The 115343-nt window shown below is 55.2% G+C and carries 102 protein-coding genes, 2 pseudogenes and 1 other annotated feature (2 of these 105 running past the window's edge); of the genes and pseudogenes, 48 read left to right on the plus strand and 56 right to left on the minus strand.

From position 1 onward, the window contains the following. The 4 genes in view from bcsB to FND52_RS10900 are tightly spaced (at most 13 nt apart) and all read left to right on the plus strand, a layout consistent with a single transcriptional unit that may run on beyond the window. Positions 1-221, plus strand: the final stretch of a protein-coding gene (gene bcsB / locus FND52_RS10885; protein ID WP_280114069.1) for a cellulose biosynthesis cyclic di-GMP-binding regulatory protein BcsB. 2206 nt of this gene lie to the left of the window's left edge; 221 of the gene's 2427 nt are visible here — the last part of the coding sequence; the start codon falls outside the window, past its left edge; the stop codon is at positions 219-221. A 13-nt stretch (positions 222-234) separates the two neighbouring features. Then, complete coding sequence (locus FND52_RS10890) at positions 235-4086, plus strand: cellulose biosynthesis protein BcsC (RefSeq protein WP_144130776.1); 3852 nt, start codon at positions 235-237, stop codon at positions 4084-4086. Position 4087: 1 nt separating this feature from the next. Further along, complete coding sequence (gene bcsD, locus FND52_RS10895) at positions 4088-4555, plus strand: cellulose biosynthesis protein BcsD (protein WP_125293146.1); 468 nt, start codon at positions 4088-4090, stop codon at positions 4553-4555. 9 nt (positions 4556-4564) lie between these two features. Next, the gene (locus tag FND52_RS10900) at positions 4565-5560 is read left to right on the plus strand and encodes a family 8 glycosyl hydrolase (RefSeq protein WP_144130777.1); all 996 of its coding nucleotides are present in this window, start codon (positions 4565-4567) and stop codon (positions 5558-5560) included. 36 nt (positions 5561-5596) lie between these two features. Here the strand turns inward: FND52_RS10900 and FND52_RS10905 are convergent, their stop codons facing one another. Further along, positions 5597-6367 carry a DeoR/GlpR family DNA-binding transcription regulator gene (locus FND52_RS10905; RefSeq protein ID WP_144130778.1) on the minus strand — a complete coding sequence of 257 codons (771 nt, stop codon included), beginning with the start codon at positions 6365-6367 and terminating at the stop codon, positions 5597-5599. Positions 6368-6478: 111 nt separating this feature from the next. Between FND52_RS10905 and FND52_RS10910 the strand changes: the two genes are divergently transcribed. Together FND52_RS10910 and FND52_RS10915 are read left to right on the plus strand one after the other, a co-directional pair. Then, complete coding sequence (locus FND52_RS10910) at positions 6479-7642, plus strand: MFS transporter (protein WP_125293143.1); 1164 nt, start codon at positions 6479-6481, stop codon at positions 7640-7642. Continuing rightward, positions 7639-8022, plus strand: a complete 384-nt coding sequence (locus FND52_RS10915) for a VOC family protein (protein ID WP_144130779.1) — start codon at positions 7639-7641, stop codon at positions 8020-8022. Before FND52_RS10910 ends, FND52_RS10915 begins: the two co-directional genes overlap by 4 nt. Positions 8023-8028: 6 nt before the next feature. Here FND52_RS10915 and FND52_RS10920 read toward each other — a convergent pair whose 3' ends face one another. After that, entirely contained in the window at positions 8029-9054 is a 1026-nt protein-coding gene (locus FND52_RS10920) for a LacI family DNA-binding transcriptional regulator (protein ID WP_144130780.1), read from the minus strand. Positions 9055-9241: 187 nt separating this feature from the next. Between FND52_RS10920 and FND52_RS10925 the strand changes: the two genes are divergently transcribed. The 5 genes from FND52_RS10925 to FND52_RS10945 are packed head-to-tail and all read left to right on the plus strand — an operon-like array spanning position 9242 to position 13552. Next, positions 9242-10990 carry a class I mannose-6-phosphate isomerase gene (locus FND52_RS10925; protein WP_125293140.1) on the plus strand — a complete coding sequence of 583 codons (1749 nt, stop codon included), beginning with the start codon at positions 9242-9244 and terminating at the stop codon, positions 10988-10990. Positions 10991-10992: 2 nt separating this feature from the next. After that, complete coding sequence (locus tag FND52_RS10930) at positions 10993-11421, plus strand: PTS sugar transporter subunit IIA (protein WP_144130781.1); 429 nt, start codon at positions 10993-10995, stop codon at positions 11419-11421. Positions 11422-11431: 10 nt separating this feature from the next. After that, complete coding sequence (locus FND52_RS10935; RefSeq protein WP_125293138.1) at positions 11432-11926, plus strand: PTS sugar transporter subunit IIB; 495 nt, start codon at positions 11432-11434, stop codon at positions 11924-11926. A gap of 10 nt (positions 11927-11936) precedes the next feature. After that, complete coding sequence (locus tag FND52_RS10940; protein ID WP_125293137.1) at positions 11937-12734, plus strand: PTS mannose/fructose/sorbose/N-acetylgalactosamine transporter subunit IIC; 798 nt, start codon at positions 11937-11939, stop codon at positions 12732-12734. Further along, the gene (locus FND52_RS10945) at positions 12734-13552 is read left to right on the plus strand and encodes a PTS system mannose/fructose/sorbose family transporter subunit IID (RefSeq protein ID WP_144130782.1); all 819 of its coding nucleotides are present in this window, start codon (positions 12734-12736) and stop codon (positions 13550-13552) included. The genes FND52_RS10940 and FND52_RS10945 overlap by 1 nt, the downstream gene beginning before the upstream one ends. A gap of 37 nt (positions 13553-13589) precedes the next feature. On the opposite strand, the gene FND52_RS10950 is transcribed toward FND52_RS10945, so the two are convergent. From FND52_RS10950 to rihC, 3 genes are all read right to left on the minus strand, one after another. Further along, positions 13590-14372, minus strand: a complete 783-nt coding sequence (locus FND52_RS10950; protein WP_144130783.1) for a glucose-6-phosphate isomerase family protein — start codon at positions 14370-14372, stop codon at positions 13590-13592. Continuing rightward, positions 14365-14925, minus strand: coding sequence for a glucose-6-phosphate isomerase family protein (locus FND52_RS10955; RefSeq protein ID WP_144130785.1), 561 nt, complete (start codon positions 14923-14925; stop codon positions 14365-14367). Before FND52_RS10955 ends, FND52_RS10950 begins: the two co-directional genes overlap by 8 nt. 98 nt (positions 14926-15023) lie before the next feature. Continuing rightward, a complete protein-coding gene (gene rihC, locus FND52_RS10960; protein ID WP_144130787.1) occupies positions 15024-15938 on the minus strand; it encodes a ribonucleoside hydrolase RihC in 915 nt (304 codons plus the stop codon). Between the two features lie 232 nt (positions 15939-16170). Here rihC and FND52_RS10965 point away from each other — a divergent pair, with 232 nt between their 5' ends. From FND52_RS10965 to FND52_RS10975, 3 genes are read left to right on the plus strand one after another with little or no spacing between them, the layout of a single operon-like run. Continuing rightward, positions 16171-17040: an SMP-30/gluconolactonase/LRE family protein gene (locus tag FND52_RS10965; protein WP_144130789.1), complete on the plus strand. Its 870-nt coding sequence runs from the start codon at positions 16171-16173 to the stop codon at positions 17038-17040. Positions 17041-17054: 14 nt separating this feature from the next. Beyond that, positions 17055-18482, plus strand: a complete 1428-nt coding sequence (locus tag FND52_RS10970; RefSeq protein WP_125293131.1) for a sugar porter family MFS transporter — start codon at positions 17055-17057, stop codon at positions 18480-18482. Between the two features lie 16 nt (positions 18483-18498). Then, the gene (locus FND52_RS10975) at positions 18499-19281 is read left to right on the plus strand and encodes an SDR family oxidoreductase (protein WP_144130791.1); all 783 of its coding nucleotides are present in this window, start codon (positions 18499-18501) and stop codon (positions 19279-19281) included. A 62-nt stretch (positions 19282-19343) separates the two neighbouring features. On the opposite strand, the gene ispH is transcribed toward FND52_RS10975, so the two are convergent. The 6 genes and pseudogenes from ispH to FND52_RS22105 form a co-directional block, all read right to left on the minus strand. Then, the gene (gene ispH, locus FND52_RS10980) at positions 19344-20294 is read right to left on the minus strand and encodes a 4-hydroxy-3-methylbut-2-enyl diphosphate reductase (protein WP_125293129.1); all 951 of its coding nucleotides are present in this window, start codon (positions 20292-20294) and stop codon (positions 19344-19346) included. Beyond that, positions 20275-20745, minus strand: a complete 471-nt coding sequence (gene fkpB / locus FND52_RS10985; protein ID WP_144130793.1) for an FKBP-type peptidyl-prolyl cis-trans isomerase — start codon at positions 20743-20745, stop codon at positions 20275-20277. Before fkpB ends, ispH begins: the two co-directional genes overlap by 20 nt. After that, the gene (gene lspA, locus FND52_RS10990; protein WP_125293127.1) at positions 20742-21251 is read right to left on the minus strand and encodes a signal peptidase II; all 510 of its coding nucleotides are present in this window, start codon (positions 21249-21251) and stop codon (positions 20742-20744) included. The genes fkpB and lspA overlap by 4 nt, the downstream gene beginning before the upstream one ends. Further along, complete coding sequence (gene ileS, locus FND52_RS10995; RefSeq protein ID WP_144130795.1) at positions 21251-24067, minus strand: isoleucine--tRNA ligase; 2817 nt, start codon at positions 24065-24067, stop codon at positions 21251-21253. The genes lspA and ileS overlap by 1 nt, the downstream gene beginning before the upstream one ends. A gap of 54 nt (positions 24068-24121) precedes the next feature. Beyond that, on the minus strand, positions 24122-25081 hold the full coding sequence (gene ribF / locus FND52_RS11000) for a bifunctional riboflavin kinase/FAD synthetase (RefSeq protein WP_144130797.1): 960 nt from the start codon (positions 25079-25081) through the stop codon (positions 24122-24124). 7 nt (positions 25082-25088) lie between these two features. After that, positions 25089-25305: pseudogene (locus tag FND52_RS22105) on the minus strand (DUF2575 domain-containing protein). Positions 25306-25407: 102 nt separating this feature from the next. Here FND52_RS22105 and rpsT point away from each other — a divergent pair. The 8 genes from rpsT to FND52_RS11045 all read left to right on the plus strand — a co-directional run bounded on the left by rpsT (position 25408) and on the right by FND52_RS11045 (position 31451). Then, positions 25408-25671: a 30S ribosomal protein S20 gene (rpsT, locus tag FND52_RS11010; RefSeq protein WP_125293123.1), complete on the plus strand. Its 264-nt coding sequence runs from the start codon at positions 25408-25410 to the stop codon at positions 25669-25671. A gap of 249 nt (positions 25672-25920) precedes the next feature. Continuing rightward, on the plus strand, positions 25921-27042 hold the full coding sequence (locus tag FND52_RS11015) for a M42 family metallopeptidase (protein ID WP_144130799.1): 1122 nt from the start codon (positions 25921-25923) through the stop codon (positions 27040-27042). Next, on the plus strand, positions 27039-27317 hold the full coding sequence (sgcB, locus tag FND52_RS11020) for a PTS sugar transporter subunit IIB SgcB (protein ID WP_125293121.1): 279 nt from the start codon (positions 27039-27041) through the stop codon (positions 27315-27317). Before FND52_RS11015 ends, sgcB begins: the two co-directional genes overlap by 4 nt. Before the next feature lie 18 nt (positions 27318-27335). Continuing rightward, positions 27336-28649, plus strand: a complete 1314-nt coding sequence (gene sgcC / locus FND52_RS11025; protein WP_125293120.1) for a PTS sugar transporter subunit IIC SgcC — start codon at positions 27336-27338, stop codon at positions 28647-28649. A gap of 11 nt (positions 28650-28660) precedes the next feature. Continuing rightward, positions 28661-29467 (plus strand): BtpA family protein SgcQ, encoded by an 807-nt coding sequence (gene sgcQ, locus FND52_RS11030; protein WP_125293119.1) that lies wholly within the window; start codon positions 28661-28663, stop codon positions 29465-29467. Positions 29468-29576: 109 nt separating this feature from the next. Beyond that, complete coding sequence (locus FND52_RS11035; protein ID WP_144130801.1) at positions 29577-30026, plus strand: PTS sugar transporter subunit IIA; 450 nt, start codon at positions 29577-29579, stop codon at positions 30024-30026. Beyond that, positions 30026-30667, plus strand: coding sequence for a beta/alpha barrel domain-containing protein (locus tag FND52_RS11040; protein ID WP_125293117.1), 642 nt, complete (start codon positions 30026-30028; stop codon positions 30665-30667). Before FND52_RS11035 ends, FND52_RS11040 begins: the two co-directional genes overlap by 1 nt. After that, on the plus strand, positions 30660-31451 hold the full coding sequence (locus tag FND52_RS11045) for a DeoR/GlpR family DNA-binding transcription regulator (protein WP_144130803.1): 792 nt from the start codon (positions 30660-30662) through the stop codon (positions 31449-31451). The genes FND52_RS11040 and FND52_RS11045 overlap by 8 nt, the downstream gene beginning before the upstream one ends. A gap of 21 nt (positions 31452-31472) precedes the next feature. Here FND52_RS11045 and nhaR read toward each other — a convergent pair whose 3' ends face one another. From nhaR to dnaK, 4 genes are all read right to left on the minus strand, one after another. Further along, on the minus strand, positions 31473-32366 hold the full coding sequence (gene nhaR / locus FND52_RS11050; RefSeq protein ID WP_125293115.1) for a transcriptional activator NhaR: 894 nt from the start codon (positions 32364-32366) through the stop codon (positions 31473-31475). A 61-nt stretch (positions 32367-32427) separates the two neighbouring features. Beyond that, a complete protein-coding gene (nhaA, locus tag FND52_RS11055) occupies positions 32428-33606 on the minus strand; it encodes a Na+/H+ antiporter NhaA (RefSeq protein WP_144130805.1) in 1179 nt (392 codons plus the stop codon). A gap of 239 nt (positions 33607-33845) precedes the next feature. Beyond that, the gene (gene dnaJ / locus FND52_RS11060) at positions 33846-34979 is read right to left on the minus strand and encodes a molecular chaperone DnaJ (protein WP_125293113.1); all 1134 of its coding nucleotides are present in this window, start codon (positions 34977-34979) and stop codon (positions 33846-33848) included. 149 nt (positions 34980-35128) lie between these two features. Continuing rightward, complete coding sequence (gene dnaK, locus FND52_RS11065) at positions 35129-37045, minus strand: molecular chaperone DnaK (RefSeq protein ID WP_125293112.1); 1917 nt, start codon at positions 37043-37045, stop codon at positions 35129-35131. Between the two features lie 289 nt (positions 37046-37334). Here dnaK and satP point away from each other — a divergent pair, with 289 nt between their 5' ends. After that, positions 37335-37901, plus strand: coding sequence for an acetate uptake transporter (gene satP, locus FND52_RS11070; RefSeq protein WP_125293111.1), 567 nt, complete (start codon positions 37335-37337; stop codon positions 37899-37901). Positions 37902-37948: 47 nt separating this feature from the next. Here satP and FND52_RS11075 read toward each other — a convergent pair whose 3' ends face one another. The 7 genes from FND52_RS11075 to tal all read right to left on the minus strand — a co-directional run bounded on the left by FND52_RS11075 (position 37949) and on the right by tal (position 46006). Beyond that, the gene (locus FND52_RS11075; RefSeq protein ID WP_144130807.1) at positions 37949-39193 is read right to left on the minus strand and encodes an IS1 family transposase; all 1245 of its coding nucleotides are present in this window, start codon (positions 39191-39193) and stop codon (positions 37949-37951) included. Positions 39194-39207: 14 nt separating this feature from the next. Further along, positions 39208-40350, minus strand: a complete 1143-nt coding sequence (locus FND52_RS11080) for an anaerobic sulfatase maturase (RefSeq protein ID WP_144130809.1) — start codon at positions 40348-40350, stop codon at positions 39208-39210. A 56-nt stretch (positions 40351-40406) separates the two neighbouring features. Further along, positions 40407-41900, minus strand: a complete 1494-nt coding sequence (locus tag FND52_RS11085; RefSeq protein ID WP_144130810.1) for a sulfatase family protein — start codon at positions 41898-41900, stop codon at positions 40407-40409. Positions 41901-41917: 17 nt separating this feature from the next. Then, positions 41918-42673, minus strand: coding sequence for an outer membrane protein OmpK (locus FND52_RS11090; protein WP_144130812.1), 756 nt, complete (start codon positions 42671-42673; stop codon positions 41918-41920). A 238-nt stretch (positions 42674-42911) separates the two neighbouring features. Then, positions 42912-44216, minus strand: a complete 1305-nt coding sequence (locus FND52_RS11095) for an MFS transporter (RefSeq protein ID WP_144130814.1) — start codon at positions 44214-44216, stop codon at positions 42912-42914. 126 nt (positions 44217-44342) lie between these two features. Beyond that, positions 44343-44930, minus strand: coding sequence for a molybdopterin adenylyltransferase (gene mog, locus FND52_RS11100; protein ID WP_144130816.1), 588 nt, complete (start codon positions 44928-44930; stop codon positions 44343-44345). Positions 44931-45052: 122 nt separating this feature from the next. Next, complete coding sequence (tal, locus tag FND52_RS11105) at positions 45053-46006, minus strand: transaldolase (protein ID WP_125293108.1); 954 nt, start codon at positions 46004-46006, stop codon at positions 45053-45055. A 203-nt stretch (positions 46007-46209) separates the two neighbouring features. Between tal and FND52_RS11110 the strand changes: the two genes are divergently transcribed. Together FND52_RS11110 and yaaA are read left to right on the plus strand one after the other, a co-directional pair. Continuing rightward, the gene (locus FND52_RS11110) at positions 46210-47643 is read left to right on the plus strand and encodes an alanine/glycine:cation symporter family protein (protein ID WP_144130818.1); all 1434 of its coding nucleotides are present in this window, start codon (positions 46210-46212) and stop codon (positions 47641-47643) included. A 78-nt stretch (positions 47644-47721) separates the two neighbouring features. Further along, entirely contained in the window at positions 47722-48495 is a 774-nt protein-coding gene (gene yaaA, locus FND52_RS11115; RefSeq protein ID WP_144130820.1) for a peroxide stress protein YaaA, read from the plus strand. Positions 48496-48548: 53 nt separating this feature from the next. Here the strand turns inward: yaaA and thrC are convergent, their stop codons facing one another. From thrC to yjjY, 6 genes are all read right to left on the minus strand, one after another. Next, positions 48549-49835 carry a threonine synthase gene (gene thrC / locus FND52_RS11120; protein WP_125293105.1) on the minus strand — a complete coding sequence of 429 codons (1287 nt, stop codon included), beginning with the start codon at positions 49833-49835 and terminating at the stop codon, positions 48549-48551. A 3-nt stretch (positions 49836-49838) separates the two neighbouring features. Next, entirely contained in the window at positions 49839-50768 is a 930-nt protein-coding gene (gene thrB, locus FND52_RS11125; protein WP_125293104.1) for a homoserine kinase, read from the minus strand. Between the two features lies 1 nt (position 50769). After that, the gene (thrA, locus tag FND52_RS11130; protein WP_144130822.1) at positions 50770-53232 is read right to left on the minus strand and encodes a bifunctional aspartate kinase/homoserine dehydrogenase I; all 2463 of its coding nucleotides are present in this window, start codon (positions 53230-53232) and stop codon (positions 50770-50772) included. Positions 53233-53256: 24 nt separating this feature from the next. Next, positions 53257-53374, minus strand: a sequence feature (Thr leader region). Further along, the gene (gene thrL / locus FND52_RS11135; protein ID WP_125293266.1) at positions 53313-53381 is read right to left on the minus strand and encodes a thr operon leader peptide; all 69 of its coding nucleotides are present in this window, start codon (positions 53379-53381) and stop codon (positions 53313-53315) included. (Overlaps the previous feature by 62 nt.) Before the next feature lie 206 nt (positions 53382-53587). Continuing rightward, entirely contained in the window at positions 53588-54274 is a 687-nt protein-coding gene (locus FND52_RS11140) for a tRNA/rRNA methyltransferase (RefSeq protein ID WP_125293102.1), read from the minus strand. Positions 54275-54671: 397 nt separating this feature from the next. Beyond that, positions 54672-54812, minus strand: coding sequence for a YjjY family protein (yjjY, locus tag FND52_RS11145; RefSeq protein ID WP_144130824.1), 141 nt, complete (start codon positions 54810-54812; stop codon positions 54672-54674). 96 nt (positions 54813-54908) lie between these two features. Here yjjY and arcA point away from each other — a divergent pair, with 96 nt between their 5' ends. Further along, positions 54909-55625: a two-component system response regulator ArcA gene (gene arcA / locus FND52_RS11150; RefSeq protein WP_002434287.1), complete on the plus strand. Its 717-nt coding sequence runs from the start codon at positions 54909-54911 to the stop codon at positions 55623-55625. 51 nt (positions 55626-55676) lie between these two features. On the opposite strand, the gene creD is transcribed toward arcA, so the two are convergent. The 4 genes from creD to creA all read right to left on the minus strand — a co-directional run bounded on the left by creD (position 55677) and on the right by creA (position 59730). Continuing rightward, positions 55677-57041 (minus strand): cell envelope integrity protein CreD, encoded by a 1365-nt coding sequence (gene creD / locus FND52_RS11155; protein WP_144130826.1) that lies wholly within the window; start codon positions 57039-57041, stop codon positions 55677-55679. Between the two features lie 77 nt (positions 57042-57118). Next, positions 57119-58546, minus strand: a complete 1428-nt coding sequence (gene creC, locus FND52_RS11160) for a two-component system sensor histidine kinase CreC (RefSeq protein ID WP_144130828.1) — start codon at positions 58544-58546, stop codon at positions 57119-57121. After that, positions 58546-59235 carry a two-component system response regulator CreB gene (creB, locus tag FND52_RS11165; RefSeq protein ID WP_144130830.1) on the minus strand — a complete coding sequence of 230 codons (690 nt, stop codon included), beginning with the start codon at positions 59233-59235 and terminating at the stop codon, positions 58546-58548. Before creB ends, creC begins: the two co-directional genes overlap by 1 nt. 12 nt (positions 59236-59247) lie before the next feature. Continuing rightward, entirely contained in the window at positions 59248-59730 is a 483-nt protein-coding gene (creA, locus tag FND52_RS11170; RefSeq protein WP_125293097.1) for a protein CreA, read from the minus strand. 190 nt (positions 59731-59920) lie between these two features. Between creA and robA the strand changes: the two genes are divergently transcribed. Continuing rightward, entirely contained in the window at positions 59921-60793 is an 873-nt protein-coding gene (gene robA, locus FND52_RS11175; RefSeq protein ID WP_125293096.1) for an MDR efflux pump AcrAB transcriptional activator RobA, read from the plus strand. Here the strand turns inward: robA and gpmB are convergent. After that, the gene (gene gpmB, locus FND52_RS11180) at positions 60790-61437 is read right to left on the minus strand and encodes a 2,3-diphosphoglycerate-dependent phosphoglycerate mutase GpmB (RefSeq protein ID WP_125293095.1); all 648 of its coding nucleotides are present in this window, start codon (positions 61435-61437) and stop codon (positions 60790-60792) included. The genes robA and gpmB overlap by 4 nt on opposite strands. A 54-nt stretch (positions 61438-61491) precedes the next feature. Here gpmB and yjjX point away from each other — a divergent pair, with 54 nt between their 5' ends. Further along, entirely contained in the window at positions 61492-62007 is a 516-nt protein-coding gene (yjjX, locus tag FND52_RS11185) for an inosine/xanthosine triphosphatase (RefSeq protein WP_125293094.1), read from the plus strand. Here yjjX and trpR read toward each other — a convergent pair. Further along, positions 61998-62327 carry a trp operon repressor gene (trpR, locus tag FND52_RS11190; protein WP_125293093.1) on the minus strand — a complete coding sequence of 110 codons (330 nt, stop codon included), beginning with the start codon at positions 62325-62327 and terminating at the stop codon, positions 61998-62000. The two genes, yjjX and trpR, sit on opposite strands and share 10 nt — an antisense overlap. A 61-nt stretch (positions 62328-62388) precedes the next feature. Next, complete coding sequence (gene sltY, locus FND52_RS11195) at positions 62389-64323, minus strand: murein transglycosylase (RefSeq protein WP_144130832.1); 1935 nt, start codon at positions 64321-64323, stop codon at positions 62389-62391. A gap of 231 nt (positions 64324-64554) precedes the next feature. Here sltY and ettA point away from each other — a divergent pair, with 231 nt between their 5' ends. Further along, complete coding sequence (gene ettA, locus FND52_RS11200) at positions 64555-66222, plus strand: energy-dependent translational throttle protein EttA (protein ID WP_125293091.1); 1668 nt, start codon at positions 64555-64557, stop codon at positions 66220-66222. A gap of 30 nt (positions 66223-66252) precedes the next feature. Here ettA and FND52_RS11205 read toward each other — a convergent pair whose 3' ends face one another. Further along, a complete protein-coding gene (locus FND52_RS11205) occupies positions 66253-67167 on the minus strand; it encodes a LysR family transcriptional regulator (RefSeq protein WP_144130834.1) in 915 nt (304 codons plus the stop codon). 115 nt (positions 67168-67282) lie between these two features. Between FND52_RS11205 and FND52_RS11210 the strand changes: the two genes are divergently transcribed. After that, positions 67283-68284, plus strand: coding sequence for a zinc-binding alcohol dehydrogenase family protein (locus FND52_RS11210; protein ID WP_144130836.1), 1002 nt, complete (start codon positions 67283-67285; stop codon positions 68282-68284). A 44-nt stretch (positions 68285-68328) separates the two neighbouring features. On the opposite strand, the gene lsrK is transcribed toward FND52_RS11210, so the two are convergent. Both lsrK and lsrR read right to left on the minus strand, forming a co-directional pair. Further along, complete coding sequence (gene lsrK / locus FND52_RS11215) at positions 68329-69915, minus strand: autoinducer-2 kinase (protein ID WP_125293088.1); 1587 nt, start codon at positions 69913-69915, stop codon at positions 68329-68331. A gap of 43 nt (positions 69916-69958) precedes the next feature. Further along, positions 69959-70927, minus strand: a complete 969-nt coding sequence (gene lsrR / locus FND52_RS11220) for a transcriptional regulator LsrR (protein WP_125293087.1) — start codon at positions 70925-70927, stop codon at positions 69959-69961. Between the two features lie 218 nt (positions 70928-71145). On the opposite strand from lsrR, the gene lsrA reads away from it, so the two are divergent. From lsrA to fic, 7 genes are all read left to right on the plus strand, one after another. Beyond that, a complete protein-coding gene (gene lsrA, locus FND52_RS11225; RefSeq protein ID WP_144130838.1) occupies positions 71146-72645 on the plus strand; it encodes an autoinducer 2 ABC transporter ATP-binding protein LsrA in 1500 nt (499 codons plus the stop codon). Next, positions 72642-73679 (plus strand): autoinducer 2 ABC transporter permease LsrC, encoded by a 1038-nt coding sequence (lsrC, locus tag FND52_RS11230; RefSeq protein WP_144130840.1) that lies wholly within the window; start codon positions 72642-72644, stop codon positions 73677-73679. Before lsrA ends, lsrC begins: the two co-directional genes overlap by 4 nt. Further along, positions 73680-74684: an autoinducer 2 ABC transporter permease LsrD gene (gene lsrD / locus FND52_RS11235; protein WP_144130842.1), complete on the plus strand. Its 1005-nt coding sequence runs from the start codon at positions 73680-73682 to the stop codon at positions 74682-74684. A 1-nt stretch (position 74685) separates the two neighbouring features. Beyond that, complete coding sequence (lsrB, locus tag FND52_RS11240) at positions 74686-75702, plus strand: autoinducer 2 ABC transporter substrate-binding protein LsrB (RefSeq protein ID WP_144130843.1); 1017 nt, start codon at positions 74686-74688, stop codon at positions 75700-75702. A gap of 11 nt (positions 75703-75713) precedes the next feature. Beyond that, on the plus strand, positions 75714-76604 hold the full coding sequence (gene lsrF, locus FND52_RS11245) for a 3-hydroxy-5-phosphonooxypentane-2,4-dione thiolase (protein ID WP_144130845.1): 891 nt from the start codon (positions 75714-75716) through the stop codon (positions 76602-76604). Further along, complete coding sequence (lsrG, locus tag FND52_RS11250) at positions 76601-76900, plus strand: (4S)-4-hydroxy-5-phosphonooxypentane-2,3-dione isomerase (RefSeq protein ID WP_125293081.1); 300 nt, start codon at positions 76601-76603, stop codon at positions 76898-76900. Before lsrF ends, lsrG begins: the two co-directional genes overlap by 4 nt. A gap of 149 nt (positions 76901-77049) precedes the next feature. Then, on the plus strand, positions 77050-78126 hold the full coding sequence (gene fic / locus FND52_RS11255) for a protein adenylyltransferase Fic (RefSeq protein WP_144130847.1): 1077 nt from the start codon (positions 77050-77052) through the stop codon (positions 78124-78126). 44 nt (positions 78127-78170) lie between these two features. Here fic and tsr read toward each other — a convergent pair whose 3' ends face one another. Beyond that, positions 78171-79838 carry a methyl-accepting chemotaxis protein gene (gene tsr / locus FND52_RS11260; RefSeq protein ID WP_144130849.1) on the minus strand — a complete coding sequence of 556 codons (1668 nt, stop codon included), beginning with the start codon at positions 79836-79838 and terminating at the stop codon, positions 78171-78173. 197 nt (positions 79839-80035) lie between these two features. On the opposite strand from tsr, the gene FND52_RS11265 reads away from it, so the two are divergent. Further along, positions 80036-80488 (plus strand): DUF1198 family protein, encoded by a 453-nt coding sequence (locus FND52_RS11265; protein ID WP_125293078.1) that lies wholly within the window; start codon positions 80036-80038, stop codon positions 80486-80488. Positions 80489-80530: 42 nt separating this feature from the next. Here FND52_RS11265 and FND52_RS11270 read toward each other — a convergent pair whose 3' ends face one another. From FND52_RS11270 to FND52_RS11285, 4 genes are all read right to left on the minus strand, one after another. Continuing rightward, a complete protein-coding gene (locus FND52_RS11270) occupies positions 80531-81850 on the minus strand; it encodes an anaerobic C4-dicarboxylate transporter family protein (protein ID WP_144130851.1) in 1320 nt (439 codons plus the stop codon). Positions 81851-81911: 61 nt separating this feature from the next. Beyond that, complete coding sequence (locus tag FND52_RS11275) at positions 81912-82757, minus strand: fructoselysine 6-kinase (protein ID WP_125317943.1); 846 nt, start codon at positions 82755-82757, stop codon at positions 81912-81914. Between the two features lie 63 nt (positions 82758-82820). Further along, on the minus strand, positions 82821-83798 hold the full coding sequence (fraB, locus tag FND52_RS11280) for a 6-phosphofructose-aspartate deglycase (protein WP_125293073.1): 978 nt from the start codon (positions 83796-83798) through the stop codon (positions 82821-82823). A gap of 196 nt (positions 83799-83994) precedes the next feature. Continuing rightward, entirely contained in the window at positions 83995-84711 is a 717-nt protein-coding gene (locus FND52_RS11285) for a GntR family transcriptional regulator (protein ID WP_125293072.1), read from the minus strand. 113 nt (positions 84712-84824) lie between these two features. Between FND52_RS11285 and mdtM the strand changes: the two genes are divergently transcribed. From mdtM to FND52_RS11300, 3 genes are all read left to right on the plus strand, one after another. Further along, positions 84825-86057 (plus strand): multidrug efflux MFS transporter MdtM, encoded by a 1233-nt coding sequence (mdtM, locus tag FND52_RS11290; protein WP_144130853.1) that lies wholly within the window; start codon positions 84825-84827, stop codon positions 86055-86057. Between the two features lie 69 nt (positions 86058-86126). Beyond that, a complete protein-coding gene (locus FND52_RS11295; RefSeq protein WP_125293070.1) occupies positions 86127-86321 on the plus strand; it encodes a hypothetical protein in 195 nt (64 codons plus the stop codon). Position 86322: 1 nt separating this feature from the next. After that, positions 86323-87078, plus strand: coding sequence for a hypothetical protein (locus tag FND52_RS11300; RefSeq protein WP_144130856.1), 756 nt, complete (start codon positions 86323-86325; stop codon positions 87076-87078). Positions 87079-87105: 27 nt separating this feature from the next. On the opposite strand, the gene uspF is transcribed toward FND52_RS11300, so the two are convergent. Continuing rightward, positions 87106-87540, minus strand: coding sequence for a universal stress protein UspF (gene uspF / locus FND52_RS11305; RefSeq protein WP_125293068.1), 435 nt, complete (start codon positions 87538-87540; stop codon positions 87106-87108). A gap of 183 nt (positions 87541-87723) precedes the next feature. Then, the gene (locus FND52_RS11310) at positions 87724-88539 is read right to left on the minus strand and encodes a hypothetical protein (RefSeq protein ID WP_144130858.1); all 816 of its coding nucleotides are present in this window, start codon (positions 88537-88539) and stop codon (positions 87724-87726) included. Between the two features lie 582 nt (positions 88540-89121). Between FND52_RS11310 and FND52_RS11315 the strand changes: the two genes are divergently transcribed. Then, positions 89122-90405: a DUF445 domain-containing protein gene (locus FND52_RS11315; protein ID WP_144130860.1), complete on the plus strand. Its 1284-nt coding sequence runs from the start codon at positions 89122-89124 to the stop codon at positions 90403-90405. A 213-nt stretch (positions 90406-90618) separates the two neighbouring features. Here the strand turns inward: FND52_RS11315 and FND52_RS11320 are convergent, their stop codons facing one another. The 9 genes and pseudogenes from FND52_RS11320 to mads1 all read right to left on the minus strand — a co-directional run bounded on the left by FND52_RS11320 (position 90619) and on the right by mads1 (position 109382). Next, positions 90619-91494 (minus strand): phosphorothioated DNA-binding restriction endonuclease, encoded by an 876-nt coding sequence (locus FND52_RS11320; RefSeq protein ID WP_144130862.1) that lies wholly within the window; start codon positions 91492-91494, stop codon positions 90619-90621. A 454-nt stretch (positions 91495-91948) separates the two neighbouring features. Continuing rightward, positions 91949-92101, minus strand: a pseudogene (locus FND52_RS21885) (FosA family fosfomycin resistance glutathione transferase); the annotation flags it as partial. Positions 92102-92455: 354 nt separating this feature from the next. Next, on the minus strand, positions 92456-97909 hold the full coding sequence (gene mads8, locus FND52_RS11330; RefSeq protein WP_144130864.1) for a methylation-associated defense system ATP-binding protein MAD8: 5454 nt from the start codon (positions 97907-97909) through the stop codon (positions 92456-92458). Then, positions 97906-99588 carry a methylation-associated defense system protein MAD7 gene (gene mads7, locus FND52_RS11335; protein ID WP_144130866.1) on the minus strand — a complete coding sequence of 561 codons (1683 nt, stop codon included), beginning with the start codon at positions 99586-99588 and terminating at the stop codon, positions 97906-97908. Before mads7 ends, mads8 begins: the two co-directional genes overlap by 4 nt. Beyond that, positions 99578-103735, minus strand: a complete 4158-nt coding sequence (gene mads6 / locus FND52_RS11340; protein WP_144130868.1) for a methylation-associated defense system protein kinase MAD6 — start codon at positions 103733-103735, stop codon at positions 99578-99580. Before mads6 ends, mads7 begins: the two co-directional genes overlap by 11 nt. Beyond that, positions 103735-105132, minus strand: a complete 1398-nt coding sequence (gene mads5, locus FND52_RS11345) for a methylation-associated defense system restriction endonuclease subunit S MAD5 (protein WP_144130870.1) — start codon at positions 105130-105132, stop codon at positions 103735-103737. Before mads5 ends, mads6 begins: the two co-directional genes overlap by 1 nt. Next, positions 105129-107147, minus strand: coding sequence for a methylation-associated defense system DNA methyltransferase MAD2 (gene mads2, locus FND52_RS11350; RefSeq protein WP_144130872.1), 2019 nt, complete (start codon positions 107145-107147; stop codon positions 105129-105131). Before mads2 (FND52_RS11350) ends, mads5 begins: the two co-directional genes overlap by 4 nt. After that, positions 107144-109147: a methylation-associated defense system DNA methyltransferase MAD2 gene (gene mads2 / locus FND52_RS11355; protein WP_144130874.1), complete on the minus strand. Its 2004-nt coding sequence runs from the start codon at positions 109145-109147 to the stop codon at positions 107144-107146. Before mads2 (FND52_RS11355) ends, mads2 (FND52_RS11350) begins: the two co-directional genes overlap by 4 nt. Before the next feature lie 28 nt (positions 109148-109175). Then, on the minus strand, positions 109176-109382 hold the full coding sequence (gene mads1 / locus FND52_RS11360; RefSeq protein ID WP_144130876.1) for a methylation-associated defense system helix-turn-helix domain-containing protein MAD1: 207 nt from the start codon (positions 109380-109382) through the stop codon (positions 109176-109178). A 164-nt stretch (positions 109383-109546) separates the two neighbouring features. On the opposite strand from mads1, the gene FND52_RS11365 reads away from it, so the two are divergent. Continuing rightward, the gene (locus FND52_RS11365; protein WP_144130878.1) at positions 109547-109897 is read left to right on the plus strand and encodes a helix-turn-helix domain-containing protein; all 351 of its coding nucleotides are present in this window, start codon (positions 109547-109549) and stop codon (positions 109895-109897) included. Positions 109898-110080: 183 nt separating this feature from the next. Here the strand turns inward: FND52_RS11365 and FND52_RS22155 are convergent, their stop codons facing one another. Together FND52_RS22155 and FND52_RS11370 are read right to left on the minus strand one after the other, a co-directional pair. Further along, a complete protein-coding gene (locus FND52_RS22155) occupies positions 110081-110371 on the minus strand; it encodes a DUF8093 domain-containing protein (RefSeq protein WP_481753065.1) in 291 nt (96 codons plus the stop codon). 191 nt (positions 110372-110562) lie between these two features. Further along, positions 110563-111342, minus strand: a complete 780-nt coding sequence (locus tag FND52_RS11370) for an HNH endonuclease (protein ID WP_144130880.1) — start codon at positions 111340-111342, stop codon at positions 110563-110565. Between the two features lie 160 nt (positions 111343-111502). On the opposite strand from FND52_RS11370, the gene FND52_RS11375 reads away from it, so the two are divergent. From FND52_RS11375 to FND52_RS11395, 5 genes are all read left to right on the plus strand, one after another. Next, on the plus strand, positions 111503-112354 hold the full coding sequence (locus FND52_RS11375; RefSeq protein WP_144130882.1) for a hypothetical protein: 852 nt from the start codon (positions 111503-111505) through the stop codon (positions 112352-112354). 177 nt (positions 112355-112531) lie between these two features. Continuing rightward, the gene (locus FND52_RS11380; protein WP_144130884.1) at positions 112532-112726 is read left to right on the plus strand and encodes a helix-turn-helix transcriptional regulator; all 195 of its coding nucleotides are present in this window, start codon (positions 112532-112534) and stop codon (positions 112724-112726) included. Between the two features lie 16 nt (positions 112727-112742). Further along, positions 112743-114026 (plus strand): ParB family protein, encoded by a 1284-nt coding sequence (locus FND52_RS11385; RefSeq protein ID WP_144130886.1) that lies wholly within the window; start codon positions 112743-112745, stop codon positions 114024-114026. Next, complete coding sequence (locus tag FND52_RS11390) at positions 114010-114567, plus strand: DUF2857 domain-containing protein (protein ID WP_116361487.1); 558 nt, start codon at positions 114010-114012, stop codon at positions 114565-114567. The genes FND52_RS11385 and FND52_RS11390 overlap by 17 nt, the downstream gene beginning before the upstream one ends. After that, on the plus strand, positions 114557-115343 hold the 5' portion of the coding sequence (locus tag FND52_RS11395) for an STY4528 family pathogenicity island replication protein (protein WP_144130888.1). It continues 86 nt past the right edge of the window; only the first 787 of its 873 coding nucleotides appear in the window; the start codon lies at positions 114557-114559; its stop codon lies beyond the right edge, outside the window. The genes FND52_RS11390 and FND52_RS11395 overlap by 11 nt, the downstream gene beginning before the upstream one ends.

Genomic DNA, 115343 nt, shown 5'->3' on the forward strand with positions numbered 1-115343 from the left:
TTACCGATGAAAACGGCGTGCGCAGTTTCCGCGTCGGCCAGCAGTTCCCCAGCGGGCAGATGCCCTGGTACATGATGGTGGTGTGGTACGCCAACCAGCATTCGGCGCTGCTGGCCATCGTCGGGCTGCTGTTCGCTACCGTGATTGGTTTAAGTCTGTACGCATTACTGAAAAGACGCGCGCATAAGCGCCTGAATCCGCAGGATTATGATAGTGAGTAAAGGTGGTAACAACATGAATCACAACAAAAATACCGCCAGACCATGGACGACGCTCTGCCTGTTCGGCGGATTGACCGTCGGTGCGATGTCCGCCCAGGCGGCGGACAACAATCCCGCCCTGAAGGCGCTGTTCGACCAGGCCAATTACTGGCATGAAAAATCCCACGACGACCTGGCGAAAGAGTCGCTGCGCAAGGTGCTGATGGTGGACGCCAATAACACCCAGGCCATGTACCTGATGGCGCTGTGGGCGCAGCAGGCAGGCGATCTGAAAACCGCCGCCCAGTGGCGCGAACGGCTGGCGGCGGTCTCGCCGCAAGACCCAAACCTCCAGGCGCTGGATAACGCCAAACAGCTTCAGCAGGTGCCGCGTGGGCAGCTGGATCTGGCGCGCCAGCAGGCCAGAAGCGGCAATATTCCGGCGGCGCTCAATACCTGGAACACTATGTTTAAGGGCGGGGAGCCGCCGCAAAGCCTCGCGCCGGAATACTATCTGACCATGGCCGGGGATAAATCGCTGTATCCGCAAGCGGTCAGCGGCCTGCGCCAGATCGTGACCCAATATCCGCAGGATAACGCGGCGCGCATCGCGTTAGGCAAAGTGTTGACCTATCAGGAATCTACGCGCCGGGAAGGGATCGACCTTCTGCAAAATATGGCCAGCGGCAGTAAAGACGCCGATACCGCCCTGCGCCAGGCGCTACTGTGGTTGGGGCCGCGCGCGGGCGACGAGCCGTACTATCAGACCTTTTTGCAGCGCCATCCGCAGGACACCGACGTTCAGAACCATTACCGCACCAATATCGGCGGCGCGGCCAAGGGACAGGGCTTCGAAGCGCTGAATACCGGCAATACCGACGTCGCACGCGGTCAGTTCGAGCAGGTGTTGCAGGCAAACCCGGAAGACGCCGACGCGCTGGCGGGGATGGGTTATATTGCCCAGCGCCGTGGCGATTACGCCGCCGCCGCCCAGTACCTGAACCGGGCGGCAAGCCTCGGCGGAGAACAATCTGCCGAACGTAAACAACAGGCGGAGGACGCGGCGTTTTACGGCCAGCTCGCCGCCGCCCAGAACGCGCTGAAACAGGGCGACGTCAATCAGGCATTAACCCTGAGCGCCCCGCTCGCCCAGCAGAGCGGCGAACACGGTATCGCGGCGAAGCTGTTCCGCGCCGATGTGCTGCGCCGCAATAAAAACTATCCCGAGGCCGAGCAAGCCCTGCGCGGCGTGCTCGCGGAGCAGGCGGATAACGCCTCCGCGCGTGAAAACCTCTATTACGTGTTGCGCGAACAGAATAAAACCGCCGAGGCGCAAGCAGTGTTGCAAACCCTGCCCGCCAGTTTACAGGCCCGTTTGCAGCCGCGCGCGTCAGGCGGCAACCCCACCGATCCGATCCGCCGCCAGGCGCAACAGGCGGTGGCAAGCGGCGATACCCAACGGGCCATCGCGCTGCTGGAGCAAGGCGTGGCGCGCTACCCTTCCGACCCGTGGCTGCGTCTCGATCTGGCTCGCCAGCTGCAAAAACAGGGGCGCAGCGCCGAAGCCACTAATCTTATGGCACCGGCGTTCCGGCCCGGTGCCAGCAATACCCAGCTTTATTCCGCCGCGCTGTTTGCCAGTGAAAACAACGGCTGGCAGCAGGCGCAAACCCTGCTGTCGCGTATTCCCGCCTCCAGCCAGAATAGCGATATGCGCGAACTGGCCCAGCGGGTGAACTACAACCTGCAAATGACCACTGCCGAGCGCTACCTGGCGCAGGGCGATACCGTCGCCGCCGCCAATACCCTAAAAGCTCTGGCCTCCCGTCCGCCGCAAAGCCCCGCCGACGCAGGCAAGCTGGCACGGATGCTGGCTGAGACCGGCGATCTGGGCGGTGCGGTAAGCGTAGTGCGCGACAACATGCGCCGCGGCGTTCAGGGCAACGCCGGGGACTATGCCGATCAAATTACGGTGCTGAACCAGGCCGGACTCAGCGGCGAAGCGCAGTCCTGGCTGGCCAACCCGGAACTGCGGGCGCGCAGCACCCCGACTCAGTTAGCAAACATTCAGCAGGGCTACGTGATCAACGAAGCCGACCGGCTGCGGGTGCAGGGCAACTATGCGGCGGCGTATGACAAGCTGATCCGCGCCATGCAAAACGATCCGCAAAATACCGATCTGATGTTCGCCATGGCGCGTCTGTATCAGTCCGGCAAGATGAACAAAGAAGCGGGCGTAGTGTACGACTACCTGATGACCCGCGACACGCCGCAGCAGGATGCCCGGGTTGGGGCCATTGACGTGGCGCTGGCGGAAGGCAATACCGACCGCGCGCGCCAGCTGGCGGTCGGACTGCGCAGCAACGACACGCCGGACCGGTTGCTGCTCCAGGCGCGCGTCGCCGAAGCGCAAGGCAACCACCAGCAGGCGATGAGCTACCTGCGTTCCGCGCGCGGCAAGCTGTTAGGCCTGCAGGGCGCAGGCGGCGACACCTCGCCGATGCTCGGCGGCCTGGCGCTGGCGGATAACCCGTTTATCACCACCGCCAGCCGCAGCGAAGCAACCACGCCGTCGGTCTATGGCCAGGCGATGCCGTGGCAGGTGGCGCAGCTGGCGCGTAATCCACAAACCGCACCGCCCGCCGCCGTGCGCACCGATCTGCCGATGGAGAGCGCTCAGGCCGGTACGCTGCGTCAGGTGGATAACATGATCGAACAGCTCACCGAGAAAACTGCCACCTGGACGCGCGGTTCCGTCGCGGTACGCGGGCGCGATGGCGAAAGCGGGCTGAGCAAACTCACTGAAATTAAATCGCCGCTCCAGTGGTCGACGGTGCCGTTTGGCGACTCACGCTTTGACATTAACGTCACGCCGATTAGCCTGAACGCCGGTAGCGCTTCCGAACAGGCGAGCACCCGCTTTGGTACCGGCGCATTGATTCAGGGCGAAGTGGCGCAAGGCATTTATAACGCCTCCACCACCACGCCGCCGACCCGGCCTAATCTTGATACCATCAACGTGCCGTCCCAGGGATCGCAAAAATCGTCCGGCGTAGAGGTGGGCATGGCGCTCACTGGCGATCAATACAAAATCGACGTGGGCTCGACGCCGCTCGGCCAGGATCTCAATACCGTGGTGGGCGGGATCCAGTGGTCGCCGCAGTTAACCGACTATCTGAAGCTGATCCTCACCGGCGAACGCCGCGCGGTAGTGGACAGCCTGCTCTCTTATGTCGGCGTGGAAGATAAATACAGCGGCAAGAAGTGGGGCCAGGTCACTAAAAACGGCGGCAGCGCCCAGTTGAGCTATGACAACGGCGACGCCGGTTTTTACGCCGGATTCGGCCTGTATAATTATCTGGGCGAAAACGTGCCGAGCAACAGCAATGTGACGGGTTCCGCCGGGGTTTATCTGCGGCCTTTACGCGCCGATGACCGCGAGCTGAAAACCGGCATCAGCATGACTTACATGGATTTCTCCAAAAATCTGAGCTACTTCAGCTACGGCCAGGGGGGCTATTTCAGCCCGCAGGATTACGTCAGCGTCTCTTTCCCCGTCGACTATTCTCAAACCTTCGACAACTGGAAAATGTCGGTGGGCGCGTCGCTGGGTTACCAGTCCTACACTCAGGACAAGAGCGCTTACTTCCCTGGCGACCAGCGCCTGCAATCACAGCTGGAAGACTACGTCGCCAACGGGTTCGCCAAAGAGGCGTACTACAGCGGCAATAGCGAAAACGGCCTGGGCTATAACCTGCGTGCCGCTGCCGATTACAAAATTAATAAGGACATGACCATCGGCGGCCAGGTGGGTTACGACACCTTTGGCGATTACAACGAAAGCACCGCGCAGCTCTACTTCCGTTACCTGCTGGGGAATAACTAAGATGAATGACGCACAACTTTTGCAGTATTTCCAGAATCAACAAACCCAGTCAGGATGGTTTGCACTGCTGCATACCATGGTGGAAAACATGGTGGCGAACGTGGGCGAATCCCAGAGCCACGCCTTTCTGACGCAGATGGGCGACGATCTTGGCAAGCGATTTCCGCTGGCGCTATCAAATACGGTAGGTGAGCTGGAACTTGCGATAAATAAGCAACTTGCGGAATTTAACTGGGGGTATATTGATATCGAAGCCAGCGAAACCGCCCTGCTTATTCGTCACAGGGCGTTGCCCACTCCCCCCGATGAAGCCAGACAAGCGGCCTGGAGCAGCGCAATGAGCGCCGTTCTGGAGGGATTATACGCGCGCTGGATACAGTCTCAGGGGGGGAAACCCACCGTGTCGTTATGGCGCGAAGCCGCGCCATCGGCCACTGAGGTCCATTTCAGATATCAAAACAGCCGATGAGGTGAATGCATGTTGCAGCGATGCAAAACGCTGTTTGTGGCTATGATGGTGTTGCTGACCAGCCAGTGTGCGCTGGCTGGCAGCGGGTGGGACAGCTATAAAGCGCGGTTTTTAATGCCCGACGGACGCATTATTGATACCGGCAATAACAGCGTCAGCCACACCGAAGGCCAGGGTTTTGCCATGATGATGGCGGTGATGAACGATGACCGCGCCAGCTTCGACAAAATTTGGGGATGGACCAACAAAACCTTAAAGAACCCGGATAACGGCCTGTTCTACTGGCGCTATAACCCGGTAGAAGCCCAGCCGATCTCCGATAAAAACAATGCCACCGATGGCGATACCTTTATCGCCTGGGCACTGTTGAAAGCGGGCGAGAAGTGGCGCAGCAACGACTATCTCAGCGCCTCGGACGCCATCGCCAAAGCGATTGTCGCCCATAACGTGATCAGCTATGCGGGCTACAAAGTGATGCTGCCCGGCGCGAACGGGTTCAATCTCAACAGCAATATCAACCTCAACCCGTCGTATTTTGTCTTCCCGGCGTGGCGCGATTTAGGCAACCGCAGCCATTTGATGGTCTGGAAGGATTTAATCAATGATGGCCAGAAACTGCTGGGAAAAATGCGTTTTGGCAACGGACAGCTCCCGGCGGACTGGGTATCACTGTATGCCGACGGGCGTATGACCCCCGCCAGACAGTGGCCTGCCCGCTTTAGCTACGACGCCATCCGCGTGCCGCTGTATGTGAAATGGTATGCACCGCAAAGCCCGCTGCTGGAGCCGTACAAGGCGTTCTGGGGCCAGTATTCCCGCAGCCAGACGCCCGCCTGGATTAACGTGACCACCAACGATCCCGCTCCGTATATGATGGACGGCGGCATTCTGGCGGTGCGCGATTTCGTGCTGGGGCAGTTGCCGAAAGGCGAACCGCAAATCACCGCTCAGGAAGATTACTACTCCGCCAGCCTGAAAATGCTGGTCAGCCTGGCGGCGCGCTAACGGCCACGCTGCGCTTAGCCAGTAAGCGCAGCGCGTTTATACCATGAGGAGAGTGATCTCCTCGGCCTCAAACGCATTGATCGCTTCACGGCTCAGCGTCTCTTCCACCACCAGCACGTCGATTTCATCACAGCGGGCCACGGTAAACCGCGCGATGCCGGGAATTTTATTCGCCGTCAGCGCCACGATGGTTTGATTGCTTTGGCGGATCGCCGCTTTTTTGAATTCACAATCGGCATAGTCAAAGCCGGTCAGCCCGGTTTCCGCGCTCATGGCGCATCCGCCAATAAACGCCTGGTCAAAAATAATGGTTCTCAGTTGATCCAGCGCGCTGCTGCCCACGCAGCCGCCAATATTTTTCTGGATCTGCCCGCCCAGCATAATCACCTCGATCAGCGGGTGTTTTAATAGCACCGCAGCGATATCCGGGGCGTTGGTGACGACGGTGAGCTGGAGATCGTCCGGGAAAGCGGACGCCATCGCCAGGTTGGTCGTCCCGGTATCAATAAAAATACAGGTACCGTTTTTTACCAGCTCCACGCAGCGCTGCGCCAGCAGGCCTTTTTCTGCGTGATTGTGCGCTTTTCGGTGCGTGAAGTTTTCACCATCCTGCAATTGCAGCACCGCGCCGCCGTAGACCTTTTTACAGATCCCCTCTTTGCTGAGTTCGTGCAGATCGCGGCGAATCGTGTGCTCCGAAACCTGTAACTGTGCGGCAAGATCGCTACAGATCGCGCGGCCATTTTGTTGCAGGATCTGGCGGATCAGCGCTTGTCGCTGCTCCGGAAAAGCTGCATAATCGAGCATAAAAATCCTTAAATCATCACAAACGAGCTATAGTGAGCATAGTCCTGCAACCCGGACCCTGTTGTCAACGGCATCCGGCCTGATTGAGTACGAAATTTGAAGAGGATCCCTATGTCCCAACATCGTTCCGGCGTTTCACCGGCATTTGCCACTCGCCTTGTTTTCTTTATTGCCGGATTCGTCACGGCGGCCTGGGCGGTGATCGTGCCGTTCGCCCGCAGTAATACCGGCGTTAACGAGGCTACGCTGGGCACGCTGTTGCTGTGCCTTGGCGTAGGCGCGCTGATTGCAATGCCGGTAACCGGCCTGCTGACCAGTAAATTCGGCTGCCGCCGCGTGATCCTCAGCGCCGTCGGGTTTATTGTGTTGACTACCCCACTGCTGTCGGTGATTAACGATCCCCTGCTGCTGGCGGGCGTGCTGCTGCTGTTTGGCGTCGGCGTAGGCGTGACCGACTGCGCCATGAACATTCAGGCCATCCTGGTAGAAAAAGCATCGCCGGTGCCGGTGATGTCCGGGTTCCACGGCATGTACAGCGTTGGCGGGATTGCCGGGGCGGGTTTCCTGACGCTGCTGCTAACGCTGGGGATGACGATTTTTACCGGCACTCTGCTGGTCACCCTGGCGGTGATTGTGATGACCTTTATCAGCCGCTCCGGATTGCTCGACTATGCGAATCCCACAGAAGGCCCGGCGTTTGCCGTTCCCCGTGGTGCGGTACTGCTGCTGGGGATTGTCTGCTTTGCCGTGTTCCTGACCGAAGGCACGGTGCTGGACTGGAGCGCCGTCTACCTGACCGACGTGCGCAATATTCCGGAAACCCTCGGCGGGCTGGGCTATACCTGCTTCGCCATCGCCATGACCCTGTTCAGATTAACCGGCGACCGCATCATCGCCCGGCTGGGACGTCTGCCCGTGGTGTTGGGCGGGTCAATTGTCGCGGCAGTCGGCCTGGCGCTGGTGACTTATATCCCTTCATGGGAATTATCGTTAATAGGCTATGTGCTGGTGGGCGCAGGCTGCGCCAATATCGTGCCGGTGATGTTCTCAGCGGTAGGTCGCCAGACTGTGATGCCACAGGCGGCGGCGGTCCCGGCCATCACCACCCTGGGCTATCTGGGCGTGCTTAGCGGACCCGCGTTTATCGGCTACGTGGCGCATTTCAGCTCACTCTCTTTCGCATTCTCGCTGATCATGGTGTTGATGCTGATGGTCGGCGCGCTCTCCCTCACCCTTAACCTTGGACATCAAGCCGTCACGGCGGAGAACTCATGAAAATTGCACACGTAGCGCTCTGGACGCGCGACCTGGCGGCGCAGCAGGCATTCTGGCGCGAGATGTTTGGCGGCGTCAGTAACGAGCTGTACATCAGTAAGAACCGACCGGGATTTCAGTCGTATTTCATCAGCCTGCCAGACGGCCCGACCATTGAATTAATGACCCTGCCCGAGCTGGGCGACGGATCTAACGGCCAGGAACTGACGGGATGGGCGCATATCGCCGTTAACGTCGGCGCGAAACAGGACGTCGACGCCATGGCCGATCGCGCCGCGCAGTCCGGCATTCTGGTTAGCCCGCCGCGCACCACCGGGGACGGATTTTACGAGGCGGTGATCCGCGACCCCGATGGCAACCTGATTGAACTGGTGGCGTGACCGCGTTTATTCCGCCCCGCTGGCCTGATGGAATCCGCAGGATCCCCGGATCACCAGCGCGGGCGGTAAAATGATCCGCTTCGGCGGTTCATCGTTACCCTGAATACGGCTGTACAGCAACTCCCCCGCTTTACGGCCAATCTCTTTTGCCGCCACTGAAACCGTGGTTAGCGCTGGCTGCACCAGAGCCGCCTCGGTAATATCGTCAAATCCCACCAGTGCGAAATCCTGGCCGGGCGTGCGGCCCATTTTACGCAGCGCCTGCATCACGCCCAGCGCCACGATGTCCTGGTAGCAGACGGCGGCGGTAATTTCTGGATACGCGGTCAACAACGCTTCCGCGACCCGCGCGCCATCGCTCTGGCTGGCCTGCGAGGCGACAATCCATTCCGGCTTCGGCGACAGGCCATGCTCAATCAGCTTGCTGGTAAAACCGCCGATACGCTGGGCGCGGGTGCCGGAATTATGGCTACCGCCGATAAACGCGATATGCCGGTGGCCCAGTTTTAGCAAATGCGCGGTGGCCAGTTGGGTGCCGAAAAAGTTATCAGTGCCGACGTAATCGAAATCCGCATCGCCAAAGGTACGCACCGTCAGGATCACCGGGATATTGCGCCGCTTCAGCCCGTCAAAAAAAGCCTGCGGCGTGTCGCGGGCGGCGCAAAGCACCATGCCGCAGGCGTTGTTGCGCATCAGCGAGTCGACAAACCGCTGCTGGCGTTCGCCGGATTCCTCGCTGTTGGCGAGAAACAGCAGCAGATCGTGGCGCTCCATTTCGTGACTCAGCCCGGCGGTCATCTCACTGTAGAACGGGTTAGTGATGTCGTGCAGCAGTAGCCCGACCTGATTGCTGCTGCGGTTGCGTAAGTTCGCCGCAGTCTGGTTGTAGACATAGCCGGACTCATCCAGCGCGCGTAGCACCCGTTCCCGGGTAGCCTGTGAAATCCGTCCCCGATTGCGCAGCACCATAGAAACGGTCGCGGTGGAAACGCCCGCACGTTCGGCGACCTGCGCCAGCGTTACTGTCGTCATGCATCCTCCTCTGTCTGCCAACAGATTAATCGAATAACCTGTTTTTTGCACTTTATCCTGTGAGACGTTTCACAACACCGCCCATAAACGATGCTTTGTTGCCATAAATGGCGGGTTAATCGCGTTAACCACTCTTCCCAGAATCGGTTAATCGATTAATCTTTTAGCAAGGACTATGGGAGAGCATATGAAACAGACAGCCTATGATAAATACCCGGAAATCACGGTTCTGGGTTTTGAAAATCAGGCCTGGCAAGGATGGGACGACATCGTTGCCGCGCTAAACGCGAAACGTCCCAACCAGGGGAAAACGGTACTGGTGATTGACTGTTATCCCGGCGTCAGACTGGCGGAACTGGAAAGGCAACTGCTGCCCCGGCTCGCGCCGCAGTTAACTGTTAATGCGGAAACCGCCCGGCTGGATGAACAGCATTTACACGACCTGCTGGCCCGCAATCTCACAGACGATCGGGTATTTGGCGTGCTCTCATGCCATCAGTTGCCTGAGTTTTTTTCTGCGCAGCGGCTGGCGCAATTGCGTCAGGATGTTGAGCGCGTTGAGCAAGGTTTAGTGGTGATTTACGGCCCCGGCGCGGCGCTGGTGCATCCGGGTGATGTGCTGGTCTATGCCGATCTGGCGCGCTGGGAGATCCAGCAGCGGATGCGCAGCGGAGAATTCGGCAACTGGGGCGTTGAAAACCAGCACGAAGATATGCTGCGCCGCTACAAACGCGCGTTCTTTATTGAATGGCGGGTATTCGACCGCCATAAAACGCCGCTGCTGAAGCGCGCAGACTTTGTGCTGGATACCACTCAGCAAGATCAACCAAACCTGGTCAGCGGCGATGCGCTGCGTGCCGGTCTTGAGCAAGCAACCCGCCAGCCGTTTCGCGTGGTGCCTTTCTTCGACCCTGGCGTGTGGGGCGGCCAGTGGATGAAACAGCAATTCGATCTCGATCCCTCTGCGGCGAATTACGCATGGTGTTTTGACTGTGTGCCCGAGGAAAACAGCCTGTTCTTGCGCTTCGGCGCGGTGCGGATCGAGATCCCCTCTCAGGATTTAGTGCTGCTCCAGCCGCGTCCCTTACTGGGTGAAAAAGTCCACGCCCGGTTCGGGGCCGAATTCCCGATCCGCTTTGACTTTCTCGACACCATGGATGGCCAGAATCTGAGTTTCCAGGTCCATCCGCTAACGGAATACATTCAGCAGCAGTTCGGTATGCATTACACCCAGGATGAAAGTTATTACATCCTCGACGCGGAGCCGGGCGCGGTGGTGTATCTGGGGACGCAGACCGGCACACAGCCGCAGACGATGCTGGACGATCTGCACGCCGCCCAGCGCGGTGAGAAGCCGTTTGACGACCAGCGCTTCGTGAATCAGATCCCGGCGCGCAAGCACGATCACTTCCTGATCCCCGCCGGGACCGTGCACTGTTCCGGCAAAGGCACCATGGTGCTGGAGATCAGCGCCACGCCGTACATTTTTACCTTCAAACTGTGGGACTGGGGCCGCCTGGGGCTTGACGGCCTGCCGCGCCCGGTCCACCTGGAGCATGGCGCACAGGTGATCGACTGGCAGCGTGACACCCGCTGGGTGGAAAAACATCTGGTGAACCGGATCGAGCCCATCGCCCAGGGCGACGGCTGGCGCGAAGAGCGCACCGGCCTGCACGAGCGGGAATTTATTGAAACCCGCCGCCACTGGTTTAGCGCGCCGGTTACCCATCATACCCACGGCGGCGTTAATGTGCTCAATCTGGTGGAGGGCGCACAAGCGCGGGTGGATAGCCCAACCGGTGCATTTGAACCCTATATAGTCCATTACGCCGAAACCTTTATCGTCCCCGCCGCCGTTGGCGAATACCGCATTTCGCCCTGGGGTGAAAGCGTCGGGCAAACGCTGGCGACGGTGAAAGCCTGGGTAAGGGGGTAATCATGATTCATTTTATTGTCGCCAGCCACGGACCGCTTGCTCAGGCATTGCTGGAAAGCAGCCGCATGGTATATGGCGAACTGCCGCACGTGCAGGCGGTCACGCTGGATGAACAGCGCGGTATTGAAGGGTTTAAACAGGATTTCGCAGCGGTAATGACCCTGGCGCGCGAGGGCGCGGACGGCGTGCTGGTGCTGTGCGATATGCAAAGCGGTACGCCGTGGAACGTCGCCTGCTATTACGCGTTTTCCCCGGACTGCGTGCCGCCGGTCGCCGTGGTTGCCGGAGTAAATTTCCCGATGCTGCTGCTTAGCGACGAGGTCGCCCCGTTAATCGATGTTCACGCCGCCGCCGCGCTGTTGCTGGAAATGACGCAGCCGACGCTGATTAAGGCCGAGCCCGTTTCTTCATTAACCTCTGACGATTTTTAAGGAGCCCGCTATGAGTCTCTCATTTGTACGTATTGACGACCGCGTCATTCATGGGCAGCTCGTGACACGCTGGGCCAAAGAGCTGCCCTGTGACGGCATCATTGCCATTGATGACGCCGTCGCGGCCGATCCCCTACTCTCCTCAGTGATGAAGGGCGCGGTGCAGGACACCAAAGTGTGGTTATTCGATACCGCTACCGCCATCGAAAAACTGCCAAAAGTGATTGCCAGCGAAAAACGCTATTTTGTGATTGGCAAATCGCCCGTGACGCTCCAGCGCATCGAGATGGCCGGGATAAGCCTGAAAAACGCCAACGGTAAGATCAATGTCGGCCCGATGAGCGCCCGCGCCAGTACCACCACTATCGGCCCTAATCAGTCGGTGAATGCCGAGGAAACCGCCGCATTCGACTGGCTCGCCGCCCATGGCCACGCCATTGAGTTTCGGCTGGTTCCCGATGCCAGTTGCTATAGCTGGCAGGACGCCCGGCAAAAAATAAAATGAGGAGCGCATCATGATTGTTGAAGCCACATTGATTGGCATTCTTTGCTATCTGGGGGCGTTAAGCAGCCCCTGGCTGTTTGGCCTGACAGGCGGCTGGTATTTGATCACCCGCCCGCTGGTCTCCGGGATGTTGGTCGGCCTGATCCTCGGCGATGTGACCACCGGCATTATTATCGGCGTGGCGGTACAGGCGGTGTATATCGCGATGGTGACGCCGGGCGGCTCCATGCCCGCCGACCTGAATTTCGTCGCATTTCCGGCCATCGCGCTGGGCATTCTCTCCGGCAAAGGGCCGGAAGTGGCCGTGGCGCTGGCCGCCACAATTGGTATCGCCGGGACCATTCTGTTTAACGCCATGATGGTACTGAACTCGTTCTGGAACCACCGCGCCGATGTGGCGCTGGAGCGTGGCGACGAGCGCGGTATCTATCTCAACAGCGCTATTTTTCCCCAGGCCACCAACTTCCTGTTGCGCTTTGTCCCGACTTTTATCGCGGTCTACTTTGGCGCGCAGTACATCAGCGAGTTTATGGACAGCCTGCCGCGCATGGTGCTGTCGATCATGAACGTGCTGGGCGGCATTTTACCGGCGGTGGGCATCGCGATCCTGCTCAAGCAAATCATCAAAAACTACAGCATGTTGATCTATTTTCTGGTCGGTTTCGTCTGCATCGTGTTCCTGAAACTGAACATGGTCGCGCTGGTGATCGTGGGAGCGCTGCTGGCGCTGATCCATTACAACTACAAACCGGAAACCCAGCCAGCGGTGAAAGCCGCCTCGCCTGCCGATGATGAGGATGAATTCTGATGGAAGCGCGTAATCTCACCCGCAAAGATCTGCGCCGCTGCTGGCGCGCCTGGATGATGCATAATCTTTCCTCCATGAGCTTTGAAAGGCTGGAATCCTTTGGGTTCTGCCTCAGCATGTTGCCGGTCGCCCGCAAACTCTACCCGGACGCAGCGGCGCGCACCGAAATGCTGCGCCGTCACGCCTCGTTCTATAACACCGAGCCGCAGATTGGCGCGATTGTTAACGGCATGGCGCTGGGCCTGGAAGAGAAAAAGGCCAATGGCGAACCCATCGACGGGGAAACCATTAATACCCTGAAAGTGGGCCTGATGGGGCCGCTGGCCGGGATTGGTGATTCCATGATCCCCGGTATGCTGATCCCGATTTTGCTCAGTATCGGCATGGCGCTGGCGGCGGGCGGCAGTATGCTCGGCCCGCTGTTTTACACCGTGGCGTGGCTGGCGATTATTATTCCCGGCTCGTGGTTTCTGTTTCTCAAAGGCTACCAGATGGGCTCCGGCTCGGTGGAAATGCTGGTCAGCAGCCGCTCGACACGCCTGCGTGAAGCCCTGTCGCTGCTCGGCGTATTTGTGATGGGCGGCGTAGCCGCGAGCTATGTGAAGTTGGGCACCGGCCTGGAGTTTGTGACGAACGACGGGGTCAATATCCACGTTCAGCAAATGCTCGATGGGATCTTCCCGCAATTACTGCCGCTGATTGTGGTGCTGGGCACCTGGTATTTGATGGCGAAGCGCGGAGTATCGCCGGTTAAGGCAATGCTACTGCTGTTGATCCTCGCCGCAGCAGGCGTGGCGACCGGGCTGTTTGCCGGGTAATCGCATCAAACTTGCCGGGGCATAAGCCCCGGTTTTTTTATGGGTGGAAATTGCGCCACAGGCCAGCGGTCCGATCGGGTTTAGAGATAAACTGAAAACGGGCAGGATCGTCGATAAACTGCTGGTAAATGGGCTCATCGGTAATGCCGAATTCGCTGTAGCGACGCGGCGTGATCGCCTGTAATCGCCCCGGCATATAGTGGGCGTTATGCTGCCAGACGATATGACCGTCCTGTACCAGCGGATACCACGCCAGCCCCTTATGCGCCCGTACGGCGTCATATTCAAAGCCATACTCCCGATCGCACCAGGCACCGAAGGTCAGCGGCTCGTCAACAGAAGCGGAAATCGTCGCGTGCCCCCATCCCGGCGGCACCAGCACCTTTTCGCCCGGTCCGGCAATGACCGCAAAGCAGCGACCCGGATCGTCTTCGACAAATTCCTGCATATAGACGATTGCTTTGCCCTGCCAGATTTCGTACAGCTCCGGCGGGGACCAGCCGCTGTGCTGGCTGATGCGGTGAATATGGCCCTGACTGCGCACCGGCTCATCGCCCAGTTGGCCCGCAGCATAGGTCACGACACCAAACAGCAGCATGCGCTTTTGCAGTTCTTCGCGATCCTGGAGGCGCGCAACGTCCATCGCGATGGCATAGACCACATCCGGCCCGCTACACTCCGGATTGCGCAGCGAGGCGCGGATCTGATCAAGCGTGCGCACTTCCGGCATCGGCCCGATAACATCCTCACCGTAGCTGAATCCCAGCGGCTGATGATGAATGGTCATGTTCAGCCCGTACTTCGCTTTCATATCAGCCATGCTTCACCGCCATAATCCGCACTTTCCCTGCCTCTTCAATGACCCGTAGCGCAAAGCCGTGCGGTAGCGAGGTGTAGTCGTGCCCGGCGGTACTCGGCCAGACGGCCAGCGCGCTCAGAGTTTGTGAACCGGTATTAATCAAGCGATGGGCGGTATAGCCCGGAATGATATGCACGGAACCGGCGAAGACGGGTTCGGTCCAGGCTTGACCCTGCTGATTTTGCATCAGCAGCAGGCCTTCGCCTTGCAGGCCAAAATAGACCTCGCCCTGCTCACGACGCTGATGAAAATGACCGCGCGTCATAAAATATTCGTTGCCGACTTTACCGGGATAAAGGTGTGTGACGCCGACGTAGAGTTCACCTTCGCCGCCAGGGGTATCAAACATGTCGACATCATATGCAGGCCGATCGGGGAACAGTTGGGTTGCGTCGCCATCAGTGAAAATAGCGCTGAGATCCCCAAGAAGAGTGGTTTTGCGGATTAACGGGCCGTGACTTAACGCACCCGTCGCCCAGGCAAGCTGGAAGGGTTGGATTAATAAATCGTTCATGCTTTTCTCCGGCCCGAGGAGAACAACAGAGTCATCCTGACAGATTAATCGATTAACCTATAGTGTGCGGCGTTCAACCTGCCAGCCAGATCACAGATTTACGGCATTTGCGCCATGATTTCCGCTACCCACTGACGGAACCCTTCGACGTCCAGATCGATTGCCACACTGGCATTGGCTGGCTTACCCAGACGATCGTCAAGATCCACCACTGTAGCGCCAGCGGTGTATTCGCCGTGGGTTTCCACCGCCACGAAGCAGCGTTTCAGCGTAAACAGATCTGGTTTAACCAGGTACGCGATGGCGCAGAGATCGTGCATACGTAGCCCGGTGCTCATGCTGCCGCTGCGGTAGTGGCTGAACAGGGCGTGAAGCATTTTTCCAGTGGCGTTGCGCTCCGGCAGCGTCGCCAGAAATTCCGGCGTGAGCACCGCCTGATTGGTAACATCCAGCCCGCACATCACAATCTCCATCCCGCTGGCGAACACACGTGCTGCCGCTTCGGGGTCGATCGCCATATTAAATTCCGCGTTGGGCGTGAAATTCCCGCGTCCCGCAGAACCGCCCATCAATACCAGGCGTTGAATGCGTGGCAGGCATTCCGTGTACTGGGTCAGCAACAGGGCGATATTAGTCAGCGGTCCAATCGCCACCAGCGTGATAGGTTCCGGGCTCGCCATCAGCTGATGATAGATGGCGTCAGCGGCGGTCTGATCCAGCATTTTGCGGTCATGTTCGATAAACGCATACCCTTCCATCCCCGATTCGCCGTGCACATAGGCTGCATCACGCAGCGGACGCACCAGCGGGGTCGCTGCGCCGCGCGCCACCGGTACCCCGACATTCCAGAAATTGACCAACTGTAAGGCGTTGCGAGTGGTTTTATCCACGCTCACGTTCCCCGCTACCGTGGTGATCAACTGTAACGAAAGAGTTGGTGCGAACAGCGCGGCGGCAATGGCGACGGCATCATCAATGCCCGGATCGGTATCTAAAATAATGGGTAGCTTCATATCACTTAAAACCTTATTTTTATTAAAATACAATATCTTATATATAGATTACTTTTGTTATACATGTGGCTTTCTGTAGTGAAGTCATAAATTAACCGTTTTTCTGACATCACCCGTTTTATTTTCGATCCCATTCACAAAACAGTCTGACTTTTTGCCCTACCCTCTTGTCATACAAGAAAATAATATTTGTATTACCTGAATTTGCTTTGCGTGTTAAGGAGCTACTCCAATGCGCCCACCCTTTATTAGCAAACCTGACATTGTAGGTCAGTACCGCGCCCTGCTCGGCGAGACGCCCGTATGGTGCATGCGTAGCATGTCGCTGCTTTGGGTCGACATTTTGCAACAGCGGCTGCTGCGCTATTGGCCAGCAGAAGATCAACGGCTGGAACAACGCCCGATGCCGCCATTCACCAGCGCGGTATTACTGACGCAGCAGCCCGAAACGTTTTTAGCCGTCAGTCAGGATGGCATCCGTCTGTACGATTATGCGACGGGTAATATCGAACGCATTTGCGCTTATCCCGAAGATGCCCGGGGCACCCGGCCAAACGAAGCCGCCATCGCCCCGGACGGCGCGCTCTGGTTCAGCACCATGGATCCCGCAGCGGAAGCCGCGCTGGGGAGCTGGTATCGGCTCGCCCATGGTGATAAAGCGCCGCAGCGCCTGCTCAGCCAGCAGTGGGTGCCCAATACGCTGCACTGGTATGAAGGCAACATCTGGTTTGCGGATTCATTTCGCCACTGCTTTTACTGCGCTGGTAATCACATAAGCCGTTTGACGCCGTTAGTGGCTCACCCGGTTGCCGGTATCCCGGACGGCTCCGCGTTAACCACTGACGGGCAGTTGATCAACGCCCGCTGGGGCCAGTCCCGTCTGGTCCGCTATCAGCTTGACGGGCGGCAGCTTACCGAGCTGGATAGCCTGCGATTACCTGTTTTACAGCCGAGTAGCTGTACCTTCGGCGGCCCCACCCTTTCCGATCTGTATGTCACTTCCGCTCGCCAGGGACTGTCACAGCCCTCAGAGACGGACGGCGCACTGCTACGTGTAACTACAACCTTAACGGGCGGCCCCGCTCGTTATTTTCGACTCTAACAGCAGGTACGATCATGACTACTTCCTCCCCTTCTTCCCAAATTAACCGGCAGACCATCCTGGTCTGCTTTCTGGCCGCGCTTGCCGGACTGCTCTTCGGTCTGGATATGGGCGTGATTGCCGGCGCGTTGCCATTTATCGCCGACGAATTTACGTTAACCAGCCACCATCAGGAAATCGTTGTCAGCATCATGATGTTTGGCGCCGCGCTGGGTGCGCTGTGCAGCGGGCCGATGTCCTCGTCCCTTGGGCGAAGAAAAAGCCTGCTGCTGGGAGCGCTGCTGTTCGTGGTGGGCTCCATCGGCTGCGCCATCGCCACCAGCATGGAGATCCTTTCTGTTTTTCGCTTTATCCTCGGCCTTGCCGTGGGCGTGGCGTCTTTTACCGCCCCGCTTTATCTGTCGGAAATCGCGCCGGAGCGGATCCGTGGCAGTATGATTTCGCTTTACCAACTGATGATAACCATCGGCATTCTGGCGGCGTTCCTGTCTGATACTGCCCTGAGCGCAGGTGGGCACTGGCGCTGGATGCTGGGTATTATTACCTTCCCGGCGCTGGTGTTATTTGTGGGCGTACTTACGCTGCCGGAAAGCCCGCGCTGGCTGGCGATGCGCAATAAGAACGAGCTCGCCGCCCGGGTGCTTAAACTGCTACGTAACTCGGACCGTGAAGCCGCTGAAGAGCTCAATCAGATCCGGGAAAGCGTAAAAATGAAGCAGCGCGGCTGGCAGCTCTTTCGCCATAACGCGCACTTTCGCCGCTCGACCTACCTTGGCGTGCTGTTGCAGTTTATGCAGCAATTCACCGGCATGACGGTGATCATGTATTACGCGCCAAAAATCTTTGAGATTGCCGGTTTTTCCACCACCCGGGAGCAGATGTGGGGCACGGTCATTGCCGGGCTCACCAACGTTCTGGCGACGTTTATTGCCATCGGGCTGGTGGATCGCTGGGGACGCAAACCTATCCTGAAACTGGGCTTTAGCGTGATGGCGATCTGTATGGGCATACTGGGATACATGTTTTACAGCGGTATCACGACGCCTGTTGAGCAGTACGTTGCCGTCGCCGTTCTGCTGATCTTCATCACCGGCTTCGCCATGAGCGCGGGCCCGCTGATTTGGGTACTGTGCTCCGAGATCCAACCGCTGGCAGGCCGCGATTTTGGCGTAACCTGCTCAACGATGGCGAACTGGATAGCCAATATGATCATTGGCGCTACCTTCCTGACCCTGATCGACACCATCGGCAGCCCTAACACCTTCTGGCTCTACGGCATACTGAACGTCATCTGCATCGTACTGACTTTTCTCTTCGTGCCGGAAACCAAAAATATTTCGCTTGAGCATATTGAGCGCAATCTGATGCGTGGCGAAGCGTTACGCCATATCGGCCAACCCCCGCATCGCTCCCTGTCATCCCGCGCCGCCGCGGTGAAATAACCCATTTGAGGTTGCTATGACTGATTCATTATCACCCCGTGTTGTTCTCGTTACCGGCGCAAGCCAGGGTATCGGCCACGCCATTGCCCAAACCTTTCTTGAGCATGGCGATATCGTTATTGGCTGCGCACATTCGCCGATCGATAACGCGCCATTTGCCGGGGCGCTGCTCGCCCGCTACCCGGAGCGCTTTTTTTATTATTCAGTGGATGTGACGCAAACGGCGCAGATTGCGCAGTTTGTGAGTGAAGCGGAATCGCTGTTCGGGCGTATCGACGTCGTGGTATCCAACGCCGGGAAAAACGTCTTTCGGGGTATCGACTGCGCCGAAAGCGACTGGTCGCATAATTTCGATCTTAACCTGCGCTCCCACTGGTTTCTGGCGAAGTGCGCGCGCGGTGCGTTACAAAAAAGCCAGGGCGTGATTCTGGTCATCACTTCGAATCACGCGTTTTCCACTATGCCTGGCTGCGCGCCGTATAACATCAGCAAACGGGCGCTGCTGTCGCTGGTACAAAGCCTGACGATTGAATGGGGACCGGCGATCCGCACCGTGGGGATCGCGCCGGGCTTTATTGATACCGATGGCAATCAGGCCTGGTTTGATTCCCACGCCAATCCGCAGGCGATTCGTGAAAAAACCATCAAAAAGCACCCCGTCGGGCGCATTGGCGAGCCTGGCGAAGTCGGAGAGCTATGCCTGTTCCTGGCCAGCGATAAAGCGGGATTTATTGCCGGTACCACTATCGTGATGGATGGCGGACGTAGCGCAATTATGCAGGACGACGATGACGCGTGATCGCTGACCAAAAAAAATGCCAGACAGTGTTGTCTGGCATTTCTGTTAAGACGAACGAGCGATTATTCGACTTCCCGCACGTCCATGCGCAGTTCTTTCGGCACTTCGAAAACAATGTTTTCTTCCCGGCCCGTCAGTTCACGCGTTTCACCGCCGCCTAACGCCTGCAACCGTTTCAGAACGTTTTGCACCAGGATATCGGGTGCCGACGCCCCCGCCGTGACGCCAACGCAGGCCGCGCCTTGCAGCCACGACTCGTCAATATCGCTGGCATCGTCAATCAGATAGGCTTTTTTACCCATCCGCTGAGCCAGTTCCGCCAGGCGGTTAGAGTTGGAAGAGTTTTTCGACCCGACCACCAGCACCACATCTGCTTCCGCCGCCAGCGCGCGTACCGCTTCCTGACGGTTGGTGGTGGCGTAGCAAATATCGTCTTTGCGCGGGCCGATGATTTTCGGGAAACGACTGCGCAGCGCGTCAATCACGTCCGACGTATCATCCACCGACAGCGTGGTCTGGGTCATAAAGGAGAGATTGCTGTCGTCTTTCACGTCGATTTTCAGCACATCTTCCGGCGACTCCACCAGGTACATGCCCCCTTTCGGGTTGCTGTACTGGCCCATGGTGCCTTCCACTTCCGGATGCCCGGCGTGGCCGATCAGGATCGCTTCTTCGCCGCGACGGCTGGCGCGCGCCACTTCCATATGCACTTTGGTCACCAGCGGGCAGGTAGCGTCAAACACCGTTAAATCACGGCTTTTCGCCTCGTTGCGTACCGCCTGAGACACGCCGTGCGCCGAGAAAATCAGGATCGCGCCGTCCGGCACTTCGCTGATTTGCTCGATAAAAATCGCGCCGCGCTCGCGCAGGCTGTCCACTACGTAGCGGTTATGCACCACTTCATGACGCACGTAAATCGGCGCGCCATAAATGGTCAGCGCGTTTTCGACAATGCTGATTGCACGGTCAACGCCAGCGCAAAAACCGCGCGGGTTAGCCAACAGGATCTGCATTCAACGTCTCCAGTACCGGATCAACCTCCAGTACGTCGATATCAAAATGAAGGTTCTGCCCGGCAAGTGGATGGTTGAAATCCACCGTGATGGAGTCGCCGTTAATTTCGCGAATCACACCAGGCATTTCCGAACCATCCATGGCGGTGAATAACATGATCGCCCCGATTTCCGGCTCCCCGGCGTCGATAAATTCCCGACGCGAGAAGTACTGGATCATGTCCGGGCTGGGAATGCCAAACCCGGATTCCGGCGGCAGCGTGAAGGATTTTTTCTCCCCCGCGCGCATCTCCAGCAGCTGCGCTTCAAGCCCGGGGGACAGCGAGCCATCCCCCAGCCGGAACAGAGCAGGTTTGCCGTTATTGCGGGTCGATTCCGCCGTCGAGCCATCTTCCAGCTTCAGCGTGAAGTGGACCAGCACGGCGCTGTCGCGCTGTACGCTTTTACTCATGATTTCTTTTCCTGGGCCGTTTTGTCGGATGAGACAAAGAAACCTTCCAGCACGATCAACGCCGCCCCGACGCAAATCGCCGTGTCCGCCAGGTTAAAAGTGGCGAAATGCCAGTCGCCGACGTAGAAGTCGATCATATCGACCACAAAGCCGTGCCACAGGCGGTCGAACAGGTTGCCCAATGCCCCGCCGATGATTAAAGCATAGGCGATATTGTTGAGCTTCTGGCTGGCTTTGGCGCGATACATCATCACCGCCAGCACCACGCAGATACCGATGGCAATACCGGCAAAGAACCAGCGCTGCCAGCCGCCCTTATCGGCGAGGAAGCTAAATGCCGCGCCATAGTTGCGCGCATAATGCAGATTGAGCGACGGGAACAGGGACACCGTATCCCCCAGAGCGAAGTTCTGGAGGATCAGGTATTTACTGCCCAAATCGACAATCAGCACGACCACCACCAGCCACAGCCAGCGCAGCCCTGTTGAAAGGATCGGTTTACTCATCAGGCGAACTTACGTTTTTCGCCGTCACCGGCGACGTTGCTGACACAGCGGCCACACAGCTCGGCGTGTTCCGCTACCTGACCGACATCGGTGGTGTAATGCCAGCAGCGCTGACACTTCTCACCATCGGCTTTGCGTAACGCCACTTTCAGGCCTTTGAGCTGTTCGCTCTGCTGGGCCTCGGCGGACGCCTGTGCATACTCTTCAACTTGCGCCTCTGAGGTCAACAGGACAAATCGCAATTCATCGCCCAGCGCCGTGAGTTTCGCCGCCAGTTCCGGCTGTGCATACAGCGTAACCGCCGCTTCCAGCGAGCCGCCGATGCGTTTGTCGGCACGCGCCTGCTCGATGACTTTGTTGACTTCGCCGCGCACTTTCAGCAGCTCGTCCCAGTAGGCATCGTTCATGGCTTCGTTATCGGCCAGGCTGAACAGGCCGTCATACCACTCGCCGGTAAACACGTATTTTTCACGATCGCCTGGCAGGTAGCCCCAGATTTCATCGGCAGTGAAGGACATGATCGGTGCCATCCAGCGCACCAGCGCTTCCGCGATATGGTACAGCGCGGTCTGGCAGCTGCGGCGCGCCACGCTGTCCGCTTTCGCGGTGTACTGACGGTCTTTGATGATATCGAGATAGAACGAGCCCATTTCGACGGAGCAGAAGCGCATCAGGCGCTGTACCACTTCGTGGAAGTCGTAGGCTTCGTAAGATTTTACGATATCTTCCTGTGCCGCTTTGGCGCAGCCGACCGCCCAGCGATCCAGTACCACCATCTCTTCCGGCTTAACGCTGTCTTTCACCGGATCGAAGCCGTTCAGGTTCGCCAGCAGGAAGCGCGCGGTGTTACGAATGCGGCGGTAAGCGTCGGCGGCGCGTTTGAGGATCTCGTCAGAGACCGCCATTTCGCCGGTGTAATCGGTCGATGCCACCCACAGACGCAGAATGTCTGCGCCGAGTTTGTTCATCACGTCCTGCGGCGATACGGTGTTGCCGATGGACTTGGACATTTTGCGGCCCTGACCATCCACGGTAAAGCCGTGGGTCAGTACCTGGCGGTACGGCGCTTTGCCTTTCATGGCGGTAGAGATCATCAGAGAAGACATAAACCAACCGCGATGCTGGTCGGAACCTTCCAGATACATATCCGCCGCGTGGCCGGCAAACTCCGGACGCACATCTACAACAGACGCATGGGTTGAACCGGAGTCGAACCACACGTCCAGGGTATCCGGCACTTTGTCGTAGCTGTCGGCGTCGTCGCCCATGATGTCGCGCGGGTCGAGATCCCACCATGCCTGAATGCCGTCCTGCTCAACGCGTTGGGCAACGGCTTCCATCAGCTCCTGAGTACGCGGGTGCAGTTCCTGGGTCTCTTTATGCACGAACAGCGACATCGGTACGCCCCAGGTGCGCTGACGGGAGATACACCAGTCCGGACGGTTGGCGACCATCGACTCGATGCGCGCCTGACCCCAGTCCGGGATCCACTGCACGCCTTTGATCTCCTGCAAGGACTGCGCGCGCAGGCCTTTCTGATCCATGCTGATAAACCACTGCGGGGTAGCGCGGAAAATGATCGGCGTTTTGTGACGCCAGCAGTGCGGATAGCTGTGCAGCAGTTTTTCAACGTGCAGCAGCGCGCCTTTTTCACGCAGCAGGTTAACGATCAGATCGTTAGCCTTGAACACCTGAACGCCGTCCAGCGTCGGGTAAGTGCCCGGCAGATACGCGCCGTCCGGGCCAACCGGGTTTGCGGTTTCCAGACCGTATTTCTGGCCGATAACATAGTCGTCCGGGCCGTGGCCTGGGGCGGTATGCACCGCGCCGGTACCCGCGTCCAGCGTCACGTGCTCGCCGAGGATCGCCGGCACGTCGAAATCCAGGAACGGGTGTTTGAAGCGCAGCAGCTCCAGCGCATCGCCTTTCACAGTGCCCAGCACGGTGAAATCAGTGATACCGGCGCGTTTCATTACGCTGTCCACCAGCTCTTTCGCCAGGATCAGCGCCTGACCGTCAATCTGCACCAGCGCGTATTCGATATCCGCATGCAGGGAGATGGCACGGTTAGCGGGTAGAGTCCACGGGGTAGTGGTCCAGATCACCAGCGAAATCGGGCCGTTGACGCTGGCCGCGCCAAATTTGGCTTTTACCGCGTCGGCATCAACGGCGTTGAACGTCACGTCGATGGACGGCGAGGTTTTGTCGTAATACTCAACTTCCGCTTCCGCCAGCGCGGAACGGCAGTCTACGCACCAGTGCACCGGCTTGGCGCCTTTATGCAGGTGACCGTTGCCGATGATTTTACCCAGCGCGCGGATGATGTTGGCTTCGGTTTTGAAGTCCATGGTCAGGTACGGGTGCGACCAGTCGCCCAGCACGCCCAGACGGATAAAGTCGGCGCGCTGGCCTTCAACCTGCTCAGCCGCGTATTTACGGCAGGCGGCGCGGAATTCCGCCGCAGACACTTTCTCGCCCGGTTTGCCGATCAGCTGTTCAACTTTCAGTTCAATCGGCAGACCGTGGCAATCCCATCCCGGCACATACGGGGAGTCATAACCCGCCAGCCCTTTGGATTTGATAATAATGTCTTTCAGAATCTTGTTAACCGAGTGACCAATATGAATGCTGCCATTCGCATAAGGAGGGCCATCATGCAGAATGAAGGTTTTTTTGCCTTTTTTCGCCGCACGGATGATGCCGTACAGGTCATCATCGGTCCAACGCGCCAGCATTCCCGGTTCGCGTTTGGCGAGGTCGCCACGCATCGGGAACCCTGTTTCCGGCAAATTCAGGGTAGATTTATAGTCACTCATTAGATTCTCGGTTCCGTATTTCGGTTTGATTAACACCAACAGGCCTAAAGCCGGCTAACTGGTCTTGTTTCCCATCGTCTGGCGGGTAACCAGCCCAAAAAATTCGCGGGCCGTTACGACATCCCTGGCGATTTGCGCTTTCAGTTCATCAAGCGAGGCAAATCGCTGCTCATTACGTATTTTTTTACGCAACACCACATCTATATGGCGTCCGTAAAGGTCCATTGCAATGTCTAACAGATGAACCTCAAGCTGCTGGCGCATTCCCTGCACCGTCGGACGCGTGCCGATATTGGCAACGCCGGGCAGCGGCGTATCGCCCAGCCCTCTGACTTCAACCGCATACACCCCTTTAACCGGGGAAACCTGACGGCGCAGCGGTAAGTTCGCCGTCGGGAAGCCGATGGTGCGGCCCAGCTCATCGCCGTGCACCACACGACCGGAAATCATAAACGGATGGCCGAGCAGTTGCTCCGCCTGGGCCAGATCGTCGTCCGCCAGCGCCTGGCGCACCGCCGTGCTGCTGACGCGCACGCCGCCGTGACAGAACGTCTGGGTGCTGGTCACGTCGAAGCCATATTCCAGGCCAGCCTTTTGTAATAACAAGAAATCACCCTGACGACCAGCGCCAAAGCGGAAATCATCCCCCACCGCCAGGAACTGTACGCCGAGGCGCTTCACCAGCAGATCGCTGACGAAGGTTTGCGCGGTCAGCGCGGCGAAGCGCCGGTCAAACCGGACGCACAGCACGTAATCCACATCCGATTCGGCCAGATATTTTAGCTTTTCGCGCAGCCGGGTCAGGCGCGCCGGGGCTTTGTCTGCGGCGAACAATTCCAGCGGCTGAGGCTCGAATATCATCACCATCACCGGCAGATTGCGGCGACGCCCTTCCTCGCGCAAACCGGCGAGCAGCGCCTGATGGCCGCGATGTACGCCATCGAAATTACCAATTGTGAGGACACAACCACGGTGTTCGGAGGTCAGATTGTGAATGCCGCGTATCAGCTTCATGACAGGCTCAACAGGGTGAAAATCGTCGGATTATAGCGTGTACCGCTCTCAAGGTTAACCAACGATTGCAGATACCGCCTGGAAACCGGTTGTTTTAGCGCACTTAGCGTGAAACATAAGGAATTGCGCCAAACCTTTACTATTTTTGTCCCCGAAAGGCTGTATTCGCGCGACGCAAGCTGGTAGAATCCTGCGCCATCACTACGTAACAAGTGTCGCTTCATTAACGGCGCTTATTTGCACAAATCCATTGACAAAACGGGGCTAAGAGGGCATATTCCTCGGCCTTTGAATTGTCCATATAGATCATATTTGGGAGTTGGACCTTGGCTAATATCAAGTCAGCTAAGAAGCGCGCCGTTCAGTCTGAAAAGGCTCGCAAACACAACGCTAGCCGTCGTTCCATGATGCGTACTTTCATCAAGAAAGTATACGCAGCTATCGAAACTGGCGACAAAGCAGCAGCACAGAATGCATTCAACGAAATGCAGCCGATCGTGGATCGCCAGGCCGCTAAAGGTCTGATCCACAAAAACAAAGCAGCGCGCCATAAGGCTAACCTGACCGCGCAGATCAACAAACTGGCTTAATCGCCCGCTGTTGACGCTTTGTAAAAAAGACCCGCTTACGCGGGTTTTTTTATGCCTGTTTCCCGCCTGAATCACGCCCTTCTGTAGGGTATTCGCTCAACGTCGCTGCGCGAAATAGCTTCATATCGATCACATATCTCTTTGATTTAGTCAGTTTATCGCTCACCGGGTGATATTTATCACACTTATTGCGTCATTCGCCGCTTATAAATCGCTCAACAAATGAGTGAATTTGACTGGAGCTGCGTAATGACCTTCGACATTAAAAACACGCTGTTTACCTTACTGACGCTGGACGGGATCTCCGGCCACGAAACCGCACTTGCCGACTATATGCAGCAGCAATTCTCCGCCACGGCGCATGAAGTCTGGCGCGACCGGTTAGGAAACGTCGTCGCCCGCTACGGCAGTGAAAGCCCGGATGCGCTCAGGGTGATGGTGTTTGCGCATATGGATGAAGTGGGTTTTATGGTGCGTAAAATCGAGCCTACCGGCTTCGTGCGTTTTGAACGGGTTGGCGGGCCGGCGCAAATCACCATGCCCGGCTCGCGCGTCACCCTGAATACCGAACAGGGCCCGGTTCCCGGCTGCATTGGGATTAAAGCCTATCATTTTGCCAAAGCGGATGAGCGAACCCAGTCCCCGTCGCTGGACAAGCTGTGGATTGATATCGGTGCCCATTCTAAAGCCGATGCCGAGCGAATGGGGGTCCGCGTGGGGACACCCATCACGCTGTACAATCCTCCTCAGTTACTGGCTAACGATCTGGTATGTAGTAAAGCGCTTGACGATCGGCTGGGCTGTACCGCGCTGCTGGGCGTGGCGCAGGGCATCAGGCAACAGCCTTTGGCCATCGCTCTGTATCTGGTCGCCTCCGTCCAGGAAGAGTTCAATATTCGCGGTATCGTCCCGGTGTTATCGCGCATTAAACCGGACCTGGCGATTGGGATTGATATTACGCCGTCCTGCGATACCCCCGATCTTCATGATTATTCTGACGTGGTGGTTAATCAGGGCGTGGGCATTACCTGCCTGAACTATCATGGCCGCGGGACTTTGGCTGGCCTGATTACGCCACCACGCTTGATCACCATGCTGGAGCAGACGGCTCGCGAGGCCGCCATTCCGGTCCAGCGTGAAGTGGCACCCGGTGTGATCACCGAAACCGGATATATTCAGGTGGAGCAAAACGGCATCCCCTGCGCCAGCCTCTCTATTCCCTGCCGCTATACGCATTCCCCTGCTGAAGTCGCCAGCCTGCGCGATCTCGGTCATTGCATTGATTTACTGACGGCTCTGGCGCAGCAGCGTCCCGAGTCATTTCCCATTGAGCCCATCCCGGGCACCCTTCAGGAGCACCCTCTGTTATGAAAAAGATCCTTGTGGCATGCGGCACTGGCATGTCGACCTCAACCATGATTGCCCAGAAGCTCCAGGATTACCTGGCGCAACAGGGTATCCCCGCTACGACCTCGCAGTGCTGCCTGAGCGAAATTCCGCTCAATTGCCGGGGCGTTGATTTGATTGTGACATCCATGAAAACCGCCACCGATTATGGCGTGCCCACGCTGAATGGCGCGGCGCTGTTGACCGGTATCAACGATGACGCGCTGAAGCAGCAAATTAAAGCGCTGCTCAGCCACTAGCGATGATAAGGAGGCGTTATGTTTGACTACATTTTGTCTCTTGGCGGGACGGTGTTTGTTCCCATCATTATGATTTTAATTGGCCTTATCTTCCGCATCCCGGTGCTTCAGGCAGTGAAAGCGGGCGTCACGGTGGGTGTTGGTTTTGTCGGAATGGGTCTGGTTATCGTCATGGCGATAGATAGCCTGAATCCACCGATAAAAATTATGATCGAACGCTTTGGTTTGAACCTGCACGTGCTCGACGTAGGGGCCGGCCCGGCTTCTGGCGTCGGGTATGCCACGGCCATTGGTGCCATCATTATTCCGGTGATTTTTTTGCTCAACATCGGCATGTTGCTGACCCGCCTGACCAAAACCATGAACGTGGATATTTATAACTACTGGCACTTCGCCATTACCGGCACCGTAACGCAGCTGATGACCGGCAGCATGATTTACGGCGTGCTGGCGGCAATCTGCCACGCCGCGCTGTCGTTGAAAATGGCTGACTGGAGCGCGCGCCGGGTCCAGAGCATTGTCGGGCTGGAAGGGATTTCTATCCCGCAGGGCTATGGTTCCAGTTCCGTTCCGCTGTTCGTGTTGCTGGATACCCTGTACGACAAAATTCCGTTCATGAAGGGACGTAACATTGATGCCAGCGAGCTCCAGAAACGCTACGGCATGGTAGGCGATCCCGTCATTATCGGCGTGGTGCTGGGTTTACTTTTCGGGCTGGCAGCGGGTGAAGGCTTTAAAGGCACCGCCACGTTAATGATTACGGTCGCCGCGATTATGGTGCTGTTTCCGCGCATGATCCGCCTGATCGTTGAAGGGTTGCTGCCCATTTCGGATGGCGCTCGCCAGTTTTTTCAAAAGCACTTTCATGGCCGGGAAGTCTACATCGGGCTGGACTCCGCGGTAACCCTGGGCCACCCGACCACCATCGCCGTCGGCCTGCTGTTAATCCCCATCATGTTGGTTTTTGCCAGCATCCTGCCGGGCAATAAAGTCCTGCCGCTCGCCGATTTGCCCGTCGCGCCGTTTTTTATCTGCATGGCGACGGTGATCCACCGGGGTGATTTATTGCGCACCCTGATCAGCGGCGTGATCGTCATGGTCACCGTACTGCTGATCGCGACGCAGTTTGCGCCTTACTTTACCGAGATGGCGCTGAAGGGCGGTTTCAGCTTCGCGCAGGACGGCGCACAAATCAGCGCGCTCTCTGTCGGCAATATGTTTGGCTGGTCAATCGCAGAAATCATGTCCCTGGGTGCGATCGGCGTGGTGGTTGCCGTCGGTTTGTCGGCAACGGTAGTCCTGATTTTACGAAAACGTGAATTGTCGGAATAAGGAGTAAATGAATGAGTTGGCTTAAAAGCGTTATAGGCACAGAGAAAGCGGTTATTGCGATGTGTCACCTGCGGGCTTTGCCGGGCGATCCGGGATTCGATCACCAAAAGGGCATTAACTGGGTTCTTGACCGCGCGCATGACGATCTCATGGCGTTGCAGAACGGCGGCGTTGACGCGGTGATGTTTTCCAATGAGTTCAGCCTGCCCTATCTCACGAAAGTGCGGCCTGAAACCACGGCGGCAATGGCGCGTATCGTTGGGCAACTGATGACGGAAATCCGTGTGCCCTATGGCGTCAATGTGCTTTGGGACCCCGTCGCGTCTTTTGATTTAGCCATGGCGACCGGCGCGTCATTCATTCGGGAGATTTTCACCGGCGTTTATGCCAGCGATTTCGGCATCTGGGATACCAATGTCGGCGAAACCATTCGCCACCAGCATCGGATTGGCGCAGGTCACGTGAAGACCCTGTTCAATATCGTGCCCGAAGCCGCCGTTTATCTGGGAAATCGCGATATCTGTTCCATTGCCAAATCCACCGTGTTTAACAACCATCCCGACGCGTTATGCGTTTCCGGATTAACGGCCGGGGCGAAAACAGACAGCGCTGTGTTAAAACGCGTCAAAGAAACCGTTCCGGATACCGTGGTGCTGGCCAACACCGGCGTTTGCCTCGATAACGTGGAAGAGCAATTGACCATCGCCGATGGCTGCGTCACCGCAACCTGGTTCAAAAAGGACGGCGTCTTCGCCAACTTTGTCGATCAGGAACGGGTGAGCCGCTTCATGGAGAAAGTGCACCAGATAAGGCAATAAGAAAGGGATAAGCAAACGCTTATCCCCCGGGGCGCTCCCGCTGTCTTCGCCAAAAGTACCGGCGGGAGCGTTTTCACCATACCCACTCTGGGAAGGGAGTCAATGTGCCATGTTGAATGATGTGAAATGGGTACAAGCCTGCCGGAACGCCACCGACTGGAGAGAGGCCTTAGCCATCGCGATTGAGCCTCTGATCCGCCACGGTGCCGCGCAAGCCGCCTACCTTGACGGTGTAATTGAGAACACGCTGGCCTGGGGGCCGTACTATGTGGTAGCGCCGGGGATCGCCTTACCCCATGCCCGGCCTGAGCAGGGTGCAATGCACAACCAGATTGCCGTGACGACGCTTCAGCAGCCGGTGACTTTTGGTCATGAAGAGTGCGATCCGGTCTGGCTGCTGATTGCGTTAACCGCGACGGATGCTAACCGCCATATCGCGACCATTCAGCGCATCAGCCAGTGGCTGGGAGATGATGCCTTTATCACGGCGTTACGCCACGCCGATGACGATAGCGCGCTGTACCAGTTGCTGAAGCAGTCTCTCGTCAGGAGTAAATGATGATTCTGCATCCTTCTCTTGCCTCTGCCGATCCGCTGCGCCTGCATCAGGCGTTAAGCCAGTTTGACCATGCCCCGATTGGCTCATGGCACCTGGATATTGAAGACACCAGCTTCATCTCGAATATTACGTTTGGTCTGAAAACCGTCCGCAGCGTCTTTGAAGCCACGCAGCATCCGCTCTCTTTCCATTTAATGGTCGCCAATCCCTGGCCGTGGTTTCGGGCGCTGTCGCCGTTTACCCCCGGGTGGATTTTTGTTCATGCAGAAGCGCTGGCAAACCCCGCAGAAGCGCTGACGGCGATCCGTGAAACCGGTGCCCGCGCAGGCCTGGCGTTTAACCCCGCCACGCCGCTTGAGCCCTATTGCTATCTCCGGGACGCCCTCGACGCCTGTCTGGTCATGACCAGCGAGCCGGATGGGCACGGCCAATGCTTTAACCCCACGTTAATCGACAAGGTGGCCGCCTGCGCGCGCTATTTTCCCGATGCCGAATGTTGGGCTGACGGCGGGATTGCTGAAACCGCCGGGCAGCAGCTCAAACTGGCCGGCGCAGAACATCTGGTTCTCGGGCGGGCGCTCTTTGCCTCAGACAATCCCGCGACGACGCTGGAATCCTTCAGGAGTGCGTTAAATGGATGATCGCTCTCAAAGCCGCCCCGATCGTATTCAACAGATGCTGCATTATCTCTGGCAACATCGCCGCCTTTCCTCCAGCCAGGCCGTCGAGCTGTTTGGCTATGCCCACGCCACGGTGCGGCGCGATTTTCATTTTATCGCCAGTCATTATCCCGGCATGGTGCGTCGTCATGGATGGCTGGAATTCGACAGCGACACCTCGGATAAAGAATACGTTTTTGATTTGAAAAACAGCCTGCAAAGCCAGGCGAAACACGAAATCGCCGTCGCGGCGCGCGCAATGATCCGCGATGGCGACTGCTTTATGCTGGATTCCGGATCGACCTGTCTTGAACTGGCTAAGCGCCTGGGCGATGTGCAGGCTAAAGCAATTTCAGTGGATATAAAAATTGCCAATCAACTGGGCTGCTTTAACAATATTGAAAGCTACATCATTGGGGGAATGGTGCGACCGGGCTACTTTTCAATAGGAGAGAGCCTGGCGCTGGAAATGTTGAACGCCTTTTCGGTAGAGCGCGCCTTTTTGTCCTGCGACGCGCTGTCGCTGGAAGCAGGCATCACCAATGCCACCATGTTTGAAGTGGGAGTAAAAAGCCGCATCATCCAGCGAGCCAGAGAGGTTATTCTGCTGGCGGATCACGGAAAATTCGATAAGGTGGAACCGCACAGGGTGGCCACACTGTCCTGTATTAAAACGATTATTACCGACAGCGGGTTATCCAGTGACGTGATGCAGCGTTATCAGCAGGCGGGCATTCATATTATTCGCGCCAAAGGAGAGCGGTGACCGCACCGCTCTCCGGGCCCGTTAAGGCGTAACAAACAGTGAGGAATAGTCGCGGTTACAGATACGCTGTACCGCTGGGTGCTGGATCATGCGCTCGGCAAAAATCGCGTGATACTCTTCCATCACGTTATCTATCCGCCCGATCTCCACCACCGTTTTGTCGTCGAAAAAATCCTGGGTATACAGCGTCGGCGCGACAAAAATCGCATTATGGGCGCAGCCGAAGGCTTTCATCAGCGCAGCGTCGTCGAATTCTCCCAGGATCTCAATATTCAACGCCTGAGCATTAAGCCAGTTCAACACCTTGCGGCCCAGCATCGATCGGCGGCCCGGAATCAGCAGCCTGCGCTCTTCCAGACAGGCGGGAAACGGCTTTTCCGGCCCCGGCGTCTGGCACCAGAAGCTGACGCCGCACTCGCCGATTTTCACCGAAAACAGCCCTTCCTGTTGGGTGGAATCGATCGGGCAATCAGAAATAATCATGTCCAGCTTATGCTGGCTAAGCTGCTCCAGCAGCATCTCGTGGGTGGATTCAAAACAGCGTAAATGGATCTGTTCATCCTCCACCACGGCGGCATCCAGCACACCGCTCACCAGGCGTTTGGAGAGCGCATCCGCAACCCCCACGTCAAACAGCAGGTGCGACTCTTTGCGATAGTTGACGATATCAAGCATCTCCTGGCTGAGCGTAAACATGCGATCGGCGTAGCGGAACACCAGTTCTCCCAGCTCGCTGGGCTCAATGCCCCGCCCCTTACGCTTGAACAGCTTGCCCTGTAGCCGCTCTTCTAATGCTTTAATCTGCCCGGTGATGGTTTGCGGCGTCAGATACAACGCTTCCGCCGCCCCCACAACCGACCCTTCCTTATACACGTGCCAAAAATAGTAAAGGTGGTTGTAATTGATGTGTGACATATCGCTTTCGCTCCCTGATTGATAATGATGTTCGGCAAGAACGCTTCCATGTGTTTGCGATTCAGGCGCGAACCTTTGCGTCTGAATACCGTATCCGTAACAGGCCGTAGCCTACGATTGCCGCCAGTAGCGAGCCGATAAGAATGCCCAGTTTTGCCCATGTAATAAACGTGGGATCGGCATTGCTAAATGCCAGAGTCGCGATGAAGATGGACATCGTGAATCCGATGCCGCACAACACCCCAACCGCCATAATTTCCTTAAACGTAGTGCCTTCGGGTAGCGAGGCCAGTTTAAGTTTTAACGCCAGCAGGCAAAACAGACTGATGCCTAAAGGCTTTCCAATAAACAGTCCGGCAATAATGCCCAGCGGCAGCAGTGATGTCAGCCCTTCCAGGGTCACACCCTGAAGCGATACGCCCGCATTGGCGAAAGCAAACAGCGGCAGGATCAAAAACGCGACCCACGGATGCAGTATATGCTCCAGTTCCCTCGCCGGAGAGTGCCCTCTCTGCGCCTTCAGCGGGATAAAGAAGCCGATAATCACCCCCGCCAGGGTGGCATGAATGCCGGATTTTAGCACCGCCGTCCAGAGTATGACGCCCACCAGAATATAAATGCCGGTGCGGCGAACATTAAGCACATTCAGCATCGCTAATGCCGTAATCGCCCCCGCCGCCACCAGCAACGACAGCATCGAAAGCTGATGGGTGTAAAACAGCGCAATGATGATAATTGCCCCTAAATCATCGATAATCGCCAACGCCATCAAAAACACTTTCAGGGCAGGCGGCACTCGCTTACCCAATAACGCCAGGACGCCTAATGCAAATGCGATATCCGTCGCTGCCGGGATCGCCCATCCTTCGCGGGTCGCGGGATCCTGGAAATTGAACAGCAGGTATACCGCTGCCGGGATCGCCATACCGCCTACAGCAGCGATAGCCGGGAATGCGGCCTGACGGCGGCTGGCCAGCGAGCCCTGCAAGAGTTCCCGCTTCACTTCCAGGCCGATCAACAAAAAGAAGATCGCCATCAGGGCGTCATTGATCCACAGGAGCAAATTCTTTTTGATTTCCAGTGCGCCAAACGTGATCTCTACGGGCGTACTGAGAAATTGCTGGTATCCTGTATGGGTGCTTTCTATGTTCGCGAACAGCATGGCCATGGCCGCAGCGATGATTAAAATCACCCCACCCGATGCTTCGTTAGCCAGAAAACGTTGAATCAATTTTGACATGCCTAACTACCTCAATAATTCCATATCCGTTATTAAAATACGATATATTTTCTATCTTACAGCGCCTTAAAGTTCGTTAAAAACAGATTATTTCGCCGTATAAGATCGCTATTTCCGATATAAAAAATAGGCTAGTCAGGTTTTCAGGAAACTTCTGAGCATTTTCCCGTTGGAAAATAATCAAAAAAAAACCTGTATCTACTCAGTGTAGATACAGGTTTTTGCGTATCGCATGAAACTTAACGCGTTAAATCGTCAAAGAACTTCTTCACGCCATCAAAGAAGCTTTTGGAACGCGGGCTGTTTTTCTCGCCCGTCGGGCCGCCGAAACTTTCCTGTAAATCTTTCAGCAGCTGCTTCTGCTTCTCGTTGAGGCCAACCGGCGTTTCTACCACCACGCGGCATAACAGGTCGCCCTGCGCACCGCCGCGTACGGATTTCACGCCCTTGCCGCGCATGCGGAACAGCTTGCCGGTTTGGGTTTCGTGCGGCACTTTCAGCTTCACGCGGCCATCCAGCGTCGGCACTTCGATTTCTCCGCCCAGCGCGGCCATTGCAAAGTTAATCGGCACTTCGCAATACAGGTTATTGCCTTCGCGCTCGAAGATCGGATGCTGTTTGACCTGCACCTGAACGTACAAATCACCTGCCGGTGCGCCGTGCTCGCCCGCTTCGCCCTCGCCTGCCAGGCGGATGCGGTCGCCGGTATCCACGCCCGCCGGGATTTTAACCGACAGGGTTTTCGATTTCTCAACGCGACCATGGCCGTGGCATTTGGTGCATGGATCTTTGATCAACGTACCGCGGCCCTGACAGTGCGGACAGGTCTGCTGCACCGCAAAGAAGCCCTGGCGCATCTGCACCTGGCCTGCGCCGTGGCAGGTCGGACAGGTCTGCGGCTGGGTGCCCGGTTTCGCGCCGTTGCCGTGGCAGACGTCGCACTCTTCCAGGGTCGGAATGCGGATCTCTTTGGTGACGCCGCGTACCGCTTCTTCCAGCGTCAGCTCCATGTTGTAACGGAGATCTGCGCCGCGTGCCGCGCGCTGACGGCCACGTCCACCGCCAAAAATATCGCCGAAAACATCGCCGAAGATGTCGCTGAAATCGGCACCGCCACCGCCAAATCCGCCGCCGCCCATGCCGCCCTGCTCAAATGCCGCATGGCCGTACTGATCGTAAGCCGCGCGTTTTTGCGCGTCGGTCAGCACTTCATAGGCTTCTTTAATCTCTTTGAATTTGTCTTCAGCGTCTTTATCACCCTGATTACGGTCCGGGTGATATTTCATTGCCAGGCGTTTGTAAGCCTTTTTGATTTCACGCTCTTCCGCGGTTTTCGGAACGCCTAAAATCTCGTAATAGTCTTTTTTCGCCATTTCTTTTATCTGCCCTTATTCCCTGTTTCATTCACGCCGCGCCCGCGTTGACCGTTACGCAACGCAAATTCATCCGGGAATACAAGAATAAACGGGCGGAGAGGAGATCCTCTTCGCCCGTATCAGTGTTTTACCCGTTCAAAGGGCGATTATTTTTTGTCTTTAACTTCTTCGAACTCGGCGTCGACAACATCATCATCTTTCGCGTTGTTCGCAGAAGCGTCAGCACCGCCAGCCTGCTGCTGCGCATGTTGCTGCTGAGCGATTTCCATCAGCTTCTGGGAAACCTGCGCCAGCGCCTGCATTTTGGCTTCGATATCGGCTTTATCTTCGCCTTTCAGCGCAGTTTCCAGCGCGGTCAGCGCAGACTCGATAGCCGTTTTGTCGTCAGCTGGCAGTTGATCGCCTGCTTCTTCAACCTGCTTACGGGTGCTGTGCACCAGGTGGTCTGCCTGGTTGCGGGTCTGTACCAGCTCTTCGAACTTACGGTCAGACTCTGCGTTTGCTTCCGCTTCGCGCACCATTTTCTGGATTTCATCTTCGTTCAGACCAGAAGATGCCTTGATGGTGATTTTCTGCTCGCGACCGCTGTTTTTGTCTTTCGCAGACACGTGCAGGATACCGTCCGCATCAATGTCGAAGGTGACTTCGATCTGCGGCATACCGCGCGGTGCCGGGTTAATCCCGTCCAGGTTGAACTGGCCCAGAGATTTGTTATCGCTGGCGCGTTTACGTTCACCCTGCAGCACATGGATGGTTACCGCAGACTGGTTGTCTTCCGCAGTAGAGAACACCTGGCTGTGCTTGGTCGGGATAGTGGTGTTTTTGCTGATCAGCGCCGTCATCACGCCGCCCATGGTTTCGATACCCAGAGACAGCGGGGTAACGTCCAGCAGCAGTACGTCTTTCACGTCGCCGGTCAATACGCCGCCCTGAACCGCTGCGCCGATGGCCACAGCTTCATCCGGGTTAACGTCTTTACGCGGCTCTTTACCAAAGAACTCGGCAACTTTTTTCTGCACCATCGGCATACGAGTCTGACCGCCGACCAGGATCACGTCCTGCACGTCGGATACGGACAGGCCAGCATCCTGCAGCGCCACTTTCAGCGGCTCGATGGAACGGTTCACCAGGTCTTCGACCAGGCTTTCCAGTTTCGCGCGAGTCACTTTGATGTTCATGTGTTTCGGACCGGTGGCGTCTGCAGTGATGTACGGCAGGTTCACGTCGGTCTGCTGAGCGGAAGACAGCTCGATTTTGGCTTTTTCTGCCGCTTCTTTCAGACGCTGCATCGCCAGCGGATCGTTGCGCAGATCGATACCCTGGTCTTTCTTAAACTCTTCCACCAGGTAGTTGATCATACGGCTGTCGAAGTCTTCGCCACCCAGGTGGGTGTCACCGTTGGTCGCCAGTACTTCAAAGGTTTTTTCACCGTCAACGTCGTCGATTTCGATAATAGAGATATCGAAAGTACCGCCGCCGAGGTCGTAAACCGCAATAGTACGGTTGCCGACTTCTTTATCCAGACCGTAAGCCAGCGCGGCTGCAGTCGGTTCGTTGATGATACGTTTTACTTCCAGACCCGCGATACGGCCAGCATCTTTGGTTGCCTGACGCTGAGCATCGTTGAAGTACGCAGGTACGGTGATAACCGCTTCAGTTACCGGTTCGCCCAGGTAATCTTCAGCCGTTTTCTTCATTTTCTTCAGCACTTCTGCAGAAATCTGCGGCGGTGCCATTTTCTGGCCTTTCACGTCAAGCCATGCGTCACCGTTGTCGGCGGCGATGATTTTGTACGGCATGATGGCTTCATCACGCTGAACTTCTTCATCCTGGAAGCGGCGACCGATCAGGCGTTTAATCGCGAACAGCGTGTTCTGCGGGTTAGTCACTGCCTGACGTTTAGCCGGCTGACCTACCAGAGTTTCGCCATCCTGTGTATAAGCAATGATAGAAGGCGTGGTGCGGTCACCCTCGGCGTTCTCCAGAACACGCGCGGTAGTACCATCCATAATCGCGACACAAGAGTTAGTCGTCCCCAGGTCGATACCAATAATTTTACCCATCTAAACGTCTCCACTAAAAATTCGTCATTATGTGGTTGTGAACCTGTAATAAGGGCGAAACCGTGAGTTTCAACTGCCCCATCATTATTTTTCACGTCCACTCACTGCGGTTGACTACAAGATGGGGTCGTATCGCTGCGCATCAAGGGGCAACAAATAAAATTTTTTTCTTTTACCTGTGCAGATCATAGACGGCGGGGTATTGGCTGATTATTATGCCGCGCCCGACACGGATCACACTTTCTGGCGGCGGGTATTTACATCTATATAACCAACGATTTGAGGATTTATGGGCAACACAAAGTTGGCTAACCCCGCACCGCTGGGATTAATGGGTTTCGGCATGACCACTATTCTGCTTAACCTGCACAATATCGGTCTCTTCCCGCTGGACGGCATTATTCTGGCGATGGGCATTTTCTACGGCGGCATCGCGCAGATTTTCGCGGGCCTGCTGGAGTTTAAGAAAGGGAATACTTTCGGTTTAACCGCGTTTACGTCTTATGGCTCCTTCTGGCTGACCCTGGTCGCGATCCTGCTGATGCCTAAAATGGGCCTGGCGGAAGCGGCTAACGGTCATTTCCTGGGTGTTTACCTGGGCATCTGGGGCATCTTCACCCTGTTCATGTTCTTCGGCACGTTGAAGGGCGCACGGGTACTGCAATTCGTATTCCTGAGCCTGACCGTTCTGTTCGCGCTGCTGGCGATTGGCCATCTGGCGGACAACGAGAGCATTGTTCACGTCGCGGGTTGGATTGGTCTGGTTTGCGGCGCAAGCGCCATCTATCTGGCGATGGGCGAAGTGCTGAACGAACAATATGGCCGCACCGTGTTGCCGATTGGCGAACAGCACTAAGCGTCACCGCTTCTTACTCAACGGCTGCCTTTTGGCAGCCGTTTTTTTTACCGTTCCCGGTTATATTCCGCCGCCAGATACTCCAGCAAGGCCACCACATTGCGCGGTGCCAGCCGGTTTAGCTGCGGCCAGACGGGATGCATGGCTAACCAGGACTGAAATGCCTTCGCGGGTTGCAGAGTGGCGTGGAGGAAAGCAGCATTGCCGGGATTGCCGGTGAGATGGCACACCGCCATCTCATAATGGCGCTGGGAATAACAGCGCCAGCTATCGCGCCAGATGATGCTGGAAACCACGGTATCGCTGCGTAATCGCTGGGTATCATCACGCGTTCCACGCTCATAAACGAAGCCGATGCGGCTGCGCTGGCTCACTACGTCATGGCGATTGGCCATTAGACACGCGCCATAAAGAAAGCATTCATGCGCCAGCCAGTGCTGAACAGACAGCACCCTTTTATGGGTTAACGCATGCACCAGCGCAAAGTGGCGATAGGCGGCGATAACCGGCTTGACCACGACGCCTGCATCGTCTCGTTTAAGTTCAGCCACACCATAAGCCACATCAAACAGCAGTGGGCGTTGCTTGATAATGCGGTCTTTGTCAAAAACCTGGCGTATCACGCTCTGCGTACTCTGTTTTTCACCGGGCAGCGAAGGATACCGCCACTCCTGGCCAATCCCCTGATTTAGCGCCATATAGTTGGTTGATAAAGCGATCACGCGGCCCGTTTTGTTATCCGCCGTTACGATGAGATAAAGCCGGTTCTCGCCGCCGTTAAACCCAACGGTAAATGCGGTAGTAGAGAATTCCACATTCAGGGACGCGAGCGAGGAATGCACCTGTTCAAGCCCTGCCAGAAATGCCAGCCGGGATAGCGCACGGCTAATAAGCTGGCTGTCCTGATAGACCAGTCTGAAAGATGTGCCTGTGGCAATGGCTTCGCGTAGCGGGGTAAGTTTTTCGTCCCAGGCCACTGGCCCGGCATAATGGGTAAAGGTGCGCGCGCAGGCCTGGCAGCGCCAGCGCTGTTTCCCTGCCGCGTTTTGCCCATGGCGTACCAGCGCATCCGTCTGTCCACAGCCGGGGCAACACAACATGACGCCGGCATAATGGTGATTGCTTTGATGGCTGAAAGCACTTAGCGAGCCGGGCGAGATGAACGGGAAATAGTAACCGCATTCCGGGCAGCGGCAGTTACGTCCGATATGCAAATAGCGTGCGCTATTCGCGACGCCAAATAACCGGCATCCGATAGTCTTGCAGCAGTTAACATGCGTCCAGGCGTTCATAAGAGAGCCGTCCGTCAGGTAACATAGTGACGAATATCGGAGGGTAAGTAGCCCTGCTCCAGCAGTGATTTCATCATCAGCATATAAGGTTGAACAAACCTGAAAAACGCCTGATAGCTCGGACAGAAATAATTCAGATTTTTAGATCCGGTACTGGAGAACGTGATGCGATCTTTCGGGCAACCGCCATGACAGGCGGATCTCACCCCGCAGGCCGCGCATTCCGACGCAAGCGGCGACTTGTAATGGCCAAACATCCGATTCGCGTCGCTTTCCAGCATCTCGCGCAGCGTGCTCTGATGAAGATTGCCAAGCAGGTATTCCGGGCTGACGAAGTGATCGCACTGATAAATATCGCCGTTCAGCTCAAGGGCAAACGCGCTACCGCAGGAGGGCGCGAATACGCAGGTTAACGCCGGGAGGCCGCAGCATACGGCAAACGCATGCTCAAAAATCGGCACTTCGATGACGCCAATATCATGACGTACCCACTGATAAAAAATCGTTTTCAGGAAAGTACCAAAGTCCGCGGGTTTCAGGCTGCGCTGGCTTACCCCTTGTTCTGATGCTTCCAGCAGTGGAATAAACTGCATATGGCGGCTGCCAAGTTTTTTCAGAGCGTCGTACACCTGCAGCGGATGCTGGCTGTTCAGCGCATTCACCACCGTTAAGGTGTTAAACGCCACGCCGTGTTTTTGCAGCAATTTCACAGCGGCTTCAACGTGATGATACGTCGGTTTTCCGGCGTTGGTTTTACGGTAAGCGTTATGCAGAACGGCGTCACCGTCCACCGAGATGCCAATCAAAAAGTGATGTTGCCTGAAAAACCGGCACCAGGCATCGTCAAGCAGAATGCCATTAGTCTGGAAGGTATTGAGGATGGTTTTCCCCTGGGCAAACTGCTGTTGCAGCGCCACCGCGCGTTGAAAAAATGCCAGTCCGGCAAGCGTTGGCTCCCCGCCCTGCCAGGCGAAGATAACCTCGTCGGTGTCCTGTGCGGCAATCTGCTGTTGAACAAACAGGCTAAGCGTCTCGTCATCCATACAGCGCGCATGGCGTTCCGGGTACAGTTGGGCTTTATCCAGATAAAAGCAGTAATCACAGCCGAGATTGCAGAGCGCGCCGGTTGGTTTGGCCATCACATGGCAGCTTTTCATGTTTCTTTCCCTTTAATAACCGGCCCCACGTTTACCGCAGGGCCGCTCTGCTACAGCTAGTTCCAGTCAACCGGGGTGGGTTTCTCGCCGCGCGCTTCCATCAACGCGTCATGCTCAATACTGGCCTGGTAATTTTTAAACGCCGCCACCAGCTGTTTTTCCACGACCGGCTGTTTGCCGAGCTGATTCATGGTTTCGCCGCGATCCTGTTTCAGGTTGTAGAGATACTTCGGTTTACTGTCGCGGTCGAAAATCATCTTCCAGTCGCCGTCGCGCAGCGCCCACATATCGGTAGGATCGTCCTGGAACGGCATGTCGATAGCCGTCAGGATCGGTTTTTGGCGGGTGAGGGTTTTCCCTTCCAGGACCGGCACGATGGATTCGCCATCAATAACGCGATCCTTCGGTAAATCGAAGTGGGTCAATTCAGCCAGGGTTGGCAGCACGTCCAGGCCGCTCACCGGCACGTCAGATACCGTGCCCGCCTGTAGATGTTTGCCGTATTTCACGATGGCGGGCACGCGCGTACCGCCTTCCCACAGGTTGTCTTTACGGCCACGCAATCCGTCGGTTTCGCCTGCCAGGTTGAGTTCATACCATTTACGCGCTTCGCGGGTAACCGGGCCGTTGTCGCTGGTGAAAATCACAATGGTGTTGTCTTCCTGGCCCATCGATTTAATTTTCGCCAGCACCTTACCGACCTGCTCATCCATATAGCTGATATTGGCGTAATACTCGCCTGGCCCGCGATACGGTTTATCCGCCCAGTCGGCGTAGAACAGATCCGGGTGCTGTTTCTGATACTCGCTCATGTACGCGTTATACATATCGAGATATTTTTTCGGCGAAGCCAGCGGGCTATGAACTTCGGTAAACGCCACATACATGAAGAACGGATTATTATCTTTTTTATTATTTAACCAGTTAATGGCCTCCTGGCTGACAAACTCGCCGCTGATTTGCTTCACGGTGCCCAGCGCTTTGCCATTACGGTAAAAACCGTTGGGATAAACCACGCCGTACCGTGGGCGCTCTTTGGCTTTATCCAGATCGCTGGTGACAAATCCAGCGGCATTGACCAGGGTGTACTGGAAACCGGCGTCTTCAGCCTGCGGCTGGTCGTGGCGATCCGCACCGGCATTCAGATGCCATTTACCCATCATCGCGGTGTCATAGCCCTGGTCTTTGAGGTAATTGGCAATGGTTTTTTCGTTACGCCCCAGCGCCACGTTTTTGGTGGCAGGGATCCAGGAGCGAATGCCGGTACGGAACGGCGTGCGTCCGGTTAATAGCCCGGCGCGGGACGGTGAACACAGCGGTGCGGGCGCATAATATTGGGTAAAACGCACCCCTTCCTGCGCCAGCTTGTCGATATTCGGCGTTTTGACAATCGGATGTCCATAAACACCTAAATCCCCATAACCTAAATCATCCGCCAGAATAATCACTACATTAGGTTTTTGATGATTTTCTGCTGCCAGCGCGGGATGGATTGCAACCGACGCGCAAAACGCGGCGCTGACCAGCGTGGCCAAAATATGTTTTTTCATCGCCTGTTCCTTATTAATTAAAATTCGTAGCCGAGCATATAAATCAATTGGTCGCCGTAGTTTTCATAGCCGAGTTTGTTATCGAAATAGCGGTACGTCATACTGGCTTTGAAATGAGGGTAGAATTTCCAGGTGAGGGTTAGCCCGCCGTTAATACCGTTTTTGCTGTGCTGTTGTTCCGCATACGCATCATTACGGTCGAGTTCAAATTCATTCCAGTTGGAGAGCACCATCTTTTCGCCCCACAGGTCGAAAAACCAGGCGGCGGTCCAGCCCACGACGTAGCCGTTCAGACCGTTGGCCTGCCCGTATTTTCTGGAGGTGTAGTCAGAAGAGAGGTTGTGCAGCGCGACGTAAGGCTTAAAGAAACCCTGTGGACCAGCCCAGCCTAAATAGCCGAAGCCGTACATCATATTCAGCTCATCGCCCCATTTATTTTCAAACTGACCATACAACTTGCCCATAAAGCTAAAATCAGAATCAAATAAGCGAATGTGAGTTTGTGCAGACAATACGTGGTTACGCCCTTCAACCGGATGATTTAATACGTTGCTTTCAAAAAAAGAATAAAACTCCGCTTTATCGAAAATAGCGCCGAAATCCGCGGTCGCTTTCCAGACTTCGCCACGATGGGTATTTTCAAATCCGTTATTCCAGTTGGCATACCCGGCGTTCACCGAGCCATAAGACGTTTTTAATTCCAGCGCCTGTGCCTGCCCGGCCAGTAAAACAGTCAGCGTCAGTAGCCAACCCCTGAGGTCGTTTATATTCATTGTGATAACTCCCTGATGGTATTTTCCAAAAAACAGATGATTCATCGGAGAGCATGGTAGGGAGAGCCCAGGTAAATATTCGTGATAATTTTCACACAATATTTGTGAGAATTATTACAAGGAAGAGAGGTGACAGAAATTGGGGATCGGAGCGGATTAACCTATTGATTTAACGTGGCTGCTGCCCATAAAAAAACGCCGTCAGCCACTGGCTGACGGCGTCACATAACAATCAGAATTACTGTACGGCGGCGCGTTCAGGCGCAGCATCCGCCTGATAACTCTCCTGACGTAGCCAGATGCCCAGGCCAAGCCCCATCAGCGAGAGTGCCAGGACGTACCAGGCCGGAGCCATGGGCGAAACGCCCATTAACATGGTAACGGCGATGGGCGTTAAGCCACCGAAAATGGCATACGACACGTTATAGGAAAACGAGATCCCGGTGAAACGCACTTCTGCCGGAAAAGAACGCACCATCACGTAAGGCACGGCTCCCACCACGCCCACGCACAAACCTACCGTGCCATACAGCAGGAACAGCTGTTCAGGATGCGCGCCGGATAAGTGGTAAAAGAACCAGCTGGAACAGGCCAGCAGCAGGCTGCCGACGATAAAGGTTTTGCTGGCACCAAAACGATCCACCGCCAGCCCGGCAATCAGGCAGCCGAAGCACAGCATAATGGTGGCGATGCTGTTCGCCTGCAATGTCAGCGCGGGCGCAAAGTCATACTGTTTTTGCAACCAGACCGGCGACATCAGGATCACTACCACGATCCCCGCAGACAGTAGCCAGGTCAGCAGCATCGATACCACCACCGCTTTTTTATGGCGCACCACCACGGCTTTTACCGGCAACTCCTGCGCCAGGGCTTTTCGCTGCTGCATCTCAAGGAAAATTGGCGTCTCCTGCAACCAGCGACGTAAGTACATGGCGACCAGGCCAAACGCGCCGCCGAGCAGGAACGGCACGCGCCAACCCCAGTCGTGTACCGCCTGCTGGGTCATGCTGGTATTAACCAGCGTGGCGACCACCGAACCCAGCAAAATCCCCACCGTCAGGCCCGCCGTGAGCGTTCCGCAGGCGATACCGATGCGTCGTGCGGGCACATGCTCCGCAACAAACACCCACGCGCCGGGCACCTCACCGCCAATTGCCGCGCCCTGTAGCAGACGCATCAGCAACAGCAGCAGCGGCGCGGCAATGCCTACGGTGGCATAGGTGGGTAATAAGCCCATCGCCAGCGTAGGTACCGCCATCAGCAGGATGCTCAGCGTAAACATTTTCTTACGGCCAACCAGATCGCCAAAATGCGCCATGATAATGCCGCCCAGCGGACGTGCCAGATAGCCCGCCGCAAAGATGCCGAAGGTTTGTACCTGACGCAGCCATTCAGGGATATCGGTTGGGAAAAAGAGTTCCCCGACCACCGCCGCAAAGAACACGAAGATGATGAAGTCGTAAAACTCCAGCGCGCCGCCGAGGGCAGCAAGGGTCAACGTTTTATAATCCTGACGATTGAGCGGGCGATTGTGTTGTGACATAAGAGACCGTTTGTGAACAGAGAGGGTGTAATACCGTCATACGATAACTGTAAAGTAACAATTACTATACCGTATCAAATGCATTACACCAGTTGCTTTCGCTGTTATGTCACACCATCAGGAATTTTAGGGTTTTATGTCGCGAATGGCGCTCTTAGGGCGAAATGCGGCTACGACATAAACACAAGTCTCTATATAAGGGCCATCAAGCAGCTGGATACAGTAAGGCACGCTGGCGAAAATACCCGCAACGGCGACCTTGCCGCTCTCGTCACGCAATCCTTCCAGGGTTTCTTTGATGGACTTAGGCTGGCCGGGGAGATTGAGGATTAACGCCTGTTTGCGGATCACCCCTACCTGACGGGACAAAATTGCCGTCGGCACAAAATTGAGGCTGATCTGGCGCATCTGCTCGCCGAAGCCGGGCATTTCACGATCGGCGACGGCCAGCGTCGCATCAGGGGTCACATCGCGACGCGCGGGGCCGGTGCCGCCGGTAGTCAGCACTAAATGGCAGCCCATTTCATCCACCAGCTCGCAGAGTGTCTGCTCGATCACCGGCTGTTCGTCGGGGATCAGGCGCGTTTCAACGGTGAACGGGGTAGTGAGTGCCGACGCGAGCCATGCTTCAAGCGCGGGAATGCCTTTGTCCTGATAAACGCCCGTGGAAGCGCGATCAGAAACAGAAACCAGGCCAATACGTAATGTGTCCATATCCATTCCGATAATGATTCAAAAGTGACGGAATGATACACCGAGCGGGGAGATGCAGACAGAGGAAGCGGGGATTACGTGACGCAAAGCGTGTGGCCGGGAGAGCCCGGCCACGAGAAAAATTACAGCAGGTCGCCGATCATTTTTTCCAGTTTTTCCTGGTCAACCGCGAACTTACGGATGCCGTCGGCCAGTTTATCAACCGCCATCGGATCCTGGTTGTGCTGCCACAGGAACTCAGACTCGGTGATACGTTCCGGACGCGCTTTCACTTCGCCGCTGAACGCCAGTTTACGCTCAACCGCGCCTTCGCTTTCTGCCAGCTCTTTCAGCAGCGCTGGCGCGATGGTCAGACGGTCGCAGCCCGCCAGCTCCAGAATTTCGCCCACGTTACGGAAGCTTGCGCCCATCACCACGGTTTCATAACCGTGCTGTTTGTAGTATTCGTAAATTTCAGTCACCGACACCACGCCCGGATCTTCGGCAGCCGCGTATTCTTTCTTATCGGTGTTGGCTTTGTACCAGTCGAGGATACGGCCCACGAACGGAGAAATCAGGAACACGCCCGCTTCCGCACAAGCACGCGCCTGAGCGAAGGAGAACAGCAGCGTCAGGTTACAGTTGATGCCTTCTTTTTCCAGCTGCTCCGCCGCACGGATACCCTGCCAGGTTGAAGCCAGTTTGATCAGAATGCGATCGTTGCTGATGCCTGCATCGTTATACAGTTTGATCAGGCGTTTAGCTTTAACGATGCTCGCTTCGGTGTCGTAGGAAAGACGCGCATCAACTTCTGTAGAGATACGGCCCGGGATCAGCTTCAGGATTTCCAGACCGATATTCACGGCCAGCTTGTCCGACGCATCAACAATCTGCTGCTCGCGGGAATCGCTTTGCGCACGCGCCCAGGTCACCGCATCGTCAATCAGTTTGCGGTACTCAGGAATTTGTGCGGCGTTCAGAATCAAAGAAGGGTTGGTGGTTGCATCCTGCGGCTGGTACAGCTTCATTGCCGCGATGTCTCCGGTATCAGCCACTACGGTTGTGAACTGACGAAGGGAGGTCAATTTGTCCGTCATAATAGAAGTCTCTTCAAAACTGCGTGTTAGGGAGATGTAATCGGTCTGCGGTGATGATAACACGACGCCCGAGCAGCGCAACCGCAGCAATTCAGGCGGGTACAGTGTGATAAACTGCCTTATTCGATAGCCTGCAAAGTATCACGAAGGAAGGCGGCCAGCGCGGTTGCGCAAACCGGATGAGTTTATCAAGAGGGATGTGAATGCCGGATTTTCTTACGTTTATCAATGAAATACTCTGGGGATCGGTCCTCATCTACCTGCTGCTGTGCGCGGGGATCTGGTTCACGTTGCGCAGCGGCTTTGTGCAGTTCCGCTATATCCGCTATTTCCCCCGGGCGCTGAGAAAGAGTTTTACACCGCAACCCGACGGCTTAACGGCGTTTCAGGCGCTGTGCACCAGCCTGGCGGCACGCGTCGGCAGCGGCAATATTGCAGGCGTAGCGCTGGCTATTTCGATGGGCGGCCCCGGCGCGGTGTTCTGGATGTGGGTAACGGCGCTGATCGGCATGGCGACCTCGTTTGCCGAATGCTCGCTTGCGCAACTTTATAAGGGCCGCGATCGTAACGGTCAGTTTCGCGGCGGCCCGGCCTGGTATATGGAGCGCGGGCTCGGCATGCGTTGGATGGGCGTGCTGTTTTCCCTGTTTCTGTTGCTGTCGTTTGGCCTGGTGTTTAATGCCGTCCAGGCCAGCTCGGTGGCCTTCGCGTTAGATCATGCCTGGCAAATTCCCAAATGGCTAACGGTCAGCGTACTGGCGGCGCTTACGCTGCTGGTCTGCACCCGGGGAATGCGCGGTATTGCCCGTATGGCGCAATGGCTGGTGCCGGTAATGGCGAGCCTGTGGGTGCTGACGGGGCTGACGATTATTGCGTTGAATATCGACAAAATGCCCGAGGTCATCGAAACGATCTTTACCGGCGCATTCGGCTGGCAGGAAGCGGCGTCCGGCGTGATGGGCTACACCTTTAGCCAGGCGCTGACCAGTGGTTTTCAGCGCGGCATGTTTTCTAACGAAGCGGGGATGGGCTCAACGCCTAACGCAGCCGCGGCGGCGTCATCATGGCCGCCCCACCCTGCCGCCCAGGGCATCGTGCAGATGATCGGCGTGTTTGTTGATACGGTAATTATTTGCAGCGCCACGGCGGTAATTATCCTGATTGCCGGGCTGCCGGAAAAACCGCTGACGCCGGATGAGGGTATCTTATTAACCCAGCATGCGCTGGTGAGCCTGACGGGCCACTGGGCGAGTGGCTATCTGGGCCTGATCGTGCTGCTGTTCGCTTTCACGTCGATTGTCGCCAATTACGCCTATGCGGAAAACAATCTGGTGTTTTTGCGCATGGATACCCCCCGTAATATCTGGTTGCTCAGGCTGGGCGTGCTGGCGATGATCATGATGGGCGCAGTGATCAACCTGACGCTGGTATGGCATCTGGCGGACATCTCAATGGCCCTGATGGCAATCACCAACCTGACGGCTATTCTGTTGCTATCGCCGGTAGTGAAAACCCTCGCGGCGGACTATTTACGCCAGCGCAAGCTGGGCGTGAAGCCGCATTTCGATCCGGCGCGTTTTCCAGAGCTCCAACAGCATCTTGCGCCGGATGTCTGGCAAAACTTACCGCGTGAGTGAACGTAAACTGATTGCAACCATTGGTCACCTTTGCACCAAAATTTGTTACAGTCACCAAAAAGCCTGTAAGGAAAAGCAATGCTGTTACTGATTTCACCTGCCAAGACCCTGGATTATCAAAGCCCGCTGGCCACTAAACGCTATACCCAACCCGAGCTACTGGAGTACTCCCAGCAGCTGATTGGCGAAGCGCGCAATTTGTCTGAAGCGCAGATCAAAGCGCTGATGGGCGTGAGCGATAAAATCGCCTCCCTGAACGCAACGCGCTTTCACGACTGGCATCCGGACTTTACTCCGGACAACGCGCGCCAGGCGATTCTGGCGTTTAAAGGCGACGTCTATACCGGGCTCCAGGCGGAGACCTTCAGCGAGGCGGATTTCGAGTTTGCCCAGCGCCATTTGCGGATGTTATCGGGGTTATACGGCGTCTTGCGTCCACTGGATCTGATGCAGCCCTACCGGCTGGAAATGGGCATTAAACTGGAGAACGCCAAAGGCAGCGATTTATATACCTTCTGGGGCGACATTATCACCCATACGCTGAACGATGCGCTGGCCGCCCAGGGCGACAACGTGTTGATTAACCTGGCGTCCGATGAGTATTTCAAAGCGGTGCGTCCGACGAAGCTGAACGCGAAAATCGTGAAGCCGGTATTCCTTGATGAGAAAAACGGCAAATTTAAGATAATCAGTTTCTACGCCAAGAAAGCGCGCGGATTAATGAGCCGCTACGTAATCGAAAACCGTCTGACCCTGCCCCAGCAGTTGACCCAGTTTGACGTAGACGGCTATGCCTGGGATCGCGACATGTCGAGCGAAACCGAGCTGGTCTTCAAGCGCCCTGAACGTTAAGCAATAAAAAGGCCCGGCGCTTTCGCAGACCGGGCCTCGACGATAAAGCCTTATCAGGCTTTGGTCATCATCAACTGACGTAACGCCGCGAAATCCGCCGGCAGCTGATGCGACAGCAGCGGCAGATCGGCACGTTCCGCCAGCTCTTTCGGCAGATCCAGCGTCTCGCCGAGGATCGACTCCACGCTCTCTTTAAATTTCGCCGGATGCGCCGTGCCGAGGAACAACCCGTATTCTCCCGGACGCAGCTGGTCGCGCAGGGCGCGGTAAGCAATCGCCGCATGCGGTTCAGACACGTACCCGCCTGCTTTCAGTTCACGCATCGTTTCCTGAGTCACGCTGTCGTCCACCGCCGCATGCCCCAGCTCATTCAGACGCCACACTTTACGGCGGAACAGCTCTTCCACGCGCGGCCAGTTGTTTGGCTGAGAAACGTCCATCGCGTTAGACAGCGTCGCCACGGTGGCCTTCGGCTGCCATTCGCCGTTTTGCAGGAAACGCGGCACGGTGTCGTTGGCGTTAGTCGCGGCGATAAAGCGCTTCACCGGCAGGCCGAGGGATTTCGCCAGCAGCCCGGCGGTGAGATCGCCGAAGTTGCCGCTGGGCACGGACACCACCAGCTGATTACGCGCTTCCTGCGGCAGTTGCGCCACGGCTTCGAAGTAATAGCAAATCTGCGCCAGCAAGCGGCTGATGTTGATGGAGTTCGCCGAGTTCAGGCCCAGCGCCACTTTCAGCTCTTCATCATCAAACGCCTGCTTCACCAGCGCCTGGCAGGCGTCAAAGTCACCGTCGATCGCCACAGTTTCGATGTTGCCGCCCAGGGTGCAGAACAGCTTTTCCTGGAGCGGGGAAATTTTGCCCTGCGGATAGAGGATCACTACGCGCACGTTCTTCAGCCCGTAAAACGCATGGGCCACCGCCGCGCCGGTATCACCTGAAGTGGCGGTTAAAATGGTCACTGGCTTATCGCCGCTGATGTGCGTCAGCATCTGGGCCATAAAGCGGCCGCCGAAATCTTTAAACGCCAGCGTCGGGCCGTGGAACAGTTCCAGACAGCCGATGTCCGGCTGCACGCTTTTCACCGGTGCCGGGAAGGCAAAAGCGTTGCGTACGCGGCTTTCGAGGATCTCCTGCGGAATTTCATCGCCAATAAACGCGGCCAGGATTTTCGCGCTGCGCGAGACGAAATCCAGCTTCAGCATCTCGTCGATTTCGGTGAGGCTGAATTCCGGTAAATCGTGCGGAAAAAACAGCCCCTGATTTTTGCCCAGTCCTTGCGTAACGGCCTGCGCAAAGCTGACCTGTTCGTTATGATCTTTCAGATTATAGAGTTTCATGCGTTATCCCAGTACTCGTGCGCCAGCCGTGTCCAGACGGCAAATATGTACAAAGCCTTCCTGATTTTGCAGGTAGTGTTGTTGCAGCCAGTCCGCCATGCGCTGCGCCGTTTCCGGGTTATCGCACACCGCAAACAGGGTCGGCCCGGAGCCGGAAATCCCGCAGGCCAGCGCGCCGATATCCGCCGCAGCCTGCCGCGCCTGGCTGAAGCCCGGCAGCAGTTTGGTGCGATACGGTTCGGCAATCACATCGCGCATCAGCTTCGCCGCCAGCAGCGGCTGGCGGGTGTGGCAGGCGTGAATGAAGCCCGCCAGGTAACGCCCGTGGGCGATGCAATCCTGACGGCGATACTGCGCCGGTAATATCGCCCGCGCTTCGGCGGTGGAAACCTTAATGCCCGGATACGCCATCACCCACAGCCACTCATCAAAGCCTGGCACCTGCTGGCTGATAATGCCGTTCTCTTCCAGCATCAGCTGCAAACCGCCTAAAAAGCAGGGCGCGACGTTATCGTAATGAATGCTGCCGGAGATGCGCCCTTCCAGCTCGCCCATCAACGCCAGCAAGCGCGTGTCGTTAAGCGGCTTGCCGCAAAATTCGTTCATCGCCATCAGGCCCGCCACCACGGAACAGGCGCTGGAGCCCAGACCAGAGCCGATAGGCATATTTTTTTCCAGAGTCATCGCCACCGGCACGGTTTTGCCGATCTCCTGACAAAAGCGCTCCCAGCACTGATAGACGATATTTTCACGCGGCTCGCTGGGTAATTTACTGACGAACTGCCCGCGATTGGTCAGCGAAAACTGCTGTGCCGCTTCCACCGTCACGCAATCGCCTAACAGCTCGCCGCTGGCGGGCGTCACCGCCGCGCCTAATACATCAAACCCCACGCTGACATTCCCAATGGAGGCCGGGGCATATACTTTGACCATCTTAAACTCCTAACTTCCATGACAGGGTGCGCAGCAAATCGGCAAACACGCCAGCAGCGGTCACATCGTTACCCGCGCCGTAACCCCGAAGTACCAGCGGCAGCGGCTGATAGTAGTGGCTGTAAAACGCCAGGGCGTTTTCGCCGTTTTTCACTTTATACAGCGGATCGTTACCGTCTACGGCGGCAATCTTCACGCGACAGGTGCCGTCTTCTTCAATGAGGCCGACATAGCGCAGCACTTTGCCCTCATCGCGCGCCTGCGCCACCCGGGAGGAAAAGTCATCGTCCAGCTGGTTCAGACGGCCCATAAAGCTGACGACGTCGCCTTCGGCGTCAAAGCTCGCCGGAAGCACCGGCTCAATCACAATATCTGAAAGTTCCAGGCTACGCCCGGTTTCACGCGCCAGAATCAACAATTTGCGCGCCACGTCCATGCCGCTGAGATCGTCACGCGGGTCCGGCTCGGTATAGCCCAACTCACGCGCGGTGGCGGTGGCTTCAGAGAGCGTCATCCCCTCATCCAGCTTGCCGAAAATAAACGACAGCGAACCGGATAAAATGCCGGAGAAGCGTTGCAGCTCATCGCCCGCGTTGAGCAGGTTCTGGAGGTTTTCGATAACCGGCAGGCCCGCGCCGACGTTGGTGTCGTAGAGGAATTTACGGCGTGATTTCGCCGCCGCCTGACGCAGCTGATGGTAGTAATCCATCGAGGAGGTATTGGCTTTTTTGTTCGGGGTCACCACGTGGAAACCTTCGCTCAGAAAGTCCGCGTACTGATCGGCCACAGCCTGGTTAGAGGTACAGTCGACGATCACCGGGTTAAGCAGGTGATACTCTTTTACCAGACGGATCAGACGGCCAAGATTGAACGGCTCCGACGCCTGGCCCAGCGCATCACGCCAGTTCTCCAGATCCAAACCGTGCACGTTGGTCAACAGCGCTTTTGAGTTGGCGACGCCACACACCCGTAAATCAATATGCTTTTGCTTCAGCCACGCCTGCTGGCGCTTAAGCTGTTCCAGCAGCGCTCCGCCGACGCCACCGACGCCGATCACAAACACTTCAATCACCTGATCGGTGTTGAACAACATCTGATGGGTGACGCGCACGCCGGTGGTGACATCGTCGTTGCTGACCACCACAGAGATTGAGCGCTCGGACGAGCCCTGGGCGATCGCCACAATATTGATATTGGCGCGCGCCAGCGCTGCGAAGAACTTGGCGGAAATGCCGCGCAGGGTGCGCATGCCGTCGCCGACCACAGAGATGATCGCCAGGCGTTCCATCACCGCCAGCGGTTCCAGCAGCCCTTCTTTCAGTTCCAGATAGAACTCATCCTGCATCGCCCGCTGCGCCCGCACGCTGTCGGCCTGCGGCACGCAGAAGCTGATGCTGTATTCTGAAGACGATTGGGTGATCAGCACCACCGAGATGCCCGCACGGGACATCGCCGCGAACACGCGCGCCGCCATCCCCACCATACCTTTCATGCCCGGACCAGAGACGCTGAACATCGCCATATTATTCAGGTTACTGATGCCCTTCACCGGCAGGCCGTCTTCATCGCTGCTGGCACCGATCAGGGTGCCTGGCGCTTGCGGGTTACCGGTGTTTTTAATCAGACAGGGGATTTGGAACTGGGCGATGGGGGCGATGGTGCGGGGGTGAAGAACTTTAGCGCCGAAGTAGGAGAGCTCCATGGCTTCCTGATACGACATCGACTTCAGCAGCCTGGCGTCCGGCACCTGGCGCGGGTCGCAGGTATAGACGCCGTCGACGTCAGTCCAGATCTCACAACAGTCGGCGCGCAAACAGGCGGCCAGCACGGCGGCGGAGTAGTCGGAACCGTTACGGCCTAATACAACCAGTTCACCTTTCTCATTCCCGGCGGTAAAACCGGCCATCAGGATCATATGATCGGCAGGAATACGGCTGGCGGCGATACGACGGGTGGATTCAGCGATATCCACGGTAGATTCGAGGTAATGGCCCACCGCCAGCAGTTTTTCAACCGGATCGATAACGCTGACCTTATGGCCGCGTGCTTCCAGCAGGCCCGCCATAATGGCAATCGACAACTTTTCGCCACGGCAAATCAGCGCCGCGTTGATGCTGTCCGGGCACTGGCCGAGCAGGCTGATGCCGTGCAGGATATGATTAATCTGGGCAAATTCATGGTCGACCAGAGCCTTGAGTTGTGCCAGAGGGAAACCGGGTTGCTCAGCAGCCAGGCCGTTAAGCAGATCGGCAAAGATTTTTTCCGCATCGCTGATATTCGGCAGCGCATCCTGATCCCCGATGGTTTTTTCAATCATCGCCACCAGGTGGTTAGTAATTTTCGCCGGGGCAGAGAGAACCGTCGCCACCTGCCCCTGTCTGGCATTACTTTCCAGAATGTCGGCTACGCGCAGAAAACGTTGCGCATTCGCCACTGATGTACCGCCAAATTTCAACACTCGCATGGTATTACCCCTTGATTTCTGGTCGAAAAAAAAGCCCGCACTGTTCAGGTGCGGGCTTTTTTCAGTTTTTCCTGTACGCGTCAGCCCGCCCCGTTACCTGTGGTAATGGTGGTGGTTGTAATAATGGTGTTCAGGCTGATGCGAGTCATGGATGTTGTGTGCTCTGTATCTAATTTCTGTTGCTGTACCCTATTGGTTAAAGTATCTGTTGCGCCAAGTCAATGAATTTCTCATTTAGTCACTCTTCGCAACCACCCTCATCCGTGCTGCCGCTGGGTCACAAAATATCGGCTACAACGAGTTCCAGGCAATAACCACCAACTGAATCACCACAAGGAAGGATATTTGCGGAACTTTACTCTGTGAGTTTTTTTTCGATATCGTGCAGTAACCGGTGCAGCATTGCGGTATCACGCTGTTCAAGACGCCCTAAACGCTGGGTCAGCCAGTCCGACATTTTGTTGTCATCTTCAACATTGAGTTTTTTAAGTAACGCATTTACGCGATGACGCAGCGCATTGAGTTGCTGCCCCTGGTCCTGTTCATTTTTATCCCGCTGCGTTTGCATTAATGATGCTAATTGATAGCAATACACCATGACCGCCTGGCCTAAATTGAGCGAAGGATAATCTGCAACCATAGGTACGCCAGTTAAAATATCTGCCAGTGATAATTCATCATTCGTTAAACCCGAATCTTCCCGGCCAAACACCAGCGCAATCGCGTTCATCCATTGTTGTTTTTCGCGCAATAGCGGCACAAGTTGTTCTGGCGTGGCGTAATAGTGAAATTTTGCCCGGCTGCGTGCTGTGGTAGCGACCACAAACTCAACGTCGGCCACCGCATCGGCAAGCGTTGGATAAAGTGTAATATTATCAATGATATCACCCGCACCATGGGCGACCCACCGCGCGGCAGGTTGTAAGTGGGCATCGCTGGCGACAATACGTAGCTCGTTAAAACCCATGGTTTTCATCGCCCGCGCAGCGGCACCGACATTTTCTGCTCTGGCGGGCGATACTAAAATTATTGGAAATTGCATCCGGCTCTCTCATGCCAATAAATGACAAAAAAACGTGATAAAGCTCAACATATTACGCGGCGAGAATTTACATTGCGATAACAAAAAGCGCAGTATTTGAACAAGATCTTGTATCAGGCATATTTAAGTTTTCCTAAATAAAACCTTTAAGGAATATGTTAATAAAAGTATGATATCATCCTGTTTCACATGAATAAATTTTATTAAGATATTGCCTAAATATTGGATTCAGTCTATTAATTAGTTGAGGCAAGAAACTACCGGATAGTTTGCAAATTTGTGATTATCCCGAGTATTCAGCGACGACGATTTCAAGAAATTGTTATCGTGCTACAATTGAATTTGATATATGTCAACGAAGCGTAGTTTTATTAGGTGTCGCCGTTCTGTTAGCCTGTTATGCTGCTGTTAAACTGGTTAGGATGGCAGCCGTTTTTGACACCGTCGGGTCCAGAGGGAAAGTACCCACGACCAAGCTAATGATGTTGTTGACGTTGATGGAAAGTGCATCAAGAACGCAATTACGTACTTTAGTCATGTTACGCCGGGCATGTTAATTTTCGGCATGCACCAGGCTGGTCAGGGACTTTTGTACTTCCTGTTTCGATTTAGTTGGCAATTTTAGGTAGCAAACATGCAGACCCCGCACATTCTTATTGTTGAAGACGAGTTGGTAACACGCAACACGTTAAAAAGCATTTTCGAAGCAGAAGGCTACGATGTGTCTGAAGCCACCGATGGCGCTGAGATGCATCAGATCCTCTCTGATAATGACATCAATCTGGTGATCATGGATATCAACCTGCCAGGCAAGAATGGCCTGCTGCTGGCGCGTGAGCTACGTGAACAAGCCAACGTGGCGCTGATGTTCCTGACCGGCCGCGATAACGAAGTCGATAAGATCCTCGGCCTCGAAATCGGCGCGGATGACTATATCACCAAGCCGTTCAACCCGCGTGAACTCACCATCCGCGCGCGCAACCTGCTGTCGCGGACCATGAATCTTGGCACCATCAGCGAAGAGCGTCGCAACGTTGAAAGCTATAAATTCAACGGTTGGGAGCTGGATATCAACAGCCGTTCGCTGGTAAGCCCTAACGGTGAGCAGTATAAGCTGCCGCGTAGCGAATTCCGCGCCATGCTGCACTTCTGTGAAAACCCGGGCAAAATTCAGTCTCGCGCTGAACTGCTGAAGAAAATGACCGGTCGCGAGCTTAAGCCGCACGATCGTACTGTCGACGTGACTATCCGCCGCATTCGTAAACATTTCGAATCTACCCCGGATACGCCGGAAATCATCGCCACCATCCACGGCGAAGGTTACCGTTTCTGTGGCGATCTGCAGGAATAATCCGCTTAGCGCCGACAAAAAAGGGCGGAAATTCCGCCCTTTTGCTTTGGTTTACTTCCACAATCTTTCCCGCTCGTCCCCTTCTGCAATCTGCGGTTTTAATCGCGGCGCGCGTTTTGATAACCCATACCAGTCAATATGACGCGTCAGGAACATGACCGTCGTCAGCACCACCAGCAATACCGCCGTCCCCAGCAGCAGCGCGCTCTCCTGCGAACGCAGCAACTGCCATAGCACCGCATCCAGCGTTAACAACCCTACACTGAAGATCAGAGCTCGCTTCCATCCTTTCATCACCGCCTGCAGATAGACGCCGTTGATCAGGGCACAAACGAGGCTGGCGCTCAGCCATGCCAGATTAAATCCAATATGTTCCGCCAGCGCCAACAGCACCAGATAGAACATCACCAGCGACATCCCCACCAGCAGATATTGCATCGGGTGCATCAGGGTCGCCGTTAAGGTTTCGAAGATAAAGAACGCCATAAACGTCATGGCAATCAACAGCACCGCGTATTTAACCGCCCGGTCGATAAGCTGATACTGATCGGCTGGAGTTTCTACCGTCACGCTGAAAGCAGGTAATGAGTTAATCTCACGATAGAGATCAACACCTTCTTCAAACGTGGTGTTGATATTGTTGGCGAACCACGAGCTCTGCCACTGCGCCTTAAACCCACTGTCGCTCACTTCACGTTGCTGGGGTAAAAAATCCCCGAGGAATCCGGGATGTGGCCAGTTGCTGGTGAGCGAGAGCTGGCTCATTCGCCCCAGCGGCACGACGGAAAACGTGCCTGTCCCCGTTAAATTTAATGAAAACGTCAGAGACAGCCGAGCGTCCTGATAAAGACTCTCGGGTAAATCCACGTGCACGCCCTGCTTCAGAGAGGCCAGCCCGGTCCCCGGTTCAATGGCTGGTAACGCATTATCATTTACGGCCACGTTTTCGACTTTCACGATACCGCGCGAATCCCCTACAGCAAGGGCGATGAACGGCTGGCCAATTTCAAATCTGGGTTTGCGCCATTCATTAAATTTATCGGTATTAAATACCGCGCGGATCTTCATTGCCGTGGTCCAAAGTTGTCCATCATAGATACCGATGTGCCGCGTCTCGACCTTCTGATCCCCATCAATCATCAATTCATCCGGCAAATAGTAATGGATAAAGCTCGACGGTTTCGTGACCTCTTTCCCCCCCTCCTGCACCGAAATCATTTCTGTAATCGGCAGCGCGATCAGTGGGCCAAGCAGCTTTTGCGGGCCGCTGGTGCTTTGTTCAATAGAGTTTTCCACATCATCACGATATTGCGAACGTTCATTAATTAAGCCTTTCAACATCGACAGCGGCAGTAGCAGCAAAATGACGCTGCCGACCAGAACCAGGATTTTGATAAATAGCGGTGATTTCAACATAAGCCCTCCTTTGGAATGAGGGCACTGTAGGCAATGAAAATGGGGGCTAAATGAAGTTATGTGAAGTTCAGGTGAAGTCAGGCGACCGGTAAACAAATGCAGGCTTCTACGCCGCCCTCGGGCCGATTGCGTAGCGTGACTTCGCCTAAATGCAGACGGGCCACTTCCTGCACAAACGTCAGCCCAAGCCCGCTGCTTTTCATACCGTGGCTGCGCGGCAAGGAGTAGAAACGTTCAAACACCCGTGCCAGGGCAAAATCTGGAATTCCGCTCCCGGTATCGGTAACGATTAAGGCTATCGCCTTGTCCTGCTGCCGGGCATGCAGCTCAATCGTCCCGCCTGGCGGAGTGAAATCCATGGCGTTATCGATGAGACCGCTTAACGCCTGGGCAAGTAGCGCTCTGTCGCCCGCAATAAGGATGCCGGAGGCGCTGCGCTCATCCATCTGCAATCGAATACCGCGCGTAGCTGCCTGCGGCGCATGATTTTCCATCACGGTTTGAAACAGCGTGGCAACCTCAATCGACGTGCGCTGGATCTCCAGCTTGTTTTCCAGTTTTGCCTGCTGGAGCAGCTTTTCTATCAGCTGCTGCATGCGGGCATTTTGCTGGAGGATATTGTCGCTGAACCTGGCGATAACGTCAGGCGGCGGCGCTTCACGCAGGATTTCCGCCGCGCCGCGAATGGCAGCGAGCGGGCTTTTCAGCTCATGGGTTAACGCGTGGACGTACTGCTCGATATAATTTTTCCCTTCCAGCCGGACGCGCATGTTTTCCAGGGCGTGGGCCAGCTTGCGCAGCTCGCTGCTGCCCGGATTGGGCAACGGTACGGGCCGATCCTGGGTAACGGCATCGGCGTAGTGCACCAGCTTACTGATAGAGCGGTTGATCCACAGCGCCACGCCCAGGCCAATCAGCAGCGCAATACCCAGCAGCGCCGCGCCGGCAATCAGGATCCGCCGTTGGCTGCGGCGGATCACTGGCTCAAGAGCGCTGTTCGGTTTGCCTACCGACAGAACGCCGATGATCTGGCCGTTATTTCTGACCGGTGCCGCCACATACATCACCGAACTAGCTGGATCGTTGGGATCGCGCGGGGAACTGCGCGCGCCATACTTACCGCGCAGCGTCAGCCAGACGTCGTTCCAGCGCGAGTAATCCTGCCCCAGCGCCTGGCCTGACGAGTCGTAAACCACCTTCCCCGTGGCGTCAGTAAGATATACGCGATACTCATTTTTATTTTTGATGATGCCGGAGATATTCGCGCTGACCGGATGGCGATTCAGCCGGGCGAAGGCGCGCGCCAGCTCGCCCTGCTCAGGCTGGCCGGACAGCAAATCATCGCGGGCGATTTCGGCCAGCAGGGTGGCGGAGTCGTTAAGCATGCCTTCGGTGGCGCGGCGTACGCCGGGTTTGATCTCTTCCCCAAAGATAGAAATGACAAACCACGCCGCCACCGCAACAATCAAAAAATAGCCCAGCAGCAGACGCATGCCGATGCGCATCAGCACACCACCAGGCTGTAACCTAAACCGCGATGGGTATTAATCGGTGATAAGGCGGGATTGACCTCGCGTAATTTCGCGCGCAGGGTTTTGATATGCGTATCGACGGTGCGATCGAAACTTTCCTGGGCGTCCTGCCAGACGTGATCCATCAGCTGCTGGCGCGAGAACACGCGCCCAGGCGCTTCAAGCAGCATTTTCATCAGCAGATATTCGTAGCGGGTGAGCTTCAGCGGCACGCCGCACCAGACCACGGACGCCGCCAGGGTGTTCAGTTCGAACGAACCGACTTTAATGACGCTTTCAGGGTCTTTTACGCGGTTTACCCGGCGCAGAATAGTTCGCACGCGCGCGCACACTTCGCGTGGCGAGAAGGGTTTCGCCACATAGTCGTCAGCGCCCATTTCCAGCCCCAGCAGTTTATCGACCTCATCGCTGCGGGCGGTTAAAAACAGTACTGGCAAAGCCGGGTTTTTCGCGAGTAGCTGACGACACAGTTCAAATCCGCTGATATCCGGCAATCCCACATCCAGAATGGCTAAATCCGGCGGCTCGGCATGCAGTGCGGCCAGCGCGGGCAAGGCCCGCTCAAAGGTCCGCACCCGAAACCCTTCCTGTTGCAGCACATAACCCAGCGTTTCGCTGATGCTGATTTCATCTTCCACCAGCCAGATCAGGGAGGGGCTCATCCGGTTATTCCTTTACTGTTGCGGGCTATTCCACGGCATGATCGGCACGGCGCTGAGGGCGTTTTTCGGCGATCCTTCCACCACTTTATCGGAATAGGTGAGATAAATAAGGGCGTTACGCTTCATATCATAGAAACGCACCACCTGAAGTTTTTTGAACACCAGCGACGTGCGCTTTCGGAATACCACCTCGCCCTGTGCTTTACCGCTTTTAATTTTGTCGGAAAGCGTAATTGGCCCTACCTGCTGGCAAGAAATCGCCGCGTCGGAGGTGTCTTCCGCCAGCCCCAGGCCGCCTTTAATACCGCCGGTTTTGGCGCGGCTAATATAGCAAGTGACGTTTTGCACATCCGGATCGTCAAAGGCCTCAACCACGATTTTATGGTCCGGGCCAAGCCACTTGAATACCGTATCCACTGAGCCAATTTCTTCGGCGTGCAAACCAATACTTACGCCCATAAGGAGCGCGGCTAAGGTCAATGCTTTATATTTCATATTGTTACCAATTGAGAATGTTATAGTTACAAATATCTTTAAATTTCACGTTATTATTAATTTAGGAATATATTAATGCCAAATCTGGCACATTTTGTTAAAAAAAACACCCAACGCTAAAAGTCTAAAGAATGCTACTATCCGCTACCGAAAACACCCCAGGTGTATTATGTATGGATGAGGAATAGATATGGATCAGGCCGGGATTATTCGCGATTTGCTGAGTTGGCTGGAAAGTCATCTCGATCAACCCCTGTCTCTCGATAATGTGGCTACGAAAGCTGGCTATTCCAAGTGGCATTTGCAAAGAATGTTCAAAGACGTTACGGGCCATGCTATCGGTGCCTACATACGGGCGCGCCGCTTGTCCAAATCCGCTGTCGCCCTGCGTTTAACCTCGCGGCCTATTCTGGATATCGCACTCCAGTATCGCTTCGATTCACAGCAGACCTTTACCCGGGCATTCAAGAAGCAGTTCTCGGTGACGCCAGCGCTTTACCGCCGTTCTTCTGACTGGAGCGCGCAGGGTATGCGTTCACCGCTCAGCCTGGATAATACGCCGCTTCCGGTTCATGAATTCGTCACCCTTCCCATCCTGCACCTGACAGGGCTGACCCAGAGCTACGTCTGTTCACTGGAAGAGATGGCGGAACTGCGCCATGAAATGCGCGTGCAGTTCTGGCAAGCGTTTCTGGGTAATTCGCCGGATATCCCGCCGGTGCTGTATGGCCTCAATGAATCACGCCCAAGCATGGAAAGGGACGACGATCAGGAAGTGCTGTATACCACCGCCCTGTCGCCGGATCTCATTAACGGCCATATTCAGGACTGCCACCCGGTCACGGTGGAAGGCGGCGATTATGTGCAATTTACCTATGAAGGACTGGGAACCGGGCTACAGGAATTTATCTTTTTACTGTACGGCACCGTCATGCCGAAGCTCGGGCTGACGCGCCGCCGCGGCGTGGATATTGAGCGCTACTTCCCCGCTGAAGATGCCAAACGGGGTGAGCGCCCAATCCAGTTGCGTTGCGACTATCTAATCCCGGTTCGCCGCGCTTAGCGCTGTAACTCATCCAGCGCGGGGGCGTCCAGATGTGAGACGTCGCCCGCCGTTTCTACCACCCATCCCGACGCCAGCCAGGCGCTTTCCTGGTAATCCACGCGCGAAATCGAGCAGTTACGCAGACGCAGACGACGCTCAGCCCAGGCCGGCAGGCCAAGAATGGTACTCACCAGGCAACCCAGCGCCATGCCGTGGCTAACCAGCAGCGGGCGGCTGCCTTTCGGTAACAACAGACAATCATTCAGCGCCGCATGCATCCGCTCGCTCAACTCAAACATCGACTCACCATCGGGGATACGGCCCTCTTCGGTGCCGTTAACCAACTGACGTCGCCAGCCCTCTTCTTCTTCGGTTAACGCGTCAATGTGGCGCTGTTCCAGCACCCCCATGTCCAGCTCGCGCAGGCGCGGATCGTAGGTGATCTCGCAGCCGCAGGCATCAGCAATAATTTCCGCCGTGCGGCGCGTCCGCCCCAGATCGCTGGCAATCACGTGGGTAATGCCCAGCGTTTTGACACGCTCCCCCACCTGGTAAGCCTGGCGCTCACCTTTCTCGGTGAGTTTGCTGTCAGACTGGCCCTGAATGCGACGTTCGGCATTCCACTGCGTTTCACCGTGACGAACAAGGTATACCTGTAACATGCTTTTTATCCGTTATACTGCGACGATATTGATTAAGACGAGACGTTAAACATTATGTACCACGTTATCTGCGCTACCACTAATCCCGCCAAAATTCAGGCGATTCTGCAGGCATTTAACGAGATATTTACACCAGGATCCTGCCACATCACCTCGGTGGACGTCGAGAGCGGCGTGCCGGAACAGCCCCTTGGAAGTCATGAAACGCGGCAAGGCGCACGCAATCGCGTGGTCAATGCCCGCGCGCTGTGCCCGGATGCCGATTTCTGGGTGGCGATTGAAGCCGGTATTGATGATGACAGCACCTTCAGCTGGGTGGTCATTGAAAATGCGCAACAGCGCGGCGAAGCGCGATCCGCCACGTTGCCCCTTCCCGCCGCGATCCTCGAAAAAGTCCGCGCGGGCCAGGCGCTCGGCCCGGTGATGTCGGCGTATACCGGAATCAATGAAATAGGCCGTAAAGAGGGGGCGATTGGCGTGTTTACCGCCGGTGCGCTGACCCGCAGCAGCGTTTACCATCAGGCGGTGGTGCTGGCGCTCTCACCGTTTCACAACGCCGTTTACCGCTGAGTTTTCAGCAGGATCTCTTCAAGCCAGGCGCGTAATTCCACCGGGGCAGACTTCAGGCTGTTAGAGCCGCGCGTGATCGTGGCGATCCCCGCCCCCAGCTCGCTTTTCAGTTCACGCTGGCTCATCTCGCCGCGCAGCAGTTCTTCAATAATACGCACGCGTGTCCCCAGCGCCGTCCGTTCGTCCGGCGTCAGGAGCAGGGTTAATAAAGGAAGATGAAGCTGGTTGTCAAAGGACTGCTTCAGGAGATCCACAAAGCGTAGCCATTCCTGTTGGCTCTGTTCATCCTGCGCCGCGGACCAGGGTGATTGTTGAGTCATGTTATGCCGCCCTACCTTCATACTATTTAACTAGTACAGCAGCATAACATATTGCTCATCATCAGTAACGACGTTGCCACTCATTCTGCGTCATCAGAACCGGTTTATCGCCCATGAAATAACGGTAGTAGGCGTCATAGGCCAGCACGTTTTTCACATAGCCGCGGGTTTCTGAGAACGGAATGCTCTCGACAAACGCCACCGCGTCGATCCTGCCCGCGCTGTTGCCCAGCCACGTGCGTACCCGTCCCGGCCCGGCGTTATACGCTGCCGAGGCGAAAATACGGTTATCACCAAACTGCTGATACACCGACTCCAGATACTGCGTACCGATATTGATATTGGTTTCCGGATCGAGCAGCTGATTCACGCCGCTGTAGCCCGGAATACCAAACTTCTGCACGGTATGAGCAGCGGTGGCGGGCATGATTTGCATCAGCCCCGACGCGCCGACCGGCGAGCGCACTTTCGGGTTCCAGGCGCTCTCCTGGCGGGCAATCGCCATGGCATAGCTTTGCGATATGTCTTTGCCGCTGATGTAGCGCTTAAACAGGTTTTCATAGGCCAGCGGGAAACGCTCTTCGAGATGATCCCACAGCTTACCGGCGATAGTGGCCTGCACGCTGAGATCCCACCAGTCGCGGTCAAACGCATAGCGAGCCAGCGCCGCCTGTTCCTGGCTGGGGCGGCTGGCGATCAGGTTCGCCCATTCGCTGCGCGCAGTGTTATCCAGCCCCCAGTACATCAGCTCGCGCACTCTCGCCATCTCTGCGCCCTGAAACAGCGCGGCATCGCCTTTCGGGGCTTTATCTACTCGCAGCGGATAATCTTCATTTAAACGCTGGGCTGCCACCATCGGGTAAAAGCCGCGTTGCTGCATCAGCGAGCGCAGGATTTCATTCGCCTCTTCAGTACGGCCACGTTCAAGCAATAAATCCGCCTGCCAGTAGCGCCATTCGTCTTTCTCTTTGGCTTCCATCGGCAGCCGCGCCAGCCAGGTGTTCAGCCCGACGCGATCGCCGGTACCCAGCGCGATGCGGATCCGCCGTTCAATCAGCGATGTGGATCCCGAACGCATGATCGCATCGTCGCGCCAGCGGGCCTGATCGCTGGTAATGTCGTTGCCCATCAGACGCCACGCCACCAGATCTCTTAACTCCTGGGCCTGGGCATCGTTAAGCTGCTGCGCCTGCACCAGCGAAGGGATCATCAACCGGGCATTTTCCGCATCCTGGCGCGCCACGCTGGCAAAAGCCACCGCCGCCATCTGGCGAGTGAAATCGGTCGAACCGACGCTGCGGGCAAAGGTCAGCACGCTATTAGGATCGTTCACCAGGCTCACCAGGGCGCTGGAAATCGTCTGGTAATCCGCTGGCATTTGCGATGCCAGATTGGTCACGAGGCGCGTATTGCCCTCTTTCATCGCCAGCCGGATACGTTCAAGGTACGCGAGCGGATCCTGCTGACCGGAACTACGCCAGGCGGAAAACAGCCGGTCGCAGGCCGACGGCAAATTCTTACCGGTCAGCCAGATCTCTTTTGCCCCGCTGTACACGGTAACGGTGTCGCCAGTATTCCACTTTGCGTAGTAATAGTTACATTTCGCTTCCGTGGCGGAAGGCACCTGGGGGCTGAACGCCAGCAGTCCGCGCCAGTCCTCCCGGCGCGCCAGTTCGTTGACAAAACGGTTAGTCAGGGTTCTGGCGGGCGGTAGCGTCGGGTTGGCGCGCACAAACTGCGTGACGGCCAACGCCGGTTGATTCATGAGATCGTCAGTTAACTGGCGGTATTGCAAATAAGGGTAGAGCGGATACTCGGTCAGGGTGGGCATCAGTTGCGCCACGGTATCCATCTGGCGGTTATCCCACGCCTGCTTAACCTGCGCATAGCGGCTGCGCTGCTCTTCCAGCGAATCAGCCCATACCGCCTGGCTGATGGTCATCAGACACACGCCCGCAGTCAGCACTCGCCAGGCGGTCTGTTTAGCTTTCATCACTCGACATCCCTCATGATGGATTAACGGCTACGGCATCATGCCGCTGTAATACGATACTTTATGCTAACCAGGGGTTTGCGGTTGCGCCACGTCGCGGACACTTTTTTACGTTAAAGCAGGCTGCGGGCGAGCTAACACTCCGCGCCCACGATGCTGGGATTACCCAGGGAAAAAGGCTACACTTCGCCACTAATCACATCACCAATGAATATAAAGAGGCGAAGTCGCAACGTGGCTCAATTCGTTTATACCATGCATCGTGTCGGCAAAGTGGTTCCGCCGAAACGCCATATTCTTAAAAACATCTCTCTGAGCTTTTTCCCCGGGGCGAAAATCGGGGTGCTGGGCCTGAACGGTGCCGGTAAATCCACCCTGCTGCGCATCATGGCGGGCATTGATACCGATATCGAAGGCGAAGCGCGTCCGCAGCCTGGCATCAAGATCGGCTATCTGCCCCAGGAGCCGCAGCTCAACACCGAACACACCGTGCGTGAATCCGTGGAAGAAGCGGTTTCCGAAGTGGTTAACGCGCTGAAAGGCCTCGACGAAGTGTATGCCAAATACGCGGAGCCGGACGCCGACTTCGATAAACTGGCCGCACTGCAGGGCAAGTTTGAAGAGATCATCCAGGCCCATGACGGCCACAACCTGAACATCCAGCTGGAGCGCGCCGCCGATGCGCTGCGTCTGCCGGACTGGGATGCCAAAATTGGCAACCTGTCCGGTGGTGAACGCCGCCGCGTCGCGCTGTGCCGCCTGCTGCTGGAAAAACCAGACATGCTGCTGCTCGACGAACCGACTAACCACCTGGATGCTGAATCCGTGGCCTGGCTTGAGCGCTTCCTGCACGACTTCGAGGGTACCGTGGTGGCAATCACCCACGACCGTTACTTCCTCGATAACGTTGCCGGTTGGATCCTGGAGCTGGACCGTGGCGAAGGCATTCCGTGGGAAGGCAACTACTCCTCCTGGCTGGAGCAGAAAGATCAGCGCCTGGCGCAGGAAGCCTCTCAGGAAGCGGCACGCCGTAAGTCCATTGAGAAAGAGCTGGAGTGGGTGCGTCAGGGCGCGAAAGGCCGTCAGTCCAAGGGCAAAGCCCGTCTGGCGCGTTTTGAAGAGCTTAACAACGCCGAATACCAGAAACGTAACGAAACCAACGAACTGTTTATTCCACCGGGAGCGCGTCTGGGGGATAAAGTGGTTGAAGTCACTAATCTGCGTAAATCCTATGGCGATCGCGTGCTGATCGACGATCTGACCTTCTCGGTGCCGAAAGGCGCGATTGTCGGCATCATCGGCCCGAACGGCGCGGGTAAATCCACCCTGTTCCGCATGATGTCAGGCCAGGAACAGCCGGACAGCGGCACCATCACCCTGGGTGAAACCGTGAAGCTGGCGTCCGTGGATCAGTTCCGCGACAGCATGGATAACAGCAAAACCGTGTGGGAAGAAGTCTCCGGCGGGCTGGATATCATGCGTATCGGCAACACCGAAATGCCAAGCCGCGCCTACGTGGGCCGCTTTAACTTTAAAGGCGTCGACCAGGGCAAACGCGTGGGCGAACTGTCCGGCGGCGAGCGCGGTCGTCTGCACCTGGCGAAGCTGCTACAGGTAGGCGGCAACGTGCTGCTGCTCGATGAACCGACCAACGACCTGGATATCGAAACCCTGCGCGCGCTGGAAAACGCCCTGCTGGAATTCCCGGGCTGCGCCATGGTTATCTCGCACGACCGTTGGTTCCTTGACCGTATCGCGACCCATATTCTGGATTACCAGGATGAAGGCAAAGTGGAATTCTTCGAAGGTAACTTCACCGAATACGAAGAGTACAAAAAACGCACCCTTGGCGCCGACGCGCTGGAGCCGAAGCGTATTAAGTACAAACGTATCACTAAGTAATGCCAGCGGCCCTCTCTGAGGGCCGTTTTTTTATTGCCGCCGCTGATGGCTATCCGTATACGAATCCTTTATTTCTGAATACTGCGTCGCGAACGCGATATAACAAGCCAGCGCTGGCGAGTTCAGCTTGCGGCTTGGGTAAACCAGATAGAGGTCATTACCTTCAGGCTTCCAGTCCGTCAGAACGCGGGATAACTCGCCGCTTGCCAACGCCGCTTCCACCAGAAAGGAGGGTAATAAGGTTATGCCTGCCCCCTGCTGGGCGCATTCGCGCGCATAGAGCAAATTGTCCGTGGTATGCAATCGCGGCAGGTCGCAACGATGATACGCCTCGCCCTTTTGCAGTACCCATTCGCTCCAGGCGCGATGCACAATGCACTGATGCTCCGGCAACTGGCTGGGGTGTTCAATCGCTTGATGACTATGCAGATAGTCCCGTGAAGCAACCAGCACGCGCGGGCTGTGGCCTATCATCCGTCCAATCAATGAAGAATCCTGCGGTTTACCGGTACGCAGCGCCACGTCATACCCCGCGTCGACCAAATCCACCACCTCATCAGAGATAGACACTTCCAGCACCACGTCCGGAAAACTGCGCTGAAACTGGGTATTCATTCGCGCCAGTAGCGTCGCGCCAATGCCTGCCGGACAGGTGATGCGCAACCGGCCGCTGGGGTTATCGCGCAGCCGTTGCAGCGCATATTCGGCGCGTTCCGAGGCATCGAGCATTTCCCGGCAGTGAACCAGATAGCGCTCGCCGGCAAACGTCAGGTTGATTTTACGGGTAGTGCGATTAAGCAACCGCAATCCCACCTGCTGTTCCAGCTGGCTGATGCGCTGGCTGACGCTGGATTTGGGTAGCCCTGCTTGCAGAGCCGCGGCGGTAAAACTCCCCCGCTCCGCCACCAGCGCAAACAGCGCCATATCCTGAAGTTGTTTAAACATGATTGTTCATCTCAAACGAACACAGCGTTAGTGATTGTCCATCTTATCATTCTTATTTCCGTAGCCTAGACTGTTCCACATCATCACCTTTCAAACCCGATACGCGGAGCGCACCATGTCAGTGAAAGCCATTGCCGTTAACCCACAGGATCCTGCCAGCTTTATTGAAATCCATTCTGAAATGCCGCAGCCTGGCGAGTATGACTTGCTGGTTGAGGTCAAAGCCGTGTCGATTAACCCGGTCGATACCAAAGTTCACCAGGGGATCCAGAAGAAAGGCTTACAGGAGCCGCGCGTTTTAGGCTGGGATGCCAGCGGGATTGTGAAATCCGTCGGCAGTAAAGTGACCGGCTTTAAGGCAGGTGACGAAGTTTATTACGCAGGGGATATCACCCGTCCGGGCAGCAACACCACGCATCAACTGATCGATGCGCGCATCGTCGGCCATAAGCCGAAAAGCCTCGACTGGGCAGCGGCGGCGGCTATCCCGTTAACGGCGTTGACGGCCTGGGAAGGATTGTTCGAGCGTCTGAACATTCAGGATGCGGGCGAAGAGAAAACGCTGCTGATTATTGGCGGCGCAGGCGGCGTTGGTTCGCTGGCCATTCCATTCGCGAAGCACAACAGCAAAGTAAAAGTGATCGCCACCGCCTCGCGGGAAGATTCCGCACAGTGGTGCCGGGACCGCGGCGCGGATCTGGTTGTGAGCTATAAAGATCTGCCGGGCGAACTGGCGAAGCACGAGATCAAATTCGTTGATTACATCTTTATTCTGAACGATACCGACGGCCACTGGCCTGCCGTCACCCAGCTGATTGCGCCGCAGGGCCACATCTGCACCATCGTAGAAAACACCCAGCCGCTGAGCCATGACGTGCTGAAATCCAAATCTGCCGCCCTGCACTGGGAGTTTATGTACACCCGCAGCATGTATCAAACTGCCGATATGGCGCGTCAGGGCGAGATCCTCGATCATGTTGCCACACTGGTAGATGACGGCGTGGTGGAAAGCGCGCTTAGCGAGACGCTGCATGGCCTGAGCGTGGAAAGCGTCCGCGAAGCCCACCAGAAAGTGCTGGCCGGGCATATGCGCGGGAAAGTGGTGATTGCGTTTTAATTTTATGAGGTCCGCCCGTCATACGGGCGGGCCATTCCATGGTATCACGACGCCGACGCCTGCCTTTTTTCCAGCCCTGGCGCGCGCCACAGCGATGTCGTCAGTCCGCTGTCCACCAGCCCTAGCTGGTCCGCATACACCGCCTGCCATTTCTGCATCATCTCGTCATAAAGCTCGCGATGCGCGGGATTCGGGGTGAATTCCCGTTGCCAGCTCACCAGTTTTTCCCCGGCGCTGGCCATATCTGAATACAGCCCTACCCCTGCGCCCGCTGCGATGGCACAGCCCAGCGCGGTGGCTTCTTTGACTTCCGGAACGCGCACCGGCAGCCCGGTGACGTCGCTTAAAATCTGGCTCCATAGCGCGCCTTTCGAGCCGCCGCCCGCAAACACCAGCCCGTCGAATTTTACTCCGGAGAAACTGGAAATCTGCGCCAGGTTGCAGGCCGAGACAATCGCGGCATTCTCTTCCAGTGCCCTGAATAGCGTGGCCTTATTACATTTATCGGCATCGATAGAGAGGTTAATAAACGACGGGGCCGCGTGATACCACTTATTAAAGTGCATGGCATCAGAGAAAATCGGCATGACGCCGTGAGAACCCGCCGGCACCTGGCTTGCCATCTGTTCCAGCAGCGCATAGGTGTCTGTGCCGAGCCGCTCGGCGATCAGTTTCTCTTCGGCGCAGAACGCGTCGCGGAACCAGCGCATCGTCAAACCGGTGAAAAAGCTGATCGACTCCGCCTGCACCATGCCGGGGATAACGTGCGGGTTTACGCGGATGTTCATTTGCGGATCGGTGCGTACCGCCGGGAGATTCACGACCTGCTGCCAGAAAGTGCCGCCCAGCACCGCCGTTTGCCCGGCGCGTACCACGCCAAGCCCGAGACAGCCCAGTTGCACATCGCCGCCGCCCATCACCACCGGCGTCCCTTCGCGTAATCCGCACTGCGCCGCCGCATCTGCCGTCACCGCGCCGAGCACCGTACCGGTCTCTTTCACCGGCGAGAGGATATCCGCGCGCAACCCGGCCATATCTAACAGCGCAGGCCGCCAGTCGCGGGTATGCAAATCCAGCATCCCGGTAGTGCCCGCGTTGGACGGGTCCACCGCCAGCTCGCCGGACAGCTTCGCCGCCAGCCAGTCGCTGATCATGGTGATGGTCGCCGCCTGGCGATAAATATCCGGACGATGGTGAGCCAACCACAGCAGGCGCGGCATGGCGCTCAGCGCCAGAGTCTGTCCGGAAACGTGGTACACCTCGGATTCAAACTGGTAGTCGTGGATCTCTTTGAGTTCGGAGACTTCATGGCTGGCGCGGGCATCAACGTTAGCGCAGGCCCAGATCGGATCGCCGTTGCGATCGTACAGCACGATCCCTTCGCGCATTGAGCAGCAGGCGACGCTGGCGATATCGCTGGCGGTTAAGCCCGCTTTCACCAGCGCTTCCTTAATGCAGCGGCAGGTTAACTGCCAGTTGGTGGTGAGATCGAACTCCATCGAGCCGGGGACATCCGCCACGCTCTGGTGGGTCCATTCCGCCTGACCTGCGGCAATCTGGCGTCCTGCTAAATCAAAGATAACGGCACGGACACTGCCTGTTCCGGCGTCTAACGCTAAAAGGTAACTCATCGGCTTGCCTCGCTCTGTTAGGGTTCGCGAAGCAAGCTCCGGATTATCCCGCCAGAGCCAGCACCGCGCGCGCTGTCGCTTCTTCTGTTACCAGGCCGTTGATACGGCGGCCGCACAGGGCGGCATAAATGGCGTCGGCTTTCTCTTCTCCGCCCGCCACGCCCACGATGGTGGGCAACTGGGCCAGCTCATTCAGGGAGATGCCCAGCAGCTCGCGGTGGATCGGCAGATCGTCAACCTGTTCGCCGTCGGCCTGCAGGAAATAACCGAGAATGTCGCCTACCGCGCCTTTACGGGCGTACATCAACTGCTCGCCTTCGCTGATATAACCGGAGCGCAGGATCGTCGCATCGCGTTTCTGGCTCACCGACCCGATGCCCACCACCGCCACGTCGGCGGCGCTGGCGGCCAGCAGCACATCGCGCACGCTGGATTCGCGCTTTAAAATCTCCGCCACTTCCGGCGACGACACCCGCAGCGGCGCGGGAATAATGCTGACGCTACAGGCTGCATCAAGCTGGCCGATGCCGGTCATATATGGCCCTACCCCGCCCGACAGCGTCACCAGTCGGATCTGCTGGGAACTGATAAACCCGCTTAAGTGTTGCAAGCAGCTCATGGTGGCTTCGCCAAATCCCACCGCCAGCAGTTGCCCCGGCTCCAGCACGCCCATCAGCGACTGCGCCGCGCCAATCCCCAGCCGTGTGTTCATCGGCGGCGTGTTCAGCGCCGGCAGCACTCGCGCCAGCCGTAACCCGAAACGCTGTGCCAGCGCGGTTTCCAGTGCCAGGCAGCCTTCGTACCGCGAGTTGATTTGCACCCGGATCACCCCCGACTGGCGGCCTTTCTCTAACAGGCGTGAAATCTTCAGTCGCGGCAACCCCAGCCGTTCGCCGATATCGTTTTGAGTCAACCCGTCGTGGTAGTAGCACCACGCCACCCGTGCCAGTAGCTCTTCTTCGGCCATTGCGATACCGGCATACCGTCCCTCATCGCTTCGTTTTTCGCTCATAAGCTGAACTCTTATTGAAATTTAGATCATGTGTTCGATCCTGCCTGGTCTGAAACTGTGAGATGCCCGGCAAAAAGATCATTTTTTATTCCGTTTAGCTGTGCGACCAGATTATGCCTGAAAATGTGATCCCTGCACGGTTGTAAATATAGTTCACCGTCTACGCTTTTTGAACATTGTAGATTTAAAAAATCATTTGTTCATTTTTCGGAGTGGCGATGACGAATCCAGACCCGTTACTGAATGTGCAGGCGATAAGTAAACAGTTCTCCGGGGTGAGCGTACTGAAGTCGATTGATTTCACGCTGCTTTCCGGGCAGGTGCATGCCCTGATGGGCGGTAACGGCGCGGGCAAGTCGACGCTGATGAAAATTGTCGCGGGCGTAGAAACCGCTGACAGCGGCGTGATACTGATTGAAGGGCAGCCGTTTACCCGGCTTTCGCCACAACAGGCACACGGCCTGGGGATCTATCTGGTGCCGCAGGAGCCGATGCTGTTCCCCAACCTCACCGTGCAGGAAAACATTCTGTTCCGCCTGCCGAACGATAAAAAGATTGCGCAGCAGCTGTCAGAAAAACTGGCCCAGCTCGATTGCCATCTCAATTTACAGGCGTCCGCCAGCACGCTGGAAGTGGCGGATCAGCAGATGGTGGAGATCCTGCGCGGCCTGATGCGCAACGCCAAAATTTTGATTCTTGATGAACCGACCGCTTCGCTGACGCCAGGGGAAACCGATCGGTTATTCCGCCAGATCCGCGCGCTGCAATCCGCGGGCGTGGGGATCATTTTTATCTCCCATAAATTGCCGGAAATTCGCGCCATCGCCAGCCATGTCTCGGTAATGCGCGACGGCGCTGTGGTGCTGAGCGGCGAAACCGCGCAACTCACCGACAGCGAACTGATCCACGCCATGACCCCGGTGAGCCGGGAGCGCAGCCTGAGCGACACCCAAAAGCTGTGGCTGGCGCTGCCGGGCAACCGCCGCACCCAGCCGCAGGACTTCCCGGTGCTGCGGGTGGATGAACTGACCGGCGAGGGCTTTCTCGATCTCAGTTTTGAAGTGCGCGCCGGAGAGATTGTCGGGCTGGCGGGCCTGGTGGGTTCCGGACGCACCGAACTGGCGGAGACATTATACGGCCTGCGTCCGGCGCGCGGCGGGCGCGTCTGGCTGGAAAATCATGACATCACCTCTACGCCGATCCGCGCGCGTCTCGAACGCGGGCTGGTGTACCTGCCGGAAGATCGCCAGGTCTCCGGACTGTTTCTCGATGCCCCCATCCGCTGGAACACCGTGGCGCTCAACGAGCCGTCGCTGTGGCAACAGCCGAAGCGTGAGGACGCAGTGGTCGAGCGCTATCACCGGGCGCTGGGCATCAAACTCAATCATCCGAACCAAATTGTGCGCACCCTCTCCGGCGGCAATCAGCAAAAAGTGCTGCTGGCGCGCTGCCTGGAAGCCAATCCGCTGCTGCTGATTATTGATGAGCCGACCCGTGGCGTGGATGTCTCCGCCCGCGCCGATATCTATCAGCTGATCAAAAGCGTGGCGGCGCAAAACGTGGCGGTGCTGATGATCTCCTCTGACGTGGACGAATTTCCGGGGCTGGCGGACCGGGTGCTGGTGATGCACCAGGGGGAACTCAGCGGGGAACTGGCGCGCGACGCTATTTCGCCTGACCGGATGATGAAACTGGCCTTTGGAGGACAACGTCCGTGAAGATGCTGCTGCGTAACCGTGAACTGACCGCGTTTCTGGCCATTGTGGCGCTGTTCGGCGTGCTGGTGGGCCTGAATCACAGCTATTTCAGCGCCCAGACGCTGGCGATGATTTTTTCCAGCTCGCAGATTTTGATCCTGCTGGCAATGGGCGCGGCGATGGTGATGCTGACGCGCAATATTGACGTGTCGGTGGGGTCGACGGTCGGCTTGTGCGCGATTGCCGTCGGCGTGGCGCTGAATCAGGGCTACAGCCTGCCGCTGGCGATGGGCTTCGCGTTTGCCATCGGCGCGCTGTGCGGGTTTTTCAACGGCGTGCTGGTGGTGTGGCTGCGCATCCCGGCGATTGTCGCCACCCTCGGCACACTGGGACTGTACCGCGGCGCAATGCTGCTGTGGACCGACGGAAAATGGATCGAAGGATTACCGCAGAGCCTGAAAGCACTGTCGGAACCGGTATTTATCGGCGTCTCCCCGTTCGGCTTCGCGGTGCTGGCGCTGGTGGCGTTGGGCAGCGTGATCCTGGCGCGCACCGCCTTTGGCCGCGACTTCTACGCGGTAGGCGATAACCTCGCCGCCGCGCGCAAGCTGGGCGTGGCAGTGAATCGCACCCGGCTACTGGCCTTTACCTTTAACGGCCTGCTGGCGGCCCTCGGCGGCATTCTGTTCGCCTCGCAAATCGGCTTTGTGCCTAATCAGACCGGCAGCGGGCTGGAGATGAAAGCCATCGCCGCCTGCGTGCTGGGCGGGATCTCCCTGCTCGGCGGCACCGGCACGCTGATCGGCGCGTTCCTCGGCGCGTTCTTTTTAACCCAAATCGACACCGTTCTGGTGCTGTTCAAACTGCCCGCCTGGTGGAACGACTTTATCGCCGGGCTGGTGCTGCTGGGCGTACTGGTGCTCGACGGACGGCTACGCCAGGCGCTGACCCGCCACCAGCGCGCGCTGAAATACAGCCGCTTTGTTCCGGGGGCGTCGGGGCGGAAAAACGTCGCGCCATTTCCCGGTCGCAAAAACAAAAAAGAGGTGGCGTAAATGAAAGTGAACTGGGAACTGGCGCTGCTGGCGTTGCTGGTACTGGAAATCCTGCTGTTCGGCGCACTGAACCCGCGCATGCTCGACGTGAATATGCTGCTGTTCAGCACCAGCGACTTTATCTGCATCGGCATCGTGGCCTTGCCGCTGACGCTGGTGATCATCAGCGGCGGGATCGATATTTCCCTCGGCTCGACCATCGGGCTGTGCGCCATCGCGCTGGGCGTGCTGATGCAGTCCGGCGTGCCGATGGGCGTGGCGATTGTATTAACCCTGGCGCTCGGGCTGGCCTGCGGCTTCCTCAATGCGGCATTGATTCACTACACCGGCATTAGCCCGCTGGTGATCACCCTCGGCACGCTTTACCTCTACGGCGGCGGCGCGCTGCTGCTTTCCGGAATGGCGGGCGCGACGGGCTATGAAGGCATCGGCGGCTTCCCGGACAGCTTCACCGCGTTTGCCAATGCCACGCTGCTCGGCCTGCCGGTGCCGCTGGTAATGTTCTTCGTCATCACGCTGTTTTTCTGGGTGCTGGCACACCAGGCGCGTTTTGGCCGCCACCTGTTTTTACTCGGGCAAAATGCCCGCGCCGCCCGCTACGCGGCGCTGCCGGTCAACGGCATGCTTTACGGCGTTTACGGGCTGGTAGGGCTGGCGTCGGCCATCGCGGCGGTGATTCTGGTTTCTTACTTCGGTTCAGCCCGTTCGGATTTGGGGCGCGATTTGCTGATGCCCGCGCTGACGGCGGCGGTGCTGGGCGGTGCCAATATTTACGGCGGTTCAGGTTCTGTGGTGGGTACGGCGCTGGCGGCGTTGCTGGTGGGGTATTTGCAGCAGGGGTTACAGATGGTCGGGATACCCAATCAGGTATCGAGCGCGTTGTCCGGTGCGTTGTTGATTGTGGTGGTGATTGGTCGTTCGGTGAGTTTGCATCGCGAAACCCTGCGTGCGGCATGGCGCCGCGTTCAGATTCGCCGCGGTGCCATAAAACAATCAGGAGCTTAAGATGAATACAGCAAAACGTGTGCTGCAATGTAGTGCTCTGGCACTGGCCTTGAGCGTCGTGACTGCCCAGGCGGCGGATCGCATCGCCTTTATTCCCAAGCTGGTCGGCGTCGGGTTCTTTACCAGCGGCGGCAACGGGGCGAAAGAAGCGGGCAAAGCGCTGGGCGTAGACGTCACCTATGACGGGCCGACGGAGCCGAGCGTGTCGGGCCAGGTGCAGTTGATCAACAACTTCGTGAACCAGGGATACAACGCGATTATCGTGTCGGCGGTCTCCCCGGACGGCCTGTGCCCTGCCCTGAAACGCGCCATGCAGCGCGGCGTAAAAGTGCTGACCTGGGACTCGGACACCAAGCCGGAATGCCGCAGCATCTACATCAACCAGGGCACGCCGGAGCAGTTAGGCGGGATGCTGGTGGAGATGGCTTCGAAGCAGGTGACCAAACCGAAAGCGAAAGTCGCGTTTTTCTACTCCAGCCCTACCGTGACCGATCAAAACCAGTGGGTAAAAGAAGCCAAAGCGAAGATCGCCAAAGATCATCCGGAGTGGGAAGTGGTTACCACCCAGTTTGGCTATAACGACGCCACTAAGTCTCTGCAAACCGCCGAGGGGATCTTAAAAGCTTACCCGGATCTGGACGCGATCATCGCGCCGGACGCTAACGCGCTGCCGGCGGCGGCCCAGGCGGCGGAAAACCTTAAGCGCACCGGCGTGGCAATTGTCGGGTTCAGTACTCCGAACGTGATGCGCCCCTACGTGGAGCGCGGCACGGTGAAGGCCTTCGGCCTGTGGGACGTAGTGCAACAGGGCAAAATCGCGGTCAACGTGGCAGATACCCTGCTGAAGAAAGGCGATCTTAACGTTGGCGACAGCGTTGACGTGAAAGACATCGGCACCCTGAAAGTGGAGCCAAACAAAGTGCAGGGTTACGACTACGAAGCCAAAGGCAACGGCATCGTGCTGCTGCCGGAGCGCGTGGTGTTCACCAAAGACAACATCAACAAATACGATTTCTGACGGGGGAGACAATGGCTGATTTAGACGACATCAAGGACGGCAAAGATTTTGGTATTGGGCAACCCCAGAAGAATACGCTGTTCGCGCTGAAAGGCTGCGGAGCGCTGGATTGGGGGATGCAGTCGCGTCTGGCGCGGATTTTCAACCCGGCCACTAACCGCACGGTGATGCTGGCGTTCGATCACGGCTATTTCCAGGGCCCGACCACCGGGCTGGAGCGTATCGATCTGTCCATCGCGCCGCTGTATCAGGAAACCGATGTGCTGATGTGTACCCGCGGCATTTTGCGCAGCCAGGTGCCGCCCGCCACCAATAAGCCGGTGGTGCTGCGCGCCTCCGGCGGCAACTCGATTCTGGCGGAACTGTCGAACGAGTGCGTGGCGGTGGCGATGGAAGACGCCCTGCGGCTCAACGCCTGTGCGGTGGCGGCGCAGATTTACATCGGCTCCGAATACGAGCACCAGTCGATCAACAACATCATCAAGCTGGTGGACGAAGGAACGCGCTACGGCATCCCGACGCTGGCGGTGACCGGCGTGGGTAAAGAGATGGCGCGCGACGCCCGCTACTTCTCGCTGGCCAGCCGCATCGCCGCCGAGATTGGCGCGCAGTTCGTCAAAACCTACTACGTCGAGCAAGGCTTTGAGAAAGTCACCGCCAGCTGCCCGGTGCCGATTGTGATCGCGGGTGGCAAAAAGCTCCCGGAACTGGATGCGCTGGAGATGTGCTGGCGGGCTATCGACCAGGGGGCCAGCGGCGTGGACATGGGGCGCAACATCTTCCAGTCCGAAGCTCCGCTCGCCATGCTCAAAGCGGTGAAGAAAGTGGTCCACGAGAATATGTCGGCACGCGAAGCGTACCAGTTCTGGCAGGAAGAAAAAGCACATGGAGGAAAGGCATGAATGTGACGCTGGTTGAGATCAACATCAAACCGGACCGGGTGGATGAGTTTTTAACGGTGTTCCGCGCCAACCACGAGGGCGCGATCGCTGAACCCGGCAACCTGCGTTTTGACGTATTGCAGGACCCAAAGGTAAAAACGCGGTTTTACATCTACGAAGCCTATCAGGACGACGATGCGGTGCTGGCCCATAAAGAAACGCCGCACTACAAGGCCTGCGTGGAGGCGCTGGATTCGATGATGTCGGAACCAAGGAAGAAGCGGAGTTTTATTGGATTGCTGCCAGAGGTGAAGTAAGGCGAAAAGCGGCCCATGGACGGGCAAGCGCGTTGGCACGGTTGCGCAATATGTCGATAAAACGCGTTTTTTTAAACATGAGGTCGTGACATGTTTATCACATCGACATATTATGACGATATGTCGATAAAAACGGTTTTTTTAAACATATGAGCTGGCACCCGGAAACACCCTATAACGCCTTGCCCCTGATTCCGCCCGATCTGGAACATATTGAAACACGTAATGTACTGAAAGCCTGCATCAGCGCCCGAGCTGCCATCGCCGAACTGAAAACTGCTGGTGAGCTTATCCCCGATCAGGGTTTACTGATCAATATTCTTCCGATGTTGGAAGCGAAAGACTCTTCGCGCATTGAAAACATCGTGACCACCAGCGATCGTCTGTTTCAATATGCCGATCGCGAGGAGGGCGCAGATCCCGCAACCAAAGAAGCGCTGCGCTATCGTACCGCGCTGTATGATGGTTATAACCACCTGAGTAGCTATCCGCTCTGTACAAACACAGCGGTGGCTATCTGCACCAACCTGCGCGCCGTGCAAACCGATATCCGAAAAACGCCGGGAACGGTATTGCGCGACCACAATAATAGCGTGGTGTACACGCCGCCGGTGGGTGAAGACGTCATCCGTAACTTACTGGCGAACTGGGAGCGGTTCATCCACGGCGATGATGATGTCGATCCGCTGGTGAAAATGGCCATCGCACATTACCAGTTTGAGTGCATCTATCCCTTCCCCGACGGCAACGGGCGAACGGGCCGCATCCTGAATATTCTTTACCTGATTCAGGCGGGTTTGCTTTCCCTGCCGATTTTGTATTTATCCCGCTTTATCCTGGAGAGGCGTGATGATTACTACACCCTCCTGCGCAGGGTCACAGAGCACGGAGACTGGGAAGCGTGGATTGTGTTTATGCTGGAGGCGGTGGAGAACACGTCCCGATGGACCACCGACAAAATATCGGTTGTTCGGGAGCTGATAACAAACACCACCGAGTATGTACGTGAGAAGCTGCCGAAAATCTACACCCATGAACTTATCCAGGCGCTGTTTGCGCAACCGTATTGCCGCATAGAAAACCTTGTGGAACGCGGCGTGGCTAAACGCCAGACGGCGTCAACGTACCTGAAACAACTGGTAGAAATTGGCGTGCTGGAAGAAATGAGTGCTGGGCGTGAAAAGCTGTATCTCAACACCAGACTGCTGCGGGAACTGAATCAATAAGGGGCTCACTGGCAGTGAACCCCTGATGCTTCCGGGACTACTTGTTAAAACGTTTCCCAGTTATCGCCGCTATCCGCCAGAGCGGGTTTACGGGTCGCCAGCGGCGCGGTTGGCGCTTTTGGCGGGGTAGCGTCCTGTGACATCTCCCGCGCGTCGGCGTTGATGCGGAATACCGATACCGCCTGAGTCAGGCGGCTGGCCTGTTCTTCCAGCGCCGCAGCGGCAGCGGCGGATTCCTGCACCAGCGAGGCGTTCTGCTGGGTCACGCGGTCCATTTCGGCAACCGCCAGGCCCACCTGGTCGATACCGCGGCTCTGCTCGTCAGACGCCGAGGCGATTTCACCCATGATGTCGGTCACGCGGGTTACCGCGTTAACAATCTCACCCATGGTTTCGCCCGCGCTTTCTACCAGCGTTGAACCCACTTCCACTTTACTGACCGAGTCCTCAATCAGGCCTTTGATCTCTTTCGCGGCCTGGGCGCTGCGGCTGGCCAGGTTGCGAACTTCACCGGCCACCACCGCAAAACCACGGCCCTGCTCGCCTGCGCGCGCGGCTTCCACCGCGGCGTTCAGCGCCAGGATGTTGGTCTGGAAGGCGATGCCGTCGATCACGCTGGTGATATCGGCAATTTTCTGCGAGCTACCGGCGATTTCGTGCATGGTCTGCACCACGTTGCTCACCACTTTACCGCCCTTCTGTGCGGTTTCAGAGGCGCTCAGCGCCAGCTGGCTGGCCTGACGGGCGTTCTCGGCGTTCTGTTTCACCGTTGCGGTCAGCTCTTCCATGCTGGCAGCAGTTTCTTCCAGCGATGCCGCCTGCTGCTCGGTACGGGAAGAGAGATCGTTGTTGCCGATGGCGATTTCGCTCGCGCCGCTGTAGATAGCGTTCGCGCCGGTACGCACATCGCCCACGGTTTTCGCCAGCTCATCCTGCATATGGCGCAGGCTGGCCGCCAGTTGGCCCATCTCGTTAGTGCCGTGGACGTCAATGCCGCGCACCAGATCGCCGTTAGCGATATGGCGGATATTTTCCAGCAGACGTTGCAGCGGGTGGATCAACGCTTTGTTGATGCCAATCCACACCACAATCATCACCGCCAGCACGGTGCCCAGCACGCCGATCAGGATCCACAGCGCCAGGTTATAGGAGTCGTTGCTACCATCTACCGCCAGCTGGTACAGACCGTCGTTCTCGGCCAGGTAGCTGTCGTAGGCTTTCTGCATCCCGTCCTGATAGCTCTGGGTCGGCTGGTCAAAGAAGGCGTTGATTTTACCGGCACCCAGCAGCTGGATCAGCTCCGCCAGCGCGTTATGGTAGATATCGTAGGTGCGCTTCACTTCCTGCGCGGTTTGCTCGCTCTGGCGCGGGTCGCGCGGCAGGGCCTCATAGGCTTTCCACTGCTCTTCCGCCAGCTTCAGCGAAGTTTGCGCAATCTGCATCAGCTGCGCCACGGTCGCGCCGCTGCCCATCTGGTTGGAATCCATCATGTAGCGGATACCGGCGCGGTTCAGGGTGTTGCGGGTCTGGATCAGCGCCACCCAGCTGGCGTTCAGCGTGGACTGCTGCTGACGGATGGTCTGAAGAACGGTGAAGTTTTCCTTGTCGTTTTTCAGCGCGTTAAAGAACAACCCGCCCGACGTTAACTGTAAGAGGCCAAAGAGCCCCAGTACGATAAGCAGGCTGGTGACGACTTTGATACGGTTGAGCATGGTGACTGTTTCCCGAGACAAAATAAAAAGGGGTATCGGAAAATCCCCGGAAAACTTTATAGGGGAAACCCCCGGACTTACGTTTTTATTCGCTGAGCGGCGGCGAGCTTTCGTTTTCGCATCAGGGCATCACGGCTATTTTTCCTGCCGACAGGTTTAGCCTATGATAGGCACTCTCTTTTGTGGCGGAAATAAACATGATTTGGTTGATGCTGGCTACCCTGGTGGTGGTGTTTGTGGTGGGTTTTCGGGTATTGACCTCCGATTCGCGTCGCGCGGTGCGGCGGCTCAGCGAACGTCTCAATATTCAGACGTTGCAGGTGGAGTCGATGATCGACCAGATGGGCAAGCAGGCCGGGCACGAGTTTATTCAGTATCTGGCGCGCCCCGATGAAGTGCATCTGCAAAACGCCGCGCAATTGCTGCTGATCTATCAGGCGTATATCGTCGACGGCAGTGAGCAAAACCTGCTGCGCTGGCACCGCATCCTGCAAAAAGGCCGGTTAAGCGCCCCGCTGACCGACGCGCAAATCCGCCTGGCCCTGCGCTTTTACCACGAGCTGGATCTGGATAACTACGAGCTTAACGCCTTCCAGCTGCGCTACAACGCGCTGTTCGTGCCGGACGGCACGGTGACTTATCTGCACTAAATCGATAAACGGCATCCCCTGTTGAGGATGCCGTTTATAAAATCAACCTAACACCATCTTGCCGATCATCAACCCCATCGCCACCGAGACAATCACGTTCACCAGGCCGGGGCGCATAAAGCTGTGGTTAAGCACATATTTGCCGATGCGGGTGGTGCCGGTATCGTCAAAGGCCAGCGCCGCGAGGCACTGCCCGGCCACCGGGATAAAGAAATAGCCGTTCACCGCAGGCCACGAGCCAATCAGCGCGTACGCCGGTAATCCGAGCGCCAGCCCCAGCGGCAGCAGGATCAGCGTCGTCGCCGCCTGGCTGCTGACCATCGCCGAGACAAAGAACATCATGATGGCGATAAGCCAGGTATGTTCCTGCAACAGCACCTGCACTTCGGATTTGATCAGGTCGATATGGCTGCTGACGAAGGTTTCGCTCATCCACGCCAGGCCAAAGGCGCAGACGATGGCCAGCGCACCGGCGCGAAACACGCTGCCGCTGAGGATTTGATCCACCGGCGGGCGGCACAGCAGCACAATCAGGCAGGCGAAGGAGAGCATCACAATCTGGATCGCCGCCGACATCGAGAGCGGTTGCAGCCCTTTGGCGGTGTCGACCAGCGGACGCAGGCCTGGCACCAGCCCCAGCAGCACAATTACCACCGCACCGGTCAGGAACAGCAGCACCGAGAGTTTGGCGCGCGGCGCGATTTCGGCGCTGCGCTCCGCTTTGCCAATCGGCTTGAGAAGCCCTTCCGCCAGGCGACGCTGGTATTCCGGATCGTCCTTCAGCTCTTTGCCTTTATTAAAGGTAGCGATGGCTCCCGCCGCCACGCCAATCAGCGTCGCCGGGACGCAAATCATCATGATGGTGGAAATGGAAATGCCGAACGGGGCCATCAGGCCAATCATCGCCGCCATGGCCGCCGAAATCGGGCTGGCGGTGATCGCCTGCTGAGACGCGATCACGGAAATCGACAGCGGACGTTCCGGGCGAATCCCGGAATCACGCGCCACTTCGGAGATCACCGGCAGCAGGCTATACACCACGTGCCCGGTGCCGGACATAAAGGTGAAGATATAGCAGATAAACGGGGCCAGCAGCGTGATATAGCGCGGATGGCGGCGCAGCATTTTTTCCGCCAGCCGGACTAATAAATCCAGCCCGCCGGACGCCTGTAATGACGATGCCGCTAATACCACCGAGAGAATAATTAAAATAACGTCGATGGGTGGCGACGAGGGCGTCAGGCCAAAACCAAATACCAGCACGCCAACGCCAAGGCCGCCAACCATACCTAAAAATACGCCGCCAATACGGGCGCCAAACATCAGGGCTACAAGGATAAAACACAATTCTGTCCAGAACATACTTACCCCCGGATAATGGAGTGAATTCCAGTTATGTTTTTATGTAATCGGTGAGAGGCAATTAGCCGGAATACGGTTTACCAAAGCCAAACGCGCCATAATGATGTAATACCCGGCTGGCTGATTTCCCGCCTGCCGTCATGGCGCGAATAATATCGTCGTGTTCCGGTTGAGGTTTACCGCATGCCAGAATGGACAGCATAAAGCCGGTTAAAAAAGCATCGCCCGCGCCGAGGGTATCGACGGGTTGAATATAAACCGGTTGCCATTCGATGAGTTTATTTCCGGCATAGTAATACACCTTTTCATGCCCGCGCGTGGCGATAACATGTTTACAGCCGTAATCGTAAAATTTATAAATCTTATTAATGGTCTCTTCGACCGATAACGCCCCACAGGAAATAAATCCGTAATCCACCCACGGGCAAACCTGTTTAAAATAGTCGTCAGTCCCACGTCCGGAAAAATCAAACGACAGGGTGACATTGCGTTGTTTAATTTTTGCTAATTCAGATTCGAGAAATCCGTTAATACTGGAGTGCACCGCATCGAATTGGGCAATATAATCGAGGTCGTCATCGGATAATTGCAGCGGATGTTCCCGTAATACGCCGTTTTTATTACTGGTGACAAATTCCCTGTCGCCATCCACCAGCCGGATACAGGCATAGCCGTTTTCACCGATATAGTGGCGAGAGCGCTGACAGTCTATTTTCAGTTCCTGCAAGGTATCCCGCACATGCTGCGCGGCGGCATCGTTGCCGAAAGCGCCGAGAAACGCGCTTTCACAGCCCGCCAGCCGGGCATATACCGCGAAGTTGAGCGCGTTGCCGCCGGGGTACATCACGCCGGAATGAAGATATTTATCAACGACATTATCACCAATGCCAATCACCTTAATGTCCATCATTATTCCTTGTTGATAGCGATAAACCGGGCGTCCCTGCCCCTGCTTCAAATCCTGGCGTGATTAATATTCGACCTTCCACATGTAGCGGCGGGTCGTTAACGGATGCTGGCGGATCTCGGCCAGCGCACGGTTATAAACCGGGTAAACGTTATTGAACAGTGAATGGTTGAAGTAATCGATCACTGTCGGCTTGATGGTGGAAAGGCCCAGCTCTTTGGCGTCCACCACTTCGATACGGCGGCCATATTTTTTCAGGAAGTTCAGGGCGCGCTCGTCCACCGCACGGGTGCTGCCTTCAGAGAACTGGAAGAAGAACGGCGTGTTGGCATCGGTGATTTCGAACGGGCCGTGGAAGAACTCGCCGCTGTGGATGCAGGCGGAGTGGATCCACTGCATTTCCATAAAGATGCAGATGCTCTGCAAATAGGCCGCGCCGTAACCCGCGCCGCTCGCCATGGTGTAGATGACTTTGTCGTCTTTGTATTCCTGGGCGAACGCCTGGGCGCGGTTCTGCAAATGATCCCACGCGCGGTAAACGATGCGGTTGATTTTGCTCAGGCCGTCCTGGAAATCCTCGTAATGGGCATAACCTTCGGTCTGGTTGAGGATTTCTACCGCGGTGATCAGGCCCTTAAGGGTTTTCTCTTCGGCGATGTCTTTGCCGTCGCCAAAGCTGTAGGTTTCTACGAAATCGCAGTGGGCCACCAGCGGGGAGTCGGTCACCCAGGTCAGGCCAATAACCGGCACGCCGCGGCTCTGGGCCAGCTCTGCCGCTTTAATGGTTTCCGGAGTGTTGCCTTTGTGGGACGCGACCACCACTACCGCGTTATCGCCCAGCGCCACTGGCGGGTTATTGATAAATTCGCCGCTGTTGTACAACCCGACGGTGACCTTAGTGGCTTCTTTTTCCAGGAAGGCTTTCGCCGGGTAAAACGCCGCATACGAGCCGCCGCAGGCGACATAATACACATGAGTGATCCCGCCCTTCTCCGCTTTGCTTTCAACGATGCCGCTAATGATTTCTTTAATACTCATCACTTTTCCCCTTGGGTCGTTTCTGACGTTAACCGCGAGACAGCCGCGCGCCAATCAATGTATCTAAATGTATTGTTATAGATGTATAACATTGGCATACATTTAGATCAACGAGTGACCCGACAAAAAAATCGGGATCCGCGATGCAGATCCCGATTTACGCTGTAACGGCGTAACGATCAACGATGAAAAATGGGGGTCAGACGGTAAAACGCAGTTTGTCGCCTACGATCAGCTGATGAGAAATGCAGGACATTTCGCCTTTGTTATCAATCATCTCGCTTTTAATCGAGATCAGCGGATAGCGGCTGGCGACGCCAAGGTAATGGGCCACCTCAAAACTGGCATACACCAGTTCGATGGTTTTGCTGGAGTGGGTAAACCACAGACCATGCTTGTCGCGCAGGGTGTCGTACAGCGAATGACTGTTGAGATCTTCATTCAGCAGCGCGGCGAACTGCGGAGGGAACCAGACCGTTTCCAGCGATACCGGCACGTCGTCGGCATAGCGGATACGCTCAATCACCACCGCTTTTTCTCCCTCGGGAATGTTCAGTTTGGCGCGGGTCTCTTCGTCGCAGGCTTCAAACACCGACTTGATGGTGCGCGAACCGGGGCGGCGGCCCTGGGAGCGGCACAGCTCGCTGAAGCTCATGATGCCGGTCATGCTGCGCTGGAACTTCTCGCCGGAAACGAATGTCCCTTTACCTGATACCCGGGTGAGAAAGTTTTCTCGCGTCAGCGCATCCAGCGCTTTACGCACCGTCACGCGACTTACCTGCCAGCTGGCGCTGAGATCGTTTTCGGTGGGGATCTGCTGCCCCGGCTGATACTCGCCGCTGAGAATCGCCTCTTTGAGAGCTTCTTCAAGCTGCTTATACAGCGGTTTGGCACTAGAGGTATCCGGCAGATTCACGTTATGTATCCTTTTGTATTGTCATAAGCCCGACAGCGCATGGTTTACAATATACAACAATTTGCTTATGGCTACACTGTAGCTGAGGGTTAGTCAGCAAGGAGAAAGACAGTATGCAATGGAATTCCGCATTTTGGGCCCGGCACGCCAGCTCGCTATTCTTCCCGATGGCGCTCATTTTGTACGATTTCGCCGCCTATCTCACCACCGATATGATCCAGCCGGGGATCATCCACGTGGTGCGGGAATTTAACGCCGACGTTAGCCTGGCTCCGGCATCTGTCAGCCTGTATATGGCGGGCGGAATGGCGTTGCAGTGGCTGCTCGGCCCGCTGTCTGACCGGATTGGCCGCCGCCCGGTGCTGCTCACCGGCGCGCTGATCTTTACCCTCGCCTGCGCCGCCACGCTGTTCACCACCTCGATGGAACAGTTTCTCGCGGCGCGCTTTATTCAGGGCACCAGTATCTGCTTTATCGCCACCGTGGGCTATGTGACGGTACAGGAAGCCTACGGCCAGACCAAATCCATCAAGCTGATGGCGATTATCACCTCAGTGGTGCTGGTGGCCCCGGTGGTCGGCCCGCTGTCCGGCGCGGCGCTGATGCAGTTCGTCCACTGGAAAGTGCTGTTTGCCATCATTGCGGCGATGGGGTTTATCGCCTGGCTGGGCCTGCTGTTCACCATGCCAGAGACCATTAAGGAACGCGGCGCGCCGTTTCGCGTGGCGGGCGTCTGGCAGGATTTTAAAGGCGTGTTTCGCAACCGCATCTTCCTGACCGGCGCGGCCACGCTGTCGCTAAGCTATATCCCGCTGATGACCTGGGTGGCGGTTTCACCGGTGATCCTGATCGACGACGGCGGACTAAGTACCTCGCAGTACGCCTGGACCCAGGTGCCGATTTTCGGCGCGGTGATCGTCGCCAATATGCTGGTAGTGAAATTTATTAAAGACCCCACCACGCCGCGCTTTATCTGGAGCGCTATTCCGATCCAGCTCACCGGGCTGGGGCTGCTGATCGCGGGCAATATTTTGTCTCCACACGTCTGGCTGTGGTCGGTACTCGGCACCAGTTTCTACGCTTTCGGGATCGGGCTGATTTTCCCGACGCTGTACCGCTTTACGCTATTTTCCAATGACTTGCCGAAAGGCACGGTTTCCGCCTCGCTGAATATTGTGGTGCTGAGCACAAGCGCGGCAGCCGTAGAAGCGGCGCGCTGGATTTACTTCCATGCGGGCGGACGGCTGCCGTTTCATCTGCTTTCGGTGGTGGCAGGCGTGATTGTGGTGTACTTCCTGGCAGGGCTGTTAAAACGGGTGCGCGAGCGCGAAACCGCGCTGGCGTAGCGCGGGTTTCGGAAACATCCTCCGCGACTTTGGTTCAGACTTTCTACACTGTAGCCAGGAGGAAAATTCATGAAACTGCTGCCATCACTGTTCTCAAGCCCCGAAAAACTGTTACAAGTCATCAGCCACGGCGACGTTCAGGACGCCATCGACGACGGTGAACGCATCATTATCGACGGCGACGGCAATGCCATGGTCAACATTCATTGCGTCCAGGTTCAACAGGACTTTCAACGCCACGTTGAAATGCTGAAGCGGGCCTGAGATGGGAACGGCGATCTTTATGGTGCTGATGGTCTGCGGCTACTGGTACGCCAGCCGCGACCTCTCTACGCGCCTGAAATACAAACGCACCTTCGGTTGGGATGTCTACTTCCTGGTGGCGCTGTACGGCTGCATCTTCGTATTGCAGGGGCTGATCGCTACCGCCGCCGTGTGGCTGATTTTACTGCTGACCTCGCTGACGATGAACGCTCTGCCGCAGTATTTCGGCACGGAAGCGCACCGCTACCAGATGGAGTTTATTAACTGGAGCTTTCTCGGCATCCAGGCACCGGTGGTGATCATGCTGGGATTTGCGGTGCTGTTTTGCCTGTATCGCTCCAACTGGGCGCGCAGCGCGCGGCTCGACAGCGGCGGACGCCGCTCGCTCTACAAGCAGCTAACCCGCGCCAATGGGCTGGAGGGCTTGCTGTATCAGTGCATGGAAGAAGGTGAACTGGCGTTCGTGATGCTTAAATCGCAGCGCGTATATGTCGGGATGGTTCACACCACCTCGTTCGACAGCAGCAACCCCGGCAACAATATTGTGCTGATCCCGTTCCTGAGCGGCTATCGGTCCAGGGAAAGCGGCGAGTTTGTGGTGGAGCACAACTACAGCGCCTGGTACGCGGAGCACGAGATCACGCTCACCACGGAGCCAAAGTCCGCACTGTCGTTTCGCAAAGTGATCCTGCTGGAGCAAATAGAAAGCCTGTCGCTGTTCGATCCGGTGAGCGCGATGGGATTAGATCACAGATAAAAAGCCCACCGCAGTGGGCTTGATGGATTAGCGAACTACCAGCACAGAGCATTTGGCATGCCGCACCACCGCTGCGGCATTGGAGCCTAACAGGTAGGTGCTCATGCTGGGCCGGTGCGAGGCGAGGATAATCAGATCGGCGTTGATCTGATCCGCCACCCGCAGAATGTGATCCTTCGGCGCGCCGCTATACACATGCGTTTTTACGCGGCCCTCCGGCAGTTTGAACTGCTTGACAAGCTCATTGAGCGTCTCCAGCGCATTGGCTTCCCGCTGCGAGCGTTCCGGCGCGATGGTGGTGTATTCCAGGCCATAAGCGGCAAAATAGCTATGGTCCGGGATCACGGCCAGAAAGTGGATCATCGCAACCTCGCGCCCGGCGTACTCCTGCACATGGGGAATAACCTGCGTCGTCAGCTGCATCTCAGAGATATCGATGGGGACTAAAATCGTTCTGGACATACAACCTCCTTTTGCGTGCTGTGTGAAACCACACGGTTATTATGGTCAAAATTTAACCGCTTGGGTGTGATGGGGGTAGGGGTTTGGAGAAGATGGAGGAGAGTAAAAATGGTTTCAAAACCCAGACACCCGAACAACGATTTCGGGTGTCTGTTTATATAATATCAGTGACTCATCTAATTATTATTTAACCCAGTCGGAAAGCGCTTCGCTAGAGACATTTTTCTTTTTGAATTGGTAAACTCCTTGATCATTTTTGATGCATACCAATTCATCAAACCCCCACATCCCGCTTCGTTCAGAGAAGTAAACAGTATATTTATCAGCGTTAAAACCAAAATACTTTTCACCTTTTACCTTATCGGTTAAGTTTCCGCACGTTGCTTCATCTCGCCATTCAAATCCGATTGATTTAGTGAGAGTAATATAAGCAATTCCCGATAGAAAATGAGGAAGTAGTAATACTATAAAAGAGGTCACAGCCAAACTACCCAAGATAGTTAATATTTGGGCACCTTTAGCCTTTTCAATATTTCGAATAAATATCCAATAAGATATTGGTTGCAGGAAAATACTTACAAGTATAATAAATGCCACAAATTTCCAACAAAATGCCACCCATGGACTATCCTCTATTGACATATTACTAAGCTGCAAAAACAAGCCAGATGAATAAGCACTAGACACGACGTAAGCCAATGATGCTACACTTATGAATTCAATACTAAAAACTCGCTTTTTTAGAAGAGAGTCATTTGTATATAGCATCAACGCGCTACTGATGAAGATCAATAGGCAAAAGGATATTAAAAATATATTAGCAACCAATCGTACATTTAGAATGAAGAATGGCAAGAATAAAGCGAAAGATAGCCATCCACCAATCGAGCAATACGCAGCGGTTTTAGATAAGAATCTATTGTCACCATAATTAATAAATAAATCAAAAATCTCAACACACCTCTTGCGCCGCAAGAATAAAATAAGAAACGTAACCATACAAATTACATACACGGTCAATTTCTTATAAGAAAAATTAAAATCAATTAAAAACATAAATATGGTGAAGTAGATAAATAACGTCAGCTCGACAATTCTGTTAACTAGTGACCTCATTAGAATCCCTCTGAGATGTAATTCTACTAAATTTGAATTAACCTTATACACCAAAAGAACTTTATAAGTCACATAAATTAAGCTATAACGTGATCAAGCACAATAATATTAATTGCAGCCTCATCCTTATCTGAATAATATATAAGACAGGGCAAAAAAGAACAAAAAAATTCCACATAAGCTGTAAATTTTAATTTCTTGATTTCGCCATTAAGTTAAACTTGCAAAAAATCATTAAATAAGCACATTTATTTTTAGTTTTCATTCCATTTTTATATGATCATTGATTCTTGTAAGGCCTGTTATTTATTCATTTTGATAAACCATCGTTATTCTGGAGTCTTCTACGAGCCTATATGTATCTTTAGCGTAACGGTACTGTTCGAAAATATATCCTGGCATAATGGACATCCGTTTAAACCTTTTCCCCTACCCCATCCCCCGCATCGCCTCTATGCTTACCTGATGGAAAAATTAGCTGAACTCAAGCGCGCCAAGCTTCTGGCGCTGTCGCTGCTGCTGATTGCCGCAGCCACGTTTGTCACCACTCTGTTCCTGCCGCCCAGCCCCTGGGTGAGCGGGCTAAAGGCCATTTCCGAGGCGGCGATGGTCGGCGCGCTGGCTGACTGGTTCGCCGTGGTGGCGCTGTTTCGACGGGTGCCGCTGCCGTTTATCTCGCGCCACACCGCAATTATCCCGCGCAACAAAGACCGGATTGGTGAAAATCTTGGGCGATTCGTGGAAGAAAAATTCCTCGATACCCAGTCGCTGGTCGCGCTTATTCATCGCCATGAACCGGCAATGTTGATCGGTAAATGGTTCAGCCAGCCGGAGAATGCCCAGAAGGTCGGCGGGTATTTGATTCAGGGGATGAGCGGTTTTCTGGAGCTGACCGACGATTCGCGGATCCAGGGGCTGTTGCGCCGTGCGGTTCACAAGGCGATTGATAAAGTCGACCTTACCGGCACCAGCGCGCTGATGCTGGAAAGTATGACCAAAAACGATCGCCATCAGCAGTTGCTGGATTCGCTGATTACTCAACTTATTGCCCTACTCCAGCGTGATAAAACCCGCGATTTTATCGCCCGGCAAATTGTCCACTGGCTGGAGACCGAGCATCCGCTAAAAGCCAAAATTTTACCCACCGAGTGGCTGGGCGAGCACAGCGCGGAACTGGTGTCCGATGCGGTGAATTCGCTGCTGGATGATATCAGCGAGGATCGCGCCCATCAGATCCGCAAGGCTTTCGATCGCGCTACGCTGAAGCTGATCGACAACCTGAAAAGCGCCCCGGAGATGGCGGAGAAAGCCAATAATATCAAGCGCTATCTCAAAAACGACGAGGCGTTTAACCGCTATCTCGGCGAACTGTGGGGCGACCTGCGTCAGTGGCTGAAAACGGATATGCAGTCCGAAGATTCACGCGTTCAGCGACGCATCGCCGAGGCCGGCCAATGGTTTGGCGAAACGCTGGTGGCGGATAACGCGCTGCGCAATTCGCTCAACGAACATATGGAGCAGGCCGCGACCCGCGTTGCGCCGGACTTCGCCGCGTTTTTAACCCGTCACATCAGCGACACGGTGAAAAGCTGGGATGCGCGGGATATGTCGCGCCAGATCGAGCTGAACATTGGGAAAGATTTGCAGTTTATTCGCATCAACGGGACGCTGGTAGGCGGGTGTATCGGGCTGGTGCTGTGGCTGCTGTCACAGGTGCCGGGATGGGTGCAAGGTGCCGAATGGTGGTAGGTGTGTAATGGTAGGCAGCGCCATACAGGCCAGGAACTGCAAAATTGGCCATGCGGACCGCCGACGCTGTAAAAGATAGCCGCTCCCGACCTGGGGCCGGGAGCAGTGAGAATTATGCAGTTGTGGGTTTGCCGATGATGATGCCGATGAAGTAATGAGGTTATTTAAGGGAATAAGCTCATCACAAAATATTTCCCTGAATAATAACGACCGTCACGCCTTTTTAAATACCTCAGTCTGATGCCATTCAATAAATTTTTCATTTGGATAATTTAATTTACTCTGCGGCAAGGTAATGACCTTTTCTGCGTAGTCCCAAAATAGTTGTTGAACGACCGCGCTGGTGCCGTTCACGGCTTCTGATATCACGATCCGCATATTTTCATCCAGACCGATTGAGCCGCGATCGAATGCTTTATGGTGGATAGCGCAAAGTGCTAATCCGTTCGGTACTTCACAAGGCCCCTGATGTTGTTTCCAGCGAATATGCGCCGCTTCGAGAGCGATAGGCGCGTTGTCGTGCCGCATATTGAAACCGCAAATGGCGCACTGATAGTTGTAGGCGCGCAACACCATCTGGCGGAACTTTGGATCGCGCTGGCTGAGGGTGTGTTGAATATCAAACCCCAGTTCATCGGCGATATCGTTCTGAATGCTGGCGGGGAAATGGGTTTCAAGAAGTTGGTTTGCCAGCGTGTCGATTAGTTTAGGCTTTTTAACAAGTAGCGCGAAATTCTCGGCGTCGAAACCGCCTGAGACGTTGTGTTCGATGAGCTCGGCTCGTGGAGGTTGGCGGGCACCACTGGTTGAGCAGAGATCGGCGTTTTGTAATTCCCAGAATCCATCGCCCTTTAAACGCCAGAATGGCATATCCGGACGCTGATCGCGGCGCTGGGGGCCGTAGCGGTTAAGCAGATCCAGAAGTTGATCGCGGATTTCAGGGCCGTAGTTGAACAGGCGGGCGTGGCCCCGGCGGTATTGGGAAAGGACATACAGGAGGAGTAATGGCTTGTGTGGAGCTCGTTGAACGCCTTTGCGCCAGATGGTGATTTTGGAAATGGCGTGTTTGAGGGTTTGATCGGGGGTCATGAGGGGTTGGGTTCTGGGTGGAGGGTTTTGCGATCATGCTCGGAAAATGGTGTGGGAGCAAGAGGTTATCACCAGAGATTTCTTTGGGTGGGAAATGTTCAAACTAATATATCGTTATTGTCGATACGGGTTTGGAATTGTATTTTTTATGGAGTGGAGTGGCTTAATATACTCTTTCATGATTAATAATGATTACCCTTATTCTTACTCATAAATTATTTAATATGGACTGATTCACATTAACCTCTGTCGAAGCGAAAATCACGAAAAATATCGTACAACGCAGATTTCAGACTGATTAAGACTACAATTAAATTTTTTGGTGCGAAGGCCGGACTCGCCTTTTCATTTAATTTATTGAAAATTAATGGGTTGTGAGGTTTTACTTTGGGGATTTGCCCCCAGAATGGGACATAAAATTGAATACTGCGTGGAAGATCACAAAGTTGCGTGATTATTTTCCAGGTCCGAAACGCATTCCAAAGTAAGGCTTCTCACGGCATTGCGCCAGTCGGGATACTAAATCCCCCACATGCAGCTCCAGCTTGTGTCCATCCGGGTCAAGAAAATAGAAAGATTGCCCTTCGCTTTTATTGTCTTTCCAGACCGTCGTCCATACAAGATGATACTGACAGCGATAGAATAAGTGGGAAGCGGATTTGTATCTGCCCATGCTATTTACTCCTTGATTTGCTGGTAACAAACCGAGCCAGTATTTAGCATGGGCGTTCTATAGGTAAAGCCCACATGAACAATCACCACCTCCATCGGAGGTGAGACTGATAATTAAAAAAGCCACTGATACGTTTTTTTGGGCACTATGTTTAGTTTTCCATTATCCATACTTAGTTCAGCCTAGCTGTAATGTCCGCTTAGCTCAAAGCAGCCTATGATATCTGCTTAAAAAACAGGCTTAGTATAGGATATTCTCCGTTTTCCAAGTAATCCCTTTAAAGATCTCCTACCGACCCACGGCCGTTTTGGTACTGCCACCATGCTGGGTAATGCGAGGACGGCACTTGATCTTCACTGCACCCCGGGTGAATGAGTCGTCCGAGGCCTTGCTCGACCATACATAGGCTTCGCCGGTGCCGAGACGGCTCATCTTATCGGAGGTCAACTCACCAAGAGCGGCATTCGCCTTCTGGATGTGTTTCAACCATGCGGGCGAGTTGAACTTGTGCATAATGATCTGTGAAGACAACTCGATAAGAGAGATCGGGACTGATGGCGGGTCCTGAGAGGCGACCATAATGCTGGTTCCCTTGTGGCGCATCTCACGGACAACCTCGACCAAGCCGGAAACCAGATCATCGTTCTCGATATATTTGTGAGCTTCATCGAAAACCACCAGCTTATTGAAGGCGCTTCCCTGGTAGGTTGCTTCTGAGAAAACCTGTAGCATCACCACGAACAAACCGAGAGCTTCGTCCTTCTCGATGTATTCATCTCGCAGATCCACGATAATCAACCGGCCGGGACGAATCAGATCCTGGAGACGCTGGTTATCATCGATATATTCGCTTGCAAACAGTAAGCGCGTCTGGGCCAGCTCCTTTAGATGATCGGACAAACCAGAGTTATCGATGCCTGCTCGCAGAGAATCCAAGGTCAAGTTATCCCGCAGTCCCCTCATGATGAGATTGATTTGGCGCATATACATGCTCTGGCTACCAATCGCTCCCATTAGGAATTTCCAGTGTGCTGCCTTAAGTTCAGCGGCAGAAAAAGCAATCGGCTTAACCTCAATATCCGGGTACTCGGCCCTACGATCATCTACCTTGTTGGCAGGGGTAAGAATCAAGACATCCTTCAATGCTTCCGGGTTGGCCTTGTAACGCTCACGAAGGATACGGATCTCATCCTCTACCGAGTTGGCATTAATCATCGAGGTAAACTCCGGCGCATAATCCTGCGTCGGGCTATAATGGAAAATAACTGTGGCGAGCGGGCTTGGCAGCACATTGATGTGCTGAATCGGCATTGAGGCCATCTCAATTGCTGTTCCAAGGGTGTAACTCTTTCCACCGCCTTGAACCCCGAAGAGACTGATCGTGTGGGTATGATTGAGGTCCAGCGCGATTTTCCGTCCGGAAACCTCTCCGAGCAATCCGTACTGCGGTGAACTACCATTAACGCCCAGCATGATGTCGTAGCTGATTTCGGCTTGAGGCTCGGATGTCAGATGCTCCTGCACTTCAAGCTCGGGTTGAACAGCTTCTTCCGGTTCCACATCAACGGTGGCGGGTTGTTCGTCATCTTTTTCTTGTTTGGGCACAATGGTGGTAGGTTCAGGTGCTTGCTCGACGGGTTTCGCCTGTGCTTCCTTTTGAACAGGTGCGATGGTTTCCTCTGAGACAGAAGATGTTGGCAGGGTGACTGGTGTCTCCAGCTCATCGTCCCAAAGCTCGTCCACCGTCCAGGATGTCGAGCGGACCCTATTAGGGGCAATGAAAGCGGCAGTCTCGAGCTTCGGTACGTTCGAAATGAACTGTTCGCTCAGAGTAGGAGCGGTCGGTACTTCCTCACTCTCGACAGACACAGGCTTGCGGCAGTTCTCCAGCAAGGCATGAATGAGATCCTTGCCGATACGATGGAATTCGATGCCAACCTCGTTGTCCGGAGATTCTGTTCCAGACTTGTCAAAGTCGAAAACCAAAGCGCACCGCCTGAATTGAAGCGAGTAGCCCTGCTCAATGGATTCAAGTAGTCCTCTCGCTTCGTGCGCGGCAGTCTCTTCAAAGATCCCATAACGCAGTGAGCGTTCCAGATAGAACCTAAGAATCTGAGCCAACTCCCGGCTCTTGAGCAACCTATCCGGCCGATCCGGTTTTTTCAGGGCCGGATCAAAGTGACGCTGGAGGATGCGCTCACTCTGATTTATCTGGGCGGAGATCCGTTCCTTCAGTTGGTTGAAAGCCGCAAAGGCACCAACCTGCGAATAACACTTCACCTCAACCAGATTACAGGTGATCGTCCTAGTGGTTAAATCTAAATCAAACAAACCCAAGTCGGTACGTTGTAGGCTGATAGCATCGTTAACATCGTCTGACTCACCGCTTGAGCGATAGAGGTCCGTGTGTGCGTCTAATGGCACAATGATCTGATTGCTTAACGCGCCTTGATATTCGAGATAGAGCCTCGCCAGAGCCAGGCCAAGAGCCTCCGCCTGTTGCGTACGTGCGGAAATCAGTTTCAGGGCAAGCTGACCAGAAAGCGAGCGTAGGTTCGCGAGTATCTGAACCGACTGCTCTCCGTCGGCGGACAAACCGTGCTCAAGCAGCACCGGCTTCAGCATGGCCTCCAACTCATCGTTCGAGCGCGAGGAGATTATCAGATTATGTGTCGCCTGGGAGCTGGCTCCTGGCACATAGTCAATCAGATAATCCGGTCTGTTCTTCCGACCTCCATGGTCGAAAAACTCAATCCCCATATTTCGGTCGATAGTGAACACCCAATCGCTGATCTGGTGAACCTCGTAGATCAGCTCTCGTTGGGCCACATCGAGGCCAAGGGTTACAACGGGTACGGCCTTGAAACTAGCACCAGAAGTGGCAACCGCTGAGGTTGCAAAACAGAGGTGACGGCTCAGCGACGACAGCAAATCGAAACACGCAGCCTGGTTGTTCGCACTGAAGGAGCGCCCAATAATCGGCCGCTTATTCCAAAAGGTACCCGAATCGTCGTCCACGAATTCGGTGTCAAAATCCTGTATCAACCCATACAACGGAGTCACCCCCATCGGCCTCTCGGAAATGGAAAGCTCCTCGGCGGGGAACACATCCAAAAGAACGCTGATGTGCGCTGGAAACTCCTTGGAATTTGCATGGAATTCATTCAGCGCGTGCTTGGCCAAGTTCAGCTTGGAAAACAGATGACTGCCAGTTGAGGCCGCAAACGCGTCTGAAGCCTCATTCACCGTCGCTCCGGGACGAACTATGGATTCAAGCGCCTCACCCAAAACCGGCGAGTCAGGCTCGGAGGTAAAGAGCCGTATGTCATAGCGCAAATCGGCATACTCACGTTTCTGCTGAAGCGCTATCAGAGCCTCAGCTATTAACGAACCTGATCCGGGGTTAAAGATATTCAGCGATAGCTCTCTCACATAAGGATGCTGGGAGAGATAGCGCTCAATCTTATCCGCAATAACCTTTCCGGAAATATCAGTTCCCGCCGCAGAGGGCTCGACCAAGCCAAGTGCCGAGCAGACCTCCGCCATCAGGCCACGAGAATTATCCTCGGTTGTTGGAGCGTATAGCGCCCAAAACGCATTTAGATTGTCCACCGGCGTGAAGATACGACCATCCTCTACGGGAATGCCAACAGGATAGGCTGAGGGCACAAGGCCATCCAATAGGGCAGAACGGACATGAGGAATGTATTCTTTCCCACCTGACTTGATCTTCCCGATCCAATCCTTGCCCAGAGTGACCCAACTGTTCAGCCACAAGGCTCGGAGCGGATGGGTTGGGGAGACCAAAACAGCCTCGCGATGCCTTCCACGGAAGTCGGTCAGGATGACATGGATTGAATCAACGGCCAGTACGTTTCTTAGCGATTGCAGGTGTTGCTGGCGCTCGACACCAGAAGTCATCTCGGCCTGGCGGATGAGATTCCTGACCAAGTCAAGATAGCTTTCAGCATACGCGAGGCATTCCTTTTCAGAGTCCTGGAACAACAGCCCCTGCATGCTCAGTTCGGCAGTGTCTTTGCGCACCACTGCAAAAAACTCTTCACGGGCAGCCAGGAAAGATGCCATCGCGGCAGAAGTAGGCAGCATGAGTCCGACCTCGGAGGGTGGCTCAGCGGTATCCAGGTTGATCTGCATTCGCCAGCCTGACGGGTGTTTAGGCTTTGCTAAGATGCGTTGCTCGATGATTTTGAGCGTACGTGATAGCGGAATCTGAACGGCCCCCTCACGACCGAATTTTGCGTGCAAGGTTTCCAGGCGGGAGGTCTTCTTGGTACGACCGCCCTCGGACCAAGCTACACCACTGATAGCGATATCATTGGGATCACGTTCGTCACCCAGGGCTGTCAATTGCAGTCGGAAACGTGCATGCTCCAAGCTCTGCTCAATAGGAATGGCACGTTGGGGGGGCTCTTCTTCAATGTTGCCACCGGGCAGGACGTAGAAAGGCTCACTCTCGTAAGAGCGCTTAGCGCCCTCGGAGCTGAAATCCGCTTCCAGCGGAATAGGGTCGCCATCGGCAGTCCAGGGCATTACACGGATGAAATGCCATCCTTCCTCGAATTCTATTTTATTGAGTTTAGCCAGGCTGGTAGTACATTGCAGGCGGTTCGGCGTCCAGGCTTTTACCTTTTTAGATTTCCCTACCGGGCCGTCATTCTGCGAAATGATTTGCACCATAAAATGGTCAAGCCCACTGACCTTACCGGGATGAGGATTAACCTCAAACACCACGTTCATTTTACGACGGTCGTTCGGTACCAGAACCTGTTGCCCGATGAGGCCACTGAGTTGATCGTCCGTCTCATCATCCGCAACGACAGGCAAGTCAGTTTCCAACACTGTCAGAAGAACCTTGTCCAGTGATAGCTCTTCTTTGAACGTCCATTTATCGAAAGAAATGCTCCACCAACTTTTGTCTGTCGCAATGGGGGGCGTCCAGGATTCGGACTCATGGACATCGTATTTTTCAAAGTAGGTGAATAGACGCGACTCCAATGCCTTATCGCTGAGCCCGAGATCAGCAATACGACCACGAACCGACTTGTGCGAGGATATCAAACTGCGGACGCTGCCAAGATTACGGCGAATTTTTCCAATGACCATGCCCGGATCGGCAAAGAGCTTGAAGTCCGGGATCAACGCCAATTCATACAGACTTGCCCCAAGAGTTTCTCCATCAATCCCGTTTTCGAGCGCGGTGAGTAGATACCGCGCGCGCGAAACATCGTCGGCAAACAGCCATTCCTCCTCGGTGAGGATACCCAAAAGATCGCGAACATAGCCAGCCAGCGTTGCCGGGAGCCGGTCAAGCAGCGAGTCGATCAGATCCTCGTAGATACCGGTGAAGGCAAGCTCCTCGAAGGTCGCCACGCCAAAAGAATCCTCGGCGCTAGTACGGAGCGAGGTCGGTATGAACACCAGCAAAGGCTGGCGCAGTTCGCCGTTCGCGTCAGGATTACGCAGTTCCACCAATTTGGTGGAAGTTACTCGGAAAGACATGCCTTCTTGGTCATGACTGCCGAGTATAAATATGTTTCCGTCAGGCCAAATTCGCCTAATTTCCCGACATACTGACTCCATAACTGCGTCATCAAGGTCGGTGACCCGTACACAATGTCCTGGGCCACGATCACCCAAGATCGCTTCGATACGAGGACACAGCACCCCTGCCAACGCCGCATTCAATTTATCCTGTGGAAGCTTTATGAACGCGTTACTCATGTGTGTCTCCCATTTTTATCAGTTCCATCAAATCGTTCAATTGCATATCGGGGCGATACTTTTTGGGTTACATAAGCATCCGACAAGTCCTGGTAGAATCCAATTTCACGAAGGCGGCGCTTGAAGGCTTCGAGATTGAGACGCAGGGCCCGTCTGTCCAGTATGCTGCTGTTAGCTAGGGTTCCTTCCGGTAACTGGTCGATGTAAAGACCGTAGCGGTTCTTTAAAAATGCTAACAATTCTTCGATGCGAACCTCGTGGGTCACGAAACGCCCGCCGTCTTGGGTAAGTACGGCTACCTGGAGGAGCACTTCGAGCAGCTTGCTTCCCAACACGAACCGACGCGGGCTTCCCTTAGTCCGTGCTTGAGCCAGAAGCCCGCTTTCTTTATTCTTCAGCAGAAGAGAATCCAGGCACTCAGTGATGTATTGGCGGTGATACTTACCTCGATAGGCCATCAGGATCTCAATGAAGGAATCGAATTCACCCAAGCCCATGGCGGTGACGTCCCTGATCTCTGGGTCTAAATCCTCATTCCTGGAGGCCGATTCTTCAATTAGGCTCGCCAAGCGGAATTTGAAGTAGGCTTGACGCTCGGTGTCGTGTTCGGGCTTCAGCAGGGATATCAGATCACTAACGGTGAACACACCGCCTCCAGGGGGAGCCAATTTACCAGTCTTTTTGCTCAGGTATTCCGCCATTTCATCGAGTTTCTTGACGACAAAATTGGCCTGCACAAAAGCAGGTATCTGACGATAGAGCCGGTCAGTGGATTTTCGAGCTAACTCGACCATGTGAGGATTGTTTACGTCCCCCATATCTACTATCAACGCCAAGCGGTAAGGGCAACCTTCCAGAGCATTGTCGAGACCCGGGTTGATCGGGCATTCCCTAGCGGCGCAGAGATCGTTACCTGAACGCTGCTTCACCAGCTTGGGCAGCATTTGCAGTAGTTTGAGGTGATATAGTGCCAGATGGAAAGCCATCAGAGTTTTGAGATAATCAACCAACACCGAGCGCGGGATATAAGGCTCATAGGCGAGTAGACGCAGAATATCGTCAGCCAAAATATCGGCCTGGCCGATACATAAAGGTTGGAAACGTGCGGGCTCCTTGGAATCCTTCATATCCTGCGTAACCTGTTGGTCTAAGCGCAAGATGGCCTGCGTTTCCACATCCACGGAAGCGTTGGGATCGTAACGGTCCGTCACCAAGTCGATCCCCGGGAAGAAGAAACGCTTCAAGGCATCTCGCGCCGCTTGGCCCTTACCTTTGCGGGCATAGAAAAGCATCCAGTAGATTTGCTCTGCAGCGCCGTAATCTCGGGTATGCTTCGCGTTACGAAACTTATAGGTATTGCCATGCAAAGGACGTGGTGCAGCTAGAGCTTGGTTGCTTTTACCTCTATTCACTAGATCCATAAGATCTGTTTCAATCCAGGCTCGAACAATTTCAGGGTTTTGATCGAAACCAGCAAACCACTCGGGATGTTCAAGGAAATCTTCGAGAAACTCCTCAACTGAAAGATCGCCACCGCGAGGAGGTCTGCGACTACCATAACCATCGTATTTCAATCGTGGAAACAACATAGTGAGTACGCGATCCATCTCAATATGTTTAAAATCGAGATAAGAAACTTTCGGGATTCGAAACTCTTTGTCACGGCCTTTAATTGACATTGTATTCGGCCCCCTTTTCAGATGCTTCCATTACTAGCCGTCCATCTTGTTCTCGACGGATTTCGTAAAATTTGTGGCCAGCCTTGGTTAACAATACTTCGTTGTAAGGTACAGAGGCCAACAAGTTCTTAAAGACGGACAAGCTCAACAAAAAGCCTTCTTGCTCTTCTACGCTTGGTCGGTAGCCGTCGTTAAGGCGCATCAGCATTTCATATATATCGAGATTGATACGTAGGCTGGCCTTGTGCCCTTCGCCGGAGTCATAAAGCAGGACCAACGCCTGAGACAGGCACTCGAGGAAAGGATGAAACGCGGTCTCCTGTTCGGTACGAAGCGAAAAATAGTCACCGTCGAAAAGCCGGTAACTGCGAATGGTACCTTTATCCACTTGGCGAACACGCAGTGCCAACTGGTTACCTAACCTCGCAGGGTCGCTTAAACCTTCGCCTCGGTTGATGGCTCGGAGAATTGCGGTCACCTCATCGTTGCTTTTTGTACCTGTCCGCTGCGTGGAGACCAAGAAGGGATCGATGCTTTCATATGGCAGCATCTCCTTCCACCCCATGTCCCTTCGTTCGAAGAAATGGCGACGTCGCATATGTGAAATGTAATTCCGATGTCTGGAAATCAATCGGGCACGATTTTTCGATGAGTAATCGCGAGGCAGACTGTCAAACAGCGCTTCAACCAATTCATTGTCATATCCGGCTCGTTCTGCAAACGAGAAACGACTCATAGCCTTAGCCCTGGGATGGAGAAAGCCTAACTCGCGGTCCAGATCAGGGTTGCTGACTTCAGCAATGTCGATCTCGCGCAGCAGAGCAATAAGTCGGTCATTGGAGCCTTTTTCCCCACCAAGCCACGAGTTGAAATAGAATCCGTCCAGGATGCGGTTTTGGACCTCTTCACCACCGGTCTGATAAAGCTGGTGAATACCGTCACAATCTTGGGTGCCCACTAACATGAAGGCCAACGCCGACCGTAGGTCGCGCATAGTGATATGCAATCTCCCGCGAAGGTGGGTAATGGTGTAGAGCATCTTCAGACGCTCGATCACCTTGGGACCGGCAACCGGATCCTGGAAAGTCCGGGCATTATGGTAGGCAAAACACTTGCCCTTGATGTCACACTTCTCGCAGGCTTGCCAGTATTCCTGTTGTGTCATGCGGGCAATCAGCCTCTCAAAAATCGAAGGCTGACTTTCTTCGGGGTCAGCAACTACCGAGCGCAAATTGAGGTTGATGATCGTTATACCGCCTTCCGGAACGGCCCCGGCCAAACCCTGTTGGATCTGCCTGGCTAGCAGCGGGTACTCCTCTTCATGCTCCAGGAAAAAATCGACTAGCCGTCCCTCGTTAATGGCTATTAGGCGAGTCTGATTTTCGGGCCAGCTAGAGGCATCCTTACCCGCGAAAGGAGCAAAGAATTTCCGCAACACCGCATCGTTTCGCTCATCGCCTTCATCCTGGCTGCCGTCATAGTTACTCAGGTAGGTATGCCCCTTGATCTGGAACACTGCTCCATTCGCGCCACGTTGCATCTGCGCGCCCTTGCTCTCGGCAAAGGACTCAACCTGCTGAATAAAGGCGGTCTTGCCATCACCTGCGTTACCGCTAATGATCACGAGCTTAAACTCGCCTTTGAGCAAGGCGGGCTTAAGCTTCTCGTCCAGATATGTCGGCACATAGGTGGCCTTACCAACTTCATCGAGGCCACGGGTTCCCGCGTTGGATACTTGGCTCTGGCTGTAGAGGGTCAGCAGATGGGTGACAAAGGGGTTGCTATTGGGCTTGGTCGGCTCGAAGCCCAGCCTGGATACCACCTTGGGGCCGGCTCCAATCTCGCCGGTGGTCAGCACCGAGCGCAGACGCTTGACCTCAGCCATGGCAGTCAAGAACTCATCGACTGACGTGAAGCGCTCCTTACGCTCCGGCGCGATCATCTTCACCAGAATGTTGACCAGTGACGAGCTGAGGTCGGCACAGCCTTTGAACTGCTTGGGGTCCTTGGGTTGAGTCTTGATCGGCGGCGTGGGATCGTCGAACGGATACTTGCTGGTCAGACACTCGTAGAAGGTGATACCCAAAGCATAGATGTCGCGGTCTACCCGATCAGAAGCATCCGGCTCGGAATTGTAATCGTAATCCGGCGGCAGGTAGCGACGAGTGCCACCACCTCCCTGAACCTCGTCACTTTCGGATACCGCGACATTGAAATCAATGATACGAACACCTTTATCAGTCCATAGCAAATTAGAGGGTTTAACGTCCTGATGATAAATACCATGTTTATGGAGATGCGCTAAGCCCTCGGCTGCTTCGCGAACAATGCGAACAGCATCATCCAACGCCAAGGCTTCAGTATCGATTAGATCGGACACGTCCAGGCCTTCCACATACTCAAAGACGATATAAGGAGTTTGATTTGCATCAGCCATTCGATCGGCCCAGATAACCTTAACGACATGTGGATGATCTGGCAGGCTAGTGAGTGTCTTATATTCGCGGCGCAGGCGCTCATAAACGCTACGCCGGTCTTTGGTCACAAGTTTGATAACGCGAACTACATCGCCTAAAGCATCAAATACTTTATAGACCACCCCAAAGCCACCACTGCCGAGTTTCTTTTGCACACTGAAACGCTCAGCTAATACAAAATCGGCAGGCAGGTTGGTTAGGTCATCAGGAATGTTAAAAGCTGGTGCAGAAGGTTTTTTTTCACTTTTGCCTTCGGGTAATATCAGATCTTCAAATTGCTTTTTAGCTATAGCAGCGCTGGCAAAACGATCTTCAGGATCGAACTCACAAAAGGTTTGCAACCACTCATCAATGCCTTTGGGGAAATCAGGTTTGTGCTCCGAGGGTTTGATAGGGAATTTACCATCGGCTTCGATCATTTGATCAATATTTTCGTAGGGCAACTCACCAGTTAGCAACTCGTAAAATACTAAGCCTGCAGAGAATAAATCAGAAGCAATGGAGGCCTCTTTCGGCTCAGACTTTTGCTCGGATATCACTAATTCGGGAGCGCGATAAGCCGAATCGAGATCTTCGGTAATTTGATTAGCAATAGTTTCTGAAATCGATCGGTTTTTACCTACTCGAGCAAAGTCGAAATCGGTGATGCGAGCTATACCCCCTTTAGTGATGAGAATCGCATCTGGTGTGAGGTTTCGATGAATGACCTGATGTTGATGTGCGTGATCCAATGCAGAAAGTACACCTTTGATCACTTGGTATTTTTGATCTGTTGTGAGCGCAAAAGTAGGCTTTTTTAAATGCTGACGCAGCGCTTGACCTGAAATATCATCGGCCACCAAAGTAATTTCATTACCATCGTCAGATTGAATCAGGTCACGCACAGCCAATACATTCGAATGAGCACTCATGTGCTGAACAGCCACAAAAGCATTACTGATTTTTTTCAGTTCGTCTTTGCGGGCGGCTTCCTCTAGATAGGGGTCTGCGCGATAAACTCTTAGGCGAACCTGACCCGCCTTCGCACCCAATAAATTGTGCTTTGCCCGGTACTCGGTGTAACGGTCTGTGCCACCAAGTTTTTCTATAACCTGCCAACTTCCAAACACAGGGGGAGCTGATTTTGGCTTGGCTCTACCTTGAATGGCTTTGTCAATATGTGAGTGATAAGAACGAATATCAGAAAGACGGTGGCTTGGGATTTTCCCCTTATCAGTAAAGAGTTTTAAGCAGCGCTTGTAGTCAGTCACATCCGGGCTATCGATGCCAGCAGGATCATATAGCTGGGCATTATCTGCTGTAAGCAATACAACCGCATGTACATGCACTTTACGTAACTCGATTATCCCTTTATTGCTGTCAGCCAATAAGGTGCTCATCACCTTGGCGTGGTTGCGCAGCTTTGCCAGAGGGGAGTGAAATTTTTGCCTCCCCTCGGGATACCACTTTGAGCCATACACATCGATGTTGCCACGCGTTCCTTTGACATCCACCAAATAAATCGCATGAGGCGCGAGGATGGCGATATCGATTTCGAACACCTCCTCCCCTTGACGCATCTCGAAGTTGTGGAAGATCAACCAGCCATCGGGAAGATGATCCCGAAGGAAACCGATGGCCTGGCGTTCAGATTCGTTTGCAGGTTGCCCGATGGGTATGACCTTCGCCATTAGCGTTCCCCTGTCTCGATAATTCGCTCAACGAGAGCACGAGCTTCATCTTCAAGTTCAATGGCTCTGGCTCTCTTTTCCCAGGCATTAGAAGCTATCTCGTGAATCTGTAGTCTCCGTGCTTTATGAGGCCAGTAGATTAGTATCTTGTTAGCTCCAACTTCCTGTAATACAGGAATGGATGTTCCAGCAGAATGTCGCATTACTAATCTTTGCCCGAAACCTGTCGCCAAATATGTAAATATATAACCGGCATCTTCGGGAGAATGAGGGACTAGCCTCATAACAGCTTCTGTAACTGCCCGCCCAACCAATCGTTTATTTGCAAGTACCGGGGTTCCAAAAATTCCATATCTTTGGCCAACACATTGAAATAAGATCATTCCCTCTTTTACAATGAATTGCTCAAGATTTGGTGTTCTTAAGGCTATTTGATCATCGGCTGCCTGATCCATTCTGAGCAATTCACGCCCACCGAGAAAATCAATACCGGTCCCATCAACTTTAATTCGCTTTAGAATTGGCGGGCGCAATGCTCGCGCATAATTTCCTACTTCACTTAGAGGGACTCGAGCCTTCTCAATCGCTTCACCTACAAAACCAATATAATGAAAGGCATCAAGGCGCTCAGAAAATTTCTTCATCGAAACAATTTGAATTGCACTGGACTGAACATGGCGGTTTTTCCACCTTACTTCACCACCTCCGATTTCTTCCTCAAGATCTTTTGTGATGTGCCTTAATGCAGTAGAAGCCTCAACCCTCAAAGCAGCAGCTTCACAAATGAGTTCATGCGCCTTATCTTCAATTATCCCAAGTCTGGGCACAGGTAAGTCTGCAATATGTTCAGGCTCTAGATGAGTGATAATGGAGCCGTATGTCCCCGAAATAACAAGTGGCACACCGAATTTTGAGCTAAGATAGGCGTATAAATATCCAGGCTTTATTTTGCTTTCATCTGGAACCACTCGAAGAACATCCTCAGTGCAGGCCATTCCATTCATATCTGAGCGTGAATACGCCATGCGTCCAATAGTTCCAGAGCGAGTGATAAGGGTCCAGCGCTCCTTAATGAGAAGTTGACTATTTTGACGTGCCGCAGCTTTTGAAATGTAACTAACATTGCTCAGGTCGGATTGGAGAATGTCAGTGCTTGATAGAAATGGATACCCATTCTGCTCATCCTCAACCCAAAGGCGAGTAATACGGCCTGGATTTATTATTCCAGATATGCCGCCCTCAGTTAGATCTTGAAGATGATCTTTTCTTACTCTAAGTTGCCCGAGAAGCTCTCGTGCCTCAATTGCTCCAGACATATACGGTCCGCAATCAAGGCGGCGAGCCTGTTTCTCTATCCAGCTACTCGGAACTGTTTTTACCTGAAATTTTCTGCTCATAATGTCACCTCGCCGGTTGCGCGGAATTCCTTGTATTTCTCTGCCACCAGCGGTAGCTCGTCATGAATGCGGCGGTTGCGACGTGTGACTCTACGAATTTCCACTTCGCCACCTACACGAACTCGCTCAATAACTTCGTCATCAAAAACCAGCTCTTCACCATTGGGGGCACGCAGGAATAGGAGATTACCCCGGGCATCAACCCCAGCTCGATCCACCACCGCCATGAACACCTTATATTCTCGAGGTTCGGTATTTATCAGTTCCTCCTGACTGCGGCGGCGGAGGAGCAATAAACTCGGTAGTGCGGGTGATAGACCATATTCCTTCACCGTAACCTTGAAAGGCTCCACCGGCAGGTCAACCGAGGCCAAAACCTCGCAGTGGTGCAAAATCCACCAGCGCACGTATTCATCGCCAGGGTTGCCCAACAAGCCATCAGGTAAAAGGATGCCAACACGACCGGTGCCAGGTTTTACCCATTTCAAAGCACGTTCGATAAACAACACCTCGGGAGGTACGCCACCGGTACTCAGATTGCCAGTGTTACGGAATCCACCTTCTTCATCGCGCTCCCAGTAGTTGCCCAAGTCATAGCGCTCCAGAATGGAGGGGTCGGTCACCGTGTCTTGGGTTGAGAACCAAGGGTTGAGCATAACCATATCCATGCTGCCTAGCTGCATAGCCGGGCGGGCGCTTTCAATGCCATCCAAATCACCGTCCGGGAACGTGCGGGCATCGATGCGGAACACTCGTCCAGGATTGCCGGTGGTGAACAGCAGGTTCATGCGACTTGCGACGGCTAGGAAGGGATCAATATCACAGCCTAAGGCATTGCTGGCCGCCCAGGCGGCGGTTTCATTTTGTGCCTGACAGATTTGTTCCTTAGAGGCCTCTTCAGGAGTGGTGCCGAGGCCAGCCAGTTTCTTCTTGAAGATATGCGCGGCAGTCATGGCTAGGAAAGTGCCGGTGCCGCTGGAGCAATCCATAACGCGCTCTTCGGGTTGTGGGTCAAGCATCTCCACCACCATTTCAGCCACGTTTAGAGGCGTAGGGTAGCGGCCCTCGCGGCCGTCCATCGCACCGCGGGCAACTGTTCGAAAGGCTCCGGTGCGGTAACGGGGCTGGGTTTCACTTAAGTTATAACGGGCCAACTCCATCACCACGCGGGACGTTTCGTGGGGTTCCAGAGTTAGATCCCAACCACGAGTCAGCAGGTTCGGCTGCCAAATTTTGGCGGCGGCAACGGATTCGCTGATGCGCAGGGCAATAGCCTGTTGACCAGCCTCGGTGAAAGGTTCGTCCCCTCTAATCCAGAATTTGCGTTCGCTGGTAGGCTGAGTCTCATCAAAGATCTTGGCCAGCATCAGCACTGCCAGCTGTTTAAAGGAATCCTTGTGATCGAGCCCCAAGTTACGGTTCAGATACTGGCGGCAACGCAGTAGAGCATCCTCCAAGTCTTCCGCGTCGGCGCTAACCTGAATGACACCTCCGGCACGGTCGAGATCTGCGGTACGTTCGCCCGGCACCGGCCATACACCCAGCGGCTTGGTGCGGACCTCGAATCGAGTGCGCTCTACCTGAAACAAGAATTCTTCCTGACCATTGGTCCACATACCCAGCGTAGCTCCGGGGATCAGCTCCAGCAACTCCTTGAGCTCAAGCAAGTCAGTATCTGCCTCATTAATGAAACGGAGCTTGTCACGCTTCTTCTGGTTCTTGCAGACGATTATCCGCTGTAGGTAGTCGTTGTTGTGCTCGGCATTGGGGCGAAAAATGGCAATGTCGATGCGCTTACGCCCCTGGCCGGGAATCTGGGGATTGTAATCAACCTCCAAATCGTTTCGATCAAAACCGTAGCTCTCGATGAGTTGACGCAGAATTTTCTGCACCAACAACTTTTTGGCCGAGGTCCTCTCCTTGTTGCCGGTCAGAATGTCGATAAAAAAGTTATCCGGGCCGCTCTCTTCGGTGGAATCCTGCAGTGCTTCAATGATGTCGTTTTGGTCACTCATCCGTTCTGCTCCATGAGAAATTCGCGGTACCTCTCTGCAATGACCGGCAGATCGTTGTCCTCGATCTTTTCGCCGCGGATCAGAGTCCGTTCCAAGAAGCGCCCACCTATGCGAATACGCTCAATGTGCTGCTTGGGCTCAATGATTTCTTCACCATCCGGAGTCCGTTTGTAGAGCTTGTTTCCACGACGGTCGTAGCCAACCTTGTCGGCCACGGCCATGAAGACCGGATATTCATCGATCCCCCCCAAGGCTTCGGCGCGTTTTTCCTCTTCACTCTTACGCCGCAGGAATAGCAGGCTGGTAAGGATGTTAACGTTGGCCTCGGCGATGAAAGCTTCCACCGGCAGGTCTACAGAGGCGAGCACTTGAGTTTCGCGCATGATCCACCAACGGATGTATTCTGCAGCTGGGTTACCGAGAACACCATCGGGCAGAACGACACCCATACGACCTGTACCTGGCTTGAGCCATTTGATGCATCGCTCAATAAAGAGAATCTCCGGGGCCACACTGCCTTTCAATGACCCCGTATTGCGGAAACCACCTTCGCCATCTGATTCCCAGCTATGTGCTAACTCGTATTGTTCAAGAATATGTTTGTCGGTGATCGGGATATCTGAGCCGAACGGAGGATTGGTGGCGATGATATCCACTGACCCCAATGGAATTTCCCTTTTAGCGGAAGACAAATCGGCCAGATGTCCCAGCGGGAACTCTAGAGAGTTGATGTTGTAAATGTGACCCCGACCGTCACCCGCCAGCACCATGTTCATCTGAGCAGCGCGAATCAGGAAAGGGTCAAAGTCGGCTCCAAACACATTGGCTGCAGCATATTCTTTCAACCGTTCGTGGACGTTCAGAAACTCGGTGGTGTCCTCATTCCCGCTCTGGGTATTCTGCTCCTCGCGGAATTTCTTCAGCATGTGTCCCAAGGTGGCGACCAAGAAGCCGCCGGTCCCGCAAGCAGGGTCTAGCAACATCTCGTTTTCCTTGGGATCGAGCATTTCCACGGCTAGCTTGACTACACCCCGAGGAGTGAAATACTGCCCACGGTCGCCGCGCAGGTTAACGCCCACCAACTCTTGGTAGGCCACCCCCTTGGCATCGACGTCCGTACGGGTGAAATCGTATTTAGCTAACTCAGAAACGATAAAGGCTAAGGCACGGTTGGAGAGGGTGATCTCCTCGTTGCCCCGGAAGATGTTCTTATATTGCTTTTTAACCTCGCTAAAGAGTTCCTCGATACGTGCACGGATGGCCTTTCGGCCCTCAGCTTCAAACTGCTCTTTAGGACCTGCCCAGAACTGTCGCTTCCATGACTGACGTTGGACCCCTCTAAGGTTTTCGTCATGCATTTTGCAGAAAATCAGATAGAGGAACTGCCAGAAGGCGGCATCCTTTGGCATGCCTTCGTTGCCATGGATGAAGTTATGGCAACGACGGAATGTGATTTTAAGCATCTCATTGTCAGCGACGCGCGTGTGAGCATCAGAGATAACCTCTTTGGTGCCAACAGACTCTTCCGCCATAGGCCAGTCGCCGATTGGGTTGCACTTTGTTTCGAAGCGCTTTTGCTCTTTTTCAACAAAGAAGAACTCCAAACCGTTAGTCCACAAACCATACTTAACGGCTTCAACCTCACGCATAATAGCTTCAATTTCATCAAGATCTTGAGCGGCCTGCTCAAAATCGCGAATACGCACGGCATTTTTTCCAACGTTCGGTTCCTGGCGGCAGAGCACGGCACGGCCTAAATTATCGATGGTGTGTTCCTTACCATGGTGGAAGATGGCCACGTCCACCTTCTTGCGACCGCCAATGGAAAAATCCAGCTCCATGTCTTCCGGCGAGAATCCATATTCGTGGATTAGGGCGCGAACGATCCGCTGCCGGACTAGCTCCTTCTTCGTTTCCTTGATTTGTTTGCCGGAAACGTAGTCGAGCGTATACCCAGCCGGTATCGTGTTTTCGGCTTGTGTGCTGATCTTTTTGCTCATTTAAAAACTCCGCGCTCCGAGGTCAGGGTCATTTTGTATTACCCTCACCGAAATCTTGTGTTGTATGTTTCTGTTGCTCTATCCATGCGTCGATATCCTTTCGGGAAAATCTCCACTGGCCTCGGACCTTGAAAGCAGGAAGTTCCCCGGTTTGGGCCATGGAATAGACCGTCTTCTCGCCGACCTTAAGTAAGGCGGCGACATCCTTTATTTTCAGAACCTCTTCATTGCTCATGCCGCCTCTCCTGAAGGGCTGTTGACCGTCTAAGCACAGTGTCAGAACAGAGGTGGTTTTCCTACCTCTGGGTGAAAATAAACCAGAATATACCGAATTATGCTAAAGATTGCCAGATAGGTTTCGTGTTGCAAAACACTAAACAGCAAAGTATATTAAACGCTATGAAAAACTTTGGTGAAACCATCCGCGACCTTCGAGTCGCCCAAGACCTTGGGTTGCGCGAGACTGCGATCAAGGTAGGCATTTCCCCCGCCTATCTAAGTCGCATCGAACGTGGCAAGGAGCGTCCGCCAAGACCAGAGGTAATTAAGGAGCTGGCCAAGGTACTTGCGGCCGATCCTGACGTGCTGTTCCGCTTGTCTTCCTCCACAGACCCGGAAGTTGTCGACTACCTTCATGACCAACCCGAGGTCATGAATTTGCTCCGCTATGTCAAGGAGGCCTGTTTTACCGAGGATGAGATCAAGAGCCTCGTTCAAGCAGCCGAAAGCATCAAGGCCAACACTAATTAACTCACCGCGCCCAATTGCTCCCGAGCCAAAATCCATTTATGTGACAACACAAAAACATGATCACTTACCACTTTCGCTGATAATTCCTGCAAAACTTGGCACTGAATTCCAAACTCAGCTACAGAACAACTAATCCTGAATTTGTGTGCAAAACAGCTTGGTTTTTCATTATCTTTAATACTATTATCTGTACAAAATCTGCCCCCACAAGCCAGCCAATTTGCAGCCGTGCTCTACTTTGTCATAGATAGGTTCTGAATAGCTACACCATTTTCGTTTATACAGTCTTTCAAGTGGAGATAAGCTGTATTTTTCTTTGGAAACACCAAAAATGCGACTGAAACCATTCTCTTCATAAGACAGGTCGTAATGTATATACACCTCTCTAAACGAACCTACTGGCGTCAGAATGTATGGAAAATACTTCAGACTTAATTGTAGTGTTAAATCATATAACCAGTAAAGTCGGGACATGCTGAATTCTTATCTTTCAACTTTCTAAGCCCCCCCTAATAGTTAAAAGTCAACGGACGAAAGCACTAAAACCTTAAAAACTCATTAATGACAACCAATATTTACAGACCTACCGCACCAAGCACTTTTTAATTTTACATATAAATAATATTAAAAAAACAGTAATTATTACTGTAGACAGAATTATATCTTTACCTCAGTAAATTCTCCCGATGCCACTCCAGATAACAATACGATTCAACAGGAAACGCCTTTATTTTCTCCGGCAACAAACACTGCTCTTTAACACTAATATCCAGCTCGTTGCTAATTAATAAACGCCCATCGTTCTCAAACGAAATCCACCCCTGATCGAATAAAATATCAATGTGCGCAGCCAATATAATTCCATTATAAGGATCAAGGCGTTCACTCCCATTCTTGCAGGCAGCCCACGGCTTTATATGGCTGGCACGCAGTAACGGCGCAAAACTCGTTCCCGTAACAGGGCATGCCGGATACAACATGAGACAATTTTTCCGAAAGGTACCCTGCCCCAGCCGTGCCGCAATCAACTGCTCGCGTACGGTATCTTCAATACTTTTATCCTGCTGAATAATAAGACAGTCACGTTGCGCCTGTTCATCGCTATCAGACGATATTAACGAAAGAACGCGCTGCTCAATCACACTCTCTGAAAGCACACTCAATCGCTGATGCGCACGCTGCGCTGAATGAGAAAGCGCAGCAGGAGCGCCCTGCTCGTCAAGCCAGCCGACACGCACATCACTAAGCCAGGAATCAAAACGGTCACGACTATTTTTCAGACTATTGCGAAACTCACTAGCGGTTTTGCCCGCCCCGAAACGGGGATAAAACAAATCATAAGCCTCTTTCCATTTCAGAACACCCAATCCCACAGGTGGTTGAGATTTACCGTACTTCGACAAATACCATGCTACTTCAAGCAAATCGTCTTCCGAACTATTCAATGTTACATCCTGTTTTTCCAGCGTAAATCATCTCCAGATTATGTCTGAAAAGATCGTTAACTAAACTGATCAGGTTAGTTGTTTTAGCAAAAACATCTCACACCGGTTTTCGCCATCAACAAGCACGACACGCAACCAACAACACAAAAAGGAACACCCCATGCCCCCACACAAAATCCGCCAGGAGTGGCTGACGCTGGACGAGGCCGCAGAAGTCATCCGGCAGCACAACATCACGTTGCTGCCCGCCGATCTGATCCGCCACGCCCTGCACGGCGATCTGCCACTCTCGGTCTACTTCCCTTCTCCTGTACTTCTGAGACCACTCAATCCTCCTTGCCACTTTGCCTGCCAATTCAGCAAGCCCCCCTTTCCGCCTTCGCAGTGCAACAAACCCGGCAACCGTAAAGTGATGGCGAACTCTCCGCCGTGCAGACGCGACCCTACTCTGCAACTGACCACCAGCCATCTGTGGAATTTGCCGTTAATCGGCCTTGAGCGCCTTCTGCTCCACCAGCAACTGGCGAAAACGTTGAATCGTCCTTGCCCCAAAGATACCCATTGCTGCAACCAGATTGGCATCGTGGTCTGCGATGAAAACGACAGCTACTACCAACTCTGTTGCCGCAAATCGTTGCGGGAGCTTTTACTGGAACTGCTCGCCACGCAAAACAATCTTCAGGAAGAGCTGCATCTGCTGATTGGTCAGTTGTATGGCAATGGCCGCAATGACCTGAAATCCCGGCTCAGTCTGTCCGTCTGCTACCTGCAGGATACATTGCCTCCTGACGCACTGTTCGTCATCCGCCGCACTCATCTCGAGGCCTTCCTGACCCGTCATCAGCCAGAATCAAAGGAGCGGATCACCTCCGCGCTTTCGCGTTTGCTGTGGCTGGCCTGCAAGCACAACCCACAGCTGGACGATGAAATGCTGGAGCATCCCTACAAACTGCTGAACATTTTCGAATGCTGGGCGCGCGAGGAAGGTATGCACCTGCCGCTGAGCCCCTAAACGTTGAAAACCGCACTCCAGCGCGGCGCACCGCCGTAACGCGATCAACTAACCTTTTCAACTAACAACTCTCACTAACCCAGATAAGGATTTTTACTGCCTGGCAGGGATGCTGCTGCTTTGATAACCACGCCCATTGTGCTGATGTGAACAAATCTGGACACAGGAGGAATGGTTATGAATAGCGACCGGTTTTTACGCTTACACCAGGTGGAAGATAAAATCGGCTTCGGTAAATCGTGGATTTATCGGCAAATACAGCTGCAACAGTTTCCGCCGTCCATTCGACTCAACAGCCGTCACGTCGCCTGGCTGGAAAGCGAGGTGGACGCGTGGATCCACCAGCGCATCCGCCTCACACGCGATGTCTGAATGCCGGAGGAAGATTATGTGCGCTTCACACCTGCTCAACCGCTGGCTTCACGGTGCCAGCACTACCGGAGAACAGGAAATGGTCCAGGTCAGTCTGGAACAAATCCAGCCGTTCTCTCTCAATCCCCGCGTCACCCGCAACCCCGGCTATGACGTACTGAAAGCGTCAATTCTCGCCCGCGGGCTGGATAACCCGCCGGTACTGACCCGTCGCCCCGGTGATGAAAAATATATGCTTGCCAGCGGCGGGAATACGCGCCTCGCCATCCTCAATGAACTGTGGCAGGAGACGCAGGATGAGCGTTACCACCGCGTCTGCTGGCCGTTCAGACCGTGGCCGGAAACGCTGTCACCGCAGCAAGGCGAAGTCCAGTGCCTGATCGGCCATCTGGCGGAAAGCGACCTGCATAACGGATTGATGTTTATCGAACGGGCGGAAGGCATTCTGCATCTGCGCGATCTTTACCACGAGGCAGGCATTGAATGCGTGACGCAACTGGCGCTGGCGGAGCAACTGACCCGCGACGGCTATCCCGTCAGCCAGTCGCAAATCAGCCGGATGCTACAGACCGTGGACTGGCTGCTGCCCTGCATCCCCAACGCATTGTACGGCGGCCTTACCCGAAAGGTTATCGATCGCCTGCTGGCGCTACGCAGCGCAGCAGAACAGGTGTGGGCAAAGCTGATGCCGCCTGAACGCCAGCCCGAATTTGCCGACCTGTTCAGCACCGCCCTCGCCACCTTCAACGGCGAGCCGGAAGCCGTGGTACCGCAACTGGTGCAGGACGAACTGCTCGGCGAGATGAGCTGTCGCAGCGGCATAAGCTGGAATACGTTGCTGGCGGAACTGACCGATGGCCAGAGCAAGCGGCAGGTGCTGCTGGGACCTCCGGTCGCAAAGGTCCTCTGGCCGCCACCGCCGGAAGCTGAAAAAGCACCACTACCAGAACCTGAGCCACCGGTTGAACCCGCCGTGCCCGATGAGCCAAAGCCCTCACCGCTGGTGCATACGGCACGGTCGCTGTGTGCCTGCTGGGGACTGGATGCCTGTATCCAGCCGGACGAAAGCGCTCCGGCCGGTTTTACCCTCGCGCCCTGCCACGATTTTCCCCACCCGGCGGCACAGCGCTGCTATCAGGTGCTGGCGGCCCTGAATGGCGACACCAGCACACCGATGCCCGCCCTCGAATTGCTGTTGTCGCCGGACTACGAGAATACTCAGATCCAACAACTGATGCAGCTTATCAGCCTTTGCCGCCAGCGGCGGCTGCGGGAGGTTCGCCATGACGCCCTCAGTTAACCAGGCGGTGCTTACCCACATCGTCCAGGCGCTGAAGGAGGGGCAGATCCGCTACTGCGAATCGCTGGGCTTCAGCCCGCAGGAGCTATGCGAGCTGACGCGCCTTACCGCCGACGACATCCTGTTTCTCAGCAACAGCGCGGTACAGTTCATCACCACCCACATTGACCACGAGATGCTGGGCCGGATGCTGGCGAGGATGGAGCAGGAGCGGCTGTTCCAGCAGCGTCTGGAGCAAGCCCTGTCGCTCGGTGCGTCCATCGAATTCATCAACCACTACTTTGGCCTTTCTACACCGGAAGTCTGCGCCCGGCGGCGGCTGATTGGCCTGTTTGTCCGGCAAGGGCGAAACAATGCTCCGGATGAGCAGGTGGAGACACTGGTATGGAACGAGTGGCAGAAAACGGGCGTGAATAAGCTCGACTCACCCGAAGCGCTGACCGCCATGATGACAATGGCCCGCGAACACGACCTGTCGCTGACGGTCATCTGGAACCTGCTGCGCCAGTGGAGTCAGGAGAAGCTGCTGCATGAAGAGTGACGATCGGCTGCTGTTTCTCGGCAACCCGCAGCAGAGCGTGCCGAAGCGCCTGCTGCTGGCGCGCAACCTCTCCCCGCGCGACAAGTTCGCGTGGCAACTGCTGCGCCTGCATGCCCGCGACGATGGCAGCGGCGTCTTCCCCTCCTACAACGACCTGCAGGGCTGGCTCTCTGACCAGCCTGAGGGCGAGAAGGCCTCGCGCAGTACCGTCAGCAACACGCTGATGATGTTGCGGATCACCCGCTGGCTGAGCCTGTGCCAGCGACTGCGCGACGAGCAAAGCGGCAGGATCACCGGCAATCTCTACGCCCTGCACGATGCACCACTGACTCATGCCGATGCCTGCCGGATGGACAGCGAATATCTGGCGCTGCTCACCGCCTGCTCCCACCACCGCAACCGGCGTATCCGCAACATCGCCATCGGGCTGCTGCTCACCCTGCAACAACCTGTGGACAGTGGACGAACCTGCACTGAGTCTCCATTGAAGACCACCCCTGGTCTTAATCGAGGACTCAGTAAAAAATGCTCGAGTCTTCAATTAAGACTCAGTGATGTGGCGGGGGCTGGCGGGCAGCCGGAACCGCATTGCGTACATACTGGTACAGATTTAAACAATAAACATCAAAAGCGTACGCAACTGCTGCATTGGCCTGTGGATAATCCCTTCAGCGCCAGCGAGCGTCGCACCGCCGAACGCGCGATGCGCAATCTGGATCCCTCCCTCTGCCAGCAGGTGCTGGACGACTGCCTGTGGCGGATCGCCACCCACGATA

This window comes from Atlantibacter subterraneus, from assembly GCF_007570865.1.
GTDB lineage: Bacteria > Pseudomonadota > Gammaproteobacteria > Enterobacterales > Enterobacteriaceae > Atlantibacter > Atlantibacter subterraneus.

Bases quoted from the DNA above. Each gene is read 5' to 3' on its own strand.
- mads7 (WP_144130866.1), bottom strand. From the start codon at position 99,588: ATGTCAATTAAAGGCCGTGACAAAGAGTTTCGAATCCCGAAAGTTTCT.
- FND52_RS11080 (WP_144130809.1), bottom strand. From the start codon at position 40,350: ATGAAAAGCTGCCATGTGATGGCCAAACCAACCGGCGCGCTCTGCAAT.
- FND52_RS11315 (WP_144130860.1), top strand. From the start codon at position 89,122: ATGGAAAAATTAGCTGAACTCAAGCGCGCCAAGCTTCTGGCGCTGTCG.
- ribF (WP_144130797.1), bottom strand. From the start codon at position 25,081: ATGAAGCTGATACGCGGCATTCACAATCTGACCTCCGAACACCGTGGT.
- FND52_RS11015 (WP_144130799.1), top strand. From the start codon at position 25,921: ATGACCTTCGACATTAAAAACACGCTGTTTACCTTACTGACGCTGGAC.
- FND52_RS11300 (WP_144130856.1), top strand. From the start codon at position 86,323: ATGGGAACGGCGATCTTTATGGTGCTGATGGTCTGCGGCTACTGGTAC.
- robA (WP_125293096.1), top strand. From the start codon at position 59,921: ATGGATCAGGCCGGGATTATTCGCGATTTGCTGAGTTGGCTGGAAAGT.
- lsrA (WP_144130838.1), top strand. From the start codon at position 71,146: ATGACGAATCCAGACCCGTTACTGAATGTGCAGGCGATAAGTAAACAG.
- FND52_RS10890 (WP_144130776.1), top strand. From the start codon at position 235: ATGAATCACAACAAAAATACCGCCAGACCATGGACGACGCTCTGCCTG.
- FND52_RS10940 (WP_125293137.1), top strand. From the start codon at position 11,937: ATGATTGTTGAAGCCACATTGATTGGCATTCTTTGCTATCTGGGGGCG.
- FND52_RS10970 (WP_125293131.1), top strand. From the start codon at position 17,055: ATGACTACTTCCTCCCCTTCTTCCCAAATTAACCGGCAGACCATCCTG.
- FND52_RS11095 (WP_144130814.1), bottom strand. From the start codon at position 44,216: ATGTCACAACACAATCGCCCGCTCAATCGTCAGGATTATAAAACGTTG.
- FND52_RS10910 (WP_125293143.1), top strand. From the start codon at position 6,479: ATGTCCCAACATCGTTCCGGCGTTTCACCGGCATTTGCCACTCGCCTT.
- FND52_RS11390 (WP_116361487.1), top strand. From the start codon at position 114,010: ATGACGCCCTCAGTTAACCAGGCGGTGCTTACCCACATCGTCCAGGCG.
- mads2 (WP_144130874.1), bottom strand. From the start codon at position 109,147: ATGAGCAAAAAGATCAGCACACAAGCCGAAAACACGATACCGGCTGGG.
- mads1 (WP_144130876.1), bottom strand. From the start codon at position 109,382: ATGAGCAATGAAGAGGTTCTGAAAATAAAGGATGTCGCCGCCTTACTT.
- yaaA (WP_144130820.1), top strand. From the start codon at position 47,722: ATGCTGTTACTGATTTCACCTGCCAAGACCCTGGATTATCAAAGCCCG.
- FND52_RS11310 (WP_144130858.1), bottom strand. From the start codon at position 88,539: ATGGTTACGTTTCTTATTTTATTCTTGCGGCGCAAGAGGTGTGTTGAG.
- nhaA (WP_144130805.1), bottom strand. From the start codon at position 33,606: ATGTCAAAATTGATTCAACGTTTTCTGGCTAACGAAGCATCGGGTGGG.
- sgcC (WP_125293120.1), top strand. From the start codon at position 27,336: ATGTTTGACTACATTTTGTCTCTTGGCGGGACGGTGTTTGTTCCCATC.
- FND52_RS10915 (WP_144130779.1), top strand. From the start codon at position 7,639: ATGAAAATTGCACACGTAGCGCTCTGGACGCGCGACCTGGCGGCGCAG.
- FND52_RS11275 (WP_125317943.1), bottom strand. From the start codon at position 82,757: ATGGACATTAAGGTGATTGGCATTGGTGATAATGTCGTTGATAAATAT.
- FND52_RS10950 (WP_144130783.1), bottom strand. From the start codon at position 14,372: ATGGCTGATATGAAAGCGAAGTACGGGCTGAACATGACCATTCATCAT.
- FND52_RS10905 (WP_144130778.1), bottom strand. From the start codon at position 6,367: ATGCTCGATTATGCAGCTTTTCCGGAGCAGCGACAAGCGCTGATCCGC.
- fic (WP_144130847.1), top strand. From the start codon at position 77,050: ATGAGCTGGCACCCGGAAACACCCTATAACGCCTTGCCCCTGATTCCG.
- FND52_RS11205 (WP_144130834.1), bottom strand. From the start codon at position 67,167: ATGTTTAAACAACTTCAGGATATGGCGCTGTTTGCGCTGGTGGCGGAG.
- mog (WP_144130816.1), bottom strand. From the start codon at position 44,930: ATGGACACATTACGTATTGGCCTGGTTTCTGTTTCTGATCGCGCTTCC.
- FND52_RS11265 (WP_125293078.1), top strand. From the start codon at position 80,036: ATGATTTGGTTGATGCTGGCTACCCTGGTGGTGGTGTTTGTGGTGGGT.
- nhaR (WP_125293115.1), bottom strand. From the start codon at position 32,366: ATGTCACACATCAATTACAACCACCTTTACTATTTTTGGCACGTGTAT.
- creB (WP_144130830.1), bottom strand. From the start codon at position 59,235: ATGAGCCCCTCCCTGATCTGGCTGGTGGAAGATGAAATCAGCATCAGC.
- lsrR (WP_125293087.1), bottom strand. From the start codon at position 70,927: ATGAGCGAAAAACGAAGCGATGAGGGACGGTATGCCGGTATCGCAATG.
- FND52_RS11210 (WP_144130836.1), top strand. From the start codon at position 67,283: ATGTCAGTGAAAGCCATTGCCGTTAACCCACAGGATCCTGCCAGCTTT.
- FND52_RS11365 (WP_144130878.1), top strand. From the start codon at position 109,547: ATGAAAAACTTTGGTGAAACCATCCGCGACCTTCGAGTCGCCCAAGAC.
- fkpB (WP_144130793.1), bottom strand. From the start codon at position 20,745: ATGAGTAAAAGCGTACAGCGCGACAGCGCCGTGCTGGTCCACTTCACG.
- FND52_RS11040 (WP_125293117.1), top strand. From the start codon at position 30,026: ATGATTCTGCATCCTTCTCTTGCCTCTGCCGATCCGCTGCGCCTGCAT.
- FND52_RS11320 (WP_144130862.1), bottom strand. From the start codon at position 91,494: ATGACCCCCGATCAAACCCTCAAACACGCCATTTCCAAAATCACCATC.
- creA (WP_125293097.1), bottom strand. From the start codon at position 59,730: ATGAAATATAAAGCATTGACCTTAGCCGCGCTCCTTATGGGCGTAAGT.
- gpmB (WP_125293095.1), bottom strand. From the start codon at position 61,437: ATGTTACAGGTATACCTTGTTCGTCACGGTGAAACGCAGTGGAATGCC.
- FND52_RS10935 (WP_125293138.1), top strand. From the start codon at position 11,432: ATGAGTCTCTCATTTGTACGTATTGACGACCGCGTCATTCATGGGCAG.
- FND52_RS11380 (WP_144130884.1), top strand. From the start codon at position 112,532: ATGAATAGCGACCGGTTTTTACGCTTACACCAGGTGGAAGATAAAATC.
- arcA (WP_002434287.1), top strand. From the start codon at position 54,909: ATGCAGACCCCGCACATTCTTATTGTTGAAGACGAGTTGGTAACACGC.
- FND52_RS11045 (WP_144130803.1), top strand. From the start codon at position 30,660: ATGGATGATCGCTCTCAAAGCCGCCCCGATCGTATTCAACAGATGCTG.
- tsr (WP_144130849.1), bottom strand. From the start codon at position 79,838: ATGCTCAACCGTATCAAAGTCGTCACCAGCCTGCTTATCGTACTGGGG.
- FND52_RS11085 (WP_144130810.1), bottom strand. From the start codon at position 41,900: ATGAAAAAACATATTTTGGCCACGCTGGTCAGCGCCGCGTTTTGCGCG.
- rihC (WP_144130787.1), bottom strand. From the start codon at position 15,938: ATGAAGCTACCCATTATTTTAGATACCGATCCGGGCATTGATGATGCC.
- yjjX (WP_125293094.1), top strand. From the start codon at position 61,492: ATGTACCACGTTATCTGCGCTACCACTAATCCCGCCAAAATTCAGGCG.
- FND52_RS10945 (WP_144130782.1), top strand. From the start codon at position 12,734: ATGGAAGCGCGTAATCTCACCCGCAAAGATCTGCGCCGCTGCTGGCGC.
- yjjY (WP_144130824.1), bottom strand. From the start codon at position 54,812: ATGACTAAAGTACGTAATTGCGTTCTTGATGCACTTTCCATCAACGTC.
- ileS (WP_144130795.1), bottom strand. From the start codon at position 24,067: ATGAGTGACTATAAATCTACCCTGAATTTGCCGGAAACAGGGTTCCCG.
- lsrF (WP_144130845.1), top strand. From the start codon at position 75,714: ATGGCTGATTTAGACGACATCAAGGACGGCAAAGATTTTGGTATTGGG.
- mads8 (WP_144130864.1), bottom strand. From the start codon at position 97,909: ATGAGTAACGCGTTCATAAAGCTTCCACAGGATAAATTGAATGCGGCG.
- thrA (WP_144130822.1), bottom strand. From the start codon at position 53,232: ATGCGAGTGTTGAAATTTGGCGGTACATCAGTGGCGAATGCGCAACGT.
- ispH (WP_125293129.1), bottom strand. From the start codon at position 20,294: ATGCAGATCCTGTTGGCTAACCCGCGCGGTTTTTGCGCTGGCGTTGAC.
- FND52_RS11110 (WP_144130818.1), top strand. From the start codon at position 46,210: ATGCCGGATTTTCTTACGTTTATCAATGAAATACTCTGGGGATCGGTC.
- tal (WP_125293108.1), bottom strand. From the start codon at position 46,006: ATGACGGACAAATTGACCTCCCTTCGTCAGTTCACAACCGTAGTGGCT.
- mads6 (WP_144130868.1), bottom strand. From the start codon at position 103,735: ATGGCGAAGGTCATACCCATCGGGCAACCTGCAAACGAATCTGAACGC.
- lsrB (WP_144130843.1), top strand. From the start codon at position 74,686: ATGAATACAGCAAAACGTGTGCTGCAATGTAGTGCTCTGGCACTGGCC.
- mads5 (WP_144130870.1), bottom strand. From the start codon at position 105,132: ATGAGCAGAAAATTTCAGGTAAAAACAGTTCCGAGTAGCTGGATAGAG.
- lsrG (WP_125293081.1), top strand. From the start codon at position 76,601: ATGAATGTGACGCTGGTTGAGATCAACATCAAACCGGACCGGGTGGAT.
- FND52_RS10930 (WP_144130781.1), top strand. From the start codon at position 10,993: ATGATTCATTTTATTGTCGCCAGCCACGGACCGCTTGCTCAGGCATTG.
- lsrD (WP_144130842.1), top strand. From the start codon at position 73,680: ATGAAAGTGAACTGGGAACTGGCGCTGCTGGCGTTGCTGGTACTGGAA.
- FND52_RS11375 (WP_144130882.1), top strand. From the start codon at position 111,503: ATGCCCCCACACAAAATCCGCCAGGAGTGGCTGACGCTGGACGAGGCC.
- dnaK (WP_125293112.1), bottom strand. From the start codon at position 37,045: ATGGGTAAAATTATTGGTATCGACCTGGGGACGACTAACTCTTGTGTC.
- thrC (WP_125293105.1), bottom strand. From the start codon at position 49,835: ATGAAACTCTATAATCTGAAAGATCATAACGAACAGGTCAGCTTTGCG.
- sgcQ (WP_125293119.1), top strand. From the start codon at position 28,661: ATGAGTTGGCTTAAAAGCGTTATAGGCACAGAGAAAGCGGTTATTGCG.
- FND52_RS10965 (WP_144130789.1), top strand. From the start codon at position 16,171: ATGCGCCCACCCTTTATTAGCAAACCTGACATTGTAGGTCAGTACCGC.
- FND52_RS10920 (WP_144130780.1), bottom strand. From the start codon at position 9,054: ATGACGACAGTAACGCTGGCGCAGGTCGCCGAACGTGCGGGCGTTTCC.
- dnaJ (WP_125293113.1), bottom strand. From the start codon at position 34,979: ATGGCGAAAAAAGACTATTACGAGATTTTAGGCGTTCCGAAAACCGCG.
- lsrK (WP_125293088.1), bottom strand. From the start codon at position 69,915: ATGAGTTACCTTTTAGCGTTAGACGCCGGAACAGGCAGTGTCCGTGCC.
- FND52_RS10955 (WP_144130785.1), bottom strand. From the start codon at position 14,925: ATGAACGATTTATTAATCCAACCCTTCCAGCTTGCCTGGGCGACGGGT.
- thrB (WP_125293104.1), bottom strand. From the start codon at position 50,768: ATGGTCAAAGTATATGCCCCGGCCTCCATTGGGAATGTCAGCGTGGGG.
- FND52_RS10925 (WP_125293140.1), top strand. From the start codon at position 9,242: ATGAAACAGACAGCCTATGATAAATACCCGGAAATCACGGTTCTGGGT.
- FND52_RS11140 (WP_125293102.1), bottom strand. From the start codon at position 54,274: ATGCAATTTCCAATAATTTTAGTATCGCCCGCCAGAGCAGAAAATGTC.
- FND52_RS11385 (WP_144130886.1), top strand. From the start codon at position 112,743: ATGTGCGCTTCACACCTGCTCAACCGCTGGCTTCACGGTGCCAGCACT.
- sgcB (WP_125293121.1), top strand. From the start codon at position 27,039: ATGAAAAAGATCCTTGTGGCATGCGGCACTGGCATGTCGACCTCAACC.
- FND52_RS11075 (WP_144130807.1), bottom strand. From the start codon at position 39,193: ATGAACGCCTGGACGCATGTTAACTGCTGCAAGACTATCGGATGCCGG.
- mads2 (WP_144130872.1), bottom strand. From the start codon at position 107,147: ATGAGTGACCAAAACGACATCATTGAAGCACTGCAGGATTCCACCGAA.
- FND52_RS11270 (WP_144130851.1), bottom strand. From the start codon at position 81,850: ATGTTCTGGACAGAATTGTGTTTTATCCTTGTAGCCCTGATGTTTGGC.
- FND52_RS11295 (WP_125293070.1), top strand. From the start codon at position 86,127: ATGAAACTGCTGCCATCACTGTTCTCAAGCCCCGAAAAACTGTTACAA.
- satP (WP_125293111.1), top strand. From the start codon at position 37,335: ATGGGCAACACAAAGTTGGCTAACCCCGCACCGCTGGGATTAATGGGT.
- FND52_RS22155 (WP_481753065.1), bottom strand. From the start codon at position 110,371: ATGTCCCGACTTTACTGGTTATATGATTTAACACTACAATTAAGTCTG.
- FND52_RS11035 (WP_144130801.1), top strand. From the start codon at position 29,577: ATGTTGAATGATGTGAAATGGGTACAAGCCTGCCGGAACGCCACCGAC.
- FND52_RS11090 (WP_144130812.1), bottom strand. From the start codon at position 42,673: ATGAATATAAACGACCTCAGGGGTTGGCTACTGACGCTGACTGTTTTA.
- creD (WP_144130826.1), bottom strand. From the start codon at position 57,041: ATGTTGAAATCACCGCTATTTATCAAAATCCTGGTTCTGGTCGGCAGC.
- FND52_RS10900 (WP_144130777.1), top strand. From the start codon at position 4,565: ATGTTGCAGCGATGCAAAACGCTGTTTGTGGCTATGATGGTGTTGCTG.
- uspF (WP_125293068.1), bottom strand. From the start codon at position 87,540: ATGTCCAGAACGATTTTAGTCCCCATCGATATCTCTGAGATGCAGCTG.
- mdtM (WP_144130853.1), top strand. From the start codon at position 84,825: ATGCAATGGAATTCCGCATTTTGGGCCCGGCACGCCAGCTCGCTATTC.
- lspA (WP_125293127.1), bottom strand. From the start codon at position 21,251: ATGAGTAAACCGATCCTTTCAACAGGGCTGCGCTGGCTGTGGCTGGTG.
- FND52_RS10975 (WP_144130791.1), top strand. From the start codon at position 18,499: ATGACTGATTCATTATCACCCCGTGTTGTTCTCGTTACCGGCGCAAGC.
- creC (WP_144130828.1), bottom strand. From the start codon at position 58,546: ATGCGCATCGGCATGCGTCTGCTGCTGGGCTATTTTTTGATTGTTGCG.
- bcsD (WP_125293146.1), top strand. From the start codon at position 4,088: ATGAATGACGCACAACTTTTGCAGTATTTCCAGAATCAACAAACCCAG.
- trpR (WP_125293093.1), bottom strand. From the start codon at position 62,327: ATGACTCAACAATCACCCTGGTCCGCGGCGCAGGATGAACAGAGCCAA.